We start from the raw sequence: 115,343 nt of genomic DNA, 5'->3' as shown, positions 1-115,343 counted from the left end.
TTAATCTTACTGGTGGCTCGGGGTGGCGTCAAGGATTGTTTGGTTTGTTTTCGGGTGTTTGTGAGAGGCGGCCTGCCGGCCGGGCCCGCTGCGCGCGGTGCGGTCACTTCGTGACATGTATACCCCTTCGGGTGGCGCTTCCGTTGGTCGCGGGACGGGCGGAGCCGGTATACATGTCACGAAGTGACCGCCGCCCGCGCAGGGCGTCTAGCGTTGCTCGGCCAGGTCCAAGACGTAGATTTGGCCGTCGTCGTAGAGATGGCGGCGGGTTTTAGCGAGCTCGGCGTACTGCTGGTGGGAGCGAAGGATGATGGCCTGTTCGCTGCGAATCCACTGGGTGCGGCTGGGGTCGTGGAGAACTTTGACGGCTTCCTGGTCAAGGCCTACGAAGTCGGCGTAGGAGCAGACAAGGTAGCGGAGGTTGTGGGCAAGGAGGTACTCGGCGAGGGCGTTGCCGTCGCCGCGGGAGGGCCAGCCCGGGGGAAGGCTAGCGGCTCCGGGATAGTCGGCGATGCTGATGGGGTTGGTGCGGTAGTCGAAGAGGAAGCTGTTGGTGACGGTGGCGATGGTGCCTGCGTCGGTCGGGATGGCTCGTTGGACGGAAGCGTATTCATCAGAGACGCTGGCGGGGACGATGGGGGTGTCGCGGAGGCCGGCCTTGAGACCGATCGGGATCTGGTCGTACTCGTTGGTGAACTTGTTTCGCCAGGTGGTGATGGCGGTGTAGGAGATGAAGAGGATGGTGATGGTTTGGAGGATGGGCCAGCGGCGGGAGCCGGGGAAGGTGTTGCGGCGGCGGCTGAAGACGATGTAGAGGAGCAGCATCGCGGGGATGATGCAGGGGTAGTTGTAGCGGCGGACGGAGTCTCCGCCAGTGCCTATGCCGACCAGGAGGGTGGCGCAGAGAGCGGCGGCGGAGAGGGAGAGGATAGCTTCGCCCTGCTCATCGCGGTCGCCCAGGAACCATTCGAGCACGAGGAGGAGGCCGAGGGGGGCGCAGAAGGGGACGACTTTGTGCAGGATGATGGAGAGGCCGGCTCCGGAGGGTGCGGGGTAGAGGCCGTAGGTGCTGTATTGGTAGCCCTTGCCGAGCGAGGGGTAGAACCAGGTGCCGGAGGTGGCGTGGTTGGCGATCATCCACGGCGCCATGACGATCAGGCAGGAGAGGGCGGCGAGGAGGAGGGTCTTTGTGCCTGAGGAGAGGCCTCGGCGACGCGCCTGGAAGAGTGCGAAGCAGGCGACGAAGATGACTCCGTGAGGGAGGTAGGTGGATTTGGTGGTGGCGATGACGCCGGTGATCGCGCCGAGGAGAAGGGCCTGGAGGGTTGAGTTTTCGGCGAGGAGTTTGCGGTGGGCTGCGACGTAGACGAGGGAGAAAAAGAGGGCGCTTGGTAGAAGGACGAAGGTCAGGTTGAAGACGAGCTGGGGTGTTGTGAAGACGAGAAGAGCGAATACGACGCGCTGGGATGGAGAGAGGCGGAACTCAGAGGGGAGAGCGAAGGCGAGAAAGGCTAGAAGGAGGAGGCCGAGGGCGCGGTCGGCCATCTGAACGTCTGTCAGGGGGAGGGTGGCGAGGACCAGGGTCTGGAGGAAGTAGTTGCCGCCGATGCTGGACATGACTCGGCGCTCGCTGAAGGGATCGGCTGCGTAGTGGTGGAGTTGGAGCATCTTCGCGGGGGCGGCGAGGTAGAAGTTGTAGTCGTCGGAGGCCTGATAGGACTGGGTGTGTACGGTGGCGGCGATGCGGATGATAAAGACGACGGCAGTCATGATCAGGAGCAACGGGACGAGGCTTGAGGCCCAGGAGGTTTTTTCGGGGAGCGGGAGTGAGGCGGGGGTAGAGGTTTCGTTGATGGTGATGCGGAGGAGGACTGCGGCGAGAAGGCCGAGGATGGTGAGGGCTATCAGGATGGGAGCGGTGATCAGGTGCAGGAGATTGAGACAGCCTCCGAGGAAGATGACGAGGGCGAAGCCGCTGGTGGCTGCGAGTGTGATGGAGGGGCTACGGATGTTGAAGAGACGAAGGAGAAGGGCTCCGTAGCCTGCTATGGAGAGAAAGAGGAGGGCGCACCAAAGAAGGGCCTCAACGAAATGCAGCAGTGAAGCTGGGGTCATGCAACATCCTCGGTTTGTTGGCGCGAAGGGCTCCGCTGATGTGGCAGAAGGGCCTCCGGAGGTCAGGCTTTCAGATTCTATAAGTAAGTTCTGTCTGGTCTTGTGTTTTTTTGGGACGGTGATGGTTGCTTATTCTGGTTATCTTGTTCATGCGGTATGGAGGGGTGAATTTCCTACTCAAATGACAGATATGGTGAACTGTCGCCCGGACGGTTCAGTCGAATTGCAGGCATCTGTCGCATGGCATCTGTCGCAGGCATTCCAGGGGAAGAGGTTTTCGAGGACTTGCATGACGCGTAGAAACAAAGCGGCGATTGTTTTCGTTTGGATGATCGGGTGGGTTGCGGGGCTTGGGCAGTCGACGCAGGGAACAGTCGCGGGTGCGGAGATGACGGCTGCTTCGTTGTTGGTGGGACGGGCGCTGTTTCTTCGTGGATTTTATTTAAACAACGAGCTGACGTATGACGCTGCGGGAAAGGTGCGGGGAGAGCCCAAGGTGGGTGATTGGACGCTGGCGGCGATGAATGTTTTGACGGTGGCGCGGAGAGGGACAGGCGAGATTGAGCTTGATGGGGTTCGCGCTGCGGTTCGATATAACACGGACAACCATGAGTTTGAGCGGCACGTGTTGAAGGACGAGAAGATTCAGGTGGTGGTCGCTGACCCGGGAGATTCAACCAGGCTGGAGGCTGTGTTTGCGGAGATTTTTTCGGTTGGGATCGATCCGGAGATGCAGCGGGCGATGCCGGATTACTGGCGGCATTACTTCAACCCGGCGCTGGCGTGGCCGCAGGATGCGTTGGACGGGCAGACAGTCTATCCGATGAATGGGCCGGGGGAGCCGTCGAAAGATGTGATTGAACCCAAGGTGGATCACCGGGTGGAGGCGAAGTTTGGCGATCCGGCGCTGCGAGACAGGGTGCAGGGATCGGTTGAACTGCGGCTTGTGGTGGATGCGAGTGGAGTGCCGCGGAGGGTGGCAATAGCGCGGCCGCTCGGGTATGGGCTTGATGCGAGCGCGGTGGAGGCAGTGCAGAAGTGGCGATTTGCGCCGGGGATGCGGGGCGGGAGTCCGGTAGCGACGAGCGTGGTTGTGGAGCAGCAGTTTAGCTTGGCGAACCAGAGGCCGTAGAGCAGGGGCAGAGATTCGGTTTTGGCGGGAGCCGTGAGGTGACTCTCGAGAAGCGTGTGGTGGGGGTGACTGGCTTAGTGCTCGAGTTGAATGGGGCTGGGCTGCTGGCCGAAGTTGGTCTGGAGGAGTCGGGGGATGTTGGCTTTGTGACGGCGGCGCGGGGGCGTGCCGGGGATGGCGGGGTCCAAGCGGTAGAGGATGAGGAGGTTGCGCTCGGGGTCGTCCATGGCGGGGAAGGCCGCGACTCGCTGGAGGTGGTAGGTGGGAGCGAGGGCATCCATCTTGTCATCGTCGACCTGATTCCAGGCGACGTACCAGCCTGGGTGGTAGGCACGGACGCGGACGGCGAGGTCCATGGTGCCGAAGTCGTCGCAGATGGAGGGCAGACCTGTCATGAGAGAGAGGTTGGAGCCGCTGATGGAGAGGATGAGCGGGTTGTGGGTGTGGTCGGCGGAGACGATCTCGCGGATCTGAGCAGCGGCGGTGGTGAAGGTGTAGTCGGGGGTTCGGACGTAGTGGAGGGTCTGGCGGGCGTCGGTGACGGTGAGAACGGCCACGACGGCGACGATGGTGGCGGTCGCGAGGCGACGGAGGGGGGACAGGGGCTGGGAGTGAGGTTGCGGGTTGGTCCAGAGAGTCGAGAAGACGATGGGAATCAGCAGCGTGAGTGGGACTGCGAGGACGAGGTAGTAACGGGGCTGGAGGTTGTTGTGATAGGCGAGGAAGAAGGCGTAGCCAGCGGCCCAGAGGAGAAGTGCGGGTATGAGTGGGTTGCGAAGGAGCCGGGGGCGGAGGATAAGAGCTGAAAAGGCGGCGAGGAGAGCCAGAGGGTAGAGGATGTTGCCAATCCAGAGGCCATCGGTAATGGTGTCGCCGAGGACCGAGAGGGCGGTGCCGGGGGTGATGCCGGTGTAGGCGTTGGCGCTGAAGAGGTAGCGATAGTCGTCGAGGAAGTGGGGTCGGATGATGAGGGCGTAGTAGGCGATCCAGGTGACGACTGCTAGGGCTCCCGCGGGGAGAGTGAGGCGGAGGAAGGGGCGGATGCGGTATTCGGCGCGGGCCCAGAGGATCCAGCCGATGGCGGGGAGGAGGAAGATGGCCGTGGTCTTGGTGAGGACCATCAGAGGGAGAAGAAGGCCGAGAGAGACGATGGGGATCGATTGTTGGAGGCGGTTTCGTAGGGAAGTCGGCTCAATTCCCTGCTCCGGTGTCGCGTAGGAGGCGGCGAGCAGGGCGAGGAGCGTGAGGAGGATGAGAAGGGGTTCGAGGATCGCCATGCGGGTGAAGACGTAGCAGAAGGGACTTACCGCCAGAAGGAGGACGGCGATGGCGGGGGCTAGAGTTTTGGCGGGTTTCTGGTTCGGGGTTTGCTCTGGGGTCGCTGCCAGATTTTGCCATCGGCGAAGCAGGAGATAAGAGGCGGCGAGGATGAGGCCGAAGATGGCGACGGTGAGGCCGCGGGCGGCGGTGAGACTGACGCCGGTGAAGCGGAAGAGGGCGGCTTCGAGGAGAGGCCAGACGGGGAGGGCGGCAGCGGGGTTGAAATCGCCGGGGACGTACCAGTGGCCTCGCTGGAAATGGCGGATGGCTCCGTCGCCGTACCAGCCTTCATCGGTGTACTTGGCCCAATCCATCCATGGGGAGTGGTTGGGAAAGTCGGCGCTGAGGTGGAAGGCGTGCAGGATGAGGAAGATGGCAGAGACGAAGAGAAGGGCAGCCTCGACGATGCGAAGTATTGGAGACGAGATGGAGCCTGGCCGCTTCATTGTGTACGTTGGGTTAAACGCAAATTTGTCGTGAGAGTTTAGGGTATTACAGAATTAGTACGAAAGGATGCAAAGCGTTGCAGAAGGGTTGGTGGCGGAGGTCCGATCGGGATCGTGGACGATGGATCGAGTGCTATGCTTCCTCTCAAACCACAGTGGGGAAGCGAGACGGGAACGGATGATGCAGGGCCCAAAGAAGGTCGTCAGCGTACTGCTGAGTCTTGTCGTTCTGTCGGCGGGTTATCTGGACTACTGGAGCTATAGTCATACGTTCCATTCAGAGCCAGGTATCTGGATGGATGTGGTGGGAGGAACGGCGAGTGCGCCGAACCAGTATCGGATTGGTGTGATCGATACGGCTTACTTTTTGGCTCAGCATACGCATTTGGCGCTTCGGCATACGTTGGCGGTGTTGGATGTGATTGCGGCTTTTGTTGGTTTGTTTACGCTGTTTTTTGTGCTGCGGCGGTCGGCGGTATATCGCGGAGCCACGCTTGAGGGCCGGTGGTTTGGGGCGGCTGGATTTTTGGTGCTGGTGCAGTTTTATCTTGCCTGGCTGCTTTGGTATCAGCGGCCGGAGACGCTGCCTACGGCGGGGATTTTGGCGCTGGCGCTGTTGCTGCTGGCGGAGACTGTGCCGGGGGGAGCGGGGACCGCGGTTGTTGGTCTGTTGGTGCTGGCTGTCGTGCAGGGGTTTGTCCGCGCGGATGTTGGGTTTGCGCTGCATTTGGGGATTTTGCTGGTGTGCCTGACACCGCTGGGGCGGGGATTTGTGCTGTCGCGGAGTCTGCAGGCAGGGACGAGCGCGACTGCGATGTTGATTGGGTTGGGAATTCAGTTTTGGCTGATGCGGCGGGCGTTTCCGCAGGCGAACTATGGGAGCACGCCGGTGTTTCAACTGATTACGAATTTGCGTTCGCCGGATGCGTGGATTCCTTTTGTGTTGTTTATGGGGCCGTTTGCGTGGACTTTGTGGATGGCGGTGCGGAGGAGGTTTCAGGTGGAGGCGGGTGGAGTGGCGGTATTGGTGGGGGCGTTGATCTTTCTAGGAATGTGGGTGGTAGTGGGGAGAGTGCAGGAGGTTCGGATCTTTTTGCCGTTCGCACTGGCGCTGGCGCCTCTGACGATCGAGATTGCGATACAGCGGTTTCTGCCCACGATTGGGACCGAGAGTCAGCGCGGGACGCGCCTGCCAGCGCTGTGAGTCTCTAACAGATCAATCGGTGGTTGAGAGCTTCTCTTATTGGAAGAGGGGCTGGAGTTCGGGTGGCGTGGGCGGAGGGTCTTTGCAGATTTCGAGCGCTTCGGAGCGTCGTGCCAGGAGGTAGTGCTGGTCTGTGTTATCCACCCTTCGGAAGGGATAGAGCCCGCAGAGCTGCCAGTCTTTGATTGGCAAGTAATGGCTGATGGCGTAAACCGCCTCGGCGTGGAGGAACAGGAAGTCGGGGTTCGTCGCGACGCACCGTGTAAGATGCTGGTTTTCTGTAAGGCCAGCGTTGCTCCTGCCGTTGACCAGACCGGCGAGGTCGCAGATATCCGCTCGAGAGAAATAACCGATTTGGCCTATGTCGAATGCAATTCCACGTTTGCCTTCCAGAGTCTCAAGGTGATTGTTCTGAAAGCTTCGGACGAGAGTGGCGCGATCTCTTAAGAAGGGATACATCACCTTCGATTCGATCGGCAGGGCAAGCAGAGTGAGGGCCAGGAAGCAGTAGGCCGGCAAGAGTACGGGACTTTTTGATTCACTCTCGATTGGGTGACGCGTCAGCTCAAGACTGTTCCACAGGGCCGAGAAAAAGAAAGACCAGACGAAGTATCGAGCTCCCTGAATCTGTTGTCCCCGGATCGCCGCGATTGAAAACAGGATGGGAAAGATGGAGTTGGCGACCAACGCACGCGGTGAGAGCCGTGAAGCGCGCCACAGCAGGAAGAGGGTCAGAAGCCAGAAGATGAAAATCCCCGCTCCAAAGGAGAGCCCGCCTGCGAGGACCGTTGCGGTGACGCTAAAGGCCGTCCCCCAGTCGGGGATGCCGTCAGCTTTTGCTTTCGCTGTATCGGGAAGCAGGTGATGCATCTTGATGACGATAAAGAGCATGGCCAGAAGGCTGCCGAGGAGCAGGTGACTTGCATTGAGGATCGATTGCAGGCGACGGTTGAAGCTCGAGTTTGGGGCGAAGATTTGTTTCCACACAATCAGGAGCGACGCGATCCCGCACAGGAGGATGAGTTCAATACGCAGGAAGACGGCAAGGAAGCCCAGAACCGTGTAGGCAGCGTATCGGACCGGGGTGATAGAGGCATCTTCGGATTCGCGAAAGGTAAGCCAGCAGATGAGAGCGACGAAGCAGAGGGCGATTCCGGTTTCCATGCCGTCGTCCAGCCAGCGAACAGAGGAGGGCGCGACGAGGAGGGTCATCACGATGAGTCCAAGGAGACGAGCGAGCGAGGATTCCCGCGGAGTTGCACGGAGGAAGAGTGCGGCTACACCGAGTAAGAGAAGAATGTGAACGCAACTAGAGACCAGGCGCGGGAGATTTGGAGATGCCGAAAGCGGGCGGAGGAACGACAAGAGGTAGATGTAGAGGAGGCTCGATGCGCCGTAGTTGGGATGGACTCCGTCGTAGGTGACGAGGTGGGTGTGGAAGAGATTGTCCGCGTAACGAAGATGGATGAATGCGTCATCCTGAACGCCTGCCCAGGAGAGGCTGATCCAGACAAGGAGCCAAATCGACAAAGCCAGGGTTACCCAAAGATAGGCTCGATTGATCCATGCATTCACTTGTGCCACACCTCGCACGGGTTCATTTTTTGAATTGCTGTCGCAATGAGTTGTGGATGTTTTTGCCTACTCGTAGGAGAGGGCGTCGATGGGGTCTTTGCTGGCGGCTTTGAGAGCTGGGTAGAGTGCGCCCAGCAGGGCTCCGATGAAGGCGATGGCTGTGGCCTTCCAGACGTAGGGGACGTTGATGACGAAGTCGAGTGTGGGGAAGCGGGCTTCGAGAGCGGCGCTGAGAGCGAAGCTGGCTGCAATGCCGAGGACGATGCCGATGGTGGCGAGGACGCCAGTTTCGCGAAGGACGATGCCGACGATGTAGGAGCGCGAGGCTCCCATGGATTTGAGAATGCCGATCTCGCGGGTGCGCTCCATGACGGCGGTGTACATGGACTGGAAGATGACGAGGAAGCCGATGATGACGGCGATGCCGATGACGACCTGAAGGCCGATGTTGAAGCCAGGGAGACGGTCGGGTGAGATGGAGGAGAGGTACTCCTCGGCCGTGGCGACGTTGTAGGTGCTCATGCCTGGCGTGGCGAGGATGGCCTTGCGGACTTCGTCCTGGTACTTTGGCTGGTCTTCCGTACGGAGGTAGAACATGGTGGCTTTGCCTTCGGTGCCGGTGAGCGAGCCCATGGTGTCGATGGGGACGAACTTGCGGCCTCCTTTGCCGTGGGCGACGATGCCTGAGATTCGGAACGGATGGTTGAGGATGCTGATGTGGTCGCCGACTTTTTTGCCGGCGGCGGAGTAGTCGTCGAGGATGACGTCGTCGGGGCCCTGGAAGGGAGTGCCGGAGAGGAAGGTGAAGGGCAGAAGCGCGTCGAAACTCTTGAAGTCGATGCCGTAGATGGTGTCGAGGGAGCTGTTGATCTGAACGTTGACGGGAGCGGAGACGACGACGTGCGGGATTTTGGCGAGGACGTCAGCGACCTTGATGGAGGCTCCGGCGGGGCTCATGCCGATGAGGTTGCTGGCGGTGTTGGGGCGGACGAACATATCCATGCCGATGCCGTTCTGGCGGGTCTTGAATCCGTTGAGCTTGCCCATGAGGATGGCGGTGATGGAGAGGATCATGATGACCTCGATGGCGATGGCGAGGCAGCTGATGAGCGAACGGAGGGGGCGGTGGACCAGATTGCCGGCAACTAATTTATTCATTCTTGTACCAGTGTATGGGAATGGGCTCGGCGAAGGGAGGGATGCGTTCCGGGTGCTTGACTATACCGTTGGGCGATGTGGCTGCCTGGAGCGGTCATTTGGAGCAGTCAGGGGGTGTGAGGCTGATCCGGCTTCGGCGGAGGGGGAAGGAGGCGGCCAGCGATGCTTCGGATAGACCCTGCTCGGCGAAGCTCTATTCCCTCGGGGCCGATGAAGAGGGTTCCAAGTACCGGCATCACATAAGCACCTACGACTGCGGCAAAGACGATGCCAAATCCAGTGTAGAAGCAGATGTAGATGAGACTCGGAATATCGCCCTCAGGGGCCGCGTGAGCATAAAGAACCATGACCAGCAGCCCCCATGGAGTCTGACGGGTATCGCCGCAGAGAGAATCAAAGATCGTAAAGAGGAGAATCCAAATGGCAGGAGCGAGGAGGAACACTCCAATCCAACCGAGCATGTGAAAACCCGTTGCGGTCGAAGAGAAGGAGACTCCGGTGGTTTCGTCCTCGTCGCCCAATAAACCCACTTCGTGGGCCCAGATATTTCCGATCAGGATCTGGGGCTTGTCTTTCCAGATGAAGTGGGGAACAACGTTTTCGAAAGCCAAGATAATGGGGTAGCCACCAAACTTGCCGAATAGTGCCGTCTCATTGATGAGAGCGTCGTCGATCGAGAGCATCTGGAGACGATCGAAGAATCCCTGAGGGGTGTTGAAGTAACCGAGGATCCGTTCCTCGTACGCATCCTCCGAGCTCTGTAGGTATTGCTCGCGAACATATCCCAAATTTCCAAGGAGATTGAACACGGTCGCGTAGCTGGCACCGTTTTCTTCACGAAAGTTTCTTCCATACTGAGCGTAGGGAACGAGATATCGAAAGATGAAGATGGTGGCGATGACCCCACCTACGATCTGGGGCCGGCTGAGCTTATATCGTTGGGAGGCTGCGGTCAGGATCCAGGCGGCAAATGGAGCAAACATTCCCTCTTTAGAGAATCCAAAGAGGCCGACGAAAAACATCATGAGGCCGGCGAGGAGAGCGGGGAGGTTAATGCTCCGTCTGCCGCCGCTGCGACGGATGGTGTTGAGAGTTCCGAGGACGACCGCCATGGGGAAAAAGCGGTTGAGCTGGTTGAGGGCGCTCAGGACAGAGCCGCTTCCAGAGGGAAAAATCAAGAAGGAGATATAAAGCAGGATTCCAGCGATGAGACAGCCGACGGTAGCTGTCTGCATCTTGGCATCCGTAACCATCCTGCCCAGAAGGGAGCGCCTGGGAGTAATCCTTCGAGTGATGTAGATTGCTACGACCATCATGCACATACCCACTAGCAGGACTCTGATGGTGAGTTCAGGGGCCAAAAGGTTGCTGTCTGCGGGTTCGCCAAGATAGACCTTCATGCAGAGACCGACGACGACGCCGAGCACTGAGTTAAAGAAGATGAAGGCACCTGAGCTCCGCGTGAACCCGCCAGCAACATTAAATCCGTGTGTAGCGACGAGGATGTAGAGGAAACACCCTAGCGCGAAGGTGGCGTGGGTGCCTTGGGAGATCTGGATGAGGCAGAGTGTCAACGCGAAGAAGAAGGCGGGGACGATCGGAATTTTTTCGGGAAAGGGGAGACGCACTCGTTTTCTTTCTCAACCGGGGACTGGAACGGCTTCCGAAAGCCTGCGGGCACTGGGGCGGAGCTTTAGGTTGGACCGCCAAAAGTCACGGATTCGCTCGATCGACGCTTCTATTGCGATGATAGCGAGCGGGAGCGCGGATCGTCAAAGAAATACCCCTTAGGTGGAATGCGGGGGATAACCAGAGAGTAACGGTTCTAACCGGCGTGGTTCCAATATGGTAGCTGAGGCGCTTATCACCCAAAAGTGGCTTTGACTTTGACAAATCCCCCGGTCTATTCTTCGATGAATTATGTGGTGCGAGCTGGACAGAGGTTCGTGCCGGTAACAGTTGGACGGAGCGAATGGAGCGATTCGGCGACGAGCTACGACGGGAGCGCGTGAGGCGCAAGGTCTCGATGGAGAGTATCTCCGGGGAGACTAAGATCTCGGTGCGTCACCTGGAGGCGCTTGAAGCCGGCGAGTACGACTCGTTGCCGGGCGGGGTGTTCCGAAAGGGTATTGTTCGCAGCTACCTAACCGCGGTGGGATTGGAAGAGACGCCCTGGATCGAACGGTTTGAGGTGAGTCTGCGGGAGAGCGGCACTGAGAACGGGAATACCGACTGGACCGAGTTCGCGGAAAATGTCCGAAGGAACAGAAGCGGCGTCGCGCAAAAGCAGAACCTGCGATGGATGGGCGTTGGAACCATGGTGACAATGTTGGGGGTTCTGGGTTGGGCGGTGTGGAAGTTCGCGTTGCACGGGCGTTTGATTCCGTAACACAAAGTTTTCACGAAGCGAAAGAGATATGGCTTCCCCTCAACACAACTATTACAATTTGGTCGAAGCTGAGTGGGGAGTTCCATCGTAAACCGAGAAGCACGCTTTTCAGCAAGACATATAGCGAGCCTAGACGGGCTTCGTGGCCTCGCATTTTTGATGGTCTTCTTCCGTCACTATGGAATGACCTCCCACGCGGGAAATATCTGGATGAAGACTGCGTTTTTACTGTGCTTCGGTGGATGGATGGGCGTGGATCTGTTCTTCGTGCTGTCCGGGTTTCTTATCACCGGGATTCTGCTGGATACGCGGGAGCTTCCCGGATACTTCACTAACTTCTATGCGCGGAGGGCGTTGCGCATCTTTCCTCTCTACTACACTGTTCTGGCCCTGTTGTTTCTGATGACACCATGGCTCCATCTTGAGTGGCATACGGGACATCTGGCCTATCTGATTTACGCAGGGAATATCGCTTACAATCTTGATCCGAGTCTGGGTTCGGTGCGCCCTGCGGTGTCCTTCCTGCATCTGTGGTCACTGGCAGTGGAGGAGCAGTTTTACTTTGTGTGGCCGCTGCTGGTGATACTGGTTGGAAGCTGGCGCAGATTAGCGTGGATATGCGGCGGGTTGTCTATTGGCGGATTGATTTTACGAATCTGCTTGCTGTTGTGGCTGCCTCGTGGGGACGCGTATGAGTGGTGTTACGCTCAACTTCCGACGCATATGGACGGCTTGCTGTTTGGCGCGCTTGGCGCGATCTCTGTTCGGGCAATCCCATTCGACGAAGTGGTAATTCGGGCGAAAAGAGTGCTCCCGTTTGCGCTTGCGACCCTATTGATTGTGATTGCATGGGGGGGAATTGATTTCCACTCTGTGCCGATGATCGTGGTTGGCTTCCCCGCGCTGGCTGCGACGTTCGCCTGTATTGTGCTTTTTGCCCTGAAGCCGGAAGGAGCCGTGAACCGGATCTGTTCTCTTTCGGGCTTTCGCTTTGTCGGCCGGTACAGCTATGGGATGTACGTTTACCACATCCTCTTCTGGCCAGTGCTCGCCGCGGTGCAACCGTGGCTTCAGTCGCGTCTACATTCTGTTGTACTTGGGGGAGTTTGCTTTGTTTTGTTGATGCTAATGGCGACCATGGTGACCGCAGTTGTCAGCTACGAGGTGTACGAGAGACAGTGGCTGAAACTGAAGGGACGATTCACCTATCAGAAGCAGGCAGCTGAATTTGCGGCGTGATGCGGAATCTGAGATGTTCAATATCAGCCCGTCCCGAGACCTGCCTGATTCTATGAGGCTTATGGCTTGAGGTAGCTGTAAGTTTACCTGCTAGACCGTTTAGTGCTGGATTCGACATTTCAGGGGTCGGGTCGAACCGGTTGCTGCCGAACTTTGGCTGGGGATCACATCCTCGCGTAAAATAGGGACGTCATACCAAGAGTCGACTTTGTGCGGTTCTAGATGTTTCCTGGAGGATATATTTTGTCAAAACGCGACCGTTTTCTGTTTACCAGTGAGTCAGTGACCGAGGGGCATCCGGATAAGATTGCGGATCAGATCTCCGATGCGATTCTGGACGCCTGCCTGGCGCAGGATCCCTATAGCCGCGTGGCGTGCGAGACGCTGACCTGCACGGGTCTGGTGGTGATCGCAGGCGAGATCACGACGAAGGCTTATGTCGATTTTCAGAGCCTGGTGCGTGGGACCGTTGCCGCGATTGGGTATGACAACGCGCTGTACGGGTTCGATTCGAACACCTGCGCGGTGATTTCGACGATCAATAAGCAGTCTGGCGATATCGCCATGGGTGTGGATACGGGCGGAGCCGGCGACCAGGGCATGATGTTCGGCTATGCGACCAACGAGACGCCGGAGCTGATGCCGACGCCGATTTCGCTGGCGCATAAGCTGGCTTTCCGGCTAAGCGAGGTTCGCAAGAATGGCCTGATGTCGTACCTGCGGCCGGATGGCAAAAGCCAGGTGACCGTGGAATACGACTCCAACCACAAACCGAAGCGGGTGGATGCGGTTGTGATTTCGACCCAGCACGCCGAGAACGTTGGAAACGAAGAGCTGCGCGCGGATATTTTGAAGAACGTGATTCAGGCTGTGATCCCGGCAGCCTTGCTGGACGAGGACACGAAGTACCACATCAATCCGACGGGCCGGTTTGTGGTCGGCGGACCGATGGGCGATACGGGTTTGACGGGCCGGAAGATCATCGTCGATACGTATGGCGGTATGGGCCGGCATGGTGGCGGAGCGTTCAGCGGTAAGGACGCGACGAAGGTGGACCGTTCGGCGGCTTACATGGCGCGGTACGTGGCGAAGAACATCGTTGCGGCTGGTCTGGCGGATCGTTGCGAGGTGCAGCTGGCCTACGCGATTGGTGTGGCAGAGCCGGTGAGCGTGCTGGTGGATACGTTCGGCACGGGCAAGGTTGATGAGACGAAGCTCGAAGAGCTGGTCAGGAAGAACTTCTCGCTGACGCCGAAGGGCATCATCGAGGGTCTCGATCTGCGCAAGCCGATCTTCAAGGCGACGGCTGCTTATGGGCACTTTGGCCGCAAGGGCGACAGCTTTACGTGGGAGAAGACTGACAAGGCTGCTGCGCTCGCGGAGCAGGCTGGGGTCAAGCAGACCGCTTCGAAGTAAATCATTTTGTTTCGAATTTGAAGTGGGCGGGCCTTCGGGCCTGCCTTTTCTTTTTGTGGTGGGGATTTCGGGAGGACGGGGTTAGACTGCTGGCTATCGCCTAATTGCATCCCACTTAAGACCAACCCCTGTTGAAAAGAGGGTTTTCGATGCTTGTTAAGTCTGAATACGATATTCAATTTCATCTGTCGATGCCTACGCCCATGATGGCGATGCTGCACCTGCATCCGTCGCTTGAGCCTCAAGTAAAGGCTGGCAATGAACTGGCAGTTGAGCATATTTACCTCGAAAAGAAGACCACCATCCCGGTCTCGGAGTATCGCGACGTGTTTGGGAATCGGTGCTCTCGGTTTATGGCGCCGGCTGGGGCGATACGTCTGAGTGGGACCAGCGTTGTCGAGATGGAGGGGCTTGCGGACCCGATCAACGCCTACGCGAAGCAGGTTCCGGTGGAGGAGTTGCCGTCGGAGGTGCTGCAGTATTTGTTGGCGAGCCGGTACTGCGAGGTAGACAAGTTTGGACCGATCTCTCAGGATCTCTTTGGATGGATGACGCCGGGATGGACCAAAGCCTCAGCGATTCGGGACTGGGTTCATGAGAAGGTGATGTTCAACTACAGGACGGCGAGGTCGACCAAGACCGCGATGGATGTTTTTACGGAGCGGGTGGGAGTGTGCCGGGATTATCAGCATCTGGCGATCACGCTGTCGCGATGCCAGAATATTCCGGCGCGCTACGTGACGGGGTACTTGGGGGATATTCGCTCGCCTTATAGCGGGCTGGGGGATTTTAGTGCCTGGTATGAGGTGTTTCTCGACGGACGATGGATGACGATGGACGCGCGGCATAATGAGCCGCGGATCGGGCGGGTTTTGATGGCAGCAGGTCGGGATGCAGCGGATGTTGCGATTACAACTTCGTTCGGGAATACGATTTTGACGAACTTCTATGTGGACAGCTATGAGGTTCGCGAGGATGGAACGACGGTGCCTAGCCTACCGGGCACAATTGCGCAGGAGCCAATTGTGACGTCGGCGAATCGTGGCTCTGCGGGAGCGGTTCAGGGTTTGGCGGAGTAGAAGGTGTAGGTGGCGGAGTAGTCGACGCGGGTGGTAGCGGAGAGGTGTTGGGCGTCGCAGCCTGCGGTGGGGGCGATGCCTCCGTGGGTCTCAGAGCGGCGAATGAAGTCCACGCGCTTCATGAGGCCAGAGCCGTCGGCGCCGGCCGCTTTTAGGAGAAGCCACGGGATCGCGCCGGGTTCGGGCGATGAATTCTTTTGGAGGAGTTCGCCTTTGACGCTGCTGCCGTCGCGCGACCTCCAAGAGGGGCCGGCGCCGTGAGATCCCACGATCGCTCCGGAGTTGTCATAAAGATTGGCATCGGGAGCTTTGAAGATCCACTGCGGTCCTGAGTTTGTTTGTTCGCAAGCGTAGATCTGCACGCCTTTGCCCGTGACTGTGAGGATGGGATGTGCTGAGGGGGGTGCCTGGGTGGGATCCTGTGCGTGCGTGGTGAAAGGTGTGGCGAGAAGGCAGAGGATGGAGAAGATTCGTGCGGCGGAAGGGTGCGGGATTCGCATGAGTAGAGTTTAAAGCAAAACGCTGCTCCTCGAATTGACGGCTTTCGCGATGGCGTCAGTTCGATTTTTATCGGCTACGGTTTGCGGTGGCTGTGACGTTATTCGGCGGCTGACTTGGTGTGATCTGCGGCTGGTGTGGCGGCTGTGGCTGACTTCTGGGAGGTAGAGAAGGTGCTCCATGGGCCAGCCTTCATGTCATGGAGGACGGGCGCCTGCCAGTTGAACTCGGGATGCGCGGCGAGGAAGGGTGCCGCGATGAAGTCCTCGCCGCAGGGGTGGCCCGCGCGGGCGGTGAAGCTCATGTGCTCGGCCATGGTGGCGTCCATAACCTTGCCAGTGACTGCTCCGCTGGGGGAGAACGGTGGCGAGTCCCAGGCGGGTTCGGGGTCTTTGGAGGCGTCTTCGTGGCCGCAGAGGCTGCGACGGGCGGCGACTACTTTGTGCTCGTAGCTGTCGTAGTGGTCGGAGAGATACTGCTCGGCGAGGGCGGTGTCGAGTTGGCCGAGATGCTGCTGGACGAACTCTTCGGCGCGGACATGGCGTGCGTTCATGGTGCTCTTCATGTCGTGGGTGTCGAAGCCGGGGGTGTCGTCGCGGATGAGATCGGGGTTGACGGGGAAGTTCGCGCTGACGAAGTAGCCGGTGGTTTTGCGGGTGAGGGGTGTGTGCTTGAGACCGAGTTCGAGGTAGGCGATCTCGTTGGTTTTGCGGTCACCGACGAGCCATGAGTTGGCGTAGCCGCCGTTGTTGCCTTCGCGCATGAGGGCGACGAATTGGTCGATGTTGTTGGCGTACTGCATGGCTTTGCGTGCGCGAATGAATTCAGGGATGCCGGAGGGGTTCCAGCCCTGGAACATGGGCAGGGTGGTTTCGGTGATCATGATGCCGGCGGAGTTGACGCCGAAGTCGTCGCCGCTGTGGATGAGGCCGGGGCTTCCGTCCATAAGGATGCGATTGCCTTTGGTGGGGACGATGTCGAAGACCGTGGTCCAGCGCTCACCTTCCATGTAGGCGGACCAGTTGCTGTGGGCGATGACGATCTTGCCGTCTTTGGTGGCGGCGCCGGTGGCGATGAAGGCGCTGCAGCGACCGGGTGCGACGAGAGCGGGAGGACTGGCTTTGCCTTGCTGCTTCAGGAGCCAGGGGATGTAGTAGTCGGAGACCTCGAGGTGGGCGTTGAGGGCGACGATGTCGAGGATGTCGATGTTTTGGCCCGCGACCTGGACGCCGTCGGCGATGCCCTGGAGTTCGGCGCGATACTCGGGTTCGATGCGGGGCATGATCTGGTCGTGGGCGATCGCGCGGAAGTAGGGCCAGGGTTTGCCCGCTTCGTGGGTGTTCTCGAGCTCGATGGTCTGGAGGTTGTCGGCGATTTGGGTGGCGAGGAAGTAGCCGTGCTGGAAGCCGATTTCGCTGGGCGTGCCTTCTAGATGGATGTAGGTCCAGCCATCTTTCTGGAAGGTGTAGGAGTTTTTCAGGCGCGGGTCTGACGGCTGGGCAAAGGCAGCAGTAGAGGCAAAAACAGCGAGGATACAGGCGGTAAGGCAGAGACGCATCCCGGGATCTCCTGTTGTGGGTTGCGATGAGGATACATGATGCGAGTTTGGGTGAACGAAACGGAGTGTGGGGATTTTCGCGGGATGGGAGGATACTGGAATGATAGAGACAATAGAGATGACGAGTGAGATGAAGAGCGATGTGGTGGTTCCCAGCTACTTTCCCGGGAAGCAGTGGCAGCAGGTTCTGGGGAGGGATGCGGGTGCCGATGGGCAGTTTGTGTATGCCGTGAAGTCGACGAAGGTTTATTGCAAGCCCAGCTGCGCGAGCAGGCGGCCTGCGCGGAAGAACGTGACGTTCTTCCCTACCCCGGCGCTGGCCGAGGCGGCTGGATATCGTGCTTGTTTGCGATGTGAGCCCGACAGAGCCGAGGCGAGGCCGGATCCGCAGGCAGGTGCGATTGCTGCTGTGACGGAGTACATGCGGGAGAACGCGGACTCTGAGACACGGACGCGATTGGCCGATGTGGCAAAGGCGACGGGCGTGGGAAGGCTGACAATTCTGCGTGGGTTCAAGCGTGTGCTTGGTGTGAGTCCTGGGCAGTATGCGAAAGAGGCGCGGCTGGAGCGGTTCAAGACCAAGGTGAGAGAGCCGAAGAAGGCGAAGGCTCCGATTACGGATGCGATCTATGAGGCGGGGTTTGGGTCGAGCAGCAGATTGTATGAGAAGAGTGCGACGAAGTTGGGGATGACTCCGCGAGTGATGCGGGAGGGTGGGGCTGGGTTGCTGATTCGGTATTGCACGGCGGCTAGTCCGTTGGGGCGGATGCTGGTGGCGACGACAGATGTGGGTATTTGCTCGATTGCTTTTGGGAAGGATGATAAGGAATTAGTTGCCGGACTGCGGGAGCAGTTTTCCAAGGCGCAGCTTGTGGTGGCGAAGGGGAATACGGGGTGGCTTGCGGATGCAGTTGCGTTTGTGGCTAGTCAGCTTGGGGAGCATCCGCTGGCAGCTACGTTTCCGCTGGATGTGAGGGCCACGGCGTTTCAACAACGGGTTTGGAAGGCACTGCAAGCGATTCCTCGTGGGGAGACGAGGAGCTATTCAGAGGTTGCGTTGCAGTTGGGTGCGCCGACGGCTTCGCGCGCCGTGGCAGGGGCTTGTGGGGCGAATCCGGTTGCGATTGCTGTGCCTTGTCATCGTGTTGTGGGCAAGGGTGGTGAGTTGACTGGGTATAGATGGGGAGTTGAGAGAAAGCGGCGGCTGCTTGAGGCGGAACGGGCGTAAGCTGCGGAGTGAAACTGCGAGGAATTGCGTGTGTGGAAGAGGTGTGATTCGTGAGCCCCGTGATGAGTAAGGCGATACCTGACAGCGCCAAGAAGTGGCTAATGGCAAGTCTCGCGGTGTTGCTATGCTCGCTGGTTCTGGTACTGGGCGACGTGGTTGCCGCGTTTGTTTATTTTGCGGATAAGACTGATCCGCTGTGGGTGACGCTGCTGGGTGTGGCCGGGGCGTTTGGCGTGGCGACGGGGTTTGGTGGATTTTTTGTGTTGATGCTGTTTGCCGGCTGGCGTTCGCTGCGCGAGTCGCGACGTGTGCAGGTGATTCCTCCTGTGCATGAGGAGCGCGAGGTGCGATGAGTACATGGTGAGCTGAAGCTGAGGCACACCTCTTTGGCTCATCTTGCGTTTCAGGAAATGAATGTTTTGAGGACTCGACCGAAACAGGAGCCTAGCATCTTACTGAAAATAATGGAGAAGTCGTCGATGGTGTCAATTACTGCGGTCCTTATTTCACCGGGGAATAATGGTTGCGATGGTATTCTGGGTTGAGTAAAAATTCTGCATTTTGAGGTTTCATATTATGGCGACAGCGACGATCGATAGGGCAGCGGGATCGGTGGATTACAAGGTTGCAGATATTTCTCTGGCGGATTTTGGCCGGAAGGAGATTGAGATCGCCGAGCAGGAGATGCCCGGCTTGATGTCGATCCGCAATAAGTACGCCGCGGGTAAGCCGCTGGCTGGAGTTCGCGTGACGGGCTCGCTGCATATGACGATTCAGACAGCGGTGCTGATTGAGACGATGGTGGCGCTGGGCGCGAATGTGCGCTGGGCGAGCTGCAATATCTTCTCGACACAGGACCACGCGGCGGCTGCAATTGCTGCAGCTGGTGTGCCGGTGTTTGCCTGGAAGGGCGAGACGCTCGAGGAGTTCTGGTGGTGCACGAATGAGTCGCTGAAGTTCCCTGATGGGAAGGGCGGACTGCTTGGGCCACAGCTTGTGATCGATGATGGCGGGGATGTGACGCTGCTGATCCACAAGGGCGTTGATATGGAGAAGGGCGACAAGTGGGTTAGTTCGCCTTCGAGCTCGACCGAAGAGGATGTGATCAAGGCTCTGTTGAAGAAGGTACATGCCGAGCATCCGACGCGCTGGCAGGATGTGGCGAAGGAGTGGCGCGGCGTTTCGGAAGAGACGACAACCGGCGTCCACCGGCTCTACAAGATGCTCGAGAAGGGCACCCTGCTCGTTCCGGCGATCAATGTAAACGATTCGGTTACAAAATCGAAGTTCGACAATCTGTATGGCTGCCGTGAGTCGCTGGTGGATGGCATCAAGCGCGCGACGGACGTGATGATTGCGGGTAAGGTTGCAGTCGTTTGCGGATACGGCGATGTGGGCAAGGGCTCGGCGGCTTCGCTGCGCGGGCTCGGGGCGCGAGTAGTCGTAACCGAGATCGATCCGATCAATGCGCTGCAGGCTGCGATGGAAGGCTACGAGGTAACGACGATTGAAGAGACTCTTGGCCGTGGCGATATCTACGTCACCTGCACCGGTAACGTGGACATCATCACCGTGGAGCACATGAAGCTGATGAAGGATCAGGCGATCGTGTGCAACATTGGCCACTTTGACAACGAGATCCAGATGGAGCCGCTGAACGCGCTGAAGGGCGTGAAGAAGCTGAACATCAAGCCTCAGGTGGACAAGTACACGTTCGAGGGCGGCAACAGTATCTTCGTTCTGGCTGAGGGCCGGCTGGTGAATCTGGGTTGCGCGACTGGGCATCCGAGCTTCGTGATGTCGAACAGCTTCGCGAACCAGACACTGGCGCAGCTTGATCTGTGGAAGAACAAGGACACGTACAAGATCGGAATCTACATTCTGCCGAAGAAGCTGGACGAAGAGGTTGCACGGTTGCACCTGGAGAAGATCGGCGTAAAGCTGACGACGCTCTCCAAGAAGCAGGCGGACTACCTGAGTGTTCCGGTGGAAGGACCTTACAAGGCGGATCACTACCGGTACTAGGCGTTAGGTTCAAACAAAGGCCGCCGAGGAGATTCCTCGGCGGCCTTTTTGTTTTGCTTCGTAACGAGAACCAGGCAGGCTGATTCAGGATTCAGTGTTTCAGCGGAAGCTTGGGGAGGAGCATGTCGGTTCCTGGACCCTGTTGTTGCTGCTACAGCTTACGAAGGTAATAGACACGCGGTTTTGGCGAGTGTTGTGGCAAATCAGGGAAGTATATTTTTTCGAAAAGGCGCGACTTTTGACGTCCTTTGGGTATGCGCGAGGTTTGGTGGGGATCTAGCTTTGCGGTGCGGAGTGTGGGAGGGATCAGTTGGTGACGGGATCGAAGTCGCTGGCGCTAATGACCTGAAGGCCTGGGGTTGAGGGCAGCAGCTGGTCGATGAGAATCACTGTGTGGACTGACGTGGCGGAATAGGTGACCTGGGGGCCGGTGTATGGTGCGGCCATAGCGCTGGAGGGGGCGGTTCCGGTAGGCAACATGACGAAAGAGTAGGTGCCGGTGGGGATGTTCAAGTAGCCGGTATTACCGCCGAAGGGAAAGTTGGTCACGAGGGGAGTGATGGCGGTGAGCTTCTGGCCGGCGGGGACTAGATAGATATCTGTGGCGCCTACGCGCGTGGCCTGGTCGATGAATCGGAGCGCGATGTTGCCGGAGGGAGCGGGCTGGCTTTGATCTGTGAGTGTGAACTGCTGCATGTTCGCGGCGGCATTTCCGATGAGCACGGTGTATTGACTGGACGCGACGAAGTTCGTTTTGGATACAGAGAGAAGTTGCCTGGTTCCAGCGGTGTTAGCGGCGATCGTGCCGCTGCCGGGGGAGAGTGGAATGTAAGAGGTGACGGTGCCGAAGCCTAGATTGTGGGCGAGTGGATTGGAGTCCTGATAGATGTCGAGTCTGGGAGCGTCGGGGGAGACGGTGACGACACGGACCTGGGATTGGGGAGCACTGCTAACCATGGCGCCGCAGCCGGTGAGGATGATTAGAGTCGCGGTGGCTGTAGCAACGCGAGAGGCGGAGCGGACGAGATGAATGAGATTGAACATGAACCGTCGACTCGCTGGCATCAGGTTGATTCAGAGCTCTGCGCTGCATCAACTTTACTTGATTTAAGAACGCAGGCGGAGATGGAGTGGATGAAGGAAATGACTAATATGTGGGATTACGGCGAATCGCCAAATTCTGGCTGCAGTTGCTGTGATTGTGATGTGCTGCCGAGTTAGATGGTTACGCGCTGAGACGCCGGGTTTGTTAAACAGGTGTGACTGAAGGCAAGATTCAGCTGCCTACTGGACAGATGGGCGGCTGATGCTGCAGACGAGAAGGGTCATGTCGTCGTGCTGTGAGGCGCCGGCGGTGAATTTATCGGCAGCTTCGAAGATGCACTTCAGTAGCTGATCGGCGGTGGTTTTGCAGTCGGGACGGTCGAGGAGTTGTCGGGCTGAGGCGAGCATGCTGTCTTCTCCCCACTCCTCGTCTGCGTGGTTCATGGCTTCGGAGATGCCGTCGGTGAAGGCGATGAGGACGTCGCCGGGGTGAAGCTGGAGAGTTGCCTGCGCGTAGGCGGCGTCGGGGAGGAGGCCGACCACCGTTCCTGTCGGCTCGAGTGCGATGGTTTCGGATCCGCGAAGGACGTAGGGTGGGTTGTGGCCAGCGTTGACGTAGGTGAGGAGATGCGTGAACGGATCGTATTCAGCGTAGAAGAAGGTAGCGTAACGGCTGGATGTGGAGGACTGGTAGACGATGTCGTTGACACGGGAGATGAGAGTGCCGAGATCACCCTGGCGAAGACCGGCTATGCTGCGAAGGCTTGCACGGAGGCTCGCCATAACAAGGGACGCGGAGATGCCCTTGCCTGAGATGTCCCCGAGGGCGAGAGCGAGAGGGGCTTCGTTTGCGGAGGTTGAGGAAAGGAGAAAGAAGTCGTAGTAGTCGCCGCCTACGACCTGAGCTGGACGACAGAAGCCAGCGAGATCGACGCCGGGGATTTCAGGACGGGTCTGCGGAAAGAGGCGCTCCTGAACCTCGCGGGCAATCTCGAGGTCGCGGGAGATGCGTTCGCGTTGAGTGACCTCGGTGGTGAGGTTTTCGAAGAGCTCGGCGTTCTCAAGAGCGAGGCCGGTTTGGGAGGCGATGGTCTGGAGGAGCTGGCGGTCAGTTTTGGAGTAGGGTTCCTCGGAGCTCTTGGGGCCGAGGGCGATGACGCCGGCGAGTCTGTTGCGTCCGGGAAGCGGGACAAGGAGTTCGGTGGAGAGGTCGTTGAGGGCGTTGCGTTCGGCGTCGGTGGCATCGATGAGCCAACTTGAGGGGTCGTCGCGATAGACGTTGGCCGGGGTTTTAGCTCTACTGAGCGCTGTGATGGTGGAGGAGGCCGCGGGAAGAGAGAAGAATTGGGTGCCGTTCAGGCTCACGGGCATTCCGGTGGCTAGTTGGAGATGATAGTTTTCGCCGGAGCGTAGGAAGACGGCGATGCGGTCGATGTGGAGCGTGGAACCGAGACGGCGCGTGATGGTTTCGAGGAGGGGGGCGACCTCGGTAAAGTTTCGGGCTTCGTCGGAGAGCTCGGAGAGAAGCTGCTCGGTGGAGTAGGCCTCGCGGAAGAAGCGCTGGTCGATCCACTGTTGCAGACGCTTGGAGAGGAGAAAGCGGAAGGCGAAGAAGATTGCGATGATGCAGAAGATTCGGACGATGTCGCTGCGTTGATGGTCTGGATGTCGGAAGAAATCGTTGAGGGAGAAGGCCATCCAAATGGCAAGCAGGACTCTCACCGCTGTAAGAGCTTCGCGGGCGAAGGCGTAGCGAGTTCCCTGGCGGATGATGATGCTGAGATCCATGGCACGCTGAACGACGACGACGTAGGCGAGGGAGAGAGGAAAGAGAAGAAGAATCACGAAGGCAGTGAGGTCTACCCATTGTGGAATGTCCTGGCCGACATCGCTTCCCTTATAAAAAGAGTAGAGAAGCAGGAGGAAAAAGGGCGTCAGGCCAATGCAAGTTCCGAAGTAAAGAATGCGGAGCCGTCGGCGGGCATCTCCGGTGGCTTGTCTAATCTTCGGACCGAGATTGAAGAAGAACCAGGTAACGGCCGAGAAGCTCAAGATATTTTCAACTACGTTGATGGGGTTGAGATAGGGAACCAGCCATTGAATAGCTGCGAAGTTCCACATGTCGCCGTAGAAGTAGAGGAGGTCTGTGATGGAGAGGAGAAGGATTGGGATTGCTATCAGCCATTTGACCCAGGGAAGTTTGACGTCGAGTGGGGATCGCTCCGGAAAATAGATACCGAAGAACATGAGGCAGACCGGCATGGCGGTTTGGGCTGCCACATTCCAAAATAAGCAGATGGGAAGAATGAACGATCCGACGATCTGCATTGGATTGATAAAGAGGGCCTCGACGTAGCCGAGGATGCCGAGAATCAACCACGCATTCGGATTTCTTGGACGGGCGAAGACCACCCAGAGGCCGATAAGGAGACAGAAAAAAGGCAGCACTGCGAACGTCAAACGGGCCGCGATGCCGAGAGTCGAAAGCTTTTGCGGTAGGTTTGGGGCGAGATGGATGGTAGCCGATTGGACTGACCCGTCGGCTCCGCGGCGATACGTGACGGTCATCGGGTCGCCCGGAGAGGAGCGCCGCGTCTGGGCAAGGAGCACGCTTCGACCGGCATACGGTTGGCCGTTGATCGTGAGGATGGTGTCGAAGGGCTTAAGGCCCGCAGCGAGCGCCTCTTCCCGGAGGTTGGTCGTGGTCGCAAGGCGCAGGCCGCTTTCGAAGGGGGAGCGTGCGATTGAGTCGCCGTGTGCCAAGAGATTGAAGTTCATGAGTGCGCCACCGTACGCATGCAGGAGCGCAAGTGCGGCTACGAGGGCGAGAAGAAGATATTGGATGCGTGCAGATCTCTGGGGCATAGGCCAGTTGGAGAGATGGTAGCAGCGGTTTGGAGATTCGGACGGGAGAATGGGTTTATATGGAGGGGGCATCCTTGTGCGGATGCCCGTCCTGATCGGGCGCAGTTTGGCGGTTATTTTTTGGGGTGGCTGGCGATGATCTGGTCCTTGATCTTGTTGTAGGTTGCTTGCGGTAGGATGCCTCGGGTAACAAGCTGATTTTTAGCGGTGTAGGGGCGGCCGTCGATGATTCGCTTCGAGTAGGCGTCGCCGATTCCAGGAAATGCCTTCAGCTGGTCGGGCGTTGCGGTATTGATGTCCAAGGGCGCGGTGGCTGCAGCAGCGGCTGGAGTGCCGGCTTTGGAGGCCTGCGCAACGGAGAAGATGGGCGCGACCGCGAACAGGAGCGCAGCGGCAAGAAGTTTGTGGCGAAGATTGAGCATCGTGGGTCTCCTACTTTGGGCTGAATGCTTTACAGCGGAAGAGTACGAGAGTGTTTGGGCTGCGTCAATGAACAAGTTTGAGTTTGGTGGGCTGGAAGCGCGGGTATCGGGTCTGCGTGAGGTTGACTTCTGTAGGACTGACCGCTACCCTGAAGGGGAGATGAGCAGACTGCACCTCCATCATGGCCATTCGCATCATCACGCAAAGAGCGTGTTGGCGGCTGTGTCCGGAGTGGCGAAGTAACGACGCTTACTAAGGATTTCGAAAGGCCCGCTGACGCGCATACCGCGAGCGGGCCTTTTTCTTGCGTACATGGGGAGAACAGAGATGATAGATGCAGTGAAGATTGATTTTGCGAAGATGGATGGTCTGGTTCCGGGCATCGTTCAGGATGCGAAGACTGGTGAGATGCTCATGCTCGGTTTTTTGAATGACGTGAGCTATGCGAAGACGCTCGAAAGCGGGTTTGTTACGTTCTGGAGCCGAACTCGGCAAAAGCTTTGGATGAAGGGCGAGACCAGCGGGAACCGGCTAAGAGTGATTGAAGCGTCGACCGATTGCGATAACGACGCGCTGCTATTCAAAGTTGAAGTCGAAGGTGACGGATTGGTTTGCCACGAAGGCACGGTGAGCTGCTTTACGAAAAATATTGCGCTGGAGGCACGGTGAGCGAGACGAATCGATTGAAGCTTGGAATACCTAAGGGCAGTTTGCAGGACGCGACGATCGCGCTGTTTGAGCGGGCCGGATGGAGGATCTTCGCGAATGGCAGAAGCTACTTCCCTTCTATCGATGATGCGGAGATTGAATGCATGCTGGTAAGGGCGCAAGAGATGGCGCGCTATGTGGAGCATGGAGCGCTCGATGCTGGACTGACGGGCAATGATTGGGTGCTGGAGAATGAGACCGATGTGGAGTATGTCACGAGTCTGACGTACTCAAAACAGAGCAGGCAGAAGGTGAAGTGGGTGTTGGCGGTGCCGGAGGATTCACCGTTCCAGAGACCTGAGGATCTGGCGGGAAAGATTATTGCCACGGAGTTGGTTGAGTTTACCAAACGGTACTTTGCCGGCAAGAATATTCCAGTGACCGTGGAGTTTAGCTGGGGCGCGACGGAGGTAAAGCCTCCTATGCTGGCGGATGCGATTGTTGAAGTGACTGAGACGGGGTCGTCGCTGCGGGCAAATCGGCTGCGGATTATCGAGACACTGATGGAGAGCGAGACTCAGTTGATTGCGAATAAACAAGCTTACCAAGACGCATGGAAACGGGAGAAGATCGAGAATATTGCGTTGATGCTGAATGCGGCAATTGCAGCACAAGGACGAGTCGGGTTGATGCTGAATGCGCGAAAGATTGATCTGGAAAAGATCATCGGCGTACTGCCCGCGTTGAACTCGCCAACCGTATCTCAGCTGAGTGATCAGGAATGGGTGGCGCTGAATACGATTCTGGACGAGGCTCTGGTGCGAGAGGTGATTCCGAAGCTGAAGGCCGCGGGAGCTACGGGCATTGTTGAATATCCGTTGAGTAAGGTTGTGCTCTAGAAGTTGGTTTTGTTTCGGCAATGGAGTTCTGTGATGAAGCTGGTAAAGACCTTTGGTCGCGGCAAAGCTGCCGCAGATGCATTGATCGAGTCGTTGGAGCGACGAGGTGCTGTGAACACGGCGCGCGTTGAACCAGTGGTGCGAAGCATTCTTGCGGGGGTGCGAAGGGGCGGCGATCGAGCCTTACTGAAGTATGCAGCCGAGTTCGACGGTCTTGCGAAGGACCAGACGTTGCGTGTGTCGCGTGATGAGATGAAGGCTGCGTGGGACTCGACTGCGCCGGCGCTGCAAGCGGCGATGATGGTGGCGCGCGGAAATATTCTGGCGTTCGCGGAAGCTCAGATGCCGCAGGAGTGGATGATCTCGCCAGTGGACGGTGTGAAGACGGGACAGATTGTGCGACCTCTGGGAAGTGTTGGTTGTTATGTGCCGGGCGGACGCTATCCGCTGCCTTCGACGCTGTTGATGACGGTGACGCCGGCACAGGTGGCTGGGGTGGAACGGATTGTGGTGTGTTCACCGAAGCCCGCAAAAGAGACGCTGGCTGCAGCATGGCTTGCTGGAGTAACCGAGTTGCATCGGGTTGGCGGGGCGCAGGCTATCGCGGCTATGGCTTATGGCACGGCGACGATTGAGCGCGTCGATAAGATTGTCGGACCGGGGAATCTCTACGTGACTGCGGCAAAGATGCTGGTTTCGAATGATTGCGGTATTGACATGCCTGCAGGTCCAACGGAGATCGTGGTGACCAGCGAAACAGGGGACGCTGCTGGAATTGCGGCTGATTTGATCGCACAGGCAGAGCACGATCCTGAAACATTGGCCGTGCTGATTACGACTAAGGAAACGTTAGCGAGAGATGTCGCGGTAGAGGTGAAGTTGCGGGCGCGAGATAATGAGATTGCGAAGCAGTCACTTGCAGCGCGAGGATGCGTATTTGTGACTGCGACAGTTCACGAAGCGCGAGAGCTGACGAACCGGCTCGCGCCAGAGCATTTGACTGTCGATTCGGCGTCAGATCTGGAGTGGATTCGAAATGCAGGATCAGTTTTTGTAGGGGAATACGCTCCGCAATCGATGGGAGATTACGTCTCTGGCCCAAATCACGTATTGCCGACGGGGCGCGTGGGTCGGGTGCGTGGTGGATTGAGTGTAGTGGACTTTGTAAAAGTGATTACAGTGCAGCAGTACACGCGTGCAGGGTTGAAAAGGATGGGTCCGCACGCGATCGCACTGGCTGAAGCTGAGGGCCTAAACGGACATGCAGAGAGCGTGAGAGTGAGAATGCAATGAGTATTGCTACTAATCTTGTTACAGAAGTGAAGTCGGTGCAGGCGCGAGGGGCTGTTCAGGAGATGCCGGAGTACCATCCTCCATTGGCAGGACGAGAAGCTCTGCGTCTAGACTTCAACGAGAACACGTTTGGGCCTTCTCCACGGGTAGTGGAGAGATTGCTTGCACAGACAGGCGAAAGACTCACGAAGTATCCTGAGAGGGAGCCTGTAGAACGGATCGTCGCGTCCCACTTTGGGCTGAAGCCAGAGGAAGTGCTGCTGACTAACGGTGTCGATGAAGCGATTCATCTGATGTGTGTGGCGTTTCTCGAGGCCGAGGATGAGGCGCTGATTGCGACCCCCACATTTTTCATGTACGACGTAAGCGTCCAGATGATGACACCGCACCTAAGGAAGGTGCAGTCCGATGCGACACTTGGGTTTCCTTTCGAGCGTTTTATGGCAGCGATTACGGAGCGAACGAAACTGATCATCGTTGCTTCACCGAATAATCCAACGGGTGCGGTGGTGAGCAAAGAATATTTGTTAGCGATTGCTGCGGCGGCGCCACAAGCGGTACTGATGGTTGATGAGGCTTACTACCATTTTGATGGTGCGTCCGTGATGAACGATTTGGCGGCCGTGCCGAACCTGGTTGTGGCACGAACGTTCTCGAAGGCTTACGGGTTGGCGAGTCTTCGGATTGGCATGCTGGCTGGCAACGCGGAGCTGTTGAAGTACGTGCGAAAGGTCAGTTCTCCCTACAACGTAAACGGCGTAGCGCTGGATTGCCTTTCGGCAGCGATGGAGGACGAGAATTACCTGACCTGGTATGTGGAACAGGTGCGGGTTGGACGTGAGCGGATGATGGGTGGATTAGCGGAGTTGGGCGTGCCTTACTTCCCTAGCCACGCGAACTTCGTGCTGATGAATATTGGGTCTAAACATAGAGAGCTTGTGCAAGCGATGCGCGCGCACGGCGTTCTGCTGCGAGACAGGTCGACCGATCCAGGTTGCGATGGATTTGTACGAATCACGATTGGTATCGAGGAGCATGTCACGAGAGGACTGGCCGCGCTGAAGGTTTGTCTCGATGAGATTGGCTGGAAGAGCCAACGTGAACAATCAGCGCATGATTCAATCGATGACGGAGTCAGGGAGTTCGAGTGATGTCTAAGAGTGTGAGAACCGCAACGATCAAACGGAATACTACGGAGACGCAGATATCTTTGAAGCTCGTTGTCGATGGACAGGGCGCGTACAAAGTGTCGACGGGGATTCGTTTTTTTGACCACATGCTAGAGCTATTTGCGCGCCATGGGGGGTTTGATCTCACGTTGGCGTGTACGGGTGACTTAGATGTCGATCAGCACCACACAGTGGAAGATGTTGGAATCGCTCTGGGCGAGGCGTTTGGCAAAGCACTGGGCGATAAGAAAGGAATCATGCGCGCCGGATACTTTGTGATGGCAATGGACGAGACGCTCGCTGTGGCTGCGGTGGATCTAAGCGGACGCGTCTCCTATGTCGTCGACGACAAGGTGAAGGTACGACTGGTGGGAGATTTTCAGAGCGAGTTGCTGACCGACTTCTTCGATGGCTTTGCGCGTGGGGCCAAGGCAAATGTGCACGTGAAGACGATGTATGGACGCAGCAATCATCACAAGATTGAGGCGATCTTCAAGGCGTTTTCGCGGGCACTGCGCGGGGCTTGCTCGCGGGATGAGCGGATGCGGGAGATGTTGCCAAGTACCAAGGGATTGCTTTAGCTCAATTTTCCTTTTGCATACGTGGGATGGTAAGGCTGCTTGAATGATTGCGATTATTGACTACAAAGCGGGAAATCTTACCAGCGTAGTGAAGACGCTGAACTACCTTGGTGCGCGTGAGACGGTGGTGACTCAGGATCCTACGGTGGTAGCTGGAGCGGCGAAGGTAGTGTTGCCTGGGGTAGGCCATTTTCAAGCTACTTCTTTGCTACGAGAGCTTGGGTTGACGGATGCGGTGCGGGAGAGTGTTGCGAAGGGTGCGTGGTTTCTGGGAATCTGCGTTGGATTGCAGTGGCTGTTTGAGGGTTCAACAGAGGCTCCAGGTCTCGTCGGGCTGGGCCACTTTGAGGGGACGTGCGAGCGATTCCCTGCGCTGTTTGATGGCTCGGAGTTGAAGTCGCCGCATGTGGGATGGAATTCGTTGGAGAAGATACGGACGGCTTCGAGATTGATGCGCGGGGTGGAGAGTGGCGGGTATGTTTACTACACGCATTCCTGGCGAGCGCCGGTGATGCATGCAACAGCGGCGGTTACAGAATATGGTGGAGCGTTTACGGGGGTGGTCGAGAAAGACAATGTGATGGGGGTACAGTTTCATCCTGAGAAGTCGAGCGCGGTGGGATTACAGGTATTGAAGAACTTTCTGGAGTTGTAGATTATGCCATTTATGTATGAGTTGAAACTTGCAGCGGAAGAGCCTTCGTATACGTTTGTGCAGCGACTGGTGCCGGCGGGATCGCTTGCGGGGACGGGGCAAGCGGTTTGTACCTTGACGGATGGGGCGATGGAGTTTCATGTGCCTGCTCCGAGGCAGGGGTTGGTTGTGGAGTGGTTTGTGGAGCATGGTGCGGTTATCGAGAATGGGGATTCGCTGGCTCGGATCGTGTGTGAGGGGGAGCAGGTTGCGGTGGCTGATGCGGTTCCGCAGAGGTTGGGATAGCCGATGTTGACGAAACGGATCATTGCGTGTCTCGACGTGCGCGGCGGGCGCGTGGTAAAGGGTGTGCAGTTCGTGGACATCGTGGATGCGGGTGATCCGGCAGAGTTGGCGCATCGTCATGCTGCTGCGGGGGCGGATGAGATTGTGCTGCTGGATATTACGGCTACACATGAGGGGCGCGGAACGCTGCTCGAGACGGTGAAGCGGACGGCTGCGGCGCTCTTTGTGCCGTTTACGGTTGGTGGTGGGATTCGGAGTGCGGAGGATGCTGCCGCGGTGTTCGACGCGGGTGCGGATAAGGTGAGCATTAACTCGTCGGCGATTGCGAGGCCGGAGTTGATTGGGGAGATTGGTGAGAGCTTTGGAGCGCAGGCGGTGATTGTGGCTATCGATGCTCGTCGAGTTGAAGGTCGTGGTGTAGAAGAGGCTGAAGTTTTTGTGAGTGGCGGTCGGAAGGCTACGGGGCGGCGGGTTTTGGATTGGGCTCGTGAGGCGGAAGATCGAGGGGCAGGGGAGATTTTGCTGACTTCGATGGATACCGATGGGATGCGGAGTGGGTTCGATTGTGAGTTGACCGCGATGGTGAGCTGGACGGTGCAGATTCCGGTGATCGCTTCGGGTGGAGCGGGGACTGCGGGGCACTTTGTGGAGGTGTTTGGAAGGGGTCGGGCGGATGCTGCGCTCGCCGCTAGTATCTTTCACTTTGGAGTGACGGACTCGCGGGAGTTGAAGGGGGAGTTGCAGCGGGCTGGGGTCAGCGTTCGATTGCCTTGCTAGTTATTTGAAAGACTTGTCCTGCCGGACGGGCCGCCTGCGCGACGCGCGGTCACTTCGTGACTTGTGTACCGGTCCTCCCGTTGGTCGGGTTCACAACTAGGCTTCCATGGCGCCGGCGTAGACCGCCATGCCGGCTACAGCGTCTACGCCCATGGCGTCTAGGGCTTCTATTTCGCTGCGCTCTTTGATTCCTCCGGCTACGATTAATTGTTTGGCGGTGCAGGCTCTCAGGATTGCGGCTACGTCGATGGGGAAGCCCTGCATAGTGCCTTCGGTGTCTACGTGGGTGTAGAGGAAGGCGGCGCAGTAGTCTTCGAGCCAGGTGATGGCTTCTTCTGGAGTGAGGTCGACGGAGTCTTTCCACCCTTTGACGGCGACTCTTCCGCCCTTGGTGTCTACGCTGAAGACAAGTGCTTCTTCGCCGAGTTCGGATTTGAGGCCCTCGGCGAACTCGAGGTAGATGAGCTTGTGACGGCGAATGTGGTCTGGTTCGGCTGGGCGAAAAAGGCTGGAGCCGTAGATGACTCTTTTGGCACCGGCTTCTAAGAGGAGTTTGCCGTCTTCTGCGGTTTTGAGGCCTCCGCCTACCTGGCACGGGAGACGCTTCGCGATCATCTCGATGAGGGAGCGATTGTTGCCTAGACGCATTGCGGCGTCCAGGTCGATCAACTGGACTAGCGGGTACTTTGCGAAGCGTTCGATCCAGTATTCGAAGTCGTCGAAGGCTAGTTTTAGCTTTTCGCCCTGGACTAGCTGGACGATGCGGCCTCCCATGAGGTCGATTGAGGGGATTAGCATCTGTTGTGCTTTCTCTTTTCTTCCTTCTTTGCTTTGTCCTGCCGGACGGGCCCGCTACGCGCGGGGCGGTCACTTCGACTTGTGTACTCCTCCCGTTGGTCGGGAAATGCTCTTCTTTAGCTGAAGCCCTGGACGGAGTGGGGGATGTATGGCTCCTCGAGTGAGGTTATTTCTTCTGGGGTTAATTTGACGGAGAGTGCGGCTGCGGCGTCGGTCAGGTGATTCGGTTTGGTGGCGCCGACGATGGGGGCGGTGATGTAGGGCTTGCTGAGCATCCAGGCTATGGCCAGTGTGGCTTGAGGAACACCCCGCTTTTCGGCTAGCTCGGTAAGGCGGTCGACTACTTTTTTGTCGGCGTCTTCGGTTTTGGTATAGATGGATTTGGCGAACTGGTCGGTGTCGTTTCGCTTGGTAGTCTCTGAACCCCACGCACGGGCTAGACGTCCACGAGCTAAGGGGCTCCAGGGGATAACGCCGATGCCTTCGGCCTGGCAGAGACCCATCATCTCGCGCTCTTCTTCGCGGTAGAGGAGGTTGTAGTGGTTCTGCATGGAGACGAAGCGGGTCCAGCCATTGAGATCGGCAACGTAGAGGGCTTTAGCGAACTGCCAGGAGTACATGGAGGAGGCTCCGATGTAGCGGACCTTACCTGACTTCACTACGTCGTGGAGCGCTTCCATGGTCTCTTCGATGGGGGTCTCGTAGTCCCAGCGGTGGATTTGGTAGAGGTCGACGTAGTCGGTGCCTAAGCGCTTGAGGCTTTCGTCCAGCTCAAAGAAGATCTGCTTGCGGGAGAGGCCTTTCGCGTTGGGGTCGTCGCGCATGGCGTTGAAGAGCTTGGTGGCGATGACGGTGTCTTCGCGTTTGGTGTTGGCTTTGAGGAAGCGGCCGAGGAGCTCTTCGCTGGAACCTACGGTGTAGATGTTGGCAGTGTCGAAGAAGTTGATGCCGAGGTCGAGGGCCTGTTTGAAGAAGGGCTGGCTGTCGGCTTCGTTGAGTGCCCAGGCGTGGCTGCCGGGGCGCAGGGGGCCAGCAGGTGGGACTCCGTAGGACATGCAGCCTAGGCTGAGGCGTGAGACTTTTAGGCCGGTCTTGCCAAGATTTACGTAATCCATGCTGACTCCTTGGTTCGGGAGGGTACCCCCCTCCCCTTGTGGGGTATTTTGGACGCAAAGTTATTGTATTCAATCATTTACAGGTAGGTTGTGTCTGCAAAATATTCAATACAAATGGGTTATGCGCAAAATACTTGTTATCAATAAGTTACGCGCTGACCGCCTAGCTTTCCCTTCTCGTATTTCTCAATTCAGTATAGCGGTTGGGACCTAACTCATATGCCACGTGGATATTCTTGTGGGTCAAAGAGTTGCGTTGTTTTGGGGCTTGACAGGTTTTGGACGAGCCCGGCATCGCGGGAGTGCAACGGCGACTGGAAGTGGAACAGCGGATCCCCTTCGACGATGACAACGGAAAAGACAGGCAACGGCAAGGACAACTGCAATGGCAACAGCAGATCCCCTTCGGGGATGACAACCAAAAAGAACAGGCAACAGCAACAGCAAGCAACGGCCGGGCAGGCGTTAGGCGTTGGGCATTAGTCGTCTTTGCCCTGGGCATCGGCTAGGGCGTAGTAGCCTTTGCGGGCCTGGATCTTCTGGCCGGGTTGGCAGGTGATGTTGAGGGTGCGGAAGGTGCCGTCGACTTTGGCATTGGTGGGGGTGAAGCTGGCGAGGTACTGGGTGCGGAGTTCGTCCTGAATCTGGTCGAAGGCCTCTTGTAGCTTTTTGCCGTTGTTGCCCACGTTGATGACGCGGCCTCCGGTGTCGGTGGCCATCTTCTGCATGTCGCGTTCGCCGGTGTCGGCGAGGTTGATGCCGAAGCCTCCACCGCCGTAGAAGCCCCGGTCGGAGAGGAGGATGACGTAGACGATGGCGTTGGCCTTTTGTGCGGCTTCGGTGGCGGACTTCAAGGTTTCCTGGGAGCCCTGGTCGCCTCCGTCGGTGAGCAGGACGAGGATCTTACGGCCGGCCTCCTGGCGGAGTTTGTCGTGGGCGGCGAGGTAGACGGCGTCGAAGAGGAGGGTGCCTCGGGCGCTGCCGTTACCGGTGACCGAGCCCGTGCCTGCGCCGGTGTTGATCTCGGCGGAGTCGATGGAGCGTTTTATCTCACGGGGACTGTTGGTGTAGTCGGAGAGGAGGTTGACGTTAATGTCGAAGGAGATGAGGAAGGCTTCGTCCTTGGGGGTGAGGACGTCTTTGAGGAACTCGGCGCCGGACTGCTGCTCGAGGGGGAGGACGTTCTTCTGGCTACCGCTGGTGTCGAGTAGGATGCCGATGGTGAGGGGGAGATTTTTCTCCTGGGTGAAGTTCTTGGTCTTCTGGGGAGCTTTGTCTTCAAAGATATTGCAGTCGTCTTTGTGGAGGTTGGTGATGAAGCCGCTCTTGTCGCGGACGGAGAAGTAGACGTTGACGAGGTTGACGTTGACTTTAAGGGTCTGGGTGTCACCGATGTCGACGGGCTGGGCGGCGGCGTTGCTGGCGGGGGGCGGCCCGCCGGGCTCGGCGGCCTCTTGCGCGTGAAGGGCTGGGGTAATGCAGAGAGCGAGGGCGACGGCGGCGAGGCGGAGAGAGCGCATACCGTATTAGACGACGAAGTTGGAGGGGAGTCTTGGGAAAAATGTTAGGGGGTTGAGAGGCCGGGGCGTAACGTTGGCTGGCGGGGAGGCGTCCAAGGAGGTGATCGACGCATAGGGATGGCGGCGGGGATGTTGCGCTGGTAGTCTGGTAGTTCGTGAAGCTTTGGGTTGTGAAGGCCCGGCTGGAAGGTATGGGGGATTTTCGCGTGGTTGTGGTGAGAAACAGTGTGTTGGCAGGGGCTTTGGCGTGCATGATGGCTGGACAGCCGGTGTTGTCGCTGGCGCAGCAGGATGCGCCGCAACAGCAGACGATCCCCGATGGGCCAAAACCACAGACGATTCCTGATGCTCCGAAGCCGCAGGGCCTGGGGGTGGGACCGGTGACGCCGGGTGCTGGGACGACGCCGGATTCGAATGGAGATAACTCGGCGCCTGCTGCGGAAGATGGAGCGGTGCCGAATAAGTTGCCGACGACCGCGGCGCAGAAGCAGCAGGATGAGGGTCCGCCACCGGAGAACGTTCCGACTGGACAGGGCCCAGAGTACGTCATTCAAGCGCGTGTGAACTTTGTGGAAGTGCCGTTTACCGTGAAAGACAGCAAGCAGCGGTTGGTGCCGGGGCTGACGTGGCGCGATGTGCGGGTGTATGAGAACAACCTGAGGCAGCAGTTGGCGCTGTTTACGGTGGATCCGTTTCCTTTGTCGGTGGCGCTGGTGATCGACCAGAGCATGACGTTCGACAACATGACGAAGGTGAATAATTCGCTGGCTGCATTGCAGGGAGCGTTCACGCCGTATGACGAGGTTTCGGTGTTTACGTATAACAACGGACCGAAGATGCAGACGGATTTTACCGGGGCACAGAGCGCACGGTTGACGGCGGTGCTGGACCGGTCGAAGGCACCGGGACGCGAGCCTCTGTACTACGACACGACCGGGCCGCTGGGACAGAACATCAGCATCAACGGGGGACAGGATAGTCATACTGATCCGAATACGAATGCGACGCATGGAACGAGCATTCTGGGGATCCAGAACGTTCCGCGGGATGTGCATACGCTGAACGATGCGATTCTGGCGGCTGCGACGTCGTTGGCGAAGACCAAGACGGGGCGGCGGCGGATTGTTTATGTGATCAGCGATGGCAAGGAGTATGGAAGCACGGCGAAGTTTTCGCAGGTAGTGAAGTACCTGAACACGAACAAGATTGCGGTGTATGGGACGCTGGTGGGAGATTCGTCGCTGCCGGTGGTCGGATTTCTGGACAGGATGCACCTGCCGTTGATGATGCGGGACAATATTCTGCCTGCATATGCGAGCGCTACAGGCGGCAACTTCGATGGCGAGTTCCGGCAGAAGGGTATCGAGACGAGCTTTGCGAAGATAGCGGAAGAGGTGCGGACGCAGTACACGGTCGGCTACTACACGCATGAGCCGTTTATCGATGGCAAGTACCGGACGCTTGAGGTGAAGGTGCTGAGGCCGAATCTGACGGTGCTCGCGAAGAAGGGATACTACCCGACGGCGGGCGATACGCGGCCTGCGGGGATTGTGTCGGTCAAGTGAGAGACTCGGCCGGCAAGGCCTGATCGGAATTTGATGGAGATGCTGGTGCACGGAAATGCGCTGATGGCGCTGGCCGCCGCAGTGCTGTGGGGCGGAGGGGATTTTTCGGGCGGCATGGGCGTGAAGCAGGCCGGCGGCTCGATGGGTGCGGCGCTGCGAGTGATTCTGCTGAGCCATTGCATGAGCTTTAGCGCACTGGCGTTCACAGCATGGTTGCGGGGAGATGCGTTTTTGCATGGGGCTGCGCTGGGCTGGGGGTTGGTGGCGGGCGTGACGGCGGGGGTGGCGCTGGCTTGCTTTTATATTGCGCTGTCGCGGGGGGCGATGGGGGCCTCGGCGGCGTTGAGTGGGCTGCTGGCCGCGGCGATTCCTGCGGCGTTTTCGGTGAGTGAAGAGGGATCGCCGGGTTTGTTGCGGGTGGTTGGTTTTTTGGTGGCGGGGATGGCGATCTGGCTGATCGCGGCGGGAGAGAATGCGGAGGCGAAGACGGCGGATCGGAGTACGGTTTGGTTGGCGGTGATCGCGGGGGTTGGGTTTGGGATTTACTTTACAGCGCTGAAGCTGGCGGCGGCGAAGACGGGTGTGATCTGGCCGCTGGGTACGAGCAGAATTGGGAGTATTGCGGTGTGTTCGCTGATGCTGGGGTGGATTTCGCTGCGAGCAAAGAAGGATGAGGTGAGGGTGCGAATGTCGCGGCCGATTGTGGTGTGGGCGATGGCTACAGCGCTGCTGGATACTTCGGGGAACCTGCTCTACGTTGCGGCGACGCGGGCGGGGCGGCTGGATGTGGCGGCGGTGCTGGCTTCGCTTTATCCGGCGTCGACGATTCTGCTGGCGGCGTGGACGTTGAGGGAACGGCCTACGCGGCGACAGGGGTGGGGGATGGCTGTGGCGGCGGCGGCTGTGGTGATGATTACGCTTTAGCGGTGGGGCCCGGGGTGGGGATAAGTAAGGCAAAAGCAACAGCAGATCCCCTGCGGGGATGACAACCAAAAGAACAGGCAACTGCAACAGCAAGGCAACAGCAAAGGCAACCGCAACGGCAAAAGCAACGGCAACAGCAGATCCCCTGCGGGGATGACAACCAAAAGAACAGGCAAGGGCAACGGCAAGAGCGGCTGTGAAATAACGACCATAGCTGCTGGTAAGAGCGTGGTGTTGTAGTGGCTAAAGCTTGATGGTGGAGGCGTCGAGGGTGGGGGCGGGGTATTTGAGCTTTAGACTTTCCAGGGCGTCTACGAGGATGGTCGAGATGGCGATGTTGCGGTACCACTTGTGGTCGGATGGAATGACGAACCAGGGGGCGTGTTTGGGGCTGGTGGTGGAGAAGATGCGCTCGTAGGCGTCGGTGTACTGCGGCCAGAACTTGCGCTCGTGGAAGTCGGCTTCGGAGAGCTTCCAGTGTTTTTGCTTGTCGTCGAGGCGAGCCTGGAGGCGTTGAGTCTGCTCGTCGCGGGAGATGTGGAGGTAGAACTTTAAGATGAGAACGTCGTTGTCGACGAGCATGCTCTCGAACTCGTTGATGTCGTCGAGGCGGCGGCGCATGACCTTGTCGGTGATGATTTTGTGCACGCGCGGGGAGAGGACATCTTCGTAGTGGGAACGATTGAAGATGTTGATCATGCCGCGGGGTGGCACCTGGGCGTGGGCTCGCCAGAGGAAGTCGTGACGGGCCTCGAGTGGGGTGGGGACTTTGAAGGAGGCGACGTCGCAGCCCTGGGGATTAATTCCGGAGAAGATGTGGCTGATGGTGCCGTCTTTGCCGGCGGTGTCCATGCCCTGGAGAACGATGAGCAGAGCTTTGGCCTGACTGGCGTAGAAGACTTCCTGAAGCTTGGCGAGCTGACCGCGGTGCTTGACCAAGGCCGCCGCGGCGGACTCCTCCGATTTGTAGTCTCCGGTGTCTGAGGTCGATTTTTTCGACAGCCGGACTTGCGCGTGCGGCTTGATGAGATACGGGGACTTGATCTTCATGAGAGCGACTTCCTGGTTGAGTGGATTTTGGCGACCTTACTGAAAACCCATGTCTCAGACTGGAGACATGGGCATCCGCATTTCTACCAAATTTCGGTGTTTTGCACTATCAGGACTGCGCTTCCGTTCGTGCTGGAGGCCTACTTGACGGTCTCTTCGGGCTTGGGGGTGACGGCGTGCGTGGTGTCGGCGGGCTTGTTGACCTCGTCGGTGACGCCCTTCATGCCATCTTTGAAGCCGCGGAGGCCTTCGCCGAGGCCTTTGCCGAGCTCCGGCAGCTTTTTGCCGCCGAACAGAACCAGAACGACTACGGCAATGACAATGAGATGTGTTGGTGTAAATAGTTCGCCCATATGTTTCTCCCTGCAGCCTGGCACATGCCTCGACTGCCACCCACTATTGTCGCACAGGTGCAGTCTACTGAGAGATACGTGGCGGCGGCCGAGGCAGATGTTGGCTGAACGTTATATCTTGGTAACTGGAACATGTGCAGGAGCAGATGCTGGAAGAGATTCGGAGACGGATGTTGCGATTGAAGACGAGTGGTGCTTGGAGAGTGACTGGGGCGCGAGTGACGGGAAGACGCGCAATGTTTGGAGTGTTGGCAACGGGTTTGTTGATGACGGGCGCGACGATGAGCCGGGCACAGGCTACCTCGTCCTCTTCAGCGGCTACGCAAGCGACGCAAACGACGACGGTACCGATCTCGAATTCGAAGATCGCGTTGGCGGCGCCGGTGACCTACGACAACAAGTATGAGTTTTATGTCGGACTCAACTTCATGAACTTCCAGGCGGGCCAGTCGCTGCCGAAGCGAATGAATATGGGTGGCGCGGAGTTTCTGGCGACGTACTGGCTTCCCGGCGACCATTGGTTCACGAACCATGTGGGCGTAGGCGTGCAGTATCGGGGCGAGGCGGGAACGACGCCGGTGTTTGGGCAGGCGCAGGGACTTCCCTACAACCTGAGCCGTCCACTGGTTTACATGAACATGATAATGGCGGGAGCACAGTACCGTGGACCGAAGAACCAATATGTCGCGATCAACTACCACGCGTATGGCGGCGCATCGCATGGGACCTTTGATGATGACCTGAGGCCAGGACAGCCAGGGCAGCCTACCTTCTCGCAGATTACGGGGCTTTATACGAACCGGACCAAGCCGATTGCGGCGCTCGGCGGCAGCATCGATATCAACCGATCGAAGAACTGGGCGATTCGGCTTTCGCCGGATTTGATTCTGGAACACTTCGGGACTGAGACGCGGGAGTTCTTTGCGATCTCGGGTGGTGTGGTTTATCGGTTGGGGAAGCAGAAGAACTAACGGTTTATCGTTGCGTTTGAAGAGAGAAACGGGCCGCCTGATTGGCGGCCCGCTCTTGTTTTGTGGGTCGATGTTGTGGTGTTCCCTGCTCTACCAGGTGTTGCCTTGCTGGAGAAATTCGGGAGAGACGGGGTTTTCGTAGACGGAGTAGTCGCGGGTGACGATGGTGAGTCCGCTTTGTGAGACGAAGTAGTTTTTCTTGTCTTCGTTGGGGTCGTAGCCGATGACGGTGCCGTCGGGGATATGAACGTCACGATCGATGATGGCGTGACGGATGCGGCAGTGGCGACCGATGTTGACGTGGGCGAAGATAATGCTGGAGTCGACATCGGCGTACGAGTTGACGCGAACGTCCTGGGAGACGACGGAGTTGCGAACAACGGACCCGGAGACGATGGTGCCGTTGGAGACGATGGAGTTGATGGCCATGCCGGTGCGTCCGGGTTCGCCGAAGACAAACTTGGCAGGCGGGTACTGATAGGGACGCGAGCGCATGGGCCAGGACTTGTCGTAGAGGTTGAAGGTGGGGGTGACGCCGGCGACGTCCATGTTGGCCTCGTAGTAAGCCTCGAGGGTACCGACATCGCGCCAGTAGAGGGCCTTCTGCTTGTTCTCGTCGACGAAGTTGTAGGCGTGCATTTTGACGCGGCCGAGGATGTTGGGCAGGATGTCGTGGCCGAAGTCGTGCTTGGAGTTGGGATCTTCGGCGTCCTTGATGAGCTCGGGGAGCAGGATGTCGGTGTTGAAGATGTAGATGCCCATGGAGACGTCGACCATGTCGGGGTTGAAGGGGGAGCGGATCTTGGTCTCTTTGGGCTTTTCCTCGAAGCCGAGGACATCACCGTTTTTGCCGACCTCGACGACGCCAAAGGCGGGAACCTCGTGGGGGGCGATGGGGAGGGTGGCGAGGGTGACGTCGGCGCCTGAGTCGACGTGCTGCTGCATCATGAGGGCGTAGTTCATCTTGTAGATGTGGTCGCCGGAGAGGATGAGGACGTGTTTGGGCTCTTCGGAGCCGATGGAATAGATGTTCTGGTAGACGGCGTCGGCTGTGCCCTGATACCAGCTCTTGGAGACGCGCTGCATGGGAGGCAGGATCTCGATGAACTCGCCCAGCTCGTTGGCGACGACGGTGCCCCAGCCTTCGCGGATGTGACGGTTGAGCGAGAGGGCCTTGTACTGGGTGAGGATGTAGACGTGGCGGAGGTCGGAGTTGATGCAGTTGGAGAGGGTGATGTCGATGATTCGGTACTGGCCGGCGAAGGGGACCGCCGGCTTTGCGCGATCGCGGGTGAGGGGAAAGAGCCGTTCGCCAGCGCCACCAGCGAGCAAAACACCTAGGGTATCTTTCATAGTCTTTCGAACTCCGACTTCTGCGTTGAGCGGCTTATCTTCATAGCACGTCAGTCAGATGCACAAAGCGACTCGCGTGTTACAGGGAAACGCGAGTCTACCACGGTGAGATTGACTTTGGAATGTACAGGGCAGAGCGGAGGGGACGAGGCCCGGTTTATGTGGCCTGGGCCTCGTCAAGTGAGGCTGGCTAGACTTCGGGGTTCAGACTACGTTGCTTAGACCTCGGTGCTGCCGGTTGACTCGGGACTGTCGGTTGATTCGTCTTCAGCGAGGCTGATGCGCAAGGACTTCAGAAAGTCTAGGTCGTTTGAGGTGAATGGCCCCTCGGTGCCTTCGTCGGCAGCGTCGGTGACCTCATCGGCTTCTGCCTCAACCTCGTTGAGACCGATAGTGGCCTCAAGCATGAGGAGGACATCAAAACCCTGTTCGCGGATGTTTTTGACGACGCCTGCTATATCCTCTGACTCCGAAACGGACTCGTGGATAGCTTCGCCAAGTTTCTGTATCAGGTTTTTGACCTTCTGATTCAATGCCACCTCCGGGCTTCCCTATGGTTCGAACTACTCCACGCATCGGGTATTCCCAGCGAAGGTGACCGGCGGGAACGGCATTGCGGGTATGTCGGCGTCACTGGTTAAAGAATACGCCCATAGAAGCGGGGGCTGCAACGGGATTTCTTCGGTGAAAAAGAGGATGGAGTCTAAGTGGTTTCCACTACAGTGGGATGGTCATCCCAAAAATTGTCTGGTCGGTGAGCGAGAAGCTCTACAGGCAGAATGTGGCGGCATCCTAAGACCAAGAATCCGGTCGCGGCGGCGCAGAGATCGACAACCGTCCAAAGTGTGCTCTTCATCGGTTTGCTCCCTCCCTTTTTGGTGTCTGATTCCGTGACGCGGAAAAACGATGCGTCTTAGGATGAAAATGAGGAAGTAAAAGTTGGTCGCTGCTGCTGGCTTCCGTGGATGCAGAGGGAACGGCTACACTCTGGGTATGGATTCGGTTCGGTTTGGACGTGCGCTGGGGTTTGGAGCTCGTGCGGCAGCCAAGACGTTGGTGACAGCGGTGGATGCAGCGACGGCACCGAATCCCTCGGGCGCGCGGAAGACTGCGGATGGACGGGCCACGACGAGTGTTGCGGCGGAGTCGACGGCGGCTCGGATGGGACAGAAGGCTGCGCAGACGACGCAGCAAGTGGTGCTGACCGGGCAGGGGCTGAAGCGCGGCGGCAAGCGGTTTGGTGAGGCGGTGTGGGGGCCGTTTGTGAAACTTTCGGGACAGCTGTGGCTGGAGCTGACGGGGGTCTTCTTTGGGATCTTTGCGGTTTCGGCTGCCAGTAGCGCGTGGAAGATGCGCGGGGGGCTGCATGAGACTGCGGGAAACCATGAGGCGCACATGCATCTGCTGCTGGCCGTGGCGATGTCGGTGGTGTTTGGATATTTTTGCGTCAGCAGCTTTGTGAAGGCGAATCGTAGGGGTAAGCGGAGCTAGTTGCCGACGAGCCGGTGAGGTGGGCTGACGGTTACACTTGTTCGGCATGTCTGAAAACACTAAAAACAAATCGGGGAAACCTGAAACCAGTTCCGGAATTCCAGTGGAACTGGTGTATCGGGCCGAGGATCTTGCGGGTTTCGACGCGGGCGCGACGGTGGGCGAGCCGGGAGAGTATCCGTTTACGCGGGGGATTCAGCCGACAATGTATCGCGGACGGCTGTGGACGATGCGCCAGTACGCGGGCATGGGCGACGCCGAGGAGTCGAATAAACGGTATAAGTTTTTGCTGGCTCATGGGACCAAAGGGCTGAGCGTGGCGTTCGATCTGCCGACGCAGATTGGGTATGACTCGGATTCGCCACTGGCGCTGGGTGAGGTGGGGAAGGTTGGGGTTGCGATTGACTCGATCGAGGATATGCAGCGGCTGCTCGATGGGATTGAGCTCGATACGATCTCGACCTCGATGACGATCAATGCTACTGCTTCGATTTTGCTGGCGCTGTATGTTGCGGTGGCTAAACGGACCGGGGCCAATGTTGCGGGGCTGAACGGGACGATTCAAAACGACATTTTGAAGGAGTACATTGCGCGCGGGACTTATATCTATCCGGTGACGCATGCGATGCGGTTGGTGACGGATATCTTTGCGTGGGCCGCGAAGGAGGTACCGGAGTGGAATACGATCTCGATCTCGGGATACCACATGCGCGAGGCTGGATGTACGGCGGTGCAGGAGGTGGCGTTTACGCTGGCGGATGGGATGACGTATGTGCAGGCGGCGATTGATGCAGGGCTTGATGTGGATGCGTTTGCGCCGCGGCTGAGTTTTTTCTTCAATTCGCATAACAATTTGCTGGAAGAGGTGGCGAAGTTTCGGGCGGCGCGGAGGATGTGGGCGCGGATTATGCGGGAGCATTTTGGCGCGAAGAAGGAGCGTAGTTGGATGCTACGGTTTCATACGCAGACAGCGGGTTCGACGTTGACGGCGCAGCAGCCGGAGAACAACGTGGTGAGGACGACGCTGCAAGCACTGGCGGCGGTGCTGGGTGGGACGCAGAGTCTGCACACGAATGGGTTTGATGAGGCGTTGTCGCTGCCTACGGAGAATGCGGCACGGATTGCTTTGCGGACACAGCAAATTTTGGCGCATGAGAGTGGGGTGGCGCAGACGGTAGATCCGCTGGCTGGGTCGTTTTATGTGGAGTCGCTGACCAATGAGATCGAGCGGCGAGCGGAGGAGTATCTGGCTGCGATTGGCCGGTTCGATCTGGGTGGGAAGTATGGGATGTTGCATGCCATTGAGCGGGGATATGTGCAGCGCGAGATACAGAATGCGGCGTACGGGTATCAGCGGTCGGTAGATGCGAAGGAGGCCGTTGTCGTTGGGGTGAACGAGTTTGCCAGCGAGCAGGAGGTTGCGGTGCCAATTCAGCGGATCGATGAGGCGCTGGAGGGTCGGCAGGTGGAGCGGGTGCGGGCGTTGCGTTTGCGGAGAGACAAAAGTGCGCATGCGGAGGCGTTGCGGAGGGTGGAAGATGCAGCTCGAAGCGGGGAAAACCTGATGCCGAAGATCCTTCATGCAGTCGAGAGCTACGCGACGGTCGGGGAGATCGCAGATGCGATGCGGAAGGTGTTTGGAGAATACCGGGAGACGGTCACGGTCTAGATCGCAGAGCTTTTCTTGCGGCGAAACATTTGAGATTTGTTGTGCGTCTGATTGATTGCGCGGACAGGTTTGCTGTTTTGCGGTGATACGTCTTGCAGGGAGAGGGCACGATGATCAGGATTCGGTCGATTGCAAGCTTTGGCGTTGTTGCGGTTTTGTCTGGAGTTTTGGCTGCGGATTTCGCGTTTGGACAGGAGCCTGTTGTTCCAACAATGGCCCCGGTGCCACAGGCGCTGGTGAGTGCGAAGAAGATCTTTCTTTCAAATGCGGGTGCGGACAGCGGGCTGTTCCCTCACCCGTTCAGCGGCGATCCGGACAGGGCGTTCAACCAGTTTTATGCTGACGTACTGAGCTGGGGACGGTACCAGCTCGTCGCGTCTCCGGCGGAGGCGGATCTTGTCTTTGAGTTGCAGCTTTCGGCTCCGAGCGGGCCTTCCAACGCAGATAAATCGAAGGGCGCATCCGATCCACTGCCGATGTTTCGGCTAGCGATCTATGACAGGCCGACGCACTATGTTCTGTGGGCGCTGACGGAGTCGATTGCCCCAGCGGAGAAGCAGAAGACGCATGACCACAACTTCGACGAGGCGTTAGCGACCCTTGTGCTGGATGCGGGACGACTGACGAAATCACTGCCTAGCGGGATGCACTGAGAGGTAGTTCAAGTCATCCGGCAAAGTTTCACTGGATCGTATCGACTTGACTGCTGCGGCGAAGACTGGATCGTGGGAGCAGTAGACTTGTCGAATGATTCGTGGCGTGAAGGTCTACCTTAGCCGCAGCCTGTTGTTCCCGTTGATTGCAGTGAATGGGGCAGCGGTCGTCGGTCCTGCCGCTGCGGAGCGGATTCCGGAGGTACACGGCACTTCGTTCGCGAACCAGGCGGTGAATCTGCCTGAGGATTTGCAGGATAAAGCCGCAGGGATTCTTGTTCTGGGGTTCAGTCGCGGTTCTCGTGATGCAGTGACGGGTTGGGCGCAAAAGATCGCTGGGGACTATCGCACTTCGAATGTGGTGGCTTACTACGAACTTCCGGTGGTGGCTTCGGTACCCGGTTTCTTGCGTGGGATTTTGTTGCGGTCGATTCGATCATCGGCACCCGAGAGAGCGCATAAGCGAATCGTGCCGATTACGGACCATGAAGAGGGTTGGCGCGCGTTAGTTCACTACGGGGTGGCGGATGATGCCTATTTATTGGTTGTCGATAGACGGGGAGGTGTGGTGTGGCAGACGCAGGGTCAACCGACCGATGCCGCGTATGCCGCATTGAAGCAACGGGTTGAAGCGTTGAAGACGAAGAGTGGAAATTAGGTCGGCTCCGCAAGTAAGTGCGCGAGTGGTTGGATGGGGCCGCTGGATGCTATCGTTTTAGGGCAGGACTCAGACAATAGAAGGAAGTAACGCTATGACAGAGACAATGGCCCCACTTCGCAAGACAGCACTGAACGCGGTACACCGGGCGGCTAAGTCCAAGATGGTTGATTTCGGCGGATGGGATATGCCGGTGGATTGCTGCGGGCTGATCGCGGAGCACATGGCGGTCCGGACCGCGGTGGGCGTGTTCGATGTATCGCATATGGGCGATATTCAGCTGCGTGGGCCCGGGTCGCTGGCGGCGGTGCAGCACCTTTGTATGAATGATGCTTCGAAGCTGGCTGTGGGACAGGCGCACTACTCGGCGATGCTGTATCCGAATGGGACGTTTGTCGATGATGTGGTGGTGCATAAGCTTTCGGATAACGACTACCTGATCGTGATCAACGCGGGAACGCGGGAGAAGGATGTTCAGTGGGTGCGGAGGACGATTGGGCATATGCCAGGCGTGCATGTGAACGACTTCAGCGACTACTACACGCAGCTTGCGATCCAGGGGCCGCGAGCGGCGGAGACGTTGCAGAAGCTGACGCCGACGGATCTGAGCACGATTAAGAACTACTGGTTTACGTGGGGGCAGGTGTGCGGACTGTACAACGTGATGATCGCTCGCACGGGGTATACCGGTGAGGATGGGTTTGAGATTTATATTCCATCGGATGAGCCGACGAGCGCACGAGTGTGGGGTGAGGTGCTGGAGGCGGGCGCGGAGTTTGGGATTCTGGCGTGTGGGCTGGGGGCGCGGAACACGCTGCGGCTTGAGGCTGGAATGGCGCTGTATGGGCATGAGATCTCGGACACGATCAATGTGTTCGAGGCGGGGCTTGGGCGGTATGCGAAGCTCGACAAGCCGGAGTTTGTTGGGCGCGCGGCGCTGCTGGAGGTTCAGGCAGCGGGTGGGCCGGGGCGCAAGCTGGTAGGGCTGGAGATGATCGAGCGCGGGATTGGACGGGATGGTTATACCGTGTTTTCGATCGACGGAAAACGGCTTGGGGAGATTACAAGCGGATCGCCTTCGCCATTTTTAAAGAAGAACGTCGCGATGGCTTATGTGCCGGGGGAGTATACGGCTCTTGATACTGAGGTCGCGGTGGAGATTCGTGGCCAGATGGTGAAGGCGAAGGTGGTTCCACTTCCCTTCTATAAGAGGGCGAAGAAATCCGCTTAGCCGCAGCATCTACAATTGAGTTACCAACCTAATTTTTGGATTTCGGAGAACGACGAATGGCTTATCCTGCGGACTATCGCTATACGAAGGAACACGAGTGGATCAAGGTCGATGGCAACATTGGCACGATCGGGATCACAGATTACGCGCAGAACTCGCTGGGCGATATTGTGTTTGTCGACTTGCCGAAGGTGGGCGATACGGTTGAAGCGGCGAAGAGCTTCGGTTCGGTGGAGTCGGTGAAGGCGGTGTCTGATCTTTTTGCTCCGGTGTCGGGCAAGGTGACGGCGATCAATGAAGAGTTGAAGGACGCTCCGGAGAAGATCAATGCGGACGCGAATACGACGTGGCTGCTGAAGGTTGAGCTTGCGGATGCGAAGCAGGTGGATGGTCTTTTGACCGCAGCCGATTACGAGAAATTTACCAGCGAAGAGACCGGACACTAAAAGATGCGCTATTTGCCGAAGTCCCCCGTGGATCGCGAGGAGATGCTTGCTGAGATTGGCGTGGCATCGATCGACGATCTGTTTTCTACGATTCCAGCGGAGTTTCAACTGAAGCGCGATCTTGCGGTTCCCCGGCAGCATGGGGAGTCGGAGATTCTTGATCGCTTTCGCGAGTTTGCGGAGAATAACGCGGTTGGTTATTCGAGCTTTCTGGGCGCGGGTGTCTATCGGCACTATCGGCCGGTGATTATTGATTCGCTGGTGCAGCGTGGTGAGTTTTTGACCAGCTATACGCCGTATCAGCCGGAGATATCGCAGGGAACGCTGCAGGCGATGTTCGAGTTTCAGACGATGATCTGCGAGCTGACGGGGATGGAGATTGCGAACGCGTCGATGTATGACGGTTCGACCGGCGCGGCTGAGGCGATCATGATGGCTGTGCGCGTGACGGGCCGCGATGGTGCGGTGATTGCGCGGACGGTGCATCCGGAGTATCGCGAGGTGATTGCGACGTATGCGCAGCACCAGGAAATTCCGACGGTTGAGGTTGGGTACTCGGCGAATGGGCGTGTGGATGTGGCGGCGCTCGATGCGGCGATTACGAAGGATACGGCTTGTGTGTTGATTCAGTCGCCGAACTTCTTTGGGACGGTCGAGGATGTTGCCGCGATTGCGGAGATTGCTCATGCGAAGGGTGCGCTGCTGATTGTTTCGATCGCGGAGGCAGTTTCGCTGGGGATCGTACGGCCGCCGGCTGAGGCGGATATTGTTTCGCTTGAGGCGCAGTCGTATGGCGTAGCGGTTGGATACGGTGGGCCTTACTGCGGCGTGATTGCTTGCAAGGAGAAGTTCTTGCGGCAGATGCCGGGCCGGCTGATCGGCGAGACCAAGGATAAGGACGGCAAGCGTGGGTTTGTGCTGACGCTGTCTACTCGCGAGCAGCATATTCGGCGCGAGAAGGCGACTTCGAACATCTGCACGAATCAGGCGCTGGTTGCGATGATGACAACGATCTTCCTGAGTGTCTATGGCAAGCAGGGGATGAAGGAGCTGGCGGAGCAGAATCTTGCGAAGGCGGCTTATTTGAAGAGTGTGCTTGGCGCTTCTGCCGGCGCGAAGGTTTTGTTTGACGGGGCGCCGCGGTTTCATGAGTTTGTGCTGCAGCTGCCGAAGAGTGCCGAGGAGACGAACGCGGCTCTGCTTGGCGACAAGATTATCGGGGGATTGCCGCTGGCGAAGTGGTATCCAGAGCTCGGGCCGAACGCGAGTTTGTGGTGCGCGACGGAGTTGACGACACGGAAGCAGATGGATGCTGTCGCAGCGGCGCTTGCGGGTAAGAAGGCTTAGCGATGGATGTTTCGGCGATTGTTGGCGAAGAGCTGAAGGCTGTTGAGTTCGTTGAAGATTTTCTGCAGCTTCGATTCGACGCTCCTCTGCTGACGTTTTACGCCTGGCCGCATGTTTTGTTTCCGGAGTTTTCGGTGGCTTATGGAGAGCCGGAGTATCGGAATGCACTTTGCGCGCAGATCGACGACAAGGTTGTGCAGGCATCGCTGGAAGAGGGCGATGCGCTGACGATTGAGTTCGAGAATGGCACGGTGTTTGGACTTTCATTGCGGGAAGAAGATTTGGATGGACCGGAGTCGGGGAGTTACTCGGAGACCGGAAGCGCAGCGGATGCGCAGGAGTTTTAACTATGGCAGTTGAGAAGTTTGTAGGGACGCCGAAGAAGGCTACGACGCACACGAATCAGAACGAAGATTTGATGTTTGAGAAGTCTTCGCCGGGGAAGAAAGCGTATCGGCTGGCGCAGCTGGATGTGCCGGCGGTGGATTCGGTTGCGCTGCTGGGGGATTCCGTGCGGACGGATTTGGGCGTGATGCCTGAGCTGAGCGAGATTGAGATCATTCGGCACTTCACGCGGCTTTCGACGTGGAACTACGCGATTGATCTAGGGATGTATCCGCTGGGGAGTTGCACGATGAAGTACAACCCTCGCGTGAATGAGGCGGTGGCGCGACTGGAAGGCATCGCGGAGGCGCATCCTTATCAGCCGGAGTCGCTGTCGCAGGGTTGCCTTGGGATTATGCAGACGCTGTCCGACGCGCTGATTGAGATTACAGGCATGGATGCGATTACGCTGCAGCCGGCAGCTGGCGCGCATGGCGAGTTTACGGGGATCCTTTTGGTTCGGGCGTATCACGAGAGCAAAGGCAACCCGCGGAAGAAGATTTTGATTCCGGATTCGGCGCATGGGACGAACCCTGCGACGGCTGCTGTGTGCGGATACGAAGTTGCCAATCTGAAGTCGAATGCTCAGGGCATGGTGGATGTGGCTGAGTTAGAGCGGATGGTCGATGAAGATACCGCTGCGCTGATGCTGACGAATCCTTCGACGATTGGTGTGTTCGAGAGCGACATTCATAAGATTGCGGATATTCTGCATGCGAAGGGCGCGCTGCTGTACATGGATGGCGCGAATATGAATGCGCTGGTGGGCAAGACGCGGCCGGGTGATTTCGGCGTCGATGTGATGCATTTGAATCTGCATAAGACGTTTTCGACGCCCCATGGTGGCGGTGGTCCGGGTTCGGGACCGGTGGCTTGCAAGAAGATTCTGGAGCCGTTTCTGCCTACGCCGATTGTGGTGACGAAGGCTGATGGAAAGCTAGGGCTCGAGTACAACCGACCGCAGACGGTTGGCCGCGTGCGGATGTTCTATGGCAACTTTGGAATGTTTGTGCGGGCCCTGGCTTATATTCTCGCAAATGGGCCGGATGGATTGCGGCAGACGACCGAGGATGCCGTGCTGAATGCGAATTACATTCGCGCGAAGCTTGAGGGCACGTTTGATCTACCGTACAAAACCCAGTCGCTGCATGAGGTTGTGTTTTCGGACAAGCTGCAGGCTAAGAACGGCGTGAAGACGGGCGATATGGGCAAGCGATTGATCGACTATGGCTTCCATGCGTATACCGTCTCGTTCCCGCTGGTGGTGCAGGGCGCGATGATGATTGAGCCGACCGAGAGCGAGAGCCGTGAGGAGCTTGACCTGCTGATCGATGCGCTGAAGCAGATTGCCCGGGAGGCAGAGGAGAATCCTGAGCTGGTGCAGACGTCGCCGCATACGACACGAGTGCAGCGGCTGGATGAGACTACTGCGGCGAGGAAGCCGATTCTTCGCTGGAAGGCTCCTGCGGCACCGGAGCCGGTGCTGGTCGATACGGCCGCGAAGGAGTGGTAGCGTGTCCGTCTTTTACGATCGGCAGGCGGAGCTTGAGAAGTATGAGTTCATGATGGGGGAGGCGCGCGGGCGGCTGGCGGTGACGCTGGATGTGCTGACGGATGCGCTGATCCTGGTGGGGCAGCATGGGGTTTATTGCACGAGCACACGGAATCCCACGGTGCCGGCGCTCGATCTGCAGGCTGTGCTGATGAACCTCAACGGGGCGAAGGAGCTGATCTCGTCGGTGATGGAGCGACTGAGGCTGGAGCGAGAGGCGGCAGAGAGCCCTGCCGTGGAAGCCGAGTAGGAGGCGCCTTCGCTGAATGGTTGCGAAGACGCCGTGATTCGGTGGCGCTACTGCGCCTGGACGTTGACGTACTCGTCGGTGGTGGCCCATTTGATGTGGAGTTGAGTGTTGGCGCCTTGAGTGTTCTCGAAGGAGATGGACATGTTCTCCTGAGAGGCCGGGAGTGTTTTGCTGGTCATGGGCGTGCGGCCCAGATCCTGTGCCTCAGAGTATTCCGTTCCCCACTGAGTGGTCTGCTTGTTGACGATGAGAAGCCACTGGCTGGCGCTGGGCAAGGTGTAGATGGTGTAGGTGCCAGCGGGAACGCTGAGGGTGCCGATCTTCAAGTTTGTTGGAGTGATGAAGGTGGTGGCGGGGTTGGCTCCGGTTCGCCAGACCTGGCCATAGGGGACGATGGTGGTGCCGATAGCGCGGCCCTTGAGACGAGGCGAGTTGTAGTGGATGACGACCTGCTTGCCGTTGAGGCTGACTTCGGCGGTTGCCGGGGGGCTGGCGATGGGCTTGGCAGAGGATTGGGCGCCGTCCATTTTGACGCCTCCGCTCTGAGCGTTCGTCTGGAGAGGGTTTGCGGCGGCTAGTAGGGTACAACAAGCGGCGAGGGCGAAGGAGCGGAACTGCATGGGGAATCTCTCTTTCCTGGGTTCGTGGGCGTTGATGGGAGTATGTTTGCGGGCTGAGGATGATGCTCAACCGGGAGGCCGCAGGCTGTCAACCGGGGGCGGTGCGTGCTAGGCTAGAGGTATGCGCCCGTAGCTCAGCTGGATAGAGCGGCAGCCTCCGAAGCTGTAGGTCAGAAGTTCGAATCTTCTCGGGCGCACCATCCTCCCACATCCAAAGAAGCGGCGTGTAGTTTCCGAAAAGACGACTTTAGAGGCACAACGGGATAGCTTCCGGTTTGCCGTCATCCGTCCGGGATCGGAAATGATAACCACTGCGGGGCCGTCCTAATGACAAGTGTTCGCTGAGATGGGGCCCGCCAGGCTATTGAACGGTTAAAGTGAGCGGCTGAGTAACTGTTGTTGTACCTGTCGAGACGGACAGTTGAACCGTGTAGGTACCCGGGGCAACGTTGGTTTGTGGGGGCGTCGGGGGATTTCCAGAATTCCCGCCACTTCCGCCGCTATTGCTAGTCCCTCCACTGCTGCACCCAATGGAGGAGAAAATCGACGCGAATACCAGAAGTACGAGGATCGCCGGAATAGCTGCACGCCTACGTCTTGCGCCAAAGGGTAGGAAGAAGATTGCGGCTGTTACAAGCGAGCCGAGGCTCATGGCATGTAAAAGAGCGCCCGTTTGGCTGGCTGCCGTGTTGATGGTTACGGTGAAGGGCGCAGTCGTGCCTCCCGTTACCACGAGCGTGGATGGCGTGAAGGTGCAGGAGGCGTTCGTGGGTAGATTGCTACAGTTCAGCGCAAGGGTACCGGAGTATCCGTTCGCTGGAAGGGCCGCGAGCGAGTATGTTGCCGGCTTGCCAGCCGAGACGGTGGTCCCAGTACTTCCGCCTGTCTGTGTGGCGATCGTAAAGGGGGTCTGGGTTCCGGTTCCAGAGATGGTGAGAGGTTGAGGAGACAAGGTGACACCGTTTGCATCAAGGACGACCAGCGAAGCCATCACTGCTCCTGCCGAGGCAGGCGTGAAGGTGACGTTGATCGAACAAGAGGTACCTGTAGAGAGCGTGAGATTGCAGGTTGTTGAGGTCTCTGAAAAGGCCGTATTTGCGCCGGTGATCTCGATGATGAAGTTTGTTAAATTCGCGGTTCCGGTGTTCGTCAGCGTTACGGTCTGCACAGCGGACGTACTGCCGACTTCCTGTGATGCGAAGGTGAGCGAAGTGGGAGAAAACGTAGCCACTGGCGCGGCTGTGCTCTTGCCGCCAAGAGATAGGACTATCTGTGGGATGGGAGCGTTCGATTCAATGGTCAGAGTAGAGTTGCTGCTCGTACCCGGAGAGGTAGGTGAGTAACGCACGACTACGGTGCAGCTCTGAGCCGCAGCAATGGTTTGTGGACAGTTGTTTTCAGACGCAGGGACAGTGAAGACTGCCGCGGCCGCGGAGATGCTGTTGATCGTGAGTGGCAGCGTGCCACAGTTAGTAATGGTTAGCAGTTGGTCGGAGAATCCTCCGGCATTGACATCGGAGTAATAGATCGCGTTGTTGGGAGAGATACAAAGAGCGGGAGCGGGAACAGTGGGGTCGATGACTGCTAGATAAGCAAAAGTCTCGCCGCTGAATCCTGGACCCGGCGCAGGAACAGAGGGCGCATACACGCCCGTTGTGGTGTACATGCCGTACTCGGAAGCACCCGCAATGTGCGCGCGGTGGTTACTGTCAATAGCGACGTTGCTTGCATATCCAACGGCGTTGCCGCCGAGGAACGTTGAGAACTTCAGGGTCTTGCCGGACGGATCGAACTGGGTCGCCACGGAAGCGACGGGGAGGGAGATTTGGGACTGCGGAAACCAGGACTGAAGAGGCAAGACCATGGGAAACTGTGCGTCTTGCGTCTCACCAGCTAACCACATATCTCCATCGGAATCGAGGGCCAGGCCGTTGAGTCGATATGTGGAATCACCAATCAGGGTGGAGTAGACCAAGCTCGTTCCATTAGGGTCGAGCTGCGTGAGAAAGCCGCCACTTGAACCTCCGGACGCGCCCGGACTCGGCTGGAAGGCACCAGAAGTCGTTGGATAACTGGAACCGGGACTAGTTCCCGCGATGAAAACGCTACCATCGGGGAGTGCTGCGATGCCGTTCACGACGTAGGCGTAATCGAGGAAGGTGGAGTAAAGCAGGCTGGACGCGTCGGGAGCGACTTTGGTGACAAAGGGTGCCGCATATGGCATGGAGCCGGCGATTTGCGTACGGTACGCGTTGCCGGAGACGGGCCAGAGAATGCCAGCTTGTCCCGAGACAAAGGCGTCTCCGGTCGCATCGACGGCGATTGCAGATGAGCCGATAGGGCCGTCGCCGCCATTTTGCGGATCAGCGGCGCCGAGTACTGCGCTGTATGCGAGGACCCCAGAGGGGCTGAACTTCGCGAGAAAGATGTTGAACTGATTGGCGTGGTCGCCCCCGCCTCCTTGGTTTAGTGCGCCAGGAGTCGTGAAGAATCCATTGCCTGTGGTTCCAGTGACGTAGGCATTGCCTGAGGAATCCAGCGCAACCGCTTTGGCATAGGTCATCGAGCTTGGGTTGAAAGATGGACTGGTGCTTAACAGAGTTGAATAGTTAAGCGAGGAGCCATTGGGAGAAAGCGAAACGAGAAATCCAGCGTACGCGTTATTGAGCGGGGCGATCTGTTGACCGTTTTTTACAGGAAAATCTGTCGCGCCCGTCCAGCCTGAGACAATCGCGTTGCCATTCGCATCGACAGCTAAGCCAGTCGGTTGGGCGGAACTATTTCCACCCAACACCGTGGAGTATAGGAGTGTGGTTCCGTCGGGGCTTAGTTTGGTCACGAAGGTGACCACATTACTAACGGTGCAGGTTGAGCATCCTGCAAAGGCGCCAGAGGTGACCGGAATACCCAGCGATCCATATCCGGATACATAGTTGTTGCCGGCAGCGTCTGTGGCGATGAGATTTGCATTCTCCGCCGCGGGTGAGAGATAGGTCGAAAATGAGAGTACGGGATCGATGATGAGGGGACGGCTTGAATCATACGCCGCGACCGAGAAGCCGATGTCACCGCCAGGGAGCAGGCGAAACGCACCGCTCCTCTGTATTTTTTTACCAGCGTCTGCCTGATAGATAAATGGCTTCTGCATCTTGAGAGAGCCGTGCGCGAGGGGGATGCACAGACTTCCGCCGCCGTCGAGGGAAGCTGATGTGTTGCCTGACAAGTGCATGCGGATCTGGCGGTAGTCCGCGCCGGGAGAGACGATAAAGTCATGTTCGAGCTGCCGACCATTGCCGTAGAAAACGGCGTCGATGCCAGCGTAAAGACTCGCGTAAGTAACGCGACCATAGTTGGGAACATGGATACGCCATCGATTTGGATCCGTGCCTACTAGATAGTTGGTTTCACTCTTCTGAAGATCAGTTCCCTGAGGAGCGGACGGTTGTGCGCCCGCGAATTTGATCTCGAATTGGTCGGAATGGGCTTCGTGCAAGCTGACAGTGATGGCGGCCCGACGAAGTTGGATAGTGATGCCGGTCGCTCTTCCCATGAGGGCGGTGTCATCGACTTCTCCGCTTGGACTGGGTTCGAAGAGGATTGGACGGCTGCTCTGAATATTGCGGGTTGGCACGTACTGTTGGGCTAAGGAAATAGAACTGCAAAGCAAAAGCCAAAAGGCTGCAAGTACTCGCATTGAGATAGACAAATCCTTGTTGATATGGAGGTGAAGGCGAATTGAGCCTACCACATCTACTAACTCGCGAAAGATGGCAGAGGTCGATTGTCGTTTACAACTTCCAGGTGAGTTGCCGGCAATACGGAAGTAACATTGCCCTCTTGCATGTGCACAAAATATAGGTTGTCGAAAACAACCGAATTGAATTTGCCGATAAGCCGACTTTGCAGGCACTGTCCGATAAGCCGGTTTCACGGCCAAGTGAAAGAACGATTAGAAAGCAGAAGCCGATATATCAGGACTAATTACCACCAAATAACTAAGGGAAATAGCTTCCCAACTTCCAGCTGGGCGCCAGGGTCAGTTCAGCCCGACGCGGCGCACCAAATCTTGAAAGCGCGGGTCGCCGCGCAGAGGATCAAACCACGGGGAGACCTTGATGTATATCAGAATATTGGATTGTTCCTCGTAGGCCCGCTCAAACCACACAAATGCCTCATCGTTGTCGCCGAGCCCCAAATAAGCATTCACAAAGGCACCGGCAGGAACGTAGCCTCTCTGCTGGCGCTTTTTCAATTCTCCGAGGAGTCGAAGTGCATCTGCTCGTCGCCCGGTGTGGGCATACGCCCAGACCAGCGTACTAATAACCCCTGGGCTGCGATCGGTTACAGAAGCCGCCTTCTCCAGCACGGGAATTGCGCCTTCGGCTTGCTGATTGCAAATGAGCGCCCAACCCAGAGGCCAGAGGGGTAAACGGTCGTCCGGTCTTACCGCCAGGACATTTCGGAACTCGCGTATGGCCTCGTCATAGCGATGTGCGTTCAACAAAGTCCACGCGATGGTGTGGCCAGAAGTTCCGAGAGGGTCAAGATCGCGGGCACGGCGGGCCCACGCCAGCGCCTCCTCCATACGTCCATGGCACAACAGCCAGTCAGAGAATCTGTCGTGCGCAGCAGCGTCGTTCGGATTCAAATAGAGGGCGCGCTTGTATTCAGCCTCGGCTTCGGCCCACTTCCACTGTCTCATGTACATGTTTGCCAGCAGGACATGCGCGTCGGCGAGATCAGGATCTAGCTCCAGCGCCTTTCGAGCCGCGTTGATCACCTTTGGACGCGTTTCACTCGGGGGAGCGCCGACAAAAACTGTGCCAAGGTTCCCGTACGCGTCTGCCAGGCCGAGGTAAGCTTGCGCAAATGTCGGGTCTTTCCTGATCGCCTCGTCGAACCAGGCGATACGCTTTTCGACCTCGGCTCTGCTGTTGCCTTTGGCAAACATACCTTGGAGATAGCTCTCGTAAGCTTCCGGCGACACAGGAGGTGCGGCAACAAGTCTGGCGCGCTCTTCGCCTGTGACCGTAACCTCCACTTTTTGTGCGATGGATTGTGCGACCTCGCTCTCCAGCGTGAGGGCGTCGCCGAGTTCGCGGTCGTAGGACTCGGACCAGAAGTGCTCGTCAGTTGATGCACGGATCAACTGCGCGTGGACGCGAATGCGGTTGCCCTCCCGCATCACGGACCCCTCGACGAGCGCGTCTACTCCGAGCTTCCTGGCAATCTCCGTCGCCGAGAGCCTGGTGTCCTTGAATTGCATCGCCGACGTGCGGGAGATGACGCGAAGCCCACGGATGATGGATAGGCGTCCGATCACTTCCTCGGTCATGCCGTCGGCAAAATATTCCTGTGCCGGATCACCGGAAAGGTTTTTCAGCGGCAGTACCGCGAGGGAAGTGATTTTGGGAGCTTTCGCGTGAGCCGATCTGTTCCGGGCGAGGATGTACGCTGTGACAGCGATCAGTACGAGCAAAGGCACTGCTCCAAGCAAAAGCCCCCTGCGGGCAAGCCAATTCCTCTGCCCCTGGCCATTTTCCGCAGCAGGCAATTTCGCGGCGGTTCGATCCTGCTGCTCTCCCACCGAGCGCAGTCCACCGGTCTGCAACCAGCCGTTGGGCTTCGACACGAGATTCTGCTCGCTTGTGGGGACGGTTGATGCTTCAGGGCTGGGTGTCTCCGCCCGGTTTTCTTCCTCAGGAGGAGCGACCGGCACAATGAAGCGATACCCCTGTCCGGTGATTGTTTGTATGAATCGCGGGCACTCGGCGTCATCCTTCAGCGCCTGCCGAAGCTTCCGGATCGCGCCCCTGATGCTGTTGTCGGTATCGAGGGAAACGCCTTTGCCCCACACTCTTGACACGATTTCGTCCCGGGTGACGATCTCGTCCCGGTGTTCAAGCAACAGGAGAAGGATCTCGAACGGGATACGCTCAAGCTTCAGCACATGTCTGCCACGGCGCAGCCTCCGAGGACGCAGGTCAATCTCGTAGCCCTCGCCGACCCGGATCGGTTGCTCCACTCCAGCTGGCTCGGAAGCCATGGCACACCCCATGGAAGCTGAGTGATTTTACACCACATCGGTAGAGGCTGATGCAAGTGCAACCCACACTTGCCTTTAGAGCGACACAAAGCATAACGCCGCGACACACTCTCCGATATGGACAACAGGCCTCCGTTGCGGCAAATATGCCGATCATCACTGACCGAAAGCCAATGAAGAATCGGAGAAGCACAATGAAAAAGATAGATGGCGACACAAAGAACCGGGTTCTCGGGTTATGCATGTTGATCGCAACTCTATTCGTGTCTGCCGTCGCGAAAGCCGATGCCGTATTGGACTGGAACGTGATCGCAGTGAACACAGCGGTCACGAACGGCCAGAACCCATTCGCCCAAGCACGATACGCGGCAATCGTACAACTCGCTGTATTCGAATCCGTGAACGCCATCACGGGCGATTATCATCCCTATCTTGGAACGATCGTAGCACCGCGAGATGCATCCCCCGAGGCTGCAGCCATCCAGGCTGCCTATCGCGTGCTTAGGACCTATTTCACAGCTAGCGCCTCGACCCTCGACACCGAACGCGCCAACTCTCTCGCGTCTATACCGGACGGTCAAGCCAAGACCGATGGCATTGCCACGGGTGAAGCCGCAGCTTTGGCCATGATCGCTCTGCGCGCAAACGATGGATCGTCGCCTCCGCAATTCAAGATACCCGGGCCGCCGGTTCCGGGGGAATGGCAAGCCACACCGAGTTGTCCAATTATGAATGGAGTCGCTGTCGGAATCGCGTTCCAATGGCAAAACATAACTCCGTTCGGTATCCCGAGTGTTAGTGAGTATCTCCTAGACCCACCACCAGTGCTCACGAGCCGCGAATATGCGAAAACCTACAACGAGGTGATGACGGTGGGAAGCATCAACAGCACAGAGCGACCACAAGATCGCGCGAATGTCGCGCTCTTCTATGCCGCCGCCTCGCCAACTCAGGTCTTCAATCAGGCTGTCCAGCAGGTCGCGCAGGAGCGGCGGCATTCTTTGACCGAAAATGCTCGTGCGCTGGCCCTAATAAACATGGCGATGAATGACAGCTTGGTCGCGGCATTTTTCAACAAGTATCACTACAATTTCTGGCGACCCGAAACAGCGATCCATGCTGGGGACACAGACGACAATCCGAAAACTGATCCTGATCCCAACTGGGCCCCATTTGTCACGACTCCATGTTTCCCGAGTTATCCCTCCAACCACGGGAGCGCAGCTAATAGCGCCGCCGAAATTCTGAGACGCATATACGGTGAAGGCGGCCATTTCATGACGTTGTCAAATCCCACCGTGCCCGACATCGTATTGCAATACACGACGTTCAAGCAGATTACCGACGACATCTCCGACGCACGTGTTTACGGTGGGATACATTTTCGAACCGATCAGGTCGCGGGCGAGCGCCTGGGAAACGCTATAGGAAGGGCTGTGTACAGAAACAACTTACGTCGGATGCGCGATGACGAATAAGCGCCAAGTTCGAGAGCGATTCGCCATTCGTGTCCCACGGCAAAGCACTGCATTCGGCGGTTAATCGAAGGAGTGGCTGCAATTCCGCGCCATACCGTTTGAAGACGCCGAACTTTTGGCGAAGATTGTTTCAGTTGCCTATCGACAGGAGGTTAGTGAAAACCATGCCATCTTTCTTCTTCAGTGTTGTATCCGCCACAATCATAAATACTCGCTCGAAGCACAAAGATACCGACTATCTTGTATTCACAGTGCAAGTTGGAGTTTCGGCTCCGCAAACGCAGGTCAAGTACTTGGGTGACCTCAATAGCGGCAACTATCCGATCAACCTGGCATTTTTGGGTATCGATTTGGAACCTGGGAATCAGTTCGTTTTCAACTACATGATTGTGAACGCAGGCTCAGCCAAGCAAGGCGTCGCAGAGGAGGCGCTTCAAAAGGCGAGCGTTGCGTGGGCAAACGGGCAGGGGCCGACTTCTAATAATTTAACGGGAGCGCTGGAAGACGGGCAAACCTGGTTCAACGACGAATTGAAAGGTGTTCTGAATCCCAGCAGCTGTGATGGTATGGTTGCGGCGGAGCAGGACCACTTTACCTATGAGGATCTGACTTCGATGCTTTCCAATAACATCTTTAACCACCAAACACATCACCCAGGTGTCCGCTCTCCATCTGGCTGCGGACCTAATTCCCAATATTCTGTCACTTGGGAGATCGATCTAAATCAGCCTTTATTTTAGGCCAAGGATGATTCCGCCGGCGTAGACGCTTCAGTCGTCTAGTGGCCGCAATCATACGTAAATTGCCACCACAGTGGTAAGCGCTTCCGTTTTCTGGGCAGAGGAACTCTGGCTCATGCCGAGACGAAATAATGCGGTTGTGAATCCTAGATTGAATTGCCGCAGAAACGGGGTTTGCGGCAACTTCGGGCTTCATGAATGGAGTTGCACGCAATCGTATGAAACAGCACCCCGCGTCCTGATTCTGAGATCGTCGCCTAAGGCGTCGGCCATCGACCGAGCTACACCTCTTACACCGAGGCCGCCGAAGTGCAGGCCCAGTGCACGATGCCTTGCTTCGAATCCACGCCGATGTGAGCTGTGGCGCGGGATACAGTAGATTCCTTCGTTTATAGGAGACGGAACAGCGGACGCTGTGCCTTGGGTTAGCGCTTCGAGTTACCGTGAGTCAGTTTGGCGAATGCAAGATAGGGGGATCTTAGTGAACCTCCGCATGATTACAGACCCACGCGTCGCAGTTGCCATCATTTCTATCGACGCGATAATTTTGAACGAAGGTTCTCCGAAGGACATCGGGGATACCCATAGGTCAAATGGCTGTTGAGAGTGTGGCACTAACGATCGACTGCCGTGCGAGAGCTACGCTGGGTGACATCAGAGAGATTTTTTATCTTTGCGTTTTGACAGCCGCGCGGAATGCCAGTATAGGCAGACAGGGTGCAATCGACTGCGATGTAAGATGGTCTGATCGCTAATGGGTGCTCTGTAGGTCAGTGGTGCGAGAGTTCATTCGCGCTTTGGGGTATTCTAGAAAACGATAATGCCATAAAAGCCTTCATTTGCCCCCAATCGCATCCGTGAGCGCGATGAGAGACAATTCCGTGACTTCCTCTCGCGGCAACGGCCTTCTACTGGAGTCTGATTTCTATGGCGTGAGAATGAGGGTATTAGGCAAGAAAACAGTAAGGAACTCTTGTTGATCAAAAGGGACTGCAAATCGTTATGGGTGAGTGGAATAATCTTTCGTTTATAAGAATTCGTCAGATCGTGCTTGGTCCGATTTTGTGTTGTCTCTTTCTTGTTCTTGCGATTCTTGCTGCACATCCTGTAGCCGAGATGGGCGTAGACGATGACTGGTCCTATATTTGGAGCGCGCGGGCTCTCGTCACTACTGGGCACATCGTTTACAACGGGTGGGCGACTGCCATATTGGGTTGGCAACTGTATTGGGGCTCATTTTTCATTAGACAGTTTGGGTTTTCTTTCCTGATTGCCCGGCTCTCTGTTTTGATTATTGGTCTTGCGACGATCGTCCTTATTCAGCGGCTATTTTGTCGTCTCGGAATAAGCGCCTGGAATGCCACGATTGGCACTCTCGCGATTGCACTCTCACCAGTTTTCTTGCCTGCTTCCTTCACCTTTATGTCGGACGTTCCAGCACTTCTCTGTATTGTGCTTTGCTTTTACAGCTGCACGCGTGCAATTCAGACGAACTCGGCGGGGAAAACGATTGGATGGTTGGTATTCGCAACTCTAACAAATGTCGCGGGTGGGACTGTCCGACAGGTGGCTTGGCTGGGGGCGCTAGTGGTTGTTCCTTGCACCGCATGGCACCTTCGGAGGAGAAATGGTGTTACGGTAGTTGCCTTCGGCCTGTGGGTACTTAGTATCGGCGCTATCGCCTGGGCTATGCATTGGTTCAGTCAGCAACCTTACTCACTTACCGACGCTCTAATACACCTGCCGCACGGCCGCATTAAGGGGATACTGCAGAACATAATTTTTCGCAACATCCTTGCAATCTCGTTTTATCTTCTTCCAATTATTGCCGCATTCATAGCCAAGCTGCCGCTTCATGACCGGCAAACGCACCGTCAAGCTACGATTCTGGCGAGTGTATTTGTATTGATTGGAGTTTTGGGGCTGATATCGAATGACCAATTCACTCTTGCGGGTGAGTTCCCGGGCGGCACAGTGAACAGGGGGCTTTTGAGCGGATCCGGGATTCTTGGGAGACAACCAGATATAGTTCCGTATGAATTCCGCCTGGTAGTGACCCTTTTACTCATTTTCAGCATCTTCGGATTCGTCCTGTTTCTTCTCAACGTTTCCAAGCTACAACGTCGAGACTGGAAAGGAAGAACGGATTTTACCTGGAATAGTATTGGCGTAATGTTTGTTCCCTACTCTGTCGCTTACATATTCTTAATAGTGACTAGAACAAGCGTATTCGATAGATATCTTATCCCCCTCATTCTCTTGGCCATGGTTGGTCTATTACGACTATATGAGCAGAAGGTCGGAGGCCGTTTGCCCGCACTGACCGTGGTATTGATTCTAGTGTTAGGTGCCTACGGTGTCGGCCAACTACACGACTTATATGCCAGAGATCGCGCGATACTAGCGATTACAAACGAAGTGCTATCTACGGGCGTGACTAGAAGCGAGATCCGTGCTGGTTTTGAATATGACGCCTGGACGCAGCTTCAGAATTCTGGCTATATCAACGAACCTCGCCTAGTCGTTCCCAAGGGCACCTATAAGGTTTACCCAATGCAGCGGGGTCTTTCGATCGCATGTCAATCCTGGTTTTCAGACCAGATGCCGTCACTCAGTCTTCGATATGCCTTGTCGTACGATGAATCAACTTGCTATACGCCTTCTTCTTTCACCCCTGTCTCATTTAACGCATGGTTATTTCAGCATCATCGAACTCTCTACGTTCAGAAAATTCCATGAAGGCAAGCAAAATCGATTTTCTCGACCTTATTGCGACGGGAGATAGCGATTCATCCATGAGATCGCGGTTTCGTCGGAGAGAAGAATGTGTTCGCCCAGGCGGCGATAGCTTTCGAACTGCGACTCGGTAAAAAATTGATTCAGCGTCGTGTCGTGTGGGAACTTCTTGTGCTCGCGACGGTAGTTAAGGATGTCTGGTGGTTCGTCTCCGGTGAGCGAGGCCTTGATGTAGAGGATGTGGCCGAACTGACTGGGATGGGAGTCCTCGGGATAGCGAATTGTGCCGTAGACACAATGGGTGGAGTTGGAAGGATATTCGCCGAAGGAAGACAGGCCTTCGACCGTGGGTGGGGGTTGCTGATGCGAAACGGTTGCAGTGAAGCCGGGAGAATCAGTGGATGAGACGTGGGCTTTGAGGACGTAGGGGGCCTCCGACGGCTGCTGCTGCGACAAAGCTTCGGCGGAGGGTTTTGCTGGATCGGTGGATGAGGTTGCCGTCGCCGGACTGGCCGAGGAGGTGTCATGCTCCGTCTTCGTTGAAGGTGACCCAGCGGATGAGGGGGCATGCCCTGGAACGGACTGGTCTCCGGGTGATTCTGGTGGAACCGGAGCGGTTTGATCAAGAGTGACTTCGATGCCGAAGTCGAGGCGGGCCTTGCGGATGGCCATGCCAATGCCTTGGAACGCAAGGTTGGGATCTGCCTCGCTGTCGCAAACGACGATGGTGCGGCAGCGGCGGCGGAGGAGTTCGTAGAGGCCCATGTTGTCGAAGTGACCGCCGTCGGTGAGGTAGATGTAAGAGGTGGTGTCGTCCGATTGACCGAAGAGCTCATTGACTAGGCGGAGAAGGCCGAAGCGAGGGGACGAGGGCAGCGTGCCTGGTTTGAGCGTGAAGAATCGGCTAAGTGCATCTGGCTTGCCGGATGGAGGGATGGGATATGGAGTGACCCGGCCAATGCGACGGCGGCGCGGATTGCGGAGCCACCATCCGAGACGCACGTTGAAGACGGTGAGAAGAAATGCGATGGCGGGGTTGGAGTGGTAGCCCATGCTGGGGCTGGCGGCAGCGCCGGAGATGGCGCACGCGGTGGCAAGCGTGATGGATCCGGCCTCCGCGTATACGAAGCTAGGAGTGTCAACGAACCCGTTGAACTGGTTCCAGTGGTTGCGGGCGGCGGTCCAGCCGACGTTATAGCCGGAGAAGATTGGCGTGAAGACAAAGCTCGCGGCTTTGCGCTCCTGGTAGGCGAGATCCTCGCCGGTGGTGAGATTGATGGCGGTGCAGATGACGGGAAACGGGCCTTTGTAGGTGCCGACTACTGGATTGCCCTCCTTATCGAGTACGGCGTTTCCCTGCTCGTCGAGTACGCGGTACCCGACGGGGAGAAGCTGATGGACACGCAGACTGCGGTCGTTTCGGGTGAAGCCGGTGAAGAGATTGGGAATGCGATGGAGATCGACAGCGCCCCCATAACAGCGGGCCAGCCGGTCGCGATAGAAGGCGTGCATGGAGAAGTCGTTGATATCGACACGTCGCCCGAAGAAGAGGGCTATCGCCAGGCTGAGGAAGAAGAGAAGCAGGAAGCGATGCTCACGCTGGAGAGGAGTGCCGTGCGGGACAACCACGCTCCAAGAGACGAAGGTGGCGAGAATGAGGAGCAGTCCGAGGACAAAGACCGGAGGCGCAACTTTGGCGAGCAGTTCTAGGAGCAGTCCCGAAGATGGGGAGTCTGGGGTTTCGCCGGTCTCGGTGCGTGTGCTTCGCGCGGCGAGCACGCCCGCAATGGTGGTGCCAAGCCATCCAATCCAGATGGTGTAACTGGCTACGGTGTAGTTGGAAAGGGTGCGCACAAGATAAGCACCCAGGAGTGCAATGCCAGTAAGGGCAAACCAGCTTCCACCTAAGAGGAAGGAGAGGGCTCGAAGACGGGCCATCCACTCGCGTTGTCCGGAGTCGGCTTTGTCACCGACGATACCGAGGCCGGCTTCCATCAGAACAAACGGAACGGCCAACAGGAGCGGTGGGAGCAGGGCTACGGCAAGCGCTGGGATGAGGTAGAGCGGAACCCCAAAGCAGGCGACAAAGAAGAGAAGGCGCACGCCATCCAGAAGCAGGTATGCAAACGCGATGCCGAGGATCCCGACTGCGGATGCGATCTGGACGTCAATCTTGCCAGCACTGAAGACGGACGAGAGAAGCAGCCCGCAGAGACAGGTGAATAAGAGTATCGGGATGGTGGAGGCACGGGTATTCATTAGGTCGTGCCATAAACCGAGGGGTCGTGCGGACCAGTGTTCGCGCAGGCGAGAGGCTGGCACCGGCTGGCGAGAATCAACGAGGACCTCGAGTGATTCAGCGTTGGGAGTCTGTTGCTGAAAAGAACCCTTGTAGTGAAGGTGGGTTGGTTGATCGACCTCGTGGAAGACTGCTTTTGCTGAGGGATCAGCAATGCTTCCCCCGGGGATGATCGTTTGGTAGATGGAGGGGGCGACTAGAACTGCAGCGCCGAGCAAGCTGCCGCAGGCGAGCTTGATAAAGATGGGTTGGGGGCCAGGGGGGTCGAGGTGTGCGAGCCAACGGCTAAGGTAGCTCACAACGACGAGAAAGATAATCGCGAGGATCCAACGGAGCAGAGTGAACAGAGCAGGGTGCGCCGCTGAGGCGGCGAAGGGAATGGTGCCGATGTGAGGAAGCAGTAAAACCAAGAAGAGGGTGGAGAGAAGAACGACGAGGTTGAGTGCAGTGTTTCGTGTCCACGTTGCGGCTATGGTCCAGGTATCGAGGGAGACGACACCTGTCCGAGGGGCGAGGTAGTTGGAATGTCGTCTCAACCACCGCAGAGGTTCTGGTTGCACGGTTGCGCGGTATCCAAGTGGGCTGACTTCGGGTTGATTTGGAATTGGATCGAGTAGCCCTTCGACGGTCGAGGTGCTGCCGGCCTTGTAGATCCAGTTGGCAAGGAACTGATGGATGTAGCCACCGCCGGAGACGCTGGAAAGATAGTCGAGCTTGCTGATTCGTCCGTGGCGCGCGAGAGCCTGGAGAATGCCGAGATTAAAAGTCGCAGAGCGGATGCCGCCGCCTGAAAGACATAGCCCTGTTGCTGCGCGGCAGCGAGCCACATCGTACGGGTCAGGCTTGCCGTCCGGAGTCGGGGGGCAGTCGCTATCGTGTTTTGGAGGCGGCGTCGGCCAATAGCTGAAGGCCTGAAGTTCGCGCTCAAGGAGCCATTTGCTTGGCGTGTACTGGGTTACTACAGCAAGTCGCGACTGGATATCCGGCCGAAGTTCGAGGGCCGCGGCAAGGCTTTGGATGGAGCCGAGGCAGGAGTCGCAACTTGGGCCGAAGAGCTGACGGAGTTCGTCGCAGATCGAAGGCCGCAGGTTGAGTGGGTCTTCAGACTCTTGAGAATCTTCGCGACGCGGCGAGCGTGGAGCGTCGGAGGCGGCGGTAGATGCGGGCCTGCTGAGGAGCAAGGGGAAGGTGACCTCGGCAAGACGTAAACAGTAGGACTGGTTCGAATCGAACATTCTAGGACTCCGCTTCGACAAGTTATCCGGGGGTACGCGGGAGTCTAACAGGTTGTGGCGTTGGGACCTAGAGTTCAACTCGTGCGGGCGACGCTGATTCAGTGATTTGTTCGTCGGGAGGGGTGTCGCAATAGAGGCGGCGATAGAGAATCAAGATGGTTGCCGAGACCGGAATCGACAGCAGAACTCCGGGAACGCCTGCAATGGCTTCGCCGGCAGGGCGCTGACGATAACGATGAATGGCGGTAGTTCAAACTGGCCTGAGCTGAACAAGTATGGCTGAAGGACATAGTCCACCAGAAGGCGAACCAGGACGAAGATGAAGATGAGCTATCCGAAGGCGTGAAAGTCTGTGACCGCTGCGATGATCAGAACGATCAGGAACGCCAGCGGCGGGCCCACGAGAGGAATGAACTCGAAGGGAAACATCATCAGTGCAAGGAGCACGCTGTAAGGGACACGCAAGAGACTGAAGGCAATGACGTAGATCGCGTCGGTGATGATCGCGCAGAGGACTACGGACCGGGCCCAGTGTTTCAGGAAATCATGTTCATCGCGAAGGATCTCCTGGAACTTCGGACGAGAGGCCGGCGGCAGGGCGCAGACGATTCCTTCAAGCAAATCTGGACCGTTGCGCAGAAGCAGATAACTCAGCAGCAGGACGATCAGCAGAAGCACAATACTACCGGCTGCGGAGAGGAGTTTCATGCTGAGGTCGGTGAGGGTCTCGAGCATGTCCTTGCCATGCACTTCTATCCAGGACTTGAGGTGGTCGCGGATGGGCGCGTCCCATCGCTCAGGAACTTGGGAAGATGGATGTGATCGATGGCGTTGGGTTGCGTCAGATCGGGTATTTGCTTTGTGAGTTCAACTGCTTGCTGGAAGGCATAGTAGCCGATCAGTCCGCCGACACAAAGAATCAGGGCAAAGATCAAAAGATAGACGCCGGCGAGAGCCCATCCGCGATGGCGTCCATGCGTGAGCCTGCTGTAGATGAAATCCACGACCGGCAAAAGCATGTATGCGATGATGATCGACAATACGACGAGGAAGATGGTGTCACGCAAGCGGTACAGCAGATAGCAGAAGACCAGAGTCCAGACTATGCGAAGCACACGCGAATCGAGCCCGAACATGGAGTCTCCTTCCGAGCGTGAGAACGGACCGCATCTGCGTCATCCATTGCTCACAGGACTAACGAGGCTTCACCATCTAGGTCATTGAGAACTGAATGAATTCTCCGCACAAGAGTAGCACTACCGGCAAAGAATTTATCTCTAGGATCGCCCAAAAGATGAAGCGGTTCCGATTGGTCCTCGGAACCGCTTTCTTGTTGGCGTTTGTTTGTTGCGTTTTGATTGGCTAGAAGAAGAACTTCGCGCCGAACTGCATCTGACGTGCGCCGTAGAGGCTGTTGTTGGTGCCTGACGTCACACCGAAGGCTGAGAGGCCGGTTCCGGTGAAGGGCGAGATGCAGCCCTGCAGCACGGATCCTGCCGGAACGGTGCCGGCGGTCGCCGATCCCGTTGCGGTGCTGCAGGCGGAGGTCGCAGCGGTTGAAGCCGCTGCGTACTGCGAGTAGGTTCCCTGCACTCCAGTGACGATGGTGTGATTGAGGAGGTTGAAGGCGTCTGCGGAGAGTTGCAGATACATGGCCTCGTGGATGGGGATGTTGCGGGCAACGCGGAAGTCGAAGTCGTTGAAGCCCGGTCCATAGATACTGTTGCGGCCGATCTGCGGGGGACGGCCAGTGGTAGGAGCGCCGGAGCTGGAGCTCATAGCACCGCCGTAGATGTTGCCGTCGGCTCCGTAGCTGGTTCCAGTGCCGGAGAAGACGGTGCCGTTCATGCCCATGAAGATGGGCTGACCGCCGGAGGCGATGAAGCCGCCGGAGAACGTGAAGTCGTCGACTGCATATTTGACGATCTTGTTATCCGGGAAGAGCTTGGGCTGGTAGACGAAGCTCAAGGTGAAGCGATTACGGATATCGGTGTCCGAAGGACCGTTGTCGCGACGGATGTTGTTGGGATCGAGTGGGGTGTCGCCACCGAAGAAAGTGCCGTTGGCTCCGCCGACCTGACCGTCGTCGGTTGCCCGCGCCCAGGTATAGTTTGCCAGCACCTCAAGACCGTTTGCAAAAGGACGGCGAACGGTTGCGGCGAGAGAGTTGTACCAGGTGTTGGCGGAGCTGAACCCGGTGTTGATTGAGGTGATGTTAGGATTGCGGCGGTCCGCCTGGCGATAGACAGGAACGGTGAGGACTTCCTGAATCCCGCCGGTGGCGTTGAGCACGTCATAGGTGCGAACACCGGAGGGCGTCTGGCCGATGAGGTTAGCGTCGAGGAAGACAGGCAGACGCATCGCGCGGGTACCGACATAGCCGACCGAGAGGGTCATCTTGCCGGGCATGGCCTGCTCAATCGCCAGCTGGAACTCGTGCGACAGCGGCGGAACGAAGTTGGGATCGAGGCCGTGGAAGCTCTGGCTACCCAGGATTGCCGGTCCGTTGACAGCCGGTGCGGTTCCTCCGGTGGGAATGGCCGCCGAAGAGAGCGCAGGGCCAGTGACCGGGAAGGGCACAAAGGGATACTGCAAGCTGTTGGTCGCGCTGGGCACCTTCGCGCATCGTGCACCCGACACGTTGCCGACGAGGCTTTCGCAGCCGGAGTAGTTGTAGTTGACCTGGACGACACCGTTCTCAACGCGCATGGCGTAGTAGGTGCTGCCCTGGTTGAGGGCGGAGAAGAGACCATAGCCGCCGCGGACAACGGTGCCGATGTGTGGCGCCCAGCTGAAGCCTAAGCGTGGCTGAACGCGGTCGGCCACGTTCTTGATGGTTCCGCTGTACTGAGTGGAGATAGGAGGAAAGTTGTTGTTGACCAGGCCAGGTGCCGGGGTGAGTTGAATGTCGTAGCGCACGCCGAGTGTGAGGGTGAGGTTCTGGCGAATCTTCCAGGAGTCTTCGGCGAAGGCGTCGTACATCTTCATCCAGAAGTCGTCTTTACCCTGGGTACCGGCTGCGGTGTTGACCTTGTCGATCGTCTGGACGAAGGTGTTGTAGTGATAGCCGGCGAAGGGGTCGGTGTCACCGGGCTGTCCTGCGAATGCGTCGGCGATCCAGTCTTGAAAGGCTGCGGTGTTGGTGGTGTCGGAGTAGTTGTAGACGCCGCCGCCCTGAAAGAGATTGATCATGACTTCGTGGACGAGGTTGACGTCGCCGCCGAACTTGAGGGTGTGATGTCCCTTGGTCGTCGAGAAGACGTCGGTGAACTGAATGCGGTGCTCGTCAGGCTCTGCGACGCGTGGCAGGGCGTTCGGCATGCCGTAGGTGACTACACCCGTGGCGACGCTAGGGCCGGCTGCGTTCGCACCTGCGGTCTCGAGGTCGCGGCCATACTGAAAGTGGACCTGGTTGACGGAGGCCTTGCCTATCTGAGTGGTGAGACCTGCGACCAGGAAGCGCTCATGGTAGCTGGTGGGACCGTTGGTGGTGGGAGAGCTGTTGCTGAACGTGTTGGCTGGGCTGTAGCCATAGGTGCTGTCATAGTCGGCGAAGTTGTAGTCGACGAAGACATCGTTGCGCTGGTTGATGTGATAGTCGAGGCGTGGGAAGAAGAGGTTCTGCTTCTGGAAACGGGCCGGTGGAGCGTCGCCGGGATTGATGTTGGCCACGTTGAGAAGGAACTGGATACCGTTGAGACACTGGGCCGTGGTGATACCTGTTGTTCCTTTATAGCCTGGGGTGCCGACGACGGGGCATTGGTTCGGAGTGACAGTAGTAGAAGCGGTGTATGCGCCAGCGCCCGTTGTGGAGATGGTGTTGGAGTCGGAGTAGAGGACGCGACCGACTTTGCGGAAGCCATCGTAGGTGAAGAAGAAGAAGAGACGGTCCTTGATAATGGGTCCGCCAACGGAACCGCCAAACTGATGCTGCTGATGGACGGGCTGCGTGAGGAGGAAGGGGTTTCCGTTGTTGTGAAGAGCCTGGAACTTGTTATAGGGATCGAGTGCGTTCAGATCCGGATAGCGGAGGTAGTAGAAGGCGTCGCCGTGGAAGTGGTTGGTTCCGCTCTTGGTGATGGCGTTGACCTGACCGCCGGCGGCCTGACCGAACTCGACCGAGTAGTTCGAGGTTTCGGCCTGGAACTCCTTGATGGAGTCGATGGAGTAGACGTAGGGCGCACCCGATGCGCGGCCGCGAGCCTCGGAGAAGAGCATCTGGTTATTGTTGGAGCCGTCGACGTAGTTCTGGTTGTAGAGGCCGCTGATCCCGTGGAAGCTGACCAGACCGCTGCCGCCATCCTGCGTGACGTTGGGGGTATTGAGGACGAAGGCGCTCCAGTTACGGGTGGCAACGGGAAGATTCGAGATGAGGTGTTCGCCGATGGTCTGGGCGACTTCTGTCTTGTCGGTGTCGACGAGAGGCGACTCGCTGGTTACCTCAACCTGAGTGGAGACTGAGGCCGCGGGGAGTGCGGCGTCGATGGTGAGGATCTGACCGACGGTGAGTGTCAGGTCTTTGCGGTCGATCTTGCCGAAGCCGCCGCCGCCGAGGATGACCTCGTAGTGGCCGGGGAGAAGAAAGTTTGCGGTGTAGGAGCCGTCGCCGTTGGTGGTAAGCGAGCGCGAAATGCCTGTGTCGTTATTGGTGACGATTACGGAGACTCCCGCCACGGTGGCGCCAGAGGTATCCGTCACGGTGCCGACGATGTTGCCGTTACCGGAGGTCTGGGCGGCTGCGGGATAGCTGAGAGAGACAAGGAGAACGGCTGCTGCAAACGCAAGCAGGCCTTTACAGGCTTGAGGAAGTTTCATATTCGTACTGGCTCCTAAAAACACCGATGTAAAAGACGGCGTGTAAATGGTTAGCGGCTAGTTGACTCCGGGTTTCGTATCTCCCAGGGACTTTCGCGTGCAACCTCAAATGACTTTGTCGTAGTACTTAAAACACTCAGGCTTTGGGCGGGGACTGTCAAGGGCAGTTGTAAACGCCGCATGAATCTAACGTTACAAAACGCCTTATTCATGAGTTGTTTACGATCAGGCCGACTTATTTTCGACAGGGTTTGCGTGAGATGAAAAATGCTTTAATGAAGTTTGCTGGGGATGACAGCGTACTGAATGAGCAACTCGAAGGGAACGATCTTGAGGGTGTTCTCGTGGGTGGCTTCGAGAATAATGGGGCATGCGGCGCCAGCCTGCTGAACTTGAAGCCAGCGGGCGGCGCAGACACACCAGCGATCTCCAGGTTTGAGACCAGCGAAGCCGAACTGCGGCATGGGGGTGCTGAGATCGTTGCCGAGGGCTTTCGAGGCTTCGAGGAATGGCTCGTCTACGACGCAGCAGATGGTGTGGACTCCGTGATCGTCGGGGCCGGTCTCGCAGCAGCCGGTGCGGTAGAAACCGGTCATAGGCTCGCAGCCGCAGATATCCAAGGGTTGGCCGAGGACGTTTTTGCCGCGGTTTTTGATGGGCTCTACGGTGGGCATGAAACTCCTGTTCGCCTTCCAGTATCCCACTTTCCGGGTCAGCCGTCGGGAGAGGAACGGGATTCCAAGTTATTTGATGATGTACTTCGTGGTGGCCACTTTGCTCGGCGAGTAGATCGGCGATCGTTCTATTGCCTTAATCCAGGTTGTCGCGTTGACGGCGATCGGCCCGACGTATGGCGTGGAGAGGGTGGAAGGCTCAGATCCGTCAAGGGTGTAAAAGATGCTCGCCTTTGGGACGCCTTCGAGGATAGTGACGTGCATACCGGCGGAGTAGTGGCCGGAATGAGGGGAGATGTGAGGCTTATCGGCTCTTCCGTAGCCCTTTGGATAAGGAACGACTGCGTAAGTGGAAAGATGATGCATCGCCTGCTGGTTGGACTCAGGACCGACCTGTGTCGCTTGCTGACTCGCTTGTTCGTTATCCAGCCAGGGCTGCCGAGCACCTTCGTCGAGTGCTATGTCTGGAGGACTTTGAGCGAATGTCACAGAAGGAGATGAGAACAAAAGCAGGAGTAAGAAAAAGGCAAAAATATCTGCGGTTGAGGAGAAGGTGATCCATTGCCTGCGCGACATAATGCGTACCTCCGATCAGCACCGCCAATGATTTGACGGAGCCGATTCGGAAGGACAGCGCTTGCAAGAGGGATTATTTTGCGGCGATGGCTAGTTGCTGCTGATATTCCTCGTAGGGGCCCTTGTGGTCGGTAATGTGGAAGTCCGTGGGGCCGCCTTCGAAGTGCCAGATGCGCGTGCCAGCCTCTTCGATCAGATCCTGGTCATGAGTGACGAGGAAGACGGTGCCTTCATACTTCTGAATCGCCTGATTAAGCGCGTTGATGCTTTCGAGATCCAAGTGGTTGGTGGGTTCGTCGAGGACCAGGACGTTCGGCTTCTGCAGCATGATCTTGCAGAAGAGGAGACGGGCGGCTTCGCCTCCGGACAGAGCGTCAGTTTTTTTGAGACCCTCTTCCCCCTTGAAGAGCATCTGGCCAAGGATGCCGCGGATGTCTTCTTTGGTGGCCTGGGGATCGAATTGGTGGAGCCAGTCAGAGGCGGTCATGCCGAGTTGGATCGAGCCTTTGTGGTCTTGCGCGAAGTAGCCGATGGAAACTTCGTGCCCCCACTTGACGGTGCCGGAGTCGATGGAGACGTCGGTCTCTTCGATGCCGGGGCCATTGGCGAGAAGTGCTTTGAGGAGGGTGGTTTTGCCCTGCCCGTTGCGGCCCATGAGGATGACTTTATCTCCGCGAGTGACCGAAGCGGTGAAGTTGTTGATGACGTGCTCGGTCTTGCCATCCTTCTGCGGATAGGTTTTGTTGACCTTTTCAAATTCGAGGACGTTTTTGCCGGAGGGCCGCTCCATCTTGAAGCTGATGAAGGGGCGCGCGATGTTGGAGCGAGCCAGTTCGCTTGTGGCGAGCCGCTCGACTTCTTTCTTGCGGGAGTTCACCTGCGAGGAACGTGTGCCGGCAGAGAAGCGAGCGATGAAGTCGTTGAGTTGGGCGATCTTCTTCTCGCGCTGCTCATTCTGGCTCTCGATGCGGGTGCGAATGCTGGTCTTCTGGAAAACCATATCGTCATAACCACCGTTGTAGGTGATGATGGTTTCGTAGTCGATGTCAGCGATGTGAGTGCAGACGTTATTGAGGAAGTGCCGGTCGTGCGAGATGGTGATGACCGTGCCGTTGTAGCGAGTGAGGAAGTCCTGGAGCCAGTGAATGGACTCTAGGTCGAGGTAGTTGGTGGGCTCGTCGAGGAGCAGCGCCTGCGGATTGCCGAATAGGGCCTGTGCGAGAAGGATACGTACCTTCTGACCGCCCTGTAGCTCGGACATCTTGCGCTCGTGGAGCTCGTCGGGGATGTCGAGACCTTGCAGGAGGACGGCGGCGTTGGACTCTGCCTCGTAGCCGTCTTCGTCTCCGACGATGCCTTCGAGTTCACCGAGCCGGGAGCCGTCTTCGTCGGTCATCTCGGGCTTAGCGTAGATAATCTCTCGCTCTTCAAGCGCGGCCCACAGGCCCTTGTTGCCCATGATGACGGTATCGATGACGCGGTAGGCGTCGAAGGCGTACTGGTCCTGGGAGAGAACGCCGATTTTCTTGGGGCGGACGACGGTGCCTTTCTGGGGGTCGATTTCGCCCGTGAGGCACTTCATGAAGGTTGATTTGCCGGCGCCGTTTGGGCCGGTGAGGCCATAGCGGCGGCCTGTGGTGAAGGTGACTGAAACATCCTCGAAGAGGAGCTTCGAGCCATAGCGCATAGTGACATTGGAAACTGAGATCATGGTATTACTTCCATTTTAGCTGGGGAATGTGGCAATTTTCGCGTTACAGGCGTGAATATTCGCCATAACCGCAAATACCTGTTTTTTAGATGTAATTTAACGAGTTTCGATGCCGAAGGACTAGCGCTCCGGGGCAGGTGGTTGAGTTGCTATGGGCTTTGAGCTGTTCGAATCGTGAACCAAAGATTGCGCGTCGCTGGCGTTGATGAGGCAGTAGTGACCGAAGATCTGGCCGCTTGCACCGCACTGCTCGGCTTTGAGTACCAGCTTGGTCGCTCCCTTGCTGAGATCCCATGCGATGACTTCGCTGAGTTGGGAGTTACTGAACTTCTCGAGCATGGGCCATGCGTCGCGGTCCGTGAGGCCTCCGAGGTCGATGATATGTGCAGGCGACTCAAATGCGAGAATGCCGATGGGTTCGGCGGCGACCCGGTCGGTTGGGAGTAGATTTCTGGCCGCGAGTCGGTGAAGAGGCCCGAGTTTCTCCCCTGAGAATCGATACTGGATTGCGCCGCCGATCCAAAGGGCAACTATCGCGAGAACCAGTGCGCTTTGAACGGAACGACTCGCCCGCTGTGCCGAACGCACGATAAGCGGCACGACGAGCACCCAAAGGCAGGCGAGGTAGGGAGCGAAGTGGCGATTCTGGGCCAGGGGAAAGAGATAGGAAAATGTAACTATTTGAAGCACAAACCCAAGGATTGCAATTCGGAGCATCCATTGGAGAGTGTCGGGAGTGCTTTTCGCACGCGCAAAGAAAATTGCGACAGTAAGCGGGAGTGCGAGGAGCAGGATCTTCAGGGGGCCATCGAAGAGCATGTGCGACGCGGCTTTGATGGCGAATAAGGTTCGGGCTATCGCGTCCAGATGGTTGAATCGTTCGGCGACGATGTGGGTGTATGCGGTTGGCAGATAGTACAAGAGACGTGCGGTGCTCGACCAGGGCATGTAGGTACCGAACGTGCGTTTGGCGTAGAGCAGCCAACCGATCTCCACAGCGCCGCTGAAGAAGGCGATGAGGATGAGGTCGCGGACCTCGCGTCTCGATCGCGACGCGAAGAGAGTTACGATGATTGCGCAGGCGATGTAGATGCCGGATTCAAGCCTCGTGATTGCGAGGGTACTCGCGGAGACGATGCCGACGAGCAGCCATGGGAGGGTTCGGGCTTGCGCACGAAGTTTTGCCAGAGCCAGGAGCAGACCAAGGATGCTTAGGACAGCGAGGCCAGTCTCCATCCCAAAGAAAAACCACACGGTGAAGAACCACGGGCCGCTGAGAAGGATAGCGGAGACGATGATTTCAGTGTCGGAGAGCTGCAGATGCAACTCTTCCCAAAGCAGCCAAATCGCGAGAGCGGCTAAGGTGCAGAGAAGAAGGCCAAGTACATTTGCCATGCCGACACTGACCGCAAGACCAGTGAGTTTCGATGTGGAAGCCAATAGAAGAACGTACGCAGGACTGCTGAAGCCGTAGGAGACTTCGCCAGCATTGAATGCGAACAGACCGGACGACGCAAGGTGACGGGCGTATGTGAGAAAGATGTAGGCGTCGTCGATCTGCGGCCAGGACCAGATGAGCAGAAGCAAAAGGGAGAGCAGGACCTGCGCCAGGACGAAACGCAGAAGCCGGTTAGTCATGGCGATGATTCTCTCCTGTACCAGATTACAAAGACTGCAAACTTTGGCCCTACTCAGCTTCGGCAAAACTACTACAACGTCGGTCGCGATGTTCGTTAAAAGACGAACGCTCCGTTCTGCGGCTGGTTGGCTGACAGAGCGAAGCGTCTTTCGTGTCTGAGTGCCGGAGGTTACTGACCGCGGCGAGCTGGGCCGGAGCGGCTGCTGCCGGGGCGGCTGTTGCTATTGGGGCGACCACCGGGGCCACGGCCACCGGAGCTGCGCCCGCCGGAGAAACCACCGCCGCCGCTACGGCTACGGAAGCCGGTCTTTTTGGCGCCGTAGTTGGCGTTGGGCGTCGTCATTGGACTGACAGGATCGTTGCCCTTCCAGGAGCGAGTTTCAAGCTGCATGAGGTTCTGTCCCTGAGCTGTTGTGTCGAGGGGTGCGTTGCGGACTTCCTTCTCAAGGTTCTTATCGGCCTCGCGCCACTCAAACTTTATCTTCAGTTCGCGCTCAAGCTTGCGAGCATCGTGACGTTCCTGCGGCATGACAAACGTGGTGGCGACGCCCTTCTTGCCGGCGCGACCGGTGCGGCCGATGCGGTGGACGAAGTCGTCGGAGGCATTGGGCAGGTCGTAGTTGATGACGTGCGCGATGTCGTTGACGTCGATGCCGCGTGCGGCAACGTCAGTGGCGACGAGGACGCGGTGGCGACCGTTGGCAAAGCCCTTGAGAGCGGCGGTGCGCTGGGACTGGCTGCGATCGCCATGGATGACGTCAGCGTCGTGGCCGAGCTTCTCGAGCTTCTTGCTGATGCGGTCGGCGCCGTGCTTGGTGCGCGAGAAGACGAGAAAGGTTCCCTCTTCCTGACGGAGCATCTGGTCGAGCAAACCGAGCTTCTGATCCTGCATGACGGTGTAGACGCGAAGTTCGACGCGGTCGCTGGGTTTCGAGGTCTGGCCTATCTCGATGCGGACGGGCTCCTTGACGTAGTCGCGAACGATCTCGCGGATGTTGGCGTCGAGCGTCGCGGAGTAGCACATCGTCTGGCGAGTCTTCGGCAGCGCGCCGACGATGCGGCGGATGGCGGGAAGGAAGCCCATGTCGAGCATGCGATCGACTTCATCGAGGACGAGCATCTCGACGGCGTTGATGTTGATCTCGCGACGACGGAGGAAGTCTTCGAGGCGGCCGGGAGTCGCAACGACGAGACGGGGGCCGCGGTCGAGCTGATCGAGCTGATTATTTTCGGAGAGACCGCCGCAGACGAGAACGGCGTCGCTCTTCGAGCCGGGAACCAGCTTCCAGTAGGCCTCGAGGACCTGCATGGCGAGCTCACGGGTCGGCAGCAGGATGAGGGCGCGAATGGGACCGCGCTTGCCCTTGGTGCTGGGGATCGAGTTCGCGTCCATGCGCTGGATCATCGGGATAAGGAAGCTGAGGGTCTTGCCGGTGCCGGTAGAGGCGGTAGCGAGAATGTCTTTGCCTTCGAGCGCCGGCGGAATAGCCTTCGCCTGAACCGGGGTCGGCATCATAAAGCCGGCGCTGGTCAGGCGGTTCTTGAGGGAGTCGGAGATGTTGAAGTCGGTGAAGCGAACATCCTCAACGAGAGGAAGGCCTGCTGGATTCGCGGCGGCTGTGTTGGCTTGGGGAATGGGGTTCTGCTGGTTCTGCGAGATCTGATCGTTCTGTTCTAAAGTTGCTGAGGTCAAAATTTTTCCTGTCTGGTGGCCCGAATAGAGTGGGCGTTGTAGAGCGGCATAGGGGTGCAGAGATGCCAGCGTGGCATCATGGATTTCAGTTAGTCAGCATTGCTGTCGGGTATCGAAGCGCTGCTGCTGCACGGCGAGACTCGTCCTGTGACGGGTCTTCCAGCCAGAGCAACCAGCGCGACTTCCAACGTGCGGGAAGGTAGCGGTGGGAAGAGGCGAATCGCAGTCTCTGGCCAAACTCCGAAGTCCATGAAGAGTTTTTGCCTGCGATGCCCGCACTCCTTTAGACCGGAGTACAAAATAACTATACCACACTAGCAGTGCGATTGACGATTGAGGCTGTGCTCGGGGCAATGAATCAGTTTCGAACTGAGTGACAGAGGTCACCGAAAACACTACCTCGAGAACGTAACGCGACAGGGACGTCAGGTTAGCATTAGCTCCGTTGAATGCATCCAAAGGGGCAGACTTTGCAGCGACGCAGGTCGAAGCTGAGGAGGTGTGGCGTGGTTCACGAGTTTATCAACGGAAGCTACCGCGAGACGAACCTTACGAATGAGTCAGCAGAGTACCTCGCCCGACGCGAAGAGTTGCGCCTGGCGGAAATTGAGCTGATGGAGCATCAGGAGCGAGTGGCGGCACTGCGCCGCGCACTGCCGGCTGGCGCCGCGTTACGGGAATACGAGTTCCTAGAAGGGCCTGCCGATCTCGGAGGGGGCGACGATCCCGTGCGCACAGTCAAACTAAGCGAGCTCTTTACCGCTGCGGAGCGTCCGTTGGTGCTTTACCAGATGATGTACGGCAAGAAGCAGACGAAGCCGTGTCCGATGTGCACGATGTGGGTGGACGGATTCAATGCCGTAGCCCACCATCTTGCGCAGAAGATCGATTTTGCAGTCGTGATGGCTGCCGAGCCGAGGGCAGTGCGCGATCATGCACGCTCGCGCGGGTGGAACAGTTTGCGTTTACTCAGCGCGGGGTCGAACACCTTCAAATTCGATCTCGGCAGCGAAGATGCCGAGGGAGCCCAGGACTCTACCATCTCCGTTTTCGCGAAAGATAAGGAGGGCGTTGTCCGGCACTCCTATTCTGCTCATCCGAGGATGTCGCCGGAGATCAAGGAACGAGGGATCGACTTGCTAACGCCGATGTGGGACCTTATGGATCTGACCCCGCGGGGCCGTGGGGAGTGGTATCCGTCGCTCGTATACGGAACGAAAGCGCACACTTAGTTCCAGCAAAAAACGGGTTATTGGTAACTTGGTCGCCCCCGAACTTAAATTGACCCACTACCTAGAGCCGCGGCAAGCTCGATGAATCGCGTCCGCAAATGAACAGGCGGTTCCGCAGACGAACAGCTAAGACCTCGACGCAATTCGCCACTCTTTTATTTGTAAGGCGTTGGGCCCGCATGAGATTGGCATTCCAACTGCATTCTCTCTCTGCAACCAGAACCTCACCCGTCATCGGGTGAAAGGGCAGAGATGAACTCATTGATGCAGGACCTTCGCTTTTCGCTTCGCCAGATCCGCCGGTCGCCAGGGTTCATGATGACTGCTGTGCTGACACTCGCGCTGGGTGTGGGGGCGAATACGGCTATCTTCTCGTTGCTCGATCAGGCGCTGCTGCGTTCGCTGCCCGTGCGTGAGCCGGACCAGCTAGCGGTTTTAAGCGGCACGGGGAAGGCCTGGGCAGGTCATACAAGCGACCACGGCTCGGGGCCAGAGCAATCCTTTTCGTACCCGATGTACCGGGATCTTCGGGACAAGGGAACGGCCGTATTCGATGGGTTGATCGCGACCGCACCGGTTAATGTCGGGATCACGCGAAACAAGGTCTCGGAGCTATTGGATGGAGAAATCGTAAGCGGGAACTACTTCAGCGTTCTTGGAGTGAAGTCTGCGCAGGGTCGGTTGCTTACTGCGAGCGACGATACCGTGCCCGGGAGCAATCCTGTTGTGGTTCTAAGCTATCCCTACTGGCAGACACATATGGGATCGGACACACGTGTTGTGGGCGAGACGATTTCGATCAATGGGACGCCATTCGAGATTGCGGGGGTGGTCGCTCCGGGATTTCAGAGCGCCGTCTGGGGCCAGATGCCCAATGTGTTTGTGCCGGTGTCGATGTTGGAGCAAGTGATTCCGGGTCGAGGCAAGAGATTGCAGGACCATACCGACCGATGGATGAACATCATCGGACGGCTAAAGCCGGGAGAGACGCCGCAACACGCGCAGATGGCCATCGCGCCGTTGTGGCATGCATTGCGCGCGGAAGAGCTCAAGGCGATCGGAACGAAGCCGCAGCGCTTCGTTGATGAGTACCTGACTCGGAGCCAGCTACTCGTTGCGCCCGGTGCGCGGGGGCTGTCATACAGCCGTGAGTCGCTGCAAAAACCGCTATACGCGGTGATGGGGATGGCGTTTCTTGTGCTCCTGATTGCCGCAGTGAATGTGGCGAGTCTGCTGCTGGTGCGTTCGGCGGCACGAGTGCGGGAGTTCTCGCTGCGCTATGCGCTCGGAGCAAATGCGCGGCGTGTTGTCCAGCAACTCTTACTTGAAGGTCTGCTGATCGGTATTGCCGGGGGTGCGGCTGGGTTGTTGATCGCGCGTCCGTGTCTCCGTTTGCTGGTGCAGCGGCTAAGTACGGACGAGCTGAGCGCATTTTCTACAACGCTTGATGGACGATTGCTTGCCTTCAACTTTGCGGTCGCTGTTGCGGTGAGCGTTTTGTTCAGCCTCGCGCCTGGAATGCAGTTGTTGAGACCGGACATTGTGAACTCGCTGAAGCAACAAACGACGACCGCGACCGGAGGCACACTGAACTTTCGGCGTCTCATTGTTTCGTTGCAGGTCGGCCTTAGCGTTTTGCTACTGGTGGGATCGGGCCTGTTTGTGCGAACGATGCAAAACCTTCGACACGTCGATACCGGGATCAATACGTCGCATCTGATTACGTTTCACGTCGATCCTCAGCTCTCTGGTTACGCGAAGGAGAAGATTCCGGCGTTGCACCAACAGATTCTGGACACGATGGCGACGCTGCCTGGAGTGCAGGCTGTCGGCGCAACCACTGATCAGGAGCTTGGAGACATGGGACACACCGGAGACGCCACGGTGGAGGGCTATACGGCTCCTCCGGATGAGGACTTCCCGATCGAGATCCCCTACATCAGTGCGAACTTCTTCCACGCAATGCAAGAGCCGTTGCTGGCCGGACGCACCTTCACCGAAGACGACGATGCGACTCATCCGCTTGTAGGAATTGTGAACGAGAGCTTCGCGAAGCACTACTTCACTAGCCCTGCTGCAGCCGTGGGAAGACGAGTCGTGGGTGGAGACGGCAAGCCGGGTGAATATATGACCATCGTCGGCGTTACGCGAGACGCGAAACATGCGAATCTGCGCGACGCGGTAGTGCCGACACTGTTTTCGCCACTCAAACAGTGTAAGTTCGCGGGCCAGCTTTATCTCTATCTTCGAACAGCGACGCCGCCCGAGCAGAGCTTCGCGACGGTGCGGCAGGCGATGAAACAGATCGACCCAGGCCTCGCTGTGGATGAGCTGCGAACCATGGACGAACAGATCGACACGACGCTGTCGAACGAACGCATGATCGAACTGCTGGCCATATCGTTTGGCCTGCTGGCTACGATGCTCGCGGGAGTTGGTCTCTATGGTGTGCTTGCGTTCTCGACCGCGCAGCGCACACGGGAGATCGGCATTCGCATTGCGTTGGGATCTTCGCGACTGCGTGTATCGCGTCTGGTGTTGACCGATGTACTGCGCTTAGCGGGGATCGGCATTGTGTTGGCGATTCCCTGTTCGGTATTGTTGGCTCGGTTATTGCGGAGTCAGCTCTTTGGAGTTTCGTCTGCGGATCCGCTCACGCTGGCCGGTGTGGTTTTGCTAGTTGCCGTGGTCGCTGTGGTTGCGGCGATTGTGCCTGCGCGACGGGCGTCTTCGGTTGATCCGACAACTGCCCTGCGGGCGGAATAACTTTCTGGCTCGCCAGAAAGAACGAAAAAACGGCGACAACGAACATGGAATCGTTGTCGCCGTTTTCGATTGAGTTGAAATGAAGTTAGATGTGGCAGCTCACCATGCCACGCTTTTCGAGATACTTCTGGTGATACTCTTCGGCCTTCCAGAAGGTGGTCGAAGGAACCACTTGGGTTGCGATGGGTTTGCGGTAAGAGCCTGCAGCACTAAGTTCTGCGATCTTAGCGCGGGCCTGGGCAAATTGTTCGTTGGTGTGGGTAAAGATGACGCTTCGGTATTGGGTGCCCCAATCCGGACCCTGGCGATTAACCTGAGTGGGATCGTGAAGTGCAAAAAAGGCGTCCAATAATGTTTCGTAAGAGACTCGGGATGGATCGAAGGTGACTTCGACGACCTCCGCATGGCCGGTGCGGTCGGTACAGACTTCTTTATAAGTTGGGTGTTCGAGGTTTCCGCCTTCGTATCCTACGGCTGTGTCGATAACACCTGTGATCTCATTGAAACGGGTCTCAACTCCCCAAAAACATCCTGCTCCAAATGTTGCTTTTTCGATTGCCACTCTGCTGCTCCTTGACTACATCCTTGCTGCACTTATTGGATGCTCTCGGGTTGCGGTTGTCATCACCCGAAAGGTTAATAGCGCGAGTATTCTGAGCGTGTCGAGAGAGATGTGTCAAGCGATCAAAGGTGTTAGAAGAACAGGGGGTACACGACACGTACTCCTATAGACGAAGGTTGCAGAAATATGATTACGAAAGAGTGAACGCTGCATGACGACAGGCTAATTGGGACGGCGCGGGCGGCTTGAGGACTTGGCGCCGGTGGGCTGACGGCGTGGCTTTGAGAACTTCTTTTTTGCGGGCGATTTGAGTTGCGCGAACTCGGGCGTCTTCTTCTTTGGTACGACCTTTTTGCCTTTTGCTGCGCGGTCGAGCGCCATGACTTCGCCGAGAGTGAGCTCACGGAACTCGCCAGGAGGGACGTCGAGGCGTAGTGCACCATAACCGATGCGGCGAATCTTTTCGACGTGATGGCCGATCTCTTCGAACATTTTTCTGATCTGACGATTACGGCCTTCGATGAGGGTGAGCTCGTACCACGGGTTGTCGCCGCCGCGAACGAGTTCCACCTTTGCGGGTGAGGTAATGATGCGATCGCGACGGCCGCTACGCACTTCGTCGAGGCGTCCACGATCGATCATGATGCCGCGGCGGATCTGGTCGAGGCCTGACGCAGGTGGCGTGCCGCTGATTTTTACTAAATAAGTTTTTTCAACTCCGGCCGCCGCCTTCGAGAGCGCGTTGGCTAGGTTGCCGTCGTTGGTCATCAGGATGAGACCTTCGCTGAGATAGTCGAGACGGCCTACCGGATAGAGGCGGACGTTGTCGCCGTGAGGGCCGGACTTTTGCTTCGCCATGAGCTGCATGACGGTGGGGCGCTTCTCGGGATCATCTAGGGTGGTGACGTATCCGCGTGGCTTGTTGAGCATGTAATAGCGCTGTTGCTCTGGGCCGTGGAGGAGCTTACCGTCAACACGGATGTGATCTTTGAGTGCGTCGTGGCGTGTGCCCAACGTGTTGACGATGACGCCATTAACTTGAACGCGGCCTTCAAGGATGATCTCTTCGGCTTTGCGGCGGCTGGCGATGCCGGCTTGGGCGAGGATCTTCTGGAGGCGGTCGCCTTTGGGTTCGTCGTTTGTGTCGGGCTTTGGAGCGGAGGGGGACTTCGTCATCGTGTTTCCGGCTTTCTGACTGCGGGGCTGCTCATCGCGGTCGGTAGTGCTCTTTGATTGTATCGTGTGTTGTTTCGGCTGTTTGACGCTGGGGTAAGTTCCAGAAAAGCAGCACTTAGCAGTTGGACACTTAGCACAGGTCTTTCGGCCTGGTGCGGTTTAGAATCGGCGCGAACTCAATTGATCCCGTCCTGAACTCCAGGCCGCGAGATATAGAATCGTTCACGCTTACGCTTTGACTTTGCCGCACTTGTCCTGGTGTCTGGTTCGCTCTTTTCAACGGGAGAAAAACATGACCAGAGCACTCCGCGTCACCGCCATCCTGTTTGCGATGATCCTCATCAGCCGATTCGGTTCTTCAGAGACGATTACGTTTGCCGGACTGGCAAACCCCTATCAAGCGGACCCATTCTTTTCTCCTGTTGGTCCCCTGACTTTTTACGACTTCTACGTCACGGGCTTTACGGACCAGAACAACATGATCATTCCCGGAACTGAATATATCTTCGCCGGTTACTACCCATTCGAGCCTCCTCCTTATCCCTACTTTCTTCCCTACTCGCCCGACACTGCTGAGTTCGATTCCACGTCTGGCGCGACGTTTACGCTAAACACCATGAATATTGAACTGGATCCCGGTATTGAGTTTTATGGATACAGAAAAGGCGTCCTTGTGGATGAGGGCAACACCGGAACAGATATTGATCCCACAACCGGAGACCCGATCCTGAACTGGACCAATATCGATGCGGTTGTATTTCCCAATGTGGTGAATGACCCAGATTCTCTCGACATTAACAGCATTACGATTAATGAAAGCGTTGTACCCGAACCTTCGAGCTTCATTCTGCTGGGCTCCGGACTCGCAGGAATGTTGATGATGGCGCGTCGGAGGTTGCGAGCCTGATCCGGAAGAATGATCGCCTGCACTACTCTGTGGCGTAGACGCGCACGATCAGGGAGATTTGATAAAGGACATACAAGGTGAGAAGGGTAAGCTGCGTGCGGCGATTCTTGGTGATCATCGCGATGACGCAGAGGACGATGCTGGCGGTGATGCGTATGGGGTACTCGATGCCGAACGAGTGGAGGTAGGCTGAGCCCTTCAGGCTGGTGTCGATAACGTCGGCGACAAAGGTAGCAGCAAGGAAGCCGAAGAACCACCAGCGACGCGAGAGGAAGTAGTCTTCGTAACCCGCGTAGTCTGCCAGATCCGACGGGAAGAGGAGCGTGCTGAGGAAGTAGAAGAGGATCGCGTAGAGGATAACGAAGAAGTAAATCGCAAACGTCCACTGCTCGATCATGGAGAGACGAAACTCCCACCACCAGAAGTGGATCACTCCCAGCAAAAGCGACGCCGCCCAACCGAGATGCAGGATTGACACTTTGTTGCGGCGGGGGTGCTGAACAAACTGCGCGAACCCTTTTAGGAGGGCCGTGATGCAAAGGCCGACGATGATTGAGATGACAACTTTGACGTGCGGGTAGAGTTCGGGATTCGGTTGGGGAGCTGTTGCCGTCAGCAGAGCGATCATGAAGTACCCGTGGACCGGATTGATACGAGCAGATCGGAGAAGCTCCGATCGCGTGAAGTCGGACCCGGCAACAGCGTACCAGAGGCTCCGTGTTTCAGCGCTTCAGGTTCGGGTATTTTATTTATCCGCTAGAGCTTGTTGGTATCGATGGCGCGAGTGCGCTGCATGCCCCCAGGGGCTGGTTTGAGGGGAGCGTCGGGCAGGCCTTCGGCGTCGCCCTCCGGAGTGGCCACGGTGTCCGGCTCGTGGTCTTCCGGACTGTCAGGAGAGTCACGGGGATCGGGTTTTGGGTCGAGATTCGAAGCGGTCATCAGCCTTCCTCGGATTCGCGTTGCTGGTCCCCCTGGATCTCGGCGTCGAGCGCGGGAGAGTCCTCTCCATCGACCGGCTGGTCGGTGTCGTAGTTGGGTGGTAGACCGGAGAGTCGTCCATCGACAATGGCTTCGTCGGCTACTGACTCGCCGCTGTCGCCGTCGGCCTGGGGCTCGGTCTCGTTCTTCTCGCGTTCGAGGTCGTTTGAGGTCTCGGGGGCGTGGTGTTCCATGGGAATCTCCTCCTGCTCGGCCAGTTCGCCGGCCATCTTCTCAAACTCTTCGATGCTGGGAAGCTCGTTAATGTCTTTGAGGCCGAAGCGGAGCAGGAAATCCCTGGTGGTTTTGTAGAGGATGGGGCGGCCGATGACCTGTTTGCGGCCAGCGGTGGCGACCAGTTTGCGCGTCATCAGGGAGCCGAGCACGCCGCCAGAGTCGACTCCACGGATTTCCGAGACCTCGGGGGCGGTGACAGGCTGCTTGTAGGCGACGACGGCGAGGGTTTCGAGGGCCTGAAGCGAGAGCTTCAGAGGCGGCTTGAGAGATTTAACGAAGCCCCGGACAGCGTCGTGGTACTCGGGCTTGGTGGCGAGACGATAGCCGCCGGCCACCTCACGGATCTCAAGGCCGCGGTCCGAGGTGGCATAGTCGGCAATGAGCTGGTCGAGGATTCTGCGGAAGTACTCGCGGAGACGGCGCTCTTTCTCTTTGGCCTCGCGGGCGAGCTTCTTCTCGTCCTTTTCTGCTGGTAGGTGCTCGCCGGAAGGCTGTCTCTCCTGATCCGCTTCAACGGACAGTTGCGAGGACTCATTGGGGGACGTTTCTGTGGCAACCTCATTTAGATCGGTTGGAGTGTCCGGATGGGCCTCGAGACGAACTTCGAGATCGTCGGCCGAACTCATGGCGGCAGAGTCTGCAGCGTTGTGCTCGCGTAACGCCCGTGCATGGGCAGCTTCTTGTGCGGCCGCTTCGTGGAGATGCCGGTCAAAGGATTCGGCATAGTGTGCCTCGATCTCCTCCCCAGTCGGCGCTTCGGCGTGAGAAGTGGCTCCATCGGTGGGGCTCGAGAGCACTTCACTGTTGAGGTCGTCCTCGTCAACAGGGAGCGACGCGAGAGATGAGTCGGCGCCCTCGTCCAGCGCCAGGGAGTGCTGAGCTGCGTCAAGATGATCAAGCTCGGCCTGGGCTTCGTGGCCGAGGAGACCGGCGAGCTGGGCCAGCGTTACTGGTTCTTCGGAGGCGTAGATGACGGCTTCGATCTTTGCTTTAAGGCTCATAGTGTCGTTGGTGTACTTCTAAGCATACCAACGCTCGAGGTCATAGCTCGGACGACGTGGATAAGTCGCTGTAAAGGCTCGAGCCGCGCCGAGCGCAAACGGTTCCCAGCTTCAAAAACGCCAAAATCAGCCGCCCCCAAAAGCGAAGGGCCCGCTGAGTGCGGGCCAACCCTTCGTTTCGTTGTTTGAAACTATTTTGCGATGGCGTTGAAGAGCCAGAAGAGGCAGCCGGACAAAATCGCCGCTACCGGCAGCGTGAAGACCCAGGCGAGCGCGATATCGCGGAGGGTAGACATCTGCAAGCCGCTCTTGTTGGCAGCCATGGTGCCAGCCACGCCGGACGAGAGCACATGCGTCGTACTTACGGGCAGGCCGTACTGATCGGCAGCGAGGATGGTCAGCATAGCGACGAGTTCGGCAGAGAGCCCCTGTGCGTAGGTCAGGTGCGTCTTGCCGATCTTTTCACCGACGGTGACGACGATGCGCTTCCAGCCGATCATGGTTCCGAGACCGAGCGCGAGTGCGACCGCTACCTTGACCCACGGAGGAATGAACTTGGTCGAGTTGTCCAGCATGCCTTTGTAGTTCTTGAAGACCTTCTGATCATCAGCGCTGACATTGGGACCGTACTTCGGCATCAGGCGCAGCGTCTCGCTGGTGAGATACATCTGGTTGCGGACGTTGGCCTGCATGTTGGAGGGCACCGCGCCGAGAGAGCCGTACTGGGTAGCCTCGTTGCGGATATCCCCAACCATCTCCTGGAGAGCGAGCATCGTGTGGGGCGAGAACTTGTGAGTGCTGACGAAGTTCTCAAGTTCCGGACCACTATCCGCTACGGTCGTGTTCGGGTCGAGATAATTCCCGACCGCGCCGATGACCTGCTGGGACACAGCAGCAAACGTCTGTACCTGGCTGGCGCCCACGGTGTGGTTGAGGGCATAGGCAGTTGGCACGGTGCCGACGAGGATGAGCATGATCAGACCCATGCCCTTCTGACCGTCGTTCGAGCCATGGGCGAAGCTGACGCCTGTGCAGGTCAGCACGAGCAGAGCGCGGATATAGAACGGCGGAGGCGCGCTTCCTTCTGGTGCGGAGTAAAGGCGTGGATCCTTTAGAAGCGCCTTGAACAAGAGAAAGACGAGGGCCGCGCAGCCGAAGCCAACCAGAGGCGAGATGAGCAGTGCCTTGAAGACCTTCGTGACCTGCTCCCAGTCAACACCACTGACGCCGCTGCTGCCATGCATCAACTGGTTTGCGACGCCGACGCCGATGATCGAGCCGATCATGGTGTGAGAGCTCGACGCGGGAAGACCCTTCCACCAGGTGGCAAGATTCCAGATAATGGCTGCGATCAACAACGCGAAGACCATCGCGAAACCGGAGCCTTTGCTCACCTTCAAAATAAGCTCGACAGGAAGGAGAGAGATGATGGCGAAGGCGACCGCACCGGAGCTGGTCAGCACGCCGATGAAGTTCCAGAGGCCGGACCACACGACTGCGACGTGCGGCTCGAGTGCGTGGGTGTAGATGACGGTGGCGACGGCATTGGCAGTGTCGTGGAAACCGTTGACAAACTCAAAGCCGAGCGCGATCAGAAGGGCGACCCCGAGCAGAAAATAGGGGAACCAGGAGCCCTCGTGGACGGGAAGAAGATCTGAGTACAAGCGGTTAGCGATGTAACCGAGACCGCCGAGCAGCAAGATGCCAAAGATGATGCCGCCGATCTTGCCGGGCGACGATTTTCCCATCTTCTGGTCAAGTAATGAGCCCGTGGGGTGTATTACAGGAGTAGCCATATGTTTTCGCCTAGGATTCAAGATGAATGCGTGAGCTGACGATAGGCCGGGAATGCGAATGGAGTGTTACAGACGCGTGAAACATATGCTTCTTTTGCTCGCGGAGAACGCAAACCAGCCGAAGAAACAGCTAGTGCTGCCGCCTAATGATTGATTGTTTGCAATAGTTTGCAGTGTGGCCGCTTTTGAGAGTGAGAGTTGGATTCCGCTTCAAAGGGTGTTCATCACTTCACCAGTCGGTTGTAACGGACATGTTAGGCTGTGCACTATTCCTTCGAAACGGTGACAGGCCAGCTTTTAGGGCCGTCCGTCGCTTCGACTGCCACTACAACTATTGTTCATCGCCTGTGGGCAGAGTCGGGTACTATAATTCAGCTTTTCGGGGGTCATTGTATGAAAATCACTGCACAGCGGTTGAGCGCCCTGGTCGCTCTCCTAGCAGGCACCCTTTTTCTCGGCCCGAAAGCGGCCCACGCCGATACCTACACGATGTTTGATCTCGGAACCGCCAATGGCCGGAACATCTACGGCTTGGACACGGCCGGCGATGTAGTCATTACTCAAAGCTTCGGATGCGGCCCAGCGAGCTTCACTTGTTACGTGACTTACGACGATGGCGTGGCCGGAACTCCTTCCTCGTCGGCTCCCGATCTTGTCTACGACGACGGAACCCCATGTAGCGCAACCCCGGCTGGGTTTAGCGCCTTCAAAACAGTCTGTAACAAGGGATTCGCCGGATTGGGGACAGCCCGCAACGCCAACGGCGATCCGAACGGAGTTTACGCTGGAACCGAAGGGGACTTTTCGTTCCTGCACGGTGGTTCGGCAGACCAGACCTTTCTGAATTCAGGCGGCGACTTTGCCTTTGCAGACGGCGTGAATGAGGAGATATTTGAGGCAATCGATACTTCGGTATCGCCGATTCCCGAGCCCGCGAGCTTCCTGCTGGTAGGAACGGGTCTGGTGTGGTTTACCACTGCGGTCCGCCGCAGGGCAAGGCGCTAAGGTCCAACCACTAGCGCCAGTCGTCGCGAGCCTGTGCCTGATCGGTGAAAACCTGATCGAAGTTTTCGGTCTTCTTGATCAGAATGTCGCCAAGGAGATCCGGTTGATGCAGTAGAACAGCCTGCAAACGCACAAGCTCCAGCATGGCGAGAAACATACATATAAGCGCGCGCTCGGTATGGGTGTTATGGAGCAGGCGCTTCAGGCTGACAGGCTTGTCTTCCATCAACAAACGGCGTTTGACGTAGTCGATCATCTGCGCGACCGTGACGGACTCCTCGTCGACGTTGAGGATGGGCCGCTCGCGAAGGCGGATGAGAATGTCCTGAAAGACGCGAACCAGGTCGACGGTGTCGGCAGCAATCTCGCGGTCCTCGTCGAGGGTGGGAGCGCCGGCTTCACCAATGTCACGGCGGAAGTTCTTCAGGCCTGAGGTGGTCCACGTGGCTTCTTCGATCTGTTGCTTCTGGAGGAGCATCTGCGCGGCCGCTTTGAAGCGCTCGTGCTCGAGGAGACGCTCGACCAGTTCTCGGCGTGGGTCTTCAGGGTCCCCACTGAGAACGTCGGAAGGATCGCGAGGAAGAAGCGTCTTCGACTTGATGTGGATCAGCAGCGAAGCCATGTAGATGAACTCGCCTGCTGCGTCGACGTCGACCTGCTTGAGATGGTAGGTGTACTCAAGGAACTGGCTGGTGATGCGCGCGATGGGAATGTCGTAGATATCGATGTTCTGCTTGCGGATGAGGTCGAGCAGAAGGTCGAGCGGGCCATCATAGACCTGGCCTACTGTCACCGAAAAAGGAGACTGCGATGCCTCTTCTTTTTCTTTGTCCTTCGCAGGGCGCCTGGGCTCAGGCGATGGTTGAGGCACAGGCGGATGTTGGAGCGCGAATGGCTCGTGCGCTTCCGGGACGACCGCATCGGAAGAAACTGCGACTGGCGAATCGGTCGTGTCTTCGGAGACTGCGCCTGGGGACACTGCATCATCAGAGGTTTCGACAGGATGCTCGTCGGGCCTGGGCTCGTCGGGGGCGAATTCGGGAGGGAGGGTTTCGTCGGGCATGGTCGTTACTCGAGGCCGATGGCCTGGCGAACGTGCTGAAGCGTCTGGATAGCACGGTGACGGGCGCGGGCGGAGCCGTCCCAAAGGATGGCGTCGACCTGGCCGGGGTCGGCTTCGAGAGCACGACGGCGCTCCTGAATGGGGGCGATCTCGCGAACGATGGAATCGGCGAGCCAGCCCTTGCACTCGATGCAGCCGATGCCTGCGGTCGTGCACCCCTGTCGCACTTCCAGCTGTTTCTCTTCGGTTGAGAAGACTTTGTGCAGATCGAAGACGGGACAGACATCCGGGTTGCCGGCGTCGGTGCGGCGGATGCGTGCCGGATCGGTGACCATGGTCTTGAGCTTGGCGCGGAGATCGGCCTCTGGCTCAGAGAGCATGATGGCGTTGCCGTAGCTCTTGGACATCTTGCGGCCATCAAGTCCGGGGAGTTTGGGAGAGGGCGTGAGGAGCACTTTTGGTTCGGGCAGAATGCCAGTGACGACGTTGTTCGCAGAGAGCTCTGCTGTGAGGATCTCCTTGTCGGAGTGGTCTTCGCGGGCCTTTACGATGGCCTGGGTTGGCTGCGAGCAGTAGAGGGAGTTGAAGCGGCGCGCGACCTCTCGAGTGAGCTCGACGTGAGCGACCTGATCCTGACCGACGGGGACGTAGTCCGGCTGGTAGAGGAGGATGTCGGCGGCTTGAAGGAGTGGGTAGCCGAGGAAGCCGTAGGTGTTCAGGTCCTTCTCGCGGAGCTGCTCCTGCTGGTCCTTGTACGTAGGGACGCGCTCAAGCCAGGGCAGCGGCGTGAACATGCTGAAGAGAGTGAAGAGCTCGGCGTGTTGAGGAACGTGCGACTGGATGAAGACCGTGCAGACCTCCGGATCGAGACCGGCCGAGAGAAAGTCGAGCGCCACGTCACGGATGCTCTCGCGCAGTGAGGTCGGATCGGCGTAGTCGGTCGTCAGGGCGTGAAGGTCGGCGATGAAGAAGTAGCAATCGTACTCGTGCTGGAGCTTGACCCAGTTGTACAGCGCGCCCATGTAGTTGCCGAGGTGGAGTCGGCCGGTGGGTCGCATGCCGCTAAGGACTCGGGGACGTAAGGAGGTCAGGGTGCCGTTGGTGTTTTCTGTCATTGCGATCAAATGCAAGGGTAAATGATTGGGACAGACTATGGTTGGGCATGCTCCGAGGATTAGCCGCACCGGGCATGGGGAGGCGGCAGAAAAATAGTTCGGAAAGTTGGCGTATTTTTCGGCTCTCGAAAAACGACTGTCAAAAAACCACGTTTGCCACGCATCCCACCACGTTCCCACCAGCAAAAAACCGCCCCCAACCACTCACTTTTTCCAAATACCCCCTCAAAAACTCAAGAAATAGCGCAAAAAACCACTCCACCGACCTCGCTAATTTTTTTTGCAAAAAGAGGGCGCTACAACGTGAACAGAATGTGGTTGAAGGTGTTCAGCAGCGGAGTAAAAAAGACGCTGAAGATAAAGCTCCCGCCCACCAGAAACAGAATGATCATCCCGAACATACCGAAGCGGTCATAGACCTGAAGCGCCTTGTACGGCAGGAAGTGCCGCAGAACGTGGCTGCCATCGAGAGGCGGGATGGGGATCAGGTTGAAGACGAAGAGAAGCAGATTGATCAGGATAACGAAATAAAGAAAGAGCGCGATAGGAAACAGCGCAGGCAGGTTATCAGTAGCGATACCGGGAATGTGAGAGGCCAGGGCCATCGCCGTACCAATCGCGATAACACCACCGGGAACCACATGTTTCATGAGTATCAGCAAAATGAGCGCAACTGTGGCCGACAGCAGGTTGCTGGCGGGCCCCGCGAGAGTGACGAGGATATCGTCGCGCCTGTAGTTCTTGAAGTTGCGGGCGGTGACAGGCGTGGGCTTCGCCCAGCCGATGAGCGGCCAGTGATAGACGAGGGCCAGCAGCGGCATGAGGACAGAGCCAAACGGATCAAGATGCTTGAGGGGATTGAGGGTGACGCGGCCAAGCATTTTTGCAGTGGGGTCGCCGAGACGCCAGGCGGTCCAGGCGTGCGCGGACTCGTGGATGCTGAAGGCCAGGACCAGAACGACGACCTGAAAGACAATGAGGACAACTTCCTGATTCATACAGGTCTAAGTCTACTCAAGTTCGCGTGATGAGAACGTAAAGATGGAGTGATCGCGTTCGACCACCCCTCGCGATGAACTGCGAGAGGCGGTCGGAATAACATTCGCAGTGGCAAGATTGGGCCCAATCAGCTTGACTAGAGAGTCTCCGCCGCGAGTTGGCTAGCCTGTTTGCGGGTCTTTGCCTTGGCTGGGATCCCTACCGAGACCGTCTCCTGTGGGACGGGTTTGGTGGCCAAGCCCATGGCTCCGAGCATGGCGTCTTCGCCGATGTTGGCACCGGCCAGGACCGTGGCGTGGTAGGTGACTCGAGCGCGTGGGCCAAGCTCAGTCACCTTGTTGGTGATGTTGGACTGGTTATTGATGTCGTGGGTGTGCGAGTAGACATTGGCGTAGTCGGAGACGCTGGTGCCTTCGTGCAGGATGATCTCGCCGCGATCATCGAGCAGAACGTTTTTGTGGATGGTGCAGGAGTCTTCGATGGTGAGATTGTAGCCGTAGGTGAACTCGACATTGTGGAAGATTTTGACGTGCTTGCCGAGATGGCGGAAGATGTGGCGGCCCAGCATGCACCGGAAGCGGAAGCCGAGCCAGTGATTGAGGCCGAGGGGGGAGCGGTCAAACATCTGCCAGAACCAGATGAGCGGTTTGCGGATGGCATATTGCTCGGGGTCGACATCGCCGTAGTACTCGGGTTCGAGGGTGATATTGCGGGGGTCGAAGCTTTCTGAGAGCGAGTACATGGCGAGTTCGCTGTTGAGAACAGCTTTGATGTGGCCGCCGTGGGGTCGGCCGAAGTAGATCTGGTAGAGCTCGTCGCGGACAATTTCGGAGCGTCGCTCGGGTGATTGCTGACGGGTGAACTCGTCGTTGAGCTTGGCGAGCCAGCGGCGATACAGGGCCTCAGCTTCGGGAGTGGGTTTGAGTTCGCGGTAAGTGTGGATCGGCATGATTTCCCTCGCTGTCTTTCGTCCGGTTGCGGACTGGCGAAACTTTGGTGCGCCTATTCTATGGCGAAGACGGCATAGACGGTGGCGGTTTTTTCGATCCGACGAGGATTGATGGCGAGAGGTTCTACCTTTTGAGCCATCGGAACTGCGCCTCCCATGGCGCGCATCAGTGGTCGCGGCGGTTCAGCCTGGGTTTCGTTGCTGGCATAGAGAAGCGCCCCGAGGGTTGCGTTAAGACCTTTGGCCATTTCGGTGGCCACCACGCGGGCACGTTGGAGTGCCTTGGAGGCGGCTTCGGACTGTGAAGAGTTTTCGTCTTTGAGGCTCCAGTCGATTTGGCCGGATTGGTTGGCGCCGGCCTTCACGGCGACGTCGAGGACCTTGGCTGCGTCGTCAGCATTGGTACGGACGGTCCAACTTTGTGTGACCTGAAACTTGCGCTGCGCCTTTTCGGCTGGCGTTAGTTTATCGATCTGGTACTCCTGCACCGGGGAGACATTCTGGTTTTCGCTCTCGATGGAATCGCTCGGCACACCGGCGGTCGTGAGCGCCTTGACGATGGCATTTGAGGTGTGAGAGCCGGTGGCGTAGGCGGAGTCGCTGTCCGGGCCATAGGCAAGAAATCCGATATGGATGGTCGCGACGTCGGCGAGCACGATGACCTTGTCGGTCGCGGTGATTGCAATCGTACGGTTTTCTTTGCTGACTTGAATTGTTTGAGCGGGTGCCGTCATGGCGAGAAAGGTAGCACAGAGGGCAAACGGAGCGAGGCGGAGGACTTTCATTGATCTTCTCCTGAGGAGTTAAGTAAGTCGGCGAGGGTGCGTTTGTGCTTGGGCTTGGCGGCCAGCTTTTGTTTGGGGTCGGGCAGGACGCGCTCTGACGGAGGAGTGCCGACACGTTCGCGGGCGTTAGCCTTCACCGCCTTGATTTTAGAAAAGACCTGTTTTTTGGGCTTGCTCATCCGGTTTCCTTCCTGCGTCGATTCCGGGCTCGGGGCCCATGCGTGATTATGCATGACTCTTGCTTGTGAGGGGGCTTCTCAGGCAGGATTGCAGAGGAGATTCGGCCGGCGGGATTGGTCGAGGACCGGATGAGGTGCTGGATGGAAGAGCGGGATTTTTTTGATGAGCGGGCGGAACAGCGAACTCATGTGATGACCTGTCCCCATTGTGGACAACAGGGTGAGTACCAGATCGAGTGGGTGGTGCGGCGGAAGAAGGCTCAACTGCCGCGGGGTGCGGACGATCGCGACCGTGCTCGTTTTGCCAAGGCTCAGAGCTACATGGTTCGGCGCGATGACCCGATGGGCTGCAAGAATGTCCGATGCCGGAAGCGCTTCGACGTGGTGGGGATTCAGTCGGTAGCGTTTATTTAATCATTTAGGCTGACAGTTTTGAGTGCTGATTTGGATCGCCGAAAAAGACTTTTTCTTGTCGTCTCGGTCGATTCGGGCCAGCTGTGATTTAATACGAAAGTGGATGGACGCGTAAGTCGGCGTCTGAGTGAACTTGAATCGGAAAGACCCGGAGACCAAGAACGCAATGGCGAATACACTGCTTCCAATCGAAGAACGCAATTTAACGCCGGATGAGGTGGAGCTCCTGGATAAGCGACGTCGTCGTGGCCAACTCTTTCTGGTGCTTTGCTTTCAGAGCCTGATCGTGGCTACTCTGCTGACTTTGTGGAGTGGACAGGATCTGACTTTGTCCCCAGGCTGGGCCCATCCGGTTGTCTACTGGAATGCGATCACTTTCACCGCTGCACTGGTTTTTGGCATCGTCGGAATTCGGCTCAAGCGCGGCAGCAACGAGTTCATCAGCTACTAAGAGTTTCGGAATTTCAGAGCGCACAGGTCATCTATGGCATATATGACCTGTGCGCAATAAAACTCTGTCTTCAAGGCAGGGTTGCTGATATTCTGCGCCTTGAAAGGTTGCGGTCCAGAAGTTGTTGCTCTGACTGCGCTTTCGATAGATGTGTCCCGGTCGTTGAGTTGTGCTGCGGCTGAAGCCGTGTTCCGGGGAGATTTACCGAGAACCGCGACAAAACATTGCATTACAAAGAACTGGCGCGCGATTGCATTTGGCTGAAATCAGTGGTCTCGTCGACAACTGATTCTGCCTGAAATCCTGATCATATTGATTCGCTTTCTGAGTGATTGCATCTAAAGATATGTATAGAAATGAAGTAGATGGCACAGGGTACGCCTCTTGATGATTGGCCATGGAAATACCGCGATTCTGGAGCTGGAGGAGCAGGCTTTTCAGGTTCAGGGCAGACTGCGAGATAAGTTTGGCAGGTCCATCACCGATCTGCGCGTCTCGGTGACTGACCGCTGTAACTACAAGTGCGTCTATTGCCGGACAGGCAACGAAGGAGCGCAGTACACCGAGCTTTCGATTGAAGATTACCTGAGAATGGTGCGCGTCTTCGTCTCACTGGGAGTGGAAAAGGTGAGGCTCACCGGAGGCGAACCGCTGCTGCGGTCGGGTCTGGTAGATATGCTTCGTGAGCTGGCTGAGATGCGAACGGCGTTTATGCCAGATGGAAGCTTCGCCGGGGACAACGGCGCACCGCTGGATATCGCGCTCACGACGAACGGACATTTGCTAGACGGGTTGGCGCAACCCCTTAAGGATGCGGGGTTGAATCGCGTAACCGTCAGCATGGATGCGGTGGATGCAGAGACGTTTAGCGCGATCACCCGCGTTCCGCGGAGTTATGAAAAGGTGCTGACGGGGATTCGTAAGGCGCAGGCGGTGGGACTTGGGCCGGTCAAGGTGAACTGTGTGCTGCTGCGTGGGTTCAACGATGGACAGATTGAACGGTTTGCGGAGTTCTCGCGGCAAGAAGGAGTCATCGTTCGGTTCATCGAGTGGATGCCGCTTGAGGAAGATCGGAGCTGGAAGAGAGAGTCAGTCGTTTCGATGGACGAGATCGTGCAGCGATTGAATGCGTACCGCCCGCTGGTTGAACTCCCTGCAAATGCTGCCAGCGAGACGGCGAAGCGATTCACCTTTGACGATGGCGTGGGAGAGATAGGGATTATTGCGCCAGTGACTCGGCCCTTCTGCGGGCACTGCAGCCGAGTGAGGTTGACCTCGGACGGAAAGATACGGACTTGTCTTTTTTCGCAAAGCGATCACGATTTATATGGCGAGATGCTGCGAGGCGGAACGGATGACGAGCTAGCCGCGTATATCCGCATGATCGTGATGCACAAAGAAGCACGCCATCATATTGGCGAACCAGGTTTTGAGAAGCCATCGCGCAATATGGTTCATATTGGCGGATGAGCATGCGGTCGCTGTGCGTTTTCTGTCGTGGACTTTATTGAATTATTAGGGGACCTGTGAGAGGCTGATATCTGAAATGTGCAAGAAAATGCACATAGATATGAGGGCAGCGATTGAAGGACAGACGGCAGTTTGAAGTGATCGAAAGTCGCCAAATGGATCACCTTCGAGTGTTCCATGACGTTGCGCGCGCGCTGACTTCGAGCCTCGAACTGGAAGAGATTCTGGGAGCCATTATGAACAAGATGGCCCAGTTTTTCGGACCTGAGCGCTGGTCGCTGCTGATGGTGGACGATAAATCCGGCGAATTGTATTACGCGATCGCGGTGGGAGAGAACGCGGAGAGCCTGAAGGGGTTGCGTGTACCCCTCGGCGAGGGAGTTGCTGGTTGGGTGGCAGCAACCGGAAATCCACTGGTGGTGCCGGATGTCGCGCTTGATCCACACTGGTCGGCGTTTGCGAATAAACATCCTGACCTGAAGATTCAATCCATAGCCTGCGTTCCGGTCCGATCTGGAAATAAGACCCTGGGCGTGATTCAACTGCTCAATAGCAAGCTGGATCTGCTGTCGGAGCATTCAATCTCTTTTCTGCGGATTCTGTGCGATTACGCGGCAATCGCGATCCAGAACGCACGATCCATGACGCTGATTCAGGAGCTGACCATCACGGATGACGTGACCGGACTCTTCAATGCCCGCCACCTGTACACCATGCTGGAGGAAGAGGTAGCGCGCGGGCAGGTATTTAGTTTGATGTTCGTCGATCTGGATCACTTCAAGTCTGTGAACGATACCCATGGACACTTGATCGGAAGTCGCCTTCTGGCGGAGATTGGCGGCTTGATGAGACGCAGCCTGGGACCGAACAACGCCGCTTTTCGCTATGGCGGGGATGAGTTTGTTGCGCTGCTGCCAGGGATGGGGAAGGCGGCGGCAAGCGGAACCACAATGGCGCTGTGCGAGGACCTGAGGGGAGCGCGTTTTCTGGAGGGTGCTGGGCTTTCGCTCAGCCTCTCGGGAAGCTTTGGGCTGGCGACGTACCCGGAGGATGGTAATACGGTGCAGACAATCCTGCGTGCGGCGGACACGATGATGTATGAAGCCAAAGTGACCCGGGACAACGTCGCGGTGGCAGGCAAGGGCATGATGGGACGCGGTGAGGCCACGAGATCCATCGATGGTTCTCGACGGGCGGTTTCGGAGATGTTTCTCGAGCGCGATTCAGTGCCGCGAAATTAGTCATTTCCCTTTTCAAATTCGAATCTGATAGCAGTTAGTTGGGGGTGTGGCGTTCGAGCGTGACTCCGCGCCGGGGTTCGGGTTTGAGGACGTCGCGATTTTCGGGGGATACGGGGTGGACGCCGAAGTCCCAGACACCCAGGTTGACGGCTTTGTCCGAGAGGACCTCCATGAGGGCAAACTCACCGAAGTCGAGGGGCTCTTTGGGGGTTATTTTGAGCCAGTGGCCCCCGGGTAGGAGTTCAGAGGTCGTCTCGATCACATCCTCCTGGTGCTGTCCTCCGCCGAGGAGGCCGATGCGGAAGCTGGCGATGACACGGGCGCCCCGGCGAACGTCGGCGCGGACGACGACATATCGGCTGTTGGGCGAGCCCCCGGTGGGATCGTTCGCGGCTCGGCTGGTGGCGCCGTGGGTGTCGACGGTAAGGGGCGTGCCGGCGGTGTTGCCGACTGTTTCGTCGCCGATGCGGAGGTAGAGAACGGGGTCCTTGATGTGGAGTTGGATGGGCGAGGTCTCGCCTTTGAGCTCGACGAGTTGGTGGGAGGCCGAGAGTGGGTTCACGGCGGCCTTGAGGATGTTGTGGCCTGTGTTTCGATTTAGATCGCTGTCGGTTTGGGCCAGGGGGACCAGTTCCGGGTTGCCCCGGTAGGTGTCGAGGGCGAGGGTGCTGTCTTCTTCGGGGAGGCGGAGGTCTTTGGCGACTTCCGGGGTCAGGGCTGCGCGGTCGGCTTCTTCTTTGAGGAGTTCTGGGTCGATGGCTGGGGGTTGGGGGCTGTCGGCGTTGGGGGTGGGCTGGGAGTGCTGGTGGTCCCAACGCTTGGTGGCGTCGAGGTCTACGAGGGAGAGGGGAATCTCCTCTTCGGCTCCGCCGCGCTCGGCGCTGATGTAATGGACGACGTCGCCGACGACGCGATAGCTCATGATGACCTGGTAGCTGCCGTCCTTGAGGATGAGGCGGGTGCGGTGTGGGGCCGCGCCGTCGGGCTGGAGCGCGGTGGTGTGCTGCAAAGCGTGGAGAGATTGTGGCGCGCTGATGGTAGCGACGAGGAGAATTGCTGCGAGTTTTGCGTTGCGGTTTAGGTGATCCATCTGCTGATTCCACAGTTTAGACGCAGATCCGAGTTTGTCGGAGATGGCGACCCCCACCCCCCTCCCCGGGGTGGGGTATTTTGCGCCGAAGTCTATTATTTTGTTTGGCTTGCGAGATAGTAGTGCCTGCAAAATATTCCATCGAAAGGGGTTACGCACAAAATACTTAGAATCATAGGGTTACGGGTGCGAAGACGACAAAGCCCCGACGGCATCCGTCGAGGCTAGTTGTTCTGTATCTATTGTATCGGACGGAATAGGGTAAATACGCCACGCGAATCTGCCCGTCTGGCGCGGTTTTTGATCAGTTGAGGGCTTGACAGGTTTTCGCATGATCGGACGGACAGCCTATGATTCGAAGCTTTGACAACGCTAGACGACCAGTCTATTATAAATTGGTTATGAGCACTGGTCCTTCAACTCGCGATCATCTGCTGGAGATTGGTCTGGAGCGGCTTCGGTCGACCGGGTATACCGCTACCGGGGTGAAGGAGGTGCTTGATCTTGCGAATGTGCCCAAGGGTTCGTTCTACCACTACTTTCCGAGCAAGGAAGAGTTTGCGGTGGAAGTCTTTCGGCTGTATGCCGGTGGTGAGATGGAGCGGTCGGCGCGGGTGTTTGGGGATCGCAAGGTGGCTCCACTGAAGCGACTGCGGCGATACTTCGAGGAGTTGATCTCGGTCTATGGGCAGCGCGGGGAGATCAGCGGGTGTCTGGTGGGCAGCCTAAGCCTGGAGGTGGCGGACCACAGCCCGAGGTTGAGATCTGAACTGCAGGGCGTCTACGAAGGCTGGCAGAAGAGTATCGCGGATGTGTTGCGCGAGGCGGTACAGCAAGGGGATCTGGCGAAGTCCGCGCGGCCGGATGCTCTGGCTGAGTTTCTGCTGAATAGCTATGAAGGAGCACTGGTGCGAATGAAGGCGGAGAAGAGCGACAGGCCGCTTGAGAACTTCCTTCATTTTGCGTTTGATGTGCTGCTGAAAAAATAGAGCTGGCGGATGGACCTTCCTCAGATTTTTACAACAGGCTCACTGAGTGGCTCGATGTTTATTGTTCGTTACCTTCCCGTTCCAATGGGCCGCTGACTCGTCTAACTAAGACACGATGAAGTTGAAGCTCCGTAAATTCGCTGCTGTTGTTGGTATCTGGAGTTGCGTTGCGTTTGCGCAGACGACGCTGCATACGACGACGACGCTCGTGGTTGTGCCGACGTTGGTGCAGACTTCGGATAAAGATCTTGTGTACTCGCTTCGGGCGGAGGATTTTGTCCTGACGGACAATGGGGTTCCGCAGAAGGTGACGCTCGAGGAGGAGGCGAAGCGGCCGCTGTCGCTGGTAGTGCTGATGCAGACGGGTGGAGATGCGCGGGGGCAGTTCCCGAGTTATGCGCATCTCGACACAATGATTGCGGAGTTGCTGGGCGAGGCTCCGAACGAGGTGTCGATTGTGAACTTCGACAGCCAGCCGGAGGCGGCTTCTCCTTTTACGACGAACGTTGCGGAATGGGGTTATGCGATCGATCATCCTGATACTGGAGATCAAGGAGCCGCGATCTTCGACAGTCTGGCGTACGGATTAGATCTGCTTCAGAAACGGCCTGCGGGTAATCGTCGTGCGATTTTGTTGCTGAGCCAGGAGCATGATGTGGGGAGCAAAACTCCGCTGAAGGAGGTCGTGCGGGAGGTGGGTGAGACCAACACTGCGATTTATAGCGTAACGTTTTCGGCAGAGAAGACTGCGGCGCGGGAGGCGTTCAAGAATCCGGGGCCGTCAAATCCACCGATTACAGTTGGAAATGTAACGCCGCCTACAGTTGGAACTTACCCAAAAGGCGGAGATTCGGGAAGCCCCGCCGAGTTGAAAGCCTACTTCAACCTGAGCGAGCCTCTGCGTTTGATTCTCGGTGCGATGAGCAAGAACACGTCGGCAGAAGTTGCGACATTATCTGGTGGCGAGTGGAGTGGCTTTGATAATGCGCAAGAGCTGACGCAGGATCTTGGTGTTTTGACGAATCATCTTCACAACAGCTATGTGTTGAGTTTTGCGCCAACGTCTTCGGTGCCGGGGTTGCATACGATCAAGGTGCAGTTGATTCATCATCCGGAGCTGCTGGTGTCGGCACGGAGCAACTATTGGGCCTCTGAGCCATCGATTCAGAGATAATCAGGCGTCTGTTGTGACGAGCGGTGCGGCCAGGGTGCGCTGATCCAACATGTGAATTCAAACTGACCACCACCAACTCGCAGCCTCATTAGACAAAGTTTGCACGCGAGTATCGAATCGGTTTGGGCTCTTCGATTTTTCTTGTCGTTTTTCTTGGCGAACCGCATACTAAAACCCTTCCTGGGGCCAATCACGAACAGAGGCCACTAGGACCGCCAAGGGCCACAGACTCGATACGCACAAACTTAAATCGTAATATTCTCTGCCATTGGCCGAGCGCCCACTTCGGTTGAGTTCCCTACTTTCTCGGAGAAAACCTAATGAGCAATCCCTGGAATGGCAAAGCTGTGCTGGAGGTGTTCTGGTGGAACTGTTGGAACACCAACTATCCGCATGATTGGTACACGTTTGTCGCGAAGCTTGCGCCGCGTATCGCCGCTATGGGATTCGATGGAATATGGACACCTCCGCCGTGTAAAGACAGACCGAGCGACAACACGAGTCCCGCTTCGAACAACATGGGCTACACACCGTTCGACTACTACGATCTGGGACTGAAGAATCAGATTCGTTCTGTTTATACGCGGTTTGGCGATCAGGATTCTTTTCTGCGGCTGGTCGCAGTGGCGCACGCGAACGGTCTTGAAGTTTATCCGGATATTGTGCTGGACCATTGTGCCAGCGGTGACCTTGATCCCTCTTCGCCGTTTGAGAGCACCGCGTCGGAGGCTTATACGTTGATGCAACCCAAGGGATTCGCGGGAGCGGGACGGTGGCCGCGCAACTGGCTGGACTTCCATGCGAATCCGCAGCACTGGAATGGGACAGGAGATTGGGTGGCCAGCAATGGCGGACCCGATTTCTGTTATCAGGGACGATGCACGGACTCCGGCGCAGGCGATCAGAACTGCGCTGCTCGCGCCAATGCGCGCGCGTGGCTTACATGGTTCGTCAAGCAGACGGGTGTTGATGGTTTTCGATTCGACGATGTGAAAGGCTTTCCGCCGGAGGTGGTTGAGGATCTGCTGTACAACGCCATGGGGAGTGGTTTGGAATATTTTTGTGTGGGCGAGTATGTGACTGGAGCTGCTTCCGATGTGGATGCGTGGGCCGGGGCAACGTTGAACCGCTCGGGAACCTTCGACTATCCACTTCGCTTCGCGTTGGCAGATATGGTGGCGCAGAATGGGTACTCCGATGTGGGCAGTCTGCCGAGCCAGCAGCAGCTGAACCGCTTCAAGACCGTGCCGTTCGTGAACAATCACGACAACTACGATGGCCAGGTGGGGAGTTGGATGGAAGCGGACAATCCGCGCACGCAACTGGCGTACGCGGTTGCAATAACCGTCGACGGAAGTCCGCAGTTTTTTTATGCGGATCTGTTTCGCAATGTCGCGCCGTGGGTGAACGGCACGACGGCTGATGCGATTCCGTCGCGGCCGTGGGTTGAAAACCTGGTGTGGTGCCACCAAAAACTTTCGTTCAAGAGCGGCGACTACTTTGTGCGTTACCAACAATCGCAGCAGCTACTCATCCTGGAGCGAGGGGCGCGTGCGATCGTGGCGATCAACAATGACGGGAGCGCGTGGCATGATGCATGGATCTCTACGGCGTTTGCGCCTGGCACGCAGCTGCACGACTACAGCGGCTCACGACCGGACGACATCTGGACGAACCAAGATGCGTGGGTGCAGATCGCTGTGCCTCCTCTCTCTTATTCGATATGGGGCCCGGCAGGTGTGACTGGTGGGTTCTCCCCTGCTTCGCGGCGCACGGTGCAGCAGTTTGAGATGGACGACGATCTGGGAGATAGCGATGCCGCGAGCCTGGGGTACGGCGGAAAGGTTATTCCTGGTACCTACCGGTCGGGCGGTGGGATATGGCCGGCGGCGGGGACACGGGTCAACCTCAGCGTCTATGCGGACGCACCGCAGCAGGTCGATCTGCAGGTGGTGCTGGCCGGAGCTACTCCGGTGCTTCGACAGAGCGGATCCTGTACAGCGAACGTTCCATTGGCCGCTAGTTTTATGGTCGCGGCGGAAGGCAGACACATCGTGCAGGCGAAGCTCTCGGGGGCAGCGGCTGCAGCGGCTCGAATTTATATCAAGGTTGACTACCAGGGACCGGCGACTTCGACGCTTTTTTGAAAGCGCGTTTTGAGGCGAGATCAATTCGTATTTTCAGGGTTATTTTTTTGAATCCACTAACCAACCGGTCTACTCTAAGAATTGGATCAAATTTTTGGTTCGCAAAATTCGCGGTACGGAGAAAATTTATGACTACTTCAGGTGCTTCACTCAAAGGAACTGCTCTTGTAACTGGCGCATCGACAGGGATCGGTGCGGTTTATGCGGATCGTCTGGCGCGGCGCGGCTATGACCTGATCCTGGTGGCTCGCAACGGCGATAAATTGAAGGAGCTTGCGGCTTCGCTGAGTTCGGCGACTGGGCGTGCGGTCGATGTGCTGGCTGCGGATCTTACGAATAAGACCGATCTGCGCAAGGTCGAGGAGCGGCTGCGATCAGATAAATCGATTACGACGCTGGTGAATAATGCAGGCTTCGGCGGAACGACTTCGCTGGTGGACTCGAAGATCGATGAGCTCGAGAACATGATTGAGTTGAATGTGACGGCGCTAACGCGGCTGACATATGCTGTGCTGCCGGGATTTCTCGCGAGAGGTAAGGGCGCGATCATCAATATCTCGTCGATCGTCGCGGTGGCTCCTGAGATGCTGAATGGGGTGTACAGCGGCACGAAGGCGTATGTGCTGAATCTTACGCAGTCGCTGCATAAGGAAGTTGGTGACAAGGGGATTCAGGTGCAGGCGGTGCTGCCGGGTGCGACGGCTTCGGAGTTCTGGGACCGCGCGGGGATTGGCGGACATCAGAATCTGCCGGAACAGATTGTGATGAGCTCGGAGGAGATGGTGGACGCTTCGCTGGCTGGGTTCGATAGCCGCGAGCTGGTTACGATTCCGGCGCTGCCTGATGTCGGGGATTGGGAGAAGTTCAATGCGGCTCGCGTGGCGCTGGGGCCGAATCTTTCGCATAAGCGGGCGGCGAAGCGGTATGGGGTGGGGGCGTAAAGTACTAGACTCCGCGTTCCTCCGCTGCTGCACAACGCGGCGGGGAGTGCGGGTCTGAAAATGATTGGAATTAGTTGATGCAATCCGTAGCGAAACCGCGCTCGTTTAACGTAAGTTGGATGGGAAAGCAGATGCGGGCAAGTGGCATGTGCGCTTTTCGGACGACCGGAGTCGCTACATGGGTGTTTCTTCGAAGGCTTTGGCCTGGTGCTGGAGTTCCCTGCTTTGTCTGGGGCTGGTGTCGTGCGGCAGCGGATCGCATGTTGCGACAGGCGATGGGCCTGGAGCCACTCCTGCGGCGGATTTCACTTTGTCTGCGACGCCTTCGAGCTTGACGCTGACGGCAGGTGGTGCGGGACAACAGCTGAGCGTGAGTGCAGTTGGATCGAATGACTTTACGGGGATGGTGTCGGTAGCGATTACGGGGCCTGCCGGCGTGACGGTACAGCCGGCTACGCTGAACCTGACTCCGGGGGCGGCGCAGAGTGTAAGTGTTGGTGCCGGGGCGAACGCGGTTGCAGGTGGCGGCACTTTGACGCTCACGGGGTCATCGGGAACACTGAGCCACTCGATTGCGGTGTCTGAGACTGTTGTAGCGGCGGCAGCGGGGGATTTTTCGCTGACCGCTACGCCGAGTGCGCTCACCGTGGTGGCGGGTGGTGCGGGACAGACGATTAGCGTGAACGCCATTTCGACAAACTCGTTTGCGGGGGCAGTGTCAGTTGCGATTACGGGGCTGCCTGCGGGTGTGACGGCACAACCTGCGACGCAGACGCTGACTCCGGGGACGCCGCAGAGCGTGAGCCTTAGTGCCAATGCGAACGCGGTTGCCGGCAGCAGCATGTTGACGCTTACGGGAATGTCGGGAACGCTGAGCCATTCCGCTACGGTTGCTTTGATGGTATCTGGTCCGCAGCCGGATTACACGCTGACGCTTTCGCCAGCTTCGCTGAATGTTGTGGCGGGTACGACCAGTGCGTCGGTGAGTGTAACGGTGAGCGGAGTCAACGCGTTCAGCGGCACGGTGTCGGTGGCGATTACGGGATTGCCGAGTGGGGTCACGGCAAATCCGGCTACGCTGACGCTGACTCCGGGAGTGGCACAGAGCACGACACTGACGGTGCCGCCGTTGACGGCTGCGGGCTCATCCACGGTGAACTTCACGGGAACTGCCGGAAGTCTGGTTCATTCGGCATCGCTCGCGTTGACGGTGCAGGCTGCTCCGATGACCAATGCACCCGACGTGACGACTTATCACTACGATGTTGCGCGCGATGGCCTGAATGCGAAAGAGACGATTCTGACTCCTGACAATGTGAAGTCGACACAGTTCGGGAAGATTGGATTCTATACGGTGGACTCCAAGGTGGATGGCGAGCCACTCTATCTTGCCAATGTTCCGATCGGAGGCCAGTATCACAACGTTTTGTACGTAGTGACCGAACATGACAGCGTCTATGCGTTCGATGCAGATAGCGGTGCGCAGATATGGAAGACGTCGATCATCGGAAGCGGAGAGACGACGAGCGACGATCACGGGTGTGGGCAGATTTCGCCAGAGATCGGGATTACTTCGACGCCGGTGATTGACCGTGGGCTGGGGCCAAACGGCGCTCTGTTTACGGTCGGGATGACGAAAGATGCGAGTAAGAACTATCACCAGCGCCTGCACGCGCTCGATGTCGCGACGGGAGCGGAGATGAGCGGCAGTCCGACGGAAGTAATAGCGAGTTATCCGGGGACCGGGGATAACAGCCAGAATGGCAGCGTCGTGTTCAACCCGGCGCAGTATGCCGAGCGGGCGGGACTTCTGCTTTTGAATGGAACGATCTATACCGGCTGGACTTCGCATTGCGATAAAGGACTTTATACAGGGTGGGTGATCGGTTATAGCGAGACGACTCTACAACAGACACAGGTGTTGAACGTGACACCGAATGGTAGTGAAGGATCGATCTGGATGAGTGGAGATGGATTGGGGGCGGACAGCAGCGGGAATATCTATTTCCTCGATGCGAATGGCACTTTCGATACGACCTTCGACGCACTAGGTTTTCCGATCAAGGGGGACTACGGCAATGGGATGTTGAAACTGTCGACGAATGGCAAGCTGGCTGTTGGAGATTACTTTCAGACCTACGACACGACGACGGAATCAGCAGAGGATTTTGATTTGGGATCGGGCGGCGAGTTGCTTCTGCCGGATCAGACGGACTCGGATGGGATTGTGCATCATCTGATTGTTGGTGCGGGCAAGGATCGGAATATCTATCTCGCCGATAGGGACAATATGGGCAAGTACAACCCAGCCAGCAACCCGCAGGACAACAACATCTATCAGGAAGTTAGGGGGCAGTTGGGTGGCCTGGTCTATTCCACTCCCGCTTACTTCAATGGCATTCTGTACTATGGCGCGGTCAATGATTCGGTGAAGGCGTTTCCGTTGACCAACGCAATGCTGACGACGTATTCGAGCCAGTCGTCGATGAAGTTTCCTTATCCTGGAACGACTCCGGGAATCTCGGCGAACGGGACACAAAACGGGATTGTGTGGGCGCTGGAATCGAGCACGGGTAGTAACGGGGTGCTACATGCTTTTGATGCGACGAATCTGGCGCGCGAGCTCTACAACAGTGGGCAGGCGGCGAATGGACGCGATAGCTTCGGCACGGGAAACAAGTTTATTACGCCGATGATCGTGAACGGCAAAGTGTATGTGGGGACGCAGACTGGAGTGGCAGTGTTTGGATTGTTGCAATAGAAAAAAGGCCTCGACTTTGAGCGTCGAGGCCTTTTCTGTTCCAGGGTTTGTTTATTTTGCGGCGAGGGTGATGCACTCTTCGAGGATGTCGAGTGCGACGTTGGCTTCGTGCTCGTTGACGATGAGCGGCGGGCAGAGGCGGATCGTGGTTTCGCCGCAGCCGAGGATGAGGAGGCCGCGCTCGAAGGCGAGATCGACGACCTTGTCGCGCATGGGGCCTACCGGCGTGCGGGACTGTTTATCTTTGACGAGTTCGATGCCGATCATGAGACCGCGACCGCGAACGTCGCCAACGGTGGGGTGTTTGGCAACCAAGGGACGAAGGCGGGAGAGCATCTTTTCGCCAATGGTGGCGGCGTTTTGGAGGCCTTCGCGCTCGAGGATATCCAGGGTGGCGAGGGCGGCGGCGATGCAGATTGGGTTGCCACCGAAGGTGCTGGCGTGTGAGCCCGGGACCCAACTCATGATCTCGGCTTTCGACATGCAGATGCCGAGAGGCATTCCGCTGGCGATGCCCTTTGCGATGCAGACGATGTCGGGGTGGACGCCGGAGTGCTCGATGGCCCACCACTTCCCTGTTCTCGCGGCGCCGGACTGTACTTCGTCGGCGATGAGGAGGATGCCGTGGCGGTCGCAGATGCGGCGAATCTCCTGGAGGAAGTTGGTGGGGGCTACGACGTAGCCGCCTTCGCCCTGGATGGGCTCGAGGATGATCGCTGCGACTTCTTCGGGCGGGAGGATGGTTTTGAAGAGGCGGTCTTCGATGTAGCGGGCGCATTCGAGGGCGAAGGCTTCCTGCTCTTCTGGCGTGCCGTCCGGACAGCCGCGGTAGGCATAGGGATAGCGGATGTGGTGGACGCCGGGGACGAGGGGAGCGAAGCGGCGCTTCTGCTGGGGCTTCGAGCCGGTGAGCGAGAGTGCGCCCATGGTGCGGCCGTGGAAGGCGCCGAAGAAGCTGATGATGTTCTGACGGCCGGTGTGGTAACGGGCGAGTTTCATGGCGCACTCGACGGCCTCGGCGCCAGAGTTGCCGTAGTAGAACTTGTGCGGGCCGGGCATGGGGGCGATGGCAGAGAGGCGCTCGGCCAAGATGGTCATGTTTTCGTAGTAGAAGTCGGTGCCGGACATGTGGATGAGTTCGGCAGCCTGGTCCTGGATGGCCTTTACGACTTCGGGATGACAGTGGCCAGTGGAGTTGACGGCGATGCCGGCGGCAAAGTCGAGGAACTCGTTGCCGTCGACGTCAGTGACGCGGACGCCGCGGCCGGATTTGGCCACCATGGGGTAGCTGCGTGTGTAGCTGGGGGAGATGAGGCGGTCATCGTCGGCGACGATTTTGGTCGCTTTGGGGCCGGGGAGGGCGGTCTTGAGCCTGGGGCCGAACTCGGTGTAGTGCTTCGAACGGATGGCCTCCCCGGCGGCGTGAGTAACGCCCTGGGCGGAGTTTTGTTTCAGGTCTTCGAGGGTCTTTTCAGTGAGGGTGGTCATGCGAATCTCTCCTTTGGGCAGCGGTGCGTTTGGTCTGACCGTTCGTGCTCGTACCGGTTCCTGATGAGGGACGGCGGCGCTCTGTGGTTGCAGAGAGAACGGTTTTGCGCTGGTGGCGGGGTCTTCGCCGGCTGTTTGGGTGTTCGAGCTTAGTCGCCGGCGAAGAGACTAGGTCGCGTGAGACTGGGCAGAACGCGGAGGTGCCGACGCGGCATCTGGTGTCGCATGGAGCGGCACTGGGAGCCAGCGTTGCGGCTTGTCCGGGCTGTGGATGACAGCGATTTCATTGGGATTCTGCCTTTGGCGGTGAGTATACCTTATCGAGACAACGCCAGGACACTGGCGATTTCACGCTGCGGCCTGGCTGGCTGACGAAAACGCTCTTGAAAACTCTCCTTGACAGCTTAGGGGAGTGGGTCTAGTCTCCTAATCATCTTAGGGGGCGACTTGTCCGTTCAGGCTCAACTTCTTCCCGGCACCCTCGATCTTCTTATTCTGCGTGCGGTGTCTCTCGGGCCGTTGCATGGGTACGGTGTGCTTTTGCGCATTGAGCAGATCTCTGGCGGCGCTCTGCTGATTGAACAAGGGGCGCTGTATCCGGGTTTGTTTCGGCTGCTGCGGCAGGGGTTGCTGAAAGCAGACTGGGGCACGTCGGAGAACAACCGGCGCGCGAAGTTTTACGAGTTGACGGCCACGGGCCAGAAACGGCTGCGGGAAGAAACGGCCAGTTGGAATCGGCTCGCGACGGCTATTGCGAACGCACTCGCTGTGCAACCGGAGGAATCATGAGACTCTTCGACTCTCTTCGCTCCTTTGCCTCATCTCTCTTCCATCGCAATGCGATCGACCGCGACATGGAGGAGGAGCTTCGTTCGCACATTGAACATCGCGCTGATGATCTTGTGCGTTCGGGGCTGTCGCGTGCTGAAGCTGAGAGGCGTGCGCGCATCGAGTTTGGGGGCTATCAGCGGTTCAAAGAGGAGTCGCGCGAAGCTCTTGGAGTGCACTTCGGCGAGAGCTTTCTTCAGGACGTGCGCTTCTGTTTGCGCGGGATGGCGAAGAAGCCGGGCTTTACTGTGGTCGCGGTGCTGACGCTGGCGTTTGCCATTGGCGCGAATTCGGTGGTCTTTGGAGTGTTGAATGCGTTCATTCTGCGCCCGTTGAATGTGCCACACGCCGAGAGTCTCTATGGGCTGTGGCGCCTGTCCAGTAACGATATGGCGACGTCTTATCCGGACTATCTCGATCTGCGCGACCGCAACCACACGTTTGAGAGCCTGATTGCTTATAACGTTACCCAGGCGGGGTTGGACACGGGTAGCGATCCATCACGCGCGTGGGTGGAGGAGGCCAGCGGAAACTACTTCGATGCGTTGGGTCTGCAGCCGTATCTGGGTCGGGTCTTCCATAGCTCCGATGAACATGGCCCGAACAGCGCACCGTATATCGTGCTGACGCATGCTTTCTGGCACACGCATTTTCAGGACGATCCCGCTGTGCTTGGCCGGGTTGTGAGACTGAACAAACATCCGTTCACGATCATTGGGGTGGCGCCGCCTGAGTTCCACGGCACGCTGATGTTTTTCAATCCGGATTTTTTTGTGCCGATCGTGGACCATCAATGGATCGATGTGAGTGACATGAACGCGCGCGGAGACCGTTGGGTCTTCATGACGTTAGGACATCTGAAGGCAGGAGTTACTCCAGCGCAGGCAATTGCCGATTTGAATTCGGTTGGAGCTTATCTCGAGAAGGCCTATCCCAAAGACGATCCCAAGATGAGCTTTAAGCTGGCGCGTCCGAGCCTGTATGGCGACTATATTGGCCGACCGGTGCGGACATTTATGACGGGGCTGATGCTATTGGCGGGACTGATTCTGCTCGCGGCGTGCGCCAACCTGGGCAGCCTGTTTGCCGCGCGCGCGGCGGACCGATCGCGGGAAGTTGCTTTACGGCTCGCGCTTGGGTCGAGTCGCAAACGGATTCTGCGTGGGCTTTTTACCGAAGCGTTACTCATTTCGCTCATGGGCGGGGCAGTTGGGCTGGCGGGCAGCGTGGTGCTGTTGCACGCTTTGAGCGTGTGGCAGCCGATCTCTCGATGGCCCCTTCATATGTCGGTGAACCCGGATGCGAAGGTATATGCGGTCGCTTTGCTGCTGGCTTTAGCAAGCGGGCTCTTGTTCGGGGCGGTTCCGGTGAGGCAGGTGCTCCACACCAATCCGTACGAGGTGATGAAGGGCAGCGTGGCCGAGACAAAGCGTGGCAGGTTTGGGCTGCGGATGACTTTCCAGGATGTGCTGCTCGTGGTGCAAATTGCAATCTGCGCCGTGTTGGTCACCTCTTCCATTGTTGCGGTCCGCGGATTGGCGCGTTCGCTGCACAACAACTTCGGCTTCGAGTTGCAAAACACCATGCTGGTAGAGACAGATCTGAATATGGCGGGCTACCTTGGCGACAAAGCGCCGCCTATGCAGAAACGCATGATCGATGCTGTTGCGGCGATTCCGGGTGTCGAGACTGTGGGATTGGCCGATCAGGTTCCGTTGGGTGATGTCCAACCCGGCTCGAATGTCTTCACCGACAACACATCGAATCTGAGTCCGTCGAACGCTGCAACGGATGCCATGATGTTCAAGGTCTCTCCTGAATACTTTCAGGCGGCGGGCACGGCGCTGGTGTCTGGAAGATCCTTCACGTGGCAGGAGGACAAGGACAAGCCGCGTGTTGCGGTAGTGAATCGAGAGTTTGCGCGGAAGATCTTCGGTTCGGTAGCGAAAGCCATGGGCGCGTACTTCAAGATGCCGGATGGAACGCGCATCCAGATAGTGGGGATTGCGGAAGACGGAAAGTATGGAAGCCTCACCGAAGATCCGCAGCCCGTGATGTTTCTTCCGATCCTGCAATGGCCATCCAACTCGGCCTATCTCGTCGTGCGGTCGAGCCGCGATCCGGATCAGTTGGGGCCGGCAATAAGGAGCACGCTGCGGGATCTGGATTCAGGGCTGCCGGTTTACATTCAAACGCGGTTCAAGGCGCTGGACGCATTCTTGTTTGGCCCACGTATGGCGACGATCTCACTAGGTGTGTTGGGCGTGATGGGCGCGATGCTCTCGGTAGTTGGGATCTTCGGCATGGCTTCCTACTCGGTAAGCAAGCGGCTGCGAGAGTTCGGGATTCGCATTGCGCTGGGAGCACAGCGGCGAGAGCTACTACAGACAGCGTTGGGACGGGCAGGCAAACTGCTGGCGATTGGTTCAGGGGTAGGATTGCTTTTGGGTTTGGCTGCGGGGAAGGTGTTGGCGTTTCTTGTGTCTCAAGCTACGCCATGGGATCCGATTGTGCTTGGCGGGGTCTTGCTGACGATGTTACTGCTCGGCCTGCTGGCCGGCTGGGTTCCGGCGCGGCGTGCGCTGTCCACCGATCCACTCATGCTCCTTCGCGAGGAGTAGGCGAATCGTTCCCGGTGCTAGCGGATGACGCTGCCGGGGACGATGGGCTGGGGAGTGTCGTTGTCGAACTGAAGACTGAACGCGAAGAGAAGATGGTAGAGGTCGCTGTGCAGTGTGGTGAAGTCGAAGCAGAGAACGTGGCGCGTTGGGTCGACGGGGTCGGACTTCTTCTTTGCTTTGACGGGAACGTTGCCGAGGAAGCAGGCCTTGGCGGCGTAGGTCGTCTGGGGGATTTTGCCGGGTGCCTGTGGCATGGGAACTGAAGCGAGAACGATGGCGGCGGGGTGGCCGTCGATGGTGTAACGGGTAGCTTCCTGGGTGACAGTGGGCTCACCGTATTGCTTGAGCTGGCGGATGATCTGCTCGCGGATGAACGGGCCGAGCGTGGTGGCGCCGCGGAGGACGTTAGGACAGGTGTTGTCGATGGTGGAGAGCACGAAGGAGGAGGTATCGGCCGGAGTAACTGCGTTGGCGAAGAAGGTGGAGCGGGCACACTTCGGCGTCGCGGTGGTGGTAGAGCTGGTGGAGGCCGGACCGGTGTTCTGGGTGACGCTGGCAGGGTCGGGTTCGAAGCGGCCTGGATAGAAGTAGGTGATGTTCAGATCCGGGTCGTGGAAGCTTCGCGGAAGATTGGGATTGGTCTGGGCGGAGGACTGGTCGGGAGTTTGAGAGAACGCCGAGACACAGACGAAAAGAAGGACAAGTAAGGCCGCAGGACGAAGCACCATCTCCTTATCGTAGCACCGGGAGGGCGTTGAATGCAGGCGCGGAAGCCTTGGCAGAGGCGCGTTACCATGGTGGAATGCCCGCACAATCAGCGCCAAACCGCACACGGATTTTTCTGTCGTTTGCGTGCGTTTATCTCTTCTGGGGATCTACGTATCTGGCGATGCGGTATGGGGTGGAGGTGCTGCCGCCGTTTGTGCTGGGGAGTTCGCGATTTTTGATGGCGGGCGTGCTGATGCTGGCTGGGGCAGCGTTACTGCGGATGAAGGTGTGGCCAAGCCGTCAGGAGGTGGTACGGCTGGTGGTGATTGGGGTTCTGATGCTCGGGTGCGGAAACACGTCGGTGATCTGGTCGGAACAGTATCTGCCGACCGGGTTGGCGGCGCTGATCGTGGCGGTGATTCCGTTGTATGCGGCTTTGATAGAGATTTTTTTGCCCAGAGGAGAGGGACTGCGAGTGAAGGGTTGGATCGGCGTTTGCATGGGGTTCGCCGGACTTGTATTTCTGTTATGGCCTGGGCTGCGGGAGGGGCTGCGCGGTGACTCGCGGCAGATTATCGCGGCAGCGGTGTTGCTGGGCGGGGCACTGTGCTGGACGAGCGCGTCCGTGATCTCGCGGCGGTCGACGTTTCGGCTGGGAGGGTTTGTGGTTGCGGGGTGGGAGATGCTGTTTGGCGGTGTGTTCAATGTGTTGATGATGCTTGCGACGAAGGGTTATCACGGGGCACAATGGGGATTTCAGGCTTGGGCGTCCACGCTGTATCTGGTCACCTTCGGATCGATTCTGACGTACAGTGCTTACGTTTATCTGCTGAATCATGTGGCAGTGTCGAAGGTGGCGACCTATGCGTATGTGAATCCGGTCATTGCTGTAATTCTTGGGGTGATTTTTCTGAAGGAGCGTTTTGTTGTTGTGGAGTACATCGGTATGGCTGCGATTCTGGTGGCGGTGTTCTTGGTGACCAGCTCGAAGATGAAGACTGGGGCGCCGACGGTGGTGGATGAAGATGTTGCAGCTGGGCTGGAGGCTTAGTTTTTTGTTGAAGGCGTGTCCTGCCGGACGGGCTCACTGCGCGTGAGGCGGTCACTTCGTGACTTGTATACCCTTCTTCTCGTTGCTTAGGACATGCCTGTGATTTCGCCTGCTGCATCGACGTCGATATCCATCGCGCGGGATGCTTTGGGCAAGCCGGGCATGAGCATCATGGAGCCGGAGATGACGACGAGAAAACCTGCGCCTGCGGAAAGAACGACGTCGGTGATGTGGAGGGTCCAGCCGGTGGGCGCGCCCATCAGCTTGGGGTCGTCGGTGAGAGAGTACTGCGTCTTGGCGATGCAGACGGGGAGTTCGCCGTAGCCCCATTTTGTGAAGCGCGCGAGTTTTTCTTCCGCTTGAGGCGTGAGTTCGACGTTGGCCGCGCCGTAAACTTTTTGCGCGACGGCGGTGATCTTTTCCAGCGAAGATGCGCTTGAGGTGTAGGTGCTGGTGGGTGCGACGTTGGGGTTGGCGGCGATGACGCTGACAACTTTTTCCGCGAGTGCGGCAGCGCCTGCTCCGCCTTTGACAAAAGCTTCGGAGAGCGCGAAGGCTGCACCCTGGGCTTCACAGTATTTCTTGAGGAACTTCAACTCTTCGTCGGTGTCTTTGGGGAAGCGGTTGATGGCAACGATGGCGGGAAGGTTGAACCCGCGCACGATGGCGATGTGTTTTTTCAGATTTTCGAAGCCCGCTTCGAGATCGCCTGCGCCCTGGTTGCGAACGGATTGGACCGTGGTGACGAGGACTGCGGCAGAGGGCTTGATGCCGGAGGATGGCATTACGATGTCGAGGTATTTTTCGAAGCCGAGGTCGGAGGCGAAGCCAGTCTCGTTGACGACGTAGTCTGCGAGGCGGAGGCCCATCTGCTGCGAGATGACAGAGCTGGTGCCGTGAGCGATGTTGGCGAAGGGGCCGCAGTGGACCAGCGCGGGTGTTCCTTCGGTGGTTTGAACGAGGTTCGGCAGGATGGCTTCGCTCAGGAGTGCCATCATGGGGCCAGTGGCTTTGAGGTCTTTTGCGAGGACAGGTTTGCCTGCACGGGTCTGGCCGATGACGATGCGGGCGAGACGCTTGCGGAGGTCTTCGCGGCCGGAGGCGAGGGTCATGATGGCCATGATCTCGCTGGCGGCGGTGATGAGGAAGCCGGTGTGGCGATTGGCTCCGACGCGTTTGCCGCCGGCCTGCACGATGATGTGGCGAAGGGCACGGTCGTTCATGTCGAGTGCGCGGGGCCAGGTGACGGCTTCGGGGTCAAGGTCGAGTTCGTTTCCGTGGAAGAGATGTGAGTCGATGAGCGCGGCCAGAAGGTTGTGCGCGGAGGTGATGGCGTGGAAGTCACCGTGGAAGTGGAGATTGATTTTTTCTGCAGGCTCGACCTGCGAGCGGCCGCCGCCTGCCGCTCCGCCCTTCATGCCGAAGACGGGGCCGAGTGAGGGCTCGCGCGAGGTGATGATGGCTTTCTTGCCGATCTTTTCGAGACCCTGGACGAGGCCGATTGAGGTGACGGTTTTGCCTTCGCCGGAGAGAGTGGGCGTGGTTGCCGTGACTAGGATGAGCTTGCCGCGTACGGGGAAGGCGAGGTCGTCGAGGAAGTCGAGTGTGAGTTTGGCGCCGTAGCGGCCGAGGCGTTCGACGTACTTTTCGGGCAGGGCGAGTTTTTCGACGATGGCTTCGATGGGAAGAAGATCTTTGGTCATGGGCCTCAGCGGTGGTTACGGTTAGAGGAAGCTATGGGGCCGCGGTGCCCATGGCGAGCGGGTAGAGCGGCGCAGCTTCGGCGCGACCGAAGCGGACTGTAGTTTTGGTGATGCGATTGAGCGTGTCAATGTTGTTCGAAGAAAAGTACCAGACGAGAAGATGACTGTTCCAGTTGGTGGAGATGCCCATCGCGTAGAGCGACTGGGGGACGGCGGGATTTTTAGAGTCTGGGGGTTGCGGGGGCTGCGCCTGACCCTGTGAAGCGGCCATGTGAACCTTCTGCCAGCCGACGTTATACCAGGCCGGCTGCGCGATGGACTTCATGCCGGGAACCTTGATGACGATCTCGGCGAGGTCGGAGAGAAGTGTGGTGCTGCTGCTTTCGTGCTCGGCGTTGAGGCAGTCGATGTCGAGTTCGGCTAAGAGGATCGATGCCGTGACGGCTGGCTTGACGGTGACGCGAGTAGCGCCGTCTTCGGCGGGCTGAGTCTCAGTGGTTTGCGCTGGGCCCGACTGTGGAAGTTCGAGCAGGAGCGCGGGACGCAGGCAGTGAGTCTCGGCGGCGAGCTTTGGGTTGTCGACGTTGAAGAGAGTGAGATGGCCATCGTGAAGGATTTTTTCGGGATCGCCCTTGACGAGGTCGGAGGGATAGAAGAGTCGGAGTTTGAGAGCTTCACTCTCCCAGCCGGTGGTGTTGGGAGCGGGCGTTTGCGCGGCTGCGATGAGGGACAGGGCCGCGAGAACGAACGTCGTGACGAGAGTGCGGGGTGCGAAGGTCATCTATTCCACTCCGACAAACTTATTTTCTCTTCCAGCGGACGCCATCTTTTGAGTCTTCGATTAAGATGCCCTTTTGAAGCAGGTCGTTGCGGATGGCGTCGGCGCGGGCGAAGTTGCGGGTC

Annotated in this window: 98 protein-coding genes and 1 tRNA gene (1 of these 99 only partly in view); 52 read left to right on the top strand and 47 right to left on the bottom strand. The window is 57.7% G+C overall.

Annotated features, from left to right (window positions below; genetic code table 11):
• Positions 1-207: 207 nt before the first annotated feature.
• Positions 208-2,115 carry a hypothetical protein gene (locus HDF14_RS12730; protein ID WP_183977191.1) on the bottom strand — a complete coding sequence of 636 codons (1,908 nt, stop codon included), beginning with the start codon at positions 2,113-2,115 and terminating at the stop codon, positions 208-210.
• 289 nt (positions 2,116-2,404) lie between these two features.
• Between HDF14_RS12730 and HDF14_RS12725 the strand changes: the two genes are divergently transcribed.
• A complete protein-coding gene (locus tag HDF14_RS12725) occupies positions 2,405-3,247 on the top strand; it encodes an energy transducer TonB (protein ID WP_183977189.1) in 843 nt (280 codons plus the stop codon).
• Positions 3,248-3,321: 74 nt separating this feature from the next.
• Here the strand turns inward: HDF14_RS12725 and HDF14_RS12720 are convergent, their stop codons facing one another.
• Entirely contained in the window at positions 3,322-5,013 is a 1,692-nt protein-coding gene (locus HDF14_RS12720; RefSeq protein WP_183977188.1) for a hypothetical protein, read from the bottom strand.
• A gap of 178 nt (positions 5,014-5,191) precedes the next feature.
• Here HDF14_RS12720 and HDF14_RS12715 point away from each other — a divergent pair, with 178 nt between their 5' ends.
• A complete protein-coding gene (locus tag HDF14_RS12715; RefSeq protein WP_183977186.1) occupies positions 5,192-6,217 on the top strand; it encodes a hypothetical protein in 1,026 nt (341 codons plus the stop codon).
• Between the two features lie 36 nt (positions 6,218-6,253).
• Here HDF14_RS12715 and HDF14_RS12710 read toward each other — a convergent pair whose 3' ends face one another.
• From HDF14_RS12710 to HDF14_RS12700, 3 genes are all read right to left on the bottom strand, one after another.
• On the bottom strand, positions 6,254-7,801 hold the full coding sequence (locus HDF14_RS12710) for a hypothetical protein (protein ID WP_183977183.1): 1,548 nt from the start codon (positions 7,799-7,801) through the stop codon (positions 6,254-6,256).
• Positions 7,802-7,858: 57 nt separating this feature from the next.
• The gene (locus tag HDF14_RS12705; RefSeq protein ID WP_183977181.1) at positions 7,859-8,950 is read right to left on the bottom strand and encodes an ABC transporter permease; all 1,092 of its coding nucleotides are present in this window, start codon (positions 8,948-8,950) and stop codon (positions 7,859-7,861) included.
• A 107-nt stretch (positions 8,951-9,057) separates the two neighbouring features.
• Positions 9,058-10,578, bottom strand: coding sequence for a hypothetical protein (locus HDF14_RS12700; protein WP_183977179.1), 1,521 nt, complete (start codon positions 10,576-10,578; stop codon positions 9,058-9,060).
• Between the two features lie 344 nt (positions 10,579-10,922).
• Here HDF14_RS12700 and HDF14_RS12695 point away from each other — a divergent pair, with 344 nt between their 5' ends.
• The 4 genes from HDF14_RS12695 to HDF14_RS12680 all read left to right on the top strand — a co-directional run bounded on the left by HDF14_RS12695 (position 10,923) and on the right by HDF14_RS12680 (position 15,073).
• On the top strand, positions 10,923-11,339 hold the full coding sequence (locus HDF14_RS12695; protein ID WP_183977177.1) for a helix-turn-helix domain-containing protein: 417 nt from the start codon (positions 10,923-10,925) through the stop codon (positions 11,337-11,339).
• Between the two features lie 72 nt (positions 11,340-11,411).
• On the top strand, positions 11,412-12,578 hold the full coding sequence (locus HDF14_RS12690) for an acyltransferase family protein (protein WP_313899557.1): 1,167 nt from the start codon (positions 11,412-11,414) through the stop codon (positions 12,576-12,578).
• A 243-nt stretch (positions 12,579-12,821) separates the two neighbouring features.
• Positions 12,822-13,994, top strand: a complete 1,173-nt coding sequence (gene metK, locus HDF14_RS12685) for a methionine adenosyltransferase (RefSeq protein WP_406707213.1) — start codon at positions 12,822-12,824, stop codon at positions 13,992-13,994.
• A gap of 149 nt (positions 13,995-14,143) precedes the next feature.
• The gene (locus HDF14_RS12680; protein WP_183977171.1) at positions 14,144-15,073 is read left to right on the top strand and encodes a transglutaminase-like domain-containing protein; all 930 of its coding nucleotides are present in this window, start codon (positions 14,144-14,146) and stop codon (positions 15,071-15,073) included.
• Here the strand turns inward: HDF14_RS12680 and HDF14_RS12675 are convergent.
• Both HDF14_RS12675 and HDF14_RS12670 read right to left on the bottom strand, forming a co-directional pair.
• Positions 15,055-15,573 (bottom strand): DUF3455 domain-containing protein, encoded by a 519-nt coding sequence (locus HDF14_RS12675; protein ID WP_183977169.1) that lies wholly within the window; start codon positions 15,571-15,573, stop codon positions 15,055-15,057. The two genes, HDF14_RS12680 and HDF14_RS12675, sit on opposite strands and share 19 nt — an antisense overlap.
• A gap of 98 nt (positions 15,574-15,671) precedes the next feature.
• The gene (locus tag HDF14_RS12670) at positions 15,672-17,129 is read right to left on the bottom strand and encodes a C45 family autoproteolytic acyltransferase/hydolase (RefSeq protein WP_183977167.1); all 1,458 of its coding nucleotides are present in this window, start codon (positions 17,127-17,129) and stop codon (positions 15,672-15,674) included.
• 100 nt (positions 17,130-17,229) lie between these two features.
• Here HDF14_RS12670 and HDF14_RS12665 point away from each other — a divergent pair, with 100 nt between their 5' ends.
• The 3 genes from HDF14_RS12665 (at position 17,230) to ahcY (ending at position 20,382) form a co-directional block, all read left to right on the top strand.
• Positions 17,230-18,357: a bifunctional transcriptional activator/DNA repair enzyme AdaA gene (locus tag HDF14_RS12665; RefSeq protein ID WP_221304667.1), complete on the top strand. Its 1,128-nt coding sequence runs from the start codon at positions 17,230-17,232 to the stop codon at positions 18,355-18,357.
• Between the two features lie 62 nt (positions 18,358-18,419).
• On the top strand, positions 18,420-18,710 hold the full coding sequence (locus HDF14_RS12660) for a hypothetical protein (protein WP_183977165.1): 291 nt from the start codon (positions 18,420-18,422) through the stop codon (positions 18,708-18,710).
• A gap of 223 nt (positions 18,711-18,933) precedes the next feature.
• Positions 18,934-20,382 (top strand): adenosylhomocysteinase, encoded by a 1,449-nt coding sequence (gene ahcY, locus HDF14_RS12655; RefSeq protein ID WP_183977163.1) that lies wholly within the window; start codon positions 18,934-18,936, stop codon positions 20,380-20,382.
• Positions 20,383-20,688: 306 nt separating this feature from the next.
• Here the strand turns inward: ahcY and HDF14_RS12650 are convergent, their stop codons facing one another.
• The 3 genes from HDF14_RS12650 to HDF14_RS12640 form a co-directional block, all read right to left on the bottom strand.
• Positions 20,689-21,426, bottom strand: a complete 738-nt coding sequence (locus HDF14_RS12650) for a DUF4397 domain-containing protein (protein WP_183977161.1) — start codon at positions 21,424-21,426, stop codon at positions 20,689-20,691.
• Between the two features lie 240 nt (positions 21,427-21,666).
• A complete protein-coding gene (locus HDF14_RS12645) occupies positions 21,667-24,291 on the bottom strand; it encodes a SpoIIE family protein phosphatase (protein ID WP_183977159.1) in 2,625 nt (874 codons plus the stop codon).
• Positions 24,292-24,404: 113 nt separating this feature from the next.
• Positions 24,405-24,713 carry a ComEA family DNA-binding protein gene (locus HDF14_RS12640; protein WP_183977157.1) on the bottom strand — a complete coding sequence of 103 codons (309 nt, stop codon included), beginning with the start codon at positions 24,711-24,713 and terminating at the stop codon, positions 24,405-24,407.
• 67 nt (positions 24,714-24,780) lie between these two features.
• On the opposite strand from HDF14_RS12640, the gene HDF14_RS12635 reads away from it, so the two are divergent.
• From HDF14_RS12635 to hisF, 9 genes are all read left to right on the top strand, one after another.
• Entirely contained in the window at positions 24,781-24,957 is a 177-nt protein-coding gene (locus HDF14_RS12635) for a hypothetical protein (RefSeq protein ID WP_183977155.1), read from the top strand.
• 84 nt (positions 24,958-25,041) lie between these two features.
• Positions 25,042-25,383 carry a phosphoribosyl-AMP cyclohydrolase gene (gene hisI / locus HDF14_RS12630; protein ID WP_183977153.1) on the top strand — a complete coding sequence of 114 codons (342 nt, stop codon included), beginning with the start codon at positions 25,042-25,044 and terminating at the stop codon, positions 25,381-25,383.
• A complete protein-coding gene (gene hisG, locus HDF14_RS12625) occupies positions 25,380-26,261 on the top strand; it encodes an ATP phosphoribosyltransferase (protein WP_183977151.1) in 882 nt (293 codons plus the stop codon). The genes hisI and hisG overlap by 4 nt, the downstream gene beginning before the upstream one ends.
• Before the next feature lie 33 nt (positions 26,262-26,294).
• On the top strand, positions 26,295-27,554 hold the full coding sequence (hisD, locus tag HDF14_RS12620; protein WP_183977149.1) for a histidinol dehydrogenase: 1,260 nt from the start codon (positions 26,295-26,297) through the stop codon (positions 27,552-27,554).
• Positions 27,551-28,705: a histidinol-phosphate transaminase gene (hisC, locus tag HDF14_RS12615; protein ID WP_183977147.1), complete on the top strand. Its 1,155-nt coding sequence runs from the start codon at positions 27,551-27,553 to the stop codon at positions 28,703-28,705. Before hisD ends, hisC begins: the two co-directional genes overlap by 4 nt.
• Entirely contained in the window at positions 28,705-29,304 is a 600-nt protein-coding gene (gene hisB, locus HDF14_RS12610) for an imidazoleglycerol-phosphate dehydratase HisB (protein WP_183977145.1), read from the top strand. The genes hisC and hisB overlap by 1 nt, the downstream gene beginning before the upstream one ends.
• 43 nt (positions 29,305-29,347) lie before the next feature.
• Positions 29,348-29,959: an imidazole glycerol phosphate synthase subunit HisH gene (hisH, locus tag HDF14_RS12605; protein WP_183977142.1), complete on the top strand. Its 612-nt coding sequence runs from the start codon at positions 29,348-29,350 to the stop codon at positions 29,957-29,959.
• 3 nt (positions 29,960-29,962) lie between these two features.
• On the top strand, positions 29,963-30,244 hold the full coding sequence (locus tag HDF14_RS12600) for a biotin/lipoyl-containing protein (RefSeq protein ID WP_183977140.1): 282 nt from the start codon (positions 29,963-29,965) through the stop codon (positions 30,242-30,244).
• 3 nt (positions 30,245-30,247) lie between these two features.
• The gene (gene hisF, locus HDF14_RS12595; protein ID WP_183977138.1) at positions 30,248-31,021 is read left to right on the top strand and encodes an imidazole glycerol phosphate synthase subunit HisF; all 774 of its coding nucleotides are present in this window, start codon (positions 30,248-30,250) and stop codon (positions 31,019-31,021) included.
• A gap of 96 nt (positions 31,022-31,117) precedes the next feature.
• Here hisF and HDF14_RS12590 read toward each other — a convergent pair whose 3' ends face one another.
• Positions 31,118-31,819: a HisA/HisF-related TIM barrel protein gene (locus HDF14_RS12590; RefSeq protein ID WP_183977136.1), complete on the bottom strand. Its 702-nt coding sequence runs from the start codon at positions 31,817-31,819 to the stop codon at positions 31,118-31,120.
• 116 nt (positions 31,820-31,935) lie between these two features.
• Entirely contained in the window at positions 31,936-32,934 is a 999-nt protein-coding gene (locus HDF14_RS12585) for an aldo/keto reductase (protein WP_183977134.1), read from the bottom strand.
• Positions 32,935-33,212: 278 nt separating this feature from the next.
• On the opposite strand from HDF14_RS12585, the gene HDF14_RS12580 reads away from it, so the two are divergent.
• Positions 33,213-33,443, top strand: coding sequence for a hypothetical protein (locus tag HDF14_RS12580; RefSeq protein WP_183977132.1), 231 nt, complete (start codon positions 33,213-33,215; stop codon positions 33,441-33,443).
• On the opposite strand, the gene HDF14_RS12575 is transcribed toward HDF14_RS12580, so the two are convergent.
• On the bottom strand, positions 33,414-34,454 hold the full coding sequence (locus HDF14_RS12575; RefSeq protein WP_183977130.1) for a VWA domain-containing protein: 1,041 nt from the start codon (positions 34,452-34,454) through the stop codon (positions 33,414-33,416). The two genes, HDF14_RS12580 and HDF14_RS12575, sit on opposite strands and share 30 nt — an antisense overlap.
• Before the next feature lie 155 nt (positions 34,455-34,609).
• Between HDF14_RS12575 and HDF14_RS12570 the strand changes: the two genes are divergently transcribed.
• Together HDF14_RS12570 and HDF14_RS12565 are read left to right on the top strand one after the other, a co-directional pair.
• A complete protein-coding gene (locus HDF14_RS12570; protein ID WP_313899556.1) occupies positions 34,610-36,019 on the top strand; it encodes a VWA domain-containing protein in 1,410 nt (469 codons plus the stop codon).
• A gap of 33 nt (positions 36,020-36,052) precedes the next feature.
• The gene (locus HDF14_RS12565) at positions 36,053-36,943 is read left to right on the top strand and encodes an EamA family transporter (RefSeq protein ID WP_183977128.1); all 891 of its coding nucleotides are present in this window, start codon (positions 36,053-36,055) and stop codon (positions 36,941-36,943) included.
• A gap of 243 nt (positions 36,944-37,186) precedes the next feature.
• On the opposite strand, the gene HDF14_RS12560 is transcribed toward HDF14_RS12565, so the two are convergent.
• Both HDF14_RS12560 and tatA read right to left on the bottom strand, forming a co-directional pair.
• Positions 37,187-37,993: a polyphosphate kinase 2 family protein gene (locus HDF14_RS12560; RefSeq protein ID WP_183977126.1), complete on the bottom strand. Its 807-nt coding sequence runs from the start codon at positions 37,991-37,993 to the stop codon at positions 37,187-37,189.
• Between the two features lie 140 nt (positions 37,994-38,133).
• Positions 38,134-38,346: a twin-arginine translocase TatA/TatE family subunit gene (tatA, locus tag HDF14_RS12555; protein WP_183977124.1), complete on the bottom strand. Its 213-nt coding sequence runs from the start codon at positions 38,344-38,346 to the stop codon at positions 38,134-38,136.
• A gap of 170 nt (positions 38,347-38,516) precedes the next feature.
• On the opposite strand from tatA, the gene HDF14_RS12550 reads away from it, so the two are divergent.
• On the top strand, positions 38,517-39,317 hold the full coding sequence (locus HDF14_RS12550) for a hypothetical protein (protein WP_183977122.1): 801 nt from the start codon (positions 38,517-38,519) through the stop codon (positions 39,315-39,317).
• 90 nt (positions 39,318-39,407) lie between these two features.
• Here HDF14_RS12550 and glgC read toward each other — a convergent pair whose 3' ends face one another.
• Entirely contained in the window at positions 39,408-40,724 is a 1,317-nt protein-coding gene (gene glgC, locus HDF14_RS12545; protein ID WP_260698246.1) for a glucose-1-phosphate adenylyltransferase, read from the bottom strand.
• 164 nt (positions 40,725-40,888) lie between these two features.
• Entirely contained in the window at positions 40,889-41,209 is a 321-nt protein-coding gene (locus HDF14_RS12540; RefSeq protein WP_406707212.1) for a hypothetical protein, read from the bottom strand.
• A 400-nt stretch (positions 41,210-41,609) separates the two neighbouring features.
• Here HDF14_RS12540 and HDF14_RS12535 point away from each other — a divergent pair, with 400 nt between their 5' ends.
• From HDF14_RS12535 to HDF14_RS12490, 10 genes are all read left to right on the top strand, one after another.
• On the top strand, positions 41,610-42,161 hold the full coding sequence (locus HDF14_RS12535; protein WP_183977116.1) for a hypothetical protein: 552 nt from the start codon (positions 41,610-41,612) through the stop codon (positions 42,159-42,161).
• 46 nt (positions 42,162-42,207) lie between these two features.
• Entirely contained in the window at positions 42,208-43,830 is a 1,623-nt protein-coding gene (locus HDF14_RS12530) for an acyl-CoA mutase large subunit family protein (RefSeq protein ID WP_183977114.1), read from the top strand.
• 110 nt (positions 43,831-43,940) lie between these two features.
• Positions 43,941-44,483, top strand: coding sequence for a hypothetical protein (locus tag HDF14_RS12525; RefSeq protein ID WP_183977113.1), 543 nt, complete (start codon positions 43,941-43,943; stop codon positions 44,481-44,483).
• A 94-nt stretch (positions 44,484-44,577) separates the two neighbouring features.
• Complete coding sequence (locus HDF14_RS12520) at positions 44,578-45,141, top strand: hypothetical protein (RefSeq protein WP_183977111.1); 564 nt, start codon at positions 44,578-44,580, stop codon at positions 45,139-45,141.
• 94 nt (positions 45,142-45,235) lie between these two features.
• Positions 45,236-46,372, top strand: coding sequence for a glycine cleavage system aminomethyltransferase GcvT (gene gcvT / locus HDF14_RS12515; RefSeq protein ID WP_183977109.1), 1,137 nt, complete (start codon positions 45,236-45,238; stop codon positions 46,370-46,372).
• 56 nt (positions 46,373-46,428) lie between these two features.
• Positions 46,429-46,818, top strand: a complete 390-nt coding sequence (gcvH, locus tag HDF14_RS12510) for a glycine cleavage system protein GcvH (RefSeq protein WP_183977107.1) — start codon at positions 46,429-46,431, stop codon at positions 46,816-46,818.
• A gap of 3 nt (positions 46,819-46,821) precedes the next feature.
• Positions 46,822-48,165 (top strand): aminomethyl-transferring glycine dehydrogenase subunit GcvPA, encoded by a 1,344-nt coding sequence (gene gcvPA / locus HDF14_RS12505; protein WP_183977105.1) that lies wholly within the window; start codon positions 46,822-46,824, stop codon positions 48,163-48,165.
• A gap of 2 nt (positions 48,166-48,167) precedes the next feature.
• Entirely contained in the window at positions 48,168-48,512 is a 345-nt protein-coding gene (locus HDF14_RS12500; protein ID WP_183977103.1) for a hypothetical protein, read from the top strand.
• A gap of 2 nt (positions 48,513-48,514) precedes the next feature.
• Positions 48,515-50,062 (top strand): aminomethyl-transferring glycine dehydrogenase subunit GcvPB, encoded by a 1,548-nt coding sequence (gene gcvPB, locus HDF14_RS12495; RefSeq protein ID WP_183977101.1) that lies wholly within the window; start codon positions 48,515-48,517, stop codon positions 50,060-50,062.
• A 1-nt stretch (position 50,063) separates the two neighbouring features.
• A complete protein-coding gene (locus tag HDF14_RS12490) occupies positions 50,064-50,351 on the top strand; it encodes a hypothetical protein (RefSeq protein ID WP_183977099.1) in 288 nt (95 codons plus the stop codon).
• 47 nt (positions 50,352-50,398) lie between these two features.
• Here the strand turns inward: HDF14_RS12490 and HDF14_RS12485 are convergent, their stop codons facing one another.
• Positions 50,399-50,971: a DUF2911 domain-containing protein gene (locus HDF14_RS12485; protein WP_183977097.1), complete on the bottom strand. Its 573-nt coding sequence runs from the start codon at positions 50,969-50,971 to the stop codon at positions 50,399-50,401.
• Between the two features lie 123 nt (positions 50,972-51,094).
• Here HDF14_RS12485 and HDF14_RS12480 point away from each other — a divergent pair.
• A tRNA-Arg gene (locus HDF14_RS12480) sits at positions 51,095-51,171 on the top strand.
• Positions 51,172-51,332: 161 nt separating this feature from the next.
• Here HDF14_RS12480 and HDF14_RS12475 read toward each other — a convergent pair.
• Positions 51,333-54,602 carry a choice-of-anchor D domain-containing protein gene (locus HDF14_RS12475; RefSeq protein ID WP_183977095.1) on the bottom strand — a complete coding sequence of 1,090 codons (3,270 nt, stop codon included), beginning with the start codon at positions 54,600-54,602 and terminating at the stop codon, positions 51,333-51,335.
• Between the two features lie 405 nt (positions 54,603-55,007).
• Positions 55,008-57,017 carry a winged helix-turn-helix domain-containing tetratricopeptide repeat protein gene (locus HDF14_RS12470; protein WP_183977094.1) on the bottom strand — a complete coding sequence of 670 codons (2,010 nt, stop codon included), beginning with the start codon at positions 57,015-57,017 and terminating at the stop codon, positions 55,008-55,010.
• Between the two features lie 194 nt (positions 57,018-57,211).
• Between HDF14_RS12470 and HDF14_RS12465 the strand changes: the two genes are divergently transcribed.
• The 3 genes from HDF14_RS12465 to HDF14_RS12455 all read left to right on the top strand — a co-directional run bounded on the left by HDF14_RS12465 (position 57,212) and on the right by HDF14_RS12455 (position 61,974).
• Positions 57,212-58,495 (top strand): vanadium-dependent haloperoxidase, encoded by a 1,284-nt coding sequence (locus tag HDF14_RS12465; protein ID WP_183977092.1) that lies wholly within the window; start codon positions 57,212-57,214, stop codon positions 58,493-58,495.
• Positions 58,496-58,650: 155 nt separating this feature from the next.
• Complete coding sequence (locus HDF14_RS12460; protein WP_183977090.1) at positions 58,651-59,235, top strand: hypothetical protein; 585 nt, start codon at positions 58,651-58,653, stop codon at positions 59,233-59,235.
• Positions 59,236-60,237: 1,002 nt separating this feature from the next.
• Positions 60,238-61,974, top strand: coding sequence for a glycosyltransferase family 39 protein (locus tag HDF14_RS12455; protein ID WP_183977088.1), 1,737 nt, complete (start codon positions 60,238-60,240; stop codon positions 61,972-61,974).
• Positions 61,975-62,001: 27 nt separating this feature from the next.
• Here the strand turns inward: HDF14_RS12455 and HDF14_RS26040 are convergent, their stop codons facing one another.
• From HDF14_RS26040 to HDF14_RS12410, 9 genes are all read right to left on the bottom strand, one after another.
• On the bottom strand, positions 62,002-65,505 hold the full coding sequence (locus HDF14_RS26040) for a patatin-like phospholipase family protein (protein ID WP_221304666.1): 3,504 nt from the start codon (positions 65,503-65,505) through the stop codon (positions 62,002-62,004).
• A 330-nt stretch (positions 65,506-65,835) separates the two neighbouring features.
• On the bottom strand, positions 65,836-66,255 hold the full coding sequence (locus HDF14_RS12445) for an AI-2E family transporter (protein ID WP_313899555.1): 420 nt from the start codon (positions 66,253-66,255) through the stop codon (positions 65,836-65,838).
• A 2-nt stretch (positions 66,256-66,257) separates the two neighbouring features.
• A complete protein-coding gene (locus HDF14_RS12440) occupies positions 66,258-66,641 on the bottom strand; it encodes an AI-2E family transporter (RefSeq protein WP_183977086.1) in 384 nt (127 codons plus the stop codon).
• Positions 66,642-66,867: 226 nt separating this feature from the next.
• Entirely contained in the window at positions 66,868-70,320 is a 3,453-nt protein-coding gene (locus tag HDF14_RS12435) for a TonB-dependent receptor (protein WP_183977084.1), read from the bottom strand.
• Positions 70,321-70,592: 272 nt separating this feature from the next.
• Positions 70,593-70,994 carry a DUF2237 family protein gene (locus tag HDF14_RS12430; protein ID WP_183977082.1) on the bottom strand — a complete coding sequence of 134 codons (402 nt, stop codon included), beginning with the start codon at positions 70,992-70,994 and terminating at the stop codon, positions 70,593-70,595.
• A 69-nt stretch (positions 70,995-71,063) separates the two neighbouring features.
• Positions 71,064-71,570: a chitobiase/beta-hexosaminidase C-terminal domain-containing protein gene (locus tag HDF14_RS12425; protein WP_183977080.1), complete on the bottom strand. Its 507-nt coding sequence runs from the start codon at positions 71,568-71,570 to the stop codon at positions 71,064-71,066.
• Positions 71,571-71,643: 73 nt separating this feature from the next.
• Positions 71,644-73,281: an ABC-F family ATP-binding cassette domain-containing protein gene (locus HDF14_RS12420; protein WP_183977078.1), complete on the bottom strand. Its 1,638-nt coding sequence runs from the start codon at positions 73,279-73,281 to the stop codon at positions 71,644-71,646.
• Between the two features lie 120 nt (positions 73,282-73,401).
• Entirely contained in the window at positions 73,402-74,919 is a 1,518-nt protein-coding gene (locus tag HDF14_RS12415) for a hypothetical protein (protein ID WP_183977076.1), read from the bottom strand.
• A gap of 170 nt (positions 74,920-75,089) precedes the next feature.
• Positions 75,090-76,613: a DEAD/DEAH box helicase gene (locus HDF14_RS12410; protein ID WP_183977074.1), complete on the bottom strand. Its 1,524-nt coding sequence runs from the start codon at positions 76,611-76,613 to the stop codon at positions 75,090-75,092.
• 506 nt (positions 76,614-77,119) lie between these two features.
• Here HDF14_RS12410 and HDF14_RS12405 point away from each other — a divergent pair.
• Both HDF14_RS12405 and HDF14_RS12400 read left to right on the top strand, forming a co-directional pair.
• Positions 77,120-77,845: a DUF899 family protein gene (locus tag HDF14_RS12405; RefSeq protein WP_221304665.1), complete on the top strand. Its 726-nt coding sequence runs from the start codon at positions 77,120-77,122 to the stop codon at positions 77,843-77,845.
• Positions 77,846-78,097: 252 nt separating this feature from the next.
• Positions 78,098-80,611 (top strand): ABC transporter permease, encoded by a 2,514-nt coding sequence (locus tag HDF14_RS12400; protein ID WP_183977070.1) that lies wholly within the window; start codon positions 78,098-78,100, stop codon positions 80,609-80,611.
• An 85-nt stretch (positions 80,612-80,696) separates the two neighbouring features.
• Here HDF14_RS12400 and msrA read toward each other — a convergent pair whose 3' ends face one another.
• Positions 80,697-81,173: a peptide-methionine (S)-S-oxide reductase MsrA gene (msrA, locus tag HDF14_RS12395; RefSeq protein ID WP_183977068.1), complete on the bottom strand. Its 477-nt coding sequence runs from the start codon at positions 81,171-81,173 to the stop codon at positions 80,697-80,699.
• A 222-nt stretch (positions 81,174-81,395) separates the two neighbouring features.
• Positions 81,396-82,349, bottom strand: a complete 954-nt coding sequence (locus tag HDF14_RS12390) for a pseudouridine synthase (RefSeq protein ID WP_183977066.1) — start codon at positions 82,347-82,349, stop codon at positions 81,396-81,398.
• A 292-nt stretch (positions 82,350-82,641) separates the two neighbouring features.
• On the opposite strand from HDF14_RS12390, the gene HDF14_RS12385 reads away from it, so the two are divergent.
• Positions 82,642-83,256, top strand: a complete 615-nt coding sequence (locus HDF14_RS12385) for a PEP-CTERM sorting domain-containing protein (RefSeq protein WP_183977064.1) — start codon at positions 82,642-82,644, stop codon at positions 83,254-83,256.
• A gap of 22 nt (positions 83,257-83,278) precedes the next feature.
• Here HDF14_RS12385 and HDF14_RS12380 read toward each other — a convergent pair whose 3' ends face one another.
• The 4 genes from HDF14_RS12380 to HDF14_RS12365 form a co-directional block, all read right to left on the bottom strand.
• The gene (locus HDF14_RS12380; RefSeq protein ID WP_183977062.1) at positions 83,279-83,884 is read right to left on the bottom strand and encodes a hypothetical protein; all 606 of its coding nucleotides are present in this window, start codon (positions 83,882-83,884) and stop codon (positions 83,279-83,281) included.
• A 128-nt stretch (positions 83,885-84,012) separates the two neighbouring features.
• Complete coding sequence (locus tag HDF14_RS12375; RefSeq protein ID WP_183977060.1) at positions 84,013-84,195, bottom strand: hypothetical protein; 183 nt, start codon at positions 84,193-84,195, stop codon at positions 84,013-84,015.
• Positions 84,195-85,472: an SMC-Scp complex subunit ScpB gene (gene scpB / locus HDF14_RS12370; RefSeq protein WP_183977058.1), complete on the bottom strand. Its 1,278-nt coding sequence runs from the start codon at positions 85,470-85,472 to the stop codon at positions 84,195-84,197. Before scpB ends, HDF14_RS12375 begins: the two co-directional genes overlap by 1 nt.
• 191 nt (positions 85,473-85,663) lie before the next feature.
• Positions 85,664-87,268 carry an inorganic phosphate transporter gene (locus tag HDF14_RS12365; protein ID WP_183977057.1) on the bottom strand — a complete coding sequence of 535 codons (1,605 nt, stop codon included), beginning with the start codon at positions 87,266-87,268 and terminating at the stop codon, positions 85,664-85,666.
• Positions 87,269-87,661: 393 nt separating this feature from the next.
• On the opposite strand from HDF14_RS12365, the gene HDF14_RS12360 reads away from it, so the two are divergent.
• Positions 87,662-88,273 (top strand): PEP-CTERM sorting domain-containing protein, encoded by a 612-nt coding sequence (locus tag HDF14_RS12360; protein WP_183977055.1) that lies wholly within the window; start codon positions 87,662-87,664, stop codon positions 88,271-88,273.
• Positions 88,274-88,283: 10 nt separating this feature from the next.
• Here the strand turns inward: HDF14_RS12360 and HDF14_RS12355 are convergent, their stop codons facing one another.
• The 6 genes from HDF14_RS12355 to HDF14_RS12330 form a co-directional block, all read right to left on the bottom strand.
• Positions 88,284-89,336 carry a segregation and condensation protein A gene (locus HDF14_RS12355; protein ID WP_183977053.1) on the bottom strand — a complete coding sequence of 351 codons (1,053 nt, stop codon included), beginning with the start codon at positions 89,334-89,336 and terminating at the stop codon, positions 88,284-88,286.
• 5 nt (positions 89,337-89,341) lie between these two features.
• Positions 89,342-90,451 (bottom strand): tryptophan--tRNA ligase, encoded by a 1,110-nt coding sequence (trpS, locus tag HDF14_RS12350; protein ID WP_183977045.1) that lies wholly within the window; start codon positions 90,449-90,451, stop codon positions 89,342-89,344.
• 296 nt (positions 90,452-90,747) lie between these two features.
• The gene (locus tag HDF14_RS12345) at positions 90,748-91,449 is read right to left on the bottom strand and encodes a site-2 protease family protein (RefSeq protein WP_183977043.1); all 702 of its coding nucleotides are present in this window, start codon (positions 91,447-91,449) and stop codon (positions 90,748-90,750) included.
• Between the two features lie 137 nt (positions 91,450-91,586).
• Positions 91,587-92,399: an acyltransferase gene (locus HDF14_RS12340; RefSeq protein ID WP_183977041.1), complete on the bottom strand. Its 813-nt coding sequence runs from the start codon at positions 92,397-92,399 to the stop codon at positions 91,587-91,589.
• Positions 92,400-92,452: 53 nt separating this feature from the next.
• Positions 92,453-93,184 carry an SIMPL domain-containing protein gene (locus HDF14_RS12335; RefSeq protein ID WP_183977039.1) on the bottom strand — a complete coding sequence of 244 codons (732 nt, stop codon included), beginning with the start codon at positions 93,182-93,184 and terminating at the stop codon, positions 92,453-92,455.
• A complete protein-coding gene (locus tag HDF14_RS12330) occupies positions 93,181-93,363 on the bottom strand; it encodes a hypothetical protein (RefSeq protein WP_183977037.1) in 183 nt (60 codons plus the stop codon). The genes HDF14_RS12335 and HDF14_RS12330 overlap by 4 nt, the downstream gene beginning before the upstream one ends.
• A 141-nt stretch (positions 93,364-93,504) precedes the next feature.
• Here HDF14_RS12330 and HDF14_RS12325 point away from each other — a divergent pair, with 141 nt between their 5' ends.
• The 4 genes from HDF14_RS12325 to HDF14_RS12310 all read left to right on the top strand — a co-directional run bounded on the left by HDF14_RS12325 (position 93,505) and on the right by HDF14_RS12310 (position 96,939).
• Entirely contained in the window at positions 93,505-93,777 is a 273-nt protein-coding gene (locus HDF14_RS12325) for a hypothetical protein (protein ID WP_179586243.1), read from the top strand.
• A 166-nt stretch (positions 93,778-93,943) separates the two neighbouring features.
• Positions 93,944-94,228 (top strand): hypothetical protein, encoded by a 285-nt coding sequence (locus HDF14_RS12320; protein ID WP_183977035.1) that lies wholly within the window; start codon positions 93,944-93,946, stop codon positions 94,226-94,228.
• Between the two features lie 387 nt (positions 94,229-94,615).
• Positions 94,616-95,698, top strand: coding sequence for a GTP 3',8-cyclase MoaA (moaA, locus tag HDF14_RS12315; protein WP_183977033.1), 1,083 nt, complete (start codon positions 94,616-94,618; stop codon positions 95,696-95,698).
• A gap of 155 nt (positions 95,699-95,853) precedes the next feature.
• Positions 95,854-96,939: a GGDEF domain-containing protein gene (locus tag HDF14_RS12310; protein ID WP_183977031.1), complete on the top strand. Its 1,086-nt coding sequence runs from the start codon at positions 95,854-95,856 to the stop codon at positions 96,937-96,939.
• A 34-nt stretch (positions 96,940-96,973) separates the two neighbouring features.
• On the opposite strand, the gene HDF14_RS12305 is transcribed toward HDF14_RS12310, so the two are convergent.
• Positions 96,974-98,029: a hypothetical protein gene (locus tag HDF14_RS12305; RefSeq protein ID WP_260698216.1), complete on the bottom strand. Its 1,056-nt coding sequence runs from the start codon at positions 98,027-98,029 to the stop codon at positions 96,974-96,976.
• Positions 98,030-98,430: 401 nt separating this feature from the next.
• On the opposite strand from HDF14_RS12305, the gene HDF14_RS12300 reads away from it, so the two are divergent.
• The 5 genes from HDF14_RS12300 (at position 98,431) to HDF14_RS12280 (ending at position 106,041) form a co-directional block, all read left to right on the top strand.
• Positions 98,431-99,018 (top strand): TetR/AcrR family transcriptional regulator, encoded by a 588-nt coding sequence (locus HDF14_RS12300; RefSeq protein WP_183977029.1) that lies wholly within the window; start codon positions 98,431-98,433, stop codon positions 99,016-99,018.
• 115 nt (positions 99,019-99,133) lie between these two features.
• Positions 99,134-100,192, top strand: a complete 1,059-nt coding sequence (locus HDF14_RS12295; protein WP_183977027.1) for a VWA domain-containing protein — start codon at positions 99,134-99,136, stop codon at positions 100,190-100,192.
• Between the two features lie 320 nt (positions 100,193-100,512).
• Entirely contained in the window at positions 100,513-102,339 is a 1,827-nt protein-coding gene (locus HDF14_RS12290) for an alpha-amylase domain-containing protein (protein WP_183977025.1), read from the top strand.
• Between the two features lie 128 nt (positions 102,340-102,467).
• Positions 102,468-103,280, top strand: a complete 813-nt coding sequence (locus HDF14_RS12285; protein ID WP_183977023.1) for an SDR family NAD(P)-dependent oxidoreductase — start codon at positions 102,468-102,470, stop codon at positions 103,278-103,280.
• A gap of 178 nt (positions 103,281-103,458) precedes the next feature.
• Positions 103,459-106,041: a hypothetical protein gene (locus HDF14_RS12280; RefSeq protein ID WP_183977021.1), complete on the top strand. Its 2,583-nt coding sequence runs from the start codon at positions 103,459-103,461 to the stop codon at positions 106,039-106,041.
• A gap of 51 nt (positions 106,042-106,092) precedes the next feature.
• On the opposite strand, the gene HDF14_RS12275 is transcribed toward HDF14_RS12280, so the two are convergent.
• The gene (locus tag HDF14_RS12275; protein ID WP_183977019.1) at positions 106,093-107,529 is read right to left on the bottom strand and encodes an acetyl ornithine aminotransferase family protein; all 1,437 of its coding nucleotides are present in this window, start codon (positions 107,527-107,529) and stop codon (positions 106,093-106,095) included.
• 447 nt (positions 107,530-107,976) lie between these two features.
• Here HDF14_RS12275 and HDF14_RS12270 point away from each other — a divergent pair, with 447 nt between their 5' ends.
• Together HDF14_RS12270 and HDF14_RS12265 are read left to right on the top strand one after the other, a co-directional pair.
• The gene (locus HDF14_RS12270; RefSeq protein ID WP_183977017.1) at positions 107,977-108,318 is read left to right on the top strand and encodes a PadR family transcriptional regulator; all 342 of its coding nucleotides are present in this window, start codon (positions 107,977-107,979) and stop codon (positions 108,316-108,318) included.
• Complete coding sequence (locus HDF14_RS12265) at positions 108,315-110,978, top strand: ABC transporter permease (RefSeq protein WP_183977015.1); 2,664 nt, start codon at positions 108,315-108,317, stop codon at positions 110,976-110,978. Before HDF14_RS12270 ends, HDF14_RS12265 begins: the two co-directional genes overlap by 4 nt.
• A 17-nt stretch (positions 110,979-110,995) precedes the next feature.
• On the opposite strand, the gene HDF14_RS12260 is transcribed toward HDF14_RS12265, so the two are convergent.
• Positions 110,996-111,706 (bottom strand): hypothetical protein, encoded by a 711-nt coding sequence (locus tag HDF14_RS12260; RefSeq protein ID WP_183977013.1) that lies wholly within the window; start codon positions 111,704-111,706, stop codon positions 110,996-110,998.
• A 26-nt stretch (positions 111,707-111,732) separates the two neighbouring features.
• Here HDF14_RS12260 and HDF14_RS12255 point away from each other — a divergent pair, with 26 nt between their 5' ends.
• Positions 111,733-112,737 carry an EamA family transporter gene (locus HDF14_RS12255; protein WP_260698215.1) on the top strand — a complete coding sequence of 335 codons (1,005 nt, stop codon included), beginning with the start codon at positions 111,733-111,735 and terminating at the stop codon, positions 112,735-112,737.
• A gap of 86 nt (positions 112,738-112,823) precedes the next feature.
• Here HDF14_RS12255 and HDF14_RS12250 read toward each other — a convergent pair whose 3' ends face one another.
• The 3 genes in view from HDF14_RS12250 to cysS are tightly spaced (at most 31 nt apart) and all read right to left on the bottom strand, a layout consistent with a single transcriptional unit that may run on beyond the window.
• Entirely contained in the window at positions 112,824-114,440 is a 1,617-nt protein-coding gene (locus tag HDF14_RS12250) for a formate--tetrahydrofolate ligase (RefSeq protein WP_183977011.1), read from the bottom strand.
• Positions 114,441-114,471: 31 nt separating this feature from the next.
• Positions 114,472-115,221 (bottom strand): hypothetical protein, encoded by a 750-nt coding sequence (locus tag HDF14_RS12245; protein ID WP_183977009.1) that lies wholly within the window; start codon positions 115,219-115,221, stop codon positions 114,472-114,474.
• A 19-nt stretch (positions 115,222-115,240) separates the two neighbouring features.
• Positions 115,241-115,343: the 3' end of a cysteine--tRNA ligase gene (gene cysS, locus HDF14_RS12240; RefSeq protein ID WP_183977007.1), read on the bottom strand. It continues 1,379 nt past the right edge of the window; the window shows 103 of its 1,482 coding nt (coding positions 1,380-1,482); the start codon falls outside the window, past its right edge; the stop codon is at positions 115,241-115,243.

It is taken from the genome of Tunturiibacter gelidiferens (assembly GCF_014201335.1).
Lineage (GTDB): Bacteria > Acidobacteriota > Terriglobia > Terriglobales > Acidobacteriaceae > Edaphobacter > Edaphobacter lichenicola_E.
This window is presented reverse-complemented; position numbering and strand designations above follow the sequence as displayed.

What these genes read in the sequence shown, in the direction of transcription:
- HDF14_RS12730 (WP_183977191.1), bottom strand. Translation starts at nt 2,115, where the DNA reads ATGACCCCAGCTTCACTGCTGCATTTCGTTGAGGCCCTTCTTTGGTGC.
- HDF14_RS12725 (WP_183977189.1), top strand. Translation starts at nt 2,405, where the DNA reads ATGACGCGTAGAAACAAAGCGGCGATTGTTTTCGTTTGGATGATCGGG.
- HDF14_RS12720 (WP_183977188.1), bottom strand. Translation starts at nt 5,013, where the DNA reads ATGAAGCGGCCAGGCTCCATCTCGTCTCCAATACTTCGCATCGTCGAG.
- HDF14_RS12715 (WP_183977186.1), top strand. Translation starts at nt 5,192, where the DNA reads ATGATGCAGGGCCCAAAGAAGGTCGTCAGCGTACTGCTGAGTCTTGTC.
- HDF14_RS12705 (WP_183977181.1), bottom strand. Translation starts at nt 8,950, where the DNA reads ATGAATAAATTAGTTGCCGGCAATCTGGTCCACCGCCCCCTCCGTTCG.
- HDF14_RS12695 (WP_183977177.1), top strand. Translation starts at nt 10,923, where the DNA reads ATGGAGCGATTCGGCGACGAGCTACGACGGGAGCGCGTGAGGCGCAAG.
- HDF14_RS12680 (WP_183977171.1), top strand. Translation starts at nt 14,144, where the DNA reads ATGCTTGTTAAGTCTGAATACGATATTCAATTTCATCTGTCGATGCCT.
- HDF14_RS12675 (WP_183977169.1), bottom strand. Translation starts at nt 15,573, where the DNA reads ATGCGAATCCCGCACCCTTCCGCCGCACGAATCTTCTCCATCCTCTGC.
- HDF14_RS12670 (WP_183977167.1), bottom strand. Translation starts at nt 17,129, where the DNA reads ATGCGTCTCTGCCTTACCGCCTGTATCCTCGCTGTTTTTGCCTCTACT.
- HDF14_RS12665 (WP_221304667.1), top strand. Translation starts at nt 17,230, where the DNA reads ATGATAGAGACAATAGAGATGACGAGTGAGATGAAGAGCGATGTGGTG.
- HDF14_RS12660 (WP_183977165.1), top strand. Translation starts at nt 18,420, where the DNA reads ATGAGTAAGGCGATACCTGACAGCGCCAAGAAGTGGCTAATGGCAAGT.
- ahcY (WP_183977163.1), top strand. Translation starts at nt 18,934, where the DNA reads ATGGCGACAGCGACGATCGATAGGGCAGCGGGATCGGTGGATTACAAG.
- HDF14_RS12650 (WP_183977161.1), bottom strand. Translation starts at nt 21,426, where the DNA reads ATGTTCAATCTCATTCATCTCGTCCGCTCCGCCTCTCGCGTTGCTACA.
- HDF14_RS12645 (WP_183977159.1), bottom strand. Translation starts at nt 24,291, where the DNA reads ATGCCCCAGAGATCTGCACGCATCCAATATCTTCTTCTCGCCCTCGTA.
- HDF14_RS12640 (WP_183977157.1), bottom strand. Translation starts at nt 24,713, where the DNA reads ATGCTCAATCTTCGCCACAAACTTCTTGCCGCTGCGCTCCTGTTCGCG.
- HDF14_RS12635 (WP_183977155.1), top strand. Translation starts at nt 24,781, where the DNA reads ATGAACAAGTTTGAGTTTGGTGGGCTGGAAGCGCGGGTATCGGGTCTG.
- hisI (WP_183977153.1), top strand. Translation starts at nt 25,042, where the DNA reads ATGATAGATGCAGTGAAGATTGATTTTGCGAAGATGGATGGTCTGGTT.
- hisD (WP_183977149.1), top strand. Translation starts at nt 26,295, where the DNA reads ATGAAGCTGGTAAAGACCTTTGGTCGCGGCAAAGCTGCCGCAGATGCA.
- hisC (WP_183977147.1), top strand. Translation starts at nt 27,551, where the DNA reads ATGAGTATTGCTACTAATCTTGTTACAGAAGTGAAGTCGGTGCAGGCG.
- hisB (WP_183977145.1), top strand. Translation starts at nt 28,705, where the DNA reads ATGTCTAAGAGTGTGAGAACCGCAACGATCAAACGGAATACTACGGAG.
- hisH (WP_183977142.1), top strand. Translation starts at nt 29,348, where the DNA reads ATGATTGCGATTATTGACTACAAAGCGGGAAATCTTACCAGCGTAGTG.
- HDF14_RS12600 (WP_183977140.1), top strand. Translation starts at nt 29,963, where the DNA reads ATGCCATTTATGTATGAGTTGAAACTTGCAGCGGAAGAGCCTTCGTAT.
- hisF (WP_183977138.1), top strand. Translation starts at nt 30,248, where the DNA reads ATGTTGACGAAACGGATCATTGCGTGTCTCGACGTGCGCGGCGGGCGC.
- HDF14_RS12590 (WP_183977136.1), bottom strand. Translation starts at nt 31,819, where the DNA reads ATGCTAATCCCCTCAATCGACCTCATGGGAGGCCGCATCGTCCAGCTA.
- HDF14_RS12585 (WP_183977134.1), bottom strand. Translation starts at nt 32,934, where the DNA reads ATGGATTACGTAAATCTTGGCAAGACCGGCCTAAAAGTCTCACGCCTC.
- HDF14_RS12575 (WP_183977130.1), bottom strand. Translation starts at nt 34,454, where the DNA reads ATGCGCTCTCTCCGCCTCGCCGCCGTCGCCCTCGCTCTCTGCATTACC.
- HDF14_RS12565 (WP_183977128.1), top strand. Translation starts at nt 36,053, where the DNA reads ATGGAGATGCTGGTGCACGGAAATGCGCTGATGGCGCTGGCCGCCGCA.
- HDF14_RS12560 (WP_183977126.1), bottom strand. Translation starts at nt 37,993, where the DNA reads ATGAAGATCAAGTCCCCGTATCTCATCAAGCCGCACGCGCAAGTCCGG.
- tatA (WP_183977124.1), bottom strand. Translation starts at nt 38,346, where the DNA reads ATGGGCGAACTATTTACACCAACACATCTCATTGTCATTGCCGTAGTC.
- HDF14_RS12550 (WP_183977122.1), top strand. Translation starts at nt 38,517, where the DNA reads ATGTTGCGATTGAAGACGAGTGGTGCTTGGAGAGTGACTGGGGCGCGA.
- HDF14_RS12530 (WP_183977114.1), top strand. Translation starts at nt 42,208, where the DNA reads ATGTCTGAAAACACTAAAAACAAATCGGGGAAACCTGAAACCAGTTCC.
- HDF14_RS12525 (WP_183977113.1), top strand. Translation starts at nt 43,941, where the DNA reads ATGATCAGGATTCGGTCGATTGCAAGCTTTGGCGTTGTTGCGGTTTTG.
- HDF14_RS12520 (WP_183977111.1), top strand. Translation starts at nt 44,578, where the DNA reads ATGATTCGTGGCGTGAAGGTCTACCTTAGCCGCAGCCTGTTGTTCCCG.
- gcvT (WP_183977109.1), top strand. Translation starts at nt 45,236, where the DNA reads ATGACAGAGACAATGGCCCCACTTCGCAAGACAGCACTGAACGCGGTA.
- gcvH (WP_183977107.1), top strand. Translation starts at nt 46,429, where the DNA reads ATGGCTTATCCTGCGGACTATCGCTATACGAAGGAACACGAGTGGATC.
- gcvPA (WP_183977105.1), top strand. Translation starts at nt 46,822, where the DNA reads ATGCGCTATTTGCCGAAGTCCCCCGTGGATCGCGAGGAGATGCTTGCT.
- HDF14_RS12500 (WP_183977103.1), top strand. Translation starts at nt 48,168, where the DNA reads ATGGATGTTTCGGCGATTGTTGGCGAAGAGCTGAAGGCTGTTGAGTTC.
- gcvPB (WP_183977101.1), top strand. Translation starts at nt 48,515, where the DNA reads ATGGCAGTTGAGAAGTTTGTAGGGACGCCGAAGAAGGCTACGACGCAC.
- HDF14_RS12485 (WP_183977097.1), bottom strand. Translation starts at nt 50,971, where the DNA reads ATGCAGTTCCGCTCCTTCGCCCTCGCCGCTTGTTGTACCCTACTAGCC.
- HDF14_RS12470 (WP_183977094.1), bottom strand. Translation starts at nt 57,017, where the DNA reads ATGGCTTCCGAGCCAGCTGGAGTGGAGCAACCGATCCGGGTCGGCGAG.
- HDF14_RS12465 (WP_183977092.1), top strand. Translation starts at nt 57,212, where the DNA reads ATGAAAAAGATAGATGGCGACACAAAGAACCGGGTTCTCGGGTTATGC.
- HDF14_RS12455 (WP_183977088.1), top strand. Translation starts at nt 60,238, where the DNA reads ATGGGTGAGTGGAATAATCTTTCGTTTATAAGAATTCGTCAGATCGTG.
- HDF14_RS26040 (WP_221304666.1), bottom strand. Translation starts at nt 65,505, where the DNA reads ATGTTCGATTCGAACCAGTCCTACTGTTTACGTCTTGCCGAGGTCACC.
- HDF14_RS12440 (WP_183977086.1), bottom strand. Translation starts at nt 66,641, where the DNA reads ATGTTCGGGCTCGATTCGCGTGTGCTTCGCATAGTCTGGACTCTGGTC.
- HDF14_RS12435 (WP_183977084.1), bottom strand. Translation starts at nt 70,320, where the DNA reads ATGAAACTTCCTCAAGCCTGTAAAGGCCTGCTTGCGTTTGCAGCAGCC.
- HDF14_RS12430 (WP_183977082.1), bottom strand. Translation starts at nt 70,994, where the DNA reads ATGCCCACCGTAGAGCCCATCAAAAACCGCGGCAAAAACGTCCTCGGC.
- HDF14_RS12425 (WP_183977080.1), bottom strand. Translation starts at nt 71,570, where the DNA reads ATGTCGCGCAGGCAATGGATCACCTTCTCCTCAACCGCAGATATTTTT.
- HDF14_RS12420 (WP_183977078.1), bottom strand. Translation starts at nt 73,281, where the DNA reads ATGATCTCAGTTTCCAATGTCACTATGCGCTATGGCTCGAAGCTCCTC.
- HDF14_RS12415 (WP_183977076.1), bottom strand. Translation starts at nt 74,919, where the DNA reads ATGACTAACCGGCTTCTGCGTTTCGTCCTGGCGCAGGTCCTGCTCTCC.
- HDF14_RS12400 (WP_183977070.1), top strand. Translation starts at nt 78,098, where the DNA reads ATGAACTCATTGATGCAGGACCTTCGCTTTTCGCTTCGCCAGATCCGC.
- HDF14_RS12390 (WP_183977066.1), bottom strand. Translation starts at nt 82,349, where the DNA reads ATGACGAAGTCCCCCTCCGCTCCAAAGCCCGACACAAACGACGAACCC.
- HDF14_RS12385 (WP_183977064.1), top strand. Translation starts at nt 82,642, where the DNA reads ATGACCAGAGCACTCCGCGTCACCGCCATCCTGTTTGCGATGATCCTC.
- HDF14_RS12380 (WP_183977062.1), bottom strand. Translation starts at nt 83,884, where the DNA reads ATGATCGCTCTGCTGACGGCAACAGCTCCCCAACCGAATCCCGAACTC.
- HDF14_RS12375 (WP_183977060.1), bottom strand. Translation starts at nt 84,195, where the DNA reads ATGACCGCTTCGAATCTCGACCCAAAACCCGATCCCCGTGACTCTCCT.
- scpB (WP_183977058.1), bottom strand. Translation starts at nt 85,472, where the DNA reads ATGAGCCTTAAAGCAAAGATCGAAGCCGTCATCTACGCCTCCGAAGAA.
- HDF14_RS12365 (WP_183977057.1), bottom strand. Translation starts at nt 87,268, where the DNA reads ATGGCTACTCCTGTAATACACCCCACGGGCTCATTACTTGACCAGAAG.
- HDF14_RS12360 (WP_183977055.1), top strand. Translation starts at nt 87,662, where the DNA reads ATGAAAATCACTGCACAGCGGTTGAGCGCCCTGGTCGCTCTCCTAGCA.
- HDF14_RS12355 (WP_183977053.1), bottom strand. Translation starts at nt 89,336, where the DNA reads ATGCCCGACGAAACCCTCCCTCCCGAATTCGCCCCCGACGAGCCCAGG.
- trpS (WP_183977045.1), bottom strand. Translation starts at nt 90,451, where the DNA reads ATGACAGAAAACACCAACGGCACCCTGACCTCCTTACGTCCCCGAGTC.
- HDF14_RS12345 (WP_183977043.1), bottom strand. Translation starts at nt 91,449, where the DNA reads ATGAATCAGGAAGTTGTCCTCATTGTCTTTCAGGTCGTCGTTCTGGTC.
- HDF14_RS12340 (WP_183977041.1), bottom strand. Translation starts at nt 92,399, where the DNA reads ATGCCGATCCACACTTACCGCGAACTCAAACCCACTCCCGAAGCTGAG.
- HDF14_RS12335 (WP_183977039.1), bottom strand. Translation starts at nt 93,184, where the DNA reads ATGAAAGTCCTCCGCCTCGCTCCGTTTGCCCTCTGTGCTACCTTTCTC.
- HDF14_RS12330 (WP_183977037.1), bottom strand. Translation starts at nt 93,363, where the DNA reads ATGAGCAAGCCCAAAAAACAGGTCTTTTCTAAAATCAAGGCGGTGAAG.
- HDF14_RS12325 (WP_179586243.1), top strand. Translation starts at nt 93,505, where the DNA reads ATGGAAGAGCGGGATTTTTTTGATGAGCGGGCGGAACAGCGAACTCAT.
- HDF14_RS12320 (WP_183977035.1), top strand. Translation starts at nt 93,944, where the DNA reads ATGGCGAATACACTGCTTCCAATCGAAGAACGCAATTTAACGCCGGAT.
- moaA (WP_183977033.1), top strand. Translation starts at nt 94,616, where the DNA reads ATGATTGGCCATGGAAATACCGCGATTCTGGAGCTGGAGGAGCAGGCT.
- HDF14_RS12310 (WP_183977031.1), top strand. Translation starts at nt 95,854, where the DNA reads ATGGATCACCTTCGAGTGTTCCATGACGTTGCGCGCGCGCTGACTTCG.
- HDF14_RS12305 (WP_260698216.1), bottom strand. Translation starts at nt 98,029, where the DNA reads ATGGATCACCTAAACCGCAACGCAAAACTCGCAGCAATTCTCCTCGTC.
- HDF14_RS12300 (WP_183977029.1), top strand. Translation starts at nt 98,431, where the DNA reads ATGAGCACTGGTCCTTCAACTCGCGATCATCTGCTGGAGATTGGTCTG.
- HDF14_RS12295 (WP_183977027.1), top strand. Translation starts at nt 99,134, where the DNA reads ATGAAGTTGAAGCTCCGTAAATTCGCTGCTGTTGTTGGTATCTGGAGT.
- HDF14_RS12290 (WP_183977025.1), top strand. Translation starts at nt 100,513, where the DNA reads ATGAGCAATCCCTGGAATGGCAAAGCTGTGCTGGAGGTGTTCTGGTGG.
- HDF14_RS12285 (WP_183977023.1), top strand. Translation starts at nt 102,468, where the DNA reads ATGACTACTTCAGGTGCTTCACTCAAAGGAACTGCTCTTGTAACTGGC.
- HDF14_RS12280 (WP_183977021.1), top strand. Translation starts at nt 103,459, where the DNA reads ATGGGTGTTTCTTCGAAGGCTTTGGCCTGGTGCTGGAGTTCCCTGCTT.
- HDF14_RS12275 (WP_183977019.1), bottom strand. Translation starts at nt 107,529, where the DNA reads ATGACCACCCTCACTGAAAAGACCCTCGAAGACCTGAAACAAAACTCC.
- HDF14_RS12265 (WP_183977015.1), top strand. Translation starts at nt 108,315, where the DNA reads ATGAGACTCTTCGACTCTCTTCGCTCCTTTGCCTCATCTCTCTTCCAT.
- HDF14_RS12260 (WP_183977013.1), bottom strand. Translation starts at nt 111,706, where the DNA reads ATGGTGCTTCGTCCTGCGGCCTTACTTGTCCTTCTTTTCGTCTGTGTC.
- HDF14_RS12250 (WP_183977011.1), bottom strand. Translation starts at nt 114,440, where the DNA reads ATGACCAAAGATCTTCTTCCCATCGAAGCCATCGTCGAAAAACTCGCC.
- HDF14_RS12245 (WP_183977009.1), bottom strand. Translation starts at nt 115,221, where the DNA reads ATGACCTTCGCACCCCGCACTCTCGTCACGACGTTCGTTCTCGCGGCC.